General features: G+C 69.0%; 103 protein-coding genes and 3 pseudogenes (1 of these 106 only partly in view). 42 read left to right on the top strand and 64 right to left on the bottom strand.

What is annotated here, in order from left to right:
• Window positions 1-778: the 5' portion of a LysR family transcriptional regulator gene (locus tag ASV56_RS12755; protein ID WP_062562466.1), read on the bottom strand. The gene continues 128 nt to the left of window position 1, outside the view; 778 of the gene's 906 nt are visible here — the first part of the coding sequence; its start codon is at window positions 776-778; its stop codon lies beyond the left edge, outside the window.
• A gap of 89 nt (window positions 779-867) precedes the next feature.
• On the opposite strand from ASV56_RS12755, the gene ASV56_RS12750 reads away from it, so the two are divergent.
• Window positions 868-1,311 carry a PACE efflux transporter gene (locus tag ASV56_RS12750; RefSeq protein ID WP_062562465.1) on the top strand — a complete coding sequence of 148 codons (444 nt, stop codon included), beginning with the start codon at window positions 868-870 and terminating at the stop codon, window positions 1,309-1,311.
• On the opposite strand, the gene ASV56_RS12745 is transcribed toward ASV56_RS12750, so the two are convergent.
• A complete protein-coding gene (locus tag ASV56_RS12745) occupies window positions 1,308-2,192 on the bottom strand; it encodes a LysR substrate-binding domain-containing protein (RefSeq protein ID WP_062562464.1) in 885 nt (294 codons plus the stop codon). The two genes, ASV56_RS12750 and ASV56_RS12745, sit on opposite strands and share 4 nt — an antisense overlap.
• A 103-nt stretch (window positions 2,193-2,295) precedes the next feature.
• On the opposite strand from ASV56_RS12745, the gene ASV56_RS12740 reads away from it, so the two are divergent.
• Window positions 2,296-2,550, top strand: coding sequence for a hypothetical protein (locus ASV56_RS12740; RefSeq protein WP_062562463.1), 255 nt, complete (start codon window positions 2,296-2,298; stop codon window positions 2,548-2,550).
• A gap of 3 nt (window positions 2,551-2,553) precedes the next feature.
• On the opposite strand, the gene ASV56_RS12735 is transcribed toward ASV56_RS12740, so the two are convergent.
• Window positions 2,554-3,561, bottom strand: coding sequence for a glycosyltransferase (locus ASV56_RS12735; protein WP_062562462.1), 1,008 nt, complete (start codon window positions 3,559-3,561; stop codon window positions 2,554-2,556).
• Window positions 3,562-3,780: 219 nt separating this feature from the next.
• On the opposite strand from ASV56_RS12735, the gene ASV56_RS12730 reads away from it, so the two are divergent.
• From ASV56_RS12730 to ASV56_RS12720, 3 genes are all read left to right on the top strand, one after another.
• A complete protein-coding gene (locus ASV56_RS12730) occupies window positions 3,781-4,872 on the top strand; it encodes a DUF475 domain-containing protein (protein WP_062563307.1) in 1,092 nt (363 codons plus the stop codon).
• A 98-nt stretch (window positions 4,873-4,970) separates the two neighbouring features.
• A complete protein-coding gene (locus ASV56_RS12725) occupies window positions 4,971-5,909 on the top strand; it encodes a hypothetical protein (protein WP_062562461.1) in 939 nt (312 codons plus the stop codon).
• Window positions 5,910-6,006: 97 nt separating this feature from the next.
• Window positions 6,007-6,519, top strand: a complete 513-nt coding sequence (locus ASV56_RS12720) for an AmiS/UreI family transporter (protein ID WP_062562460.1) — start codon at window positions 6,007-6,009, stop codon at window positions 6,517-6,519.
• On the opposite strand, the gene ASV56_RS12715 is transcribed toward ASV56_RS12720, so the two are convergent.
• The 3 genes from ASV56_RS12715 to ASV56_RS12705 all read right to left on the bottom strand — a co-directional run bounded on the left by ASV56_RS12715 (window position 6,520) and on the right by ASV56_RS12705 (window position 10,848).
• Window positions 6,520-8,604 (bottom strand): Gfo/Idh/MocA family oxidoreductase, encoded by a 2,085-nt coding sequence (locus tag ASV56_RS12715; protein WP_062562459.1) that lies wholly within the window; start codon window positions 8,602-8,604, stop codon window positions 6,520-6,522.
• 9 nt (window positions 8,605-8,613) lie between these two features.
• On the bottom strand, window positions 8,614-9,576 hold the full coding sequence (locus tag ASV56_RS12710; protein WP_062562458.1) for a glycosyltransferase family 2 protein: 963 nt from the start codon (window positions 9,574-9,576) through the stop codon (window positions 8,614-8,616).
• Window positions 9,577-9,666: 90 nt separating this feature from the next.
• Window positions 9,667-10,848, bottom strand: a complete 1,182-nt coding sequence (locus tag ASV56_RS12705; protein WP_062562457.1) for an HPP family protein — start codon at window positions 10,846-10,848, stop codon at window positions 9,667-9,669.
• A gap of 176 nt (window positions 10,849-11,024) precedes the next feature.
• On the opposite strand from ASV56_RS12705, the gene ASV56_RS12700 reads away from it, so the two are divergent.
• Genes ASV56_RS12700 through ASV56_RS12685 form a run of 4 tightly spaced genes read left to right on the top strand, consistent with a single transcriptional unit; the run spans window position 11,025 to window position 15,899 of the window.
• Window positions 11,025-11,792 (top strand): LamB/YcsF family protein, encoded by a 768-nt coding sequence (locus ASV56_RS12700; protein WP_062562456.1) that lies wholly within the window; start codon window positions 11,025-11,027, stop codon window positions 11,790-11,792.
• Entirely contained in the window at window positions 11,789-12,574 is a 786-nt protein-coding gene (locus ASV56_RS12695) for a putative hydro-lyase (protein WP_062562455.1), read from the top strand. The genes ASV56_RS12700 and ASV56_RS12695 overlap by 4 nt, the downstream gene beginning before the upstream one ends.
• Before the next feature lie 2 nt (window positions 12,575-12,576).
• Window positions 12,577-14,130, top strand: coding sequence for a 5-oxoprolinase subunit B/C family protein (locus tag ASV56_RS12690; protein WP_062562454.1), 1,554 nt, complete (start codon window positions 12,577-12,579; stop codon window positions 14,128-14,130).
• The gene (locus ASV56_RS12685) at window positions 14,127-15,899 is read left to right on the top strand and encodes an acetyl/propionyl/methylcrotonyl-CoA carboxylase subunit alpha (RefSeq protein WP_156429158.1); all 1,773 of its coding nucleotides are present in this window, start codon (window positions 14,127-14,129) and stop codon (window positions 15,897-15,899) included. The genes ASV56_RS12690 and ASV56_RS12685 overlap by 4 nt, the downstream gene beginning before the upstream one ends.
• Here the strand turns inward: ASV56_RS12685 and ASV56_RS12680 are convergent.
• A complete protein-coding gene (locus tag ASV56_RS12680; RefSeq protein WP_253880021.1) occupies window positions 15,896-17,797 on the bottom strand; it encodes a potassium transporter Kup in 1,902 nt (633 codons plus the stop codon). The two genes, ASV56_RS12685 and ASV56_RS12680, sit on opposite strands and share 4 nt — an antisense overlap.
• A gap of 150 nt (window positions 17,798-17,947) precedes the next feature.
• On the opposite strand from ASV56_RS12680, the gene ASV56_RS12675 reads away from it, so the two are divergent.
• The 7 genes from ASV56_RS12675 (at window position 17,948) to ASV56_RS12645 (ending at window position 25,083) form a co-directional block, all read left to right on the top strand.
• Window positions 17,948-19,462, top strand: coding sequence for a DUF4118 domain-containing protein (locus tag ASV56_RS12675; RefSeq protein WP_062562452.1), 1,515 nt, complete (start codon window positions 17,948-17,950; stop codon window positions 19,460-19,462).
• Window positions 19,463-19,470: 8 nt separating this feature from the next.
• A complete protein-coding gene (locus tag ASV56_RS12670) occupies window positions 19,471-20,187 on the top strand; it encodes a response regulator (protein ID WP_062562451.1) in 717 nt (238 codons plus the stop codon).
• The gene (locus ASV56_RS12665) at window positions 20,184-20,753 is read left to right on the top strand and encodes a HutD/Ves family protein (RefSeq protein WP_062562450.1); all 570 of its coding nucleotides are present in this window, start codon (window positions 20,184-20,186) and stop codon (window positions 20,751-20,753) included. Before ASV56_RS12670 ends, ASV56_RS12665 begins: the two co-directional genes overlap by 4 nt.
• Window positions 20,754-20,861: 108 nt before the next feature.
• Window positions 20,862-22,646, top strand: coding sequence for an alkaline phosphatase (locus ASV56_RS12660; protein WP_062562449.1), 1,785 nt, complete (start codon window positions 20,862-20,864; stop codon window positions 22,644-22,646).
• A gap of 57 nt (window positions 22,647-22,703) precedes the next feature.
• Window positions 22,704-23,150, top strand: coding sequence for a hypothetical protein (locus tag ASV56_RS12655; protein WP_062562448.1), 447 nt, complete (start codon window positions 22,704-22,706; stop codon window positions 23,148-23,150).
• On the top strand, window positions 23,147-23,836 hold the full coding sequence (locus ASV56_RS12650) for an ABC transporter ATP-binding protein (protein WP_062562447.1): 690 nt from the start codon (window positions 23,147-23,149) through the stop codon (window positions 23,834-23,836). Before ASV56_RS12655 ends, ASV56_RS12650 begins: the two co-directional genes overlap by 4 nt.
• Window positions 23,836-25,083, top strand: coding sequence for an ABC transporter permease (locus tag ASV56_RS12645; RefSeq protein WP_062562446.1), 1,248 nt, complete (start codon window positions 23,836-23,838; stop codon window positions 25,081-25,083). Before ASV56_RS12650 ends, ASV56_RS12645 begins: the two co-directional genes overlap by 1 nt.
• Here the strand turns inward: ASV56_RS12645 and ASV56_RS12640 are convergent.
• The 3 genes from ASV56_RS12640 to ASV56_RS12630 form a co-directional block, all read right to left on the bottom strand.
• A complete protein-coding gene (locus ASV56_RS12640) occupies window positions 25,080-26,846 on the bottom strand; it encodes a monovalent cation:proton antiporter-2 (CPA2) family protein (protein WP_062562445.1) in 1,767 nt (588 codons plus the stop codon). The genes ASV56_RS12645 and ASV56_RS12640 overlap by 4 nt on opposite strands.
• A gap of 72 nt (window positions 26,847-26,918) precedes the next feature.
• On the bottom strand, window positions 26,919-27,938 hold the full coding sequence (locus tag ASV56_RS12635; protein WP_062562444.1) for an LLM class flavin-dependent oxidoreductase: 1,020 nt from the start codon (window positions 27,936-27,938) through the stop codon (window positions 26,919-26,921).
• Window positions 27,935-28,864: a LysR family transcriptional regulator gene (locus ASV56_RS12630; RefSeq protein ID WP_062563305.1), complete on the bottom strand. Its 930-nt coding sequence runs from the start codon at window positions 28,862-28,864 to the stop codon at window positions 27,935-27,937. The genes ASV56_RS12635 and ASV56_RS12630 overlap by 4 nt, the downstream gene beginning before the upstream one ends.
• Before the next feature lie 136 nt (window positions 28,865-29,000).
• Between ASV56_RS12630 and ASV56_RS12625 the strand changes: the two genes are divergently transcribed.
• Window positions 29,001-29,945 (top strand): ring-cleaving dioxygenase, encoded by a 945-nt coding sequence (locus ASV56_RS12625; protein WP_062562443.1) that lies wholly within the window; start codon window positions 29,001-29,003, stop codon window positions 29,943-29,945.
• Between the two features lie 55 nt (window positions 29,946-30,000).
• On the opposite strand, the gene ASV56_RS22780 is transcribed toward ASV56_RS12625, so the two are convergent.
• From ASV56_RS22780 to trpA, 5 genes are all read right to left on the bottom strand, one after another.
• Window positions 30,001-31,125 carry a Hint domain-containing protein gene (locus ASV56_RS22780; protein WP_253880019.1) on the bottom strand — a complete coding sequence of 375 codons (1,125 nt, stop codon included), beginning with the start codon at window positions 31,123-31,125 and terminating at the stop codon, window positions 30,001-30,003.
• 276 nt (window positions 31,126-31,401) lie between these two features.
• The gene (locus ASV56_RS12615) at window positions 31,402-31,992 is read right to left on the bottom strand and encodes an NADPH-dependent FMN reductase (protein WP_062562442.1); all 591 of its coding nucleotides are present in this window, start codon (window positions 31,990-31,992) and stop codon (window positions 31,402-31,404) included.
• Window positions 31,993-32,147: 155 nt separating this feature from the next.
• Complete coding sequence (locus ASV56_RS12610) at window positions 32,148-33,677, bottom strand: VOC family protein (protein WP_062562441.1); 1,530 nt, start codon at window positions 33,675-33,677, stop codon at window positions 32,148-32,150.
• A gap of 10 nt (window positions 33,678-33,687) precedes the next feature.
• The gene (locus ASV56_RS12605) at window positions 33,688-34,305 is read right to left on the bottom strand and encodes a glutathione S-transferase family protein (RefSeq protein WP_062562440.1); all 618 of its coding nucleotides are present in this window, start codon (window positions 34,303-34,305) and stop codon (window positions 33,688-33,690) included.
• 102 nt (window positions 34,306-34,407) lie between these two features.
• Window positions 34,408-35,205 carry a tryptophan synthase subunit alpha gene (gene trpA, locus ASV56_RS12600; RefSeq protein WP_062562439.1) on the bottom strand — a complete coding sequence of 266 codons (798 nt, stop codon included), beginning with the start codon at window positions 35,203-35,205 and terminating at the stop codon, window positions 34,408-34,410.
• Between the two features lie 124 nt (window positions 35,206-35,329).
• Between trpA and ychF the strand changes: the two genes are divergently transcribed.
• Complete coding sequence (gene ychF / locus ASV56_RS12595) at window positions 35,330-36,427, top strand: redox-regulated ATPase YchF (protein WP_062562438.1); 1,098 nt, start codon at window positions 35,330-35,332, stop codon at window positions 36,425-36,427.
• 44 nt (window positions 36,428-36,471) lie between these two features.
• Here the strand turns inward: ychF and ASV56_RS12590 are convergent, their stop codons facing one another.
• Both ASV56_RS12590 and ASV56_RS12585 read right to left on the bottom strand, forming a co-directional pair.
• Window positions 36,472-36,912 (bottom strand): hypothetical protein, encoded by a 441-nt coding sequence (locus tag ASV56_RS12590; RefSeq protein ID WP_062562437.1) that lies wholly within the window; start codon window positions 36,910-36,912, stop codon window positions 36,472-36,474.
• A 110-nt stretch (window positions 36,913-37,022) separates the two neighbouring features.
• Entirely contained in the window at window positions 37,023-37,709 is a 687-nt protein-coding gene (locus ASV56_RS12585; protein WP_062562436.1) for a GntR family transcriptional regulator, read from the bottom strand.
• Window positions 37,710-37,843: 134 nt separating this feature from the next.
• Here ASV56_RS12585 and ASV56_RS12580 point away from each other — a divergent pair, with 134 nt between their 5' ends.
• The gene (locus ASV56_RS12580) at window positions 37,844-39,193 is read left to right on the top strand and encodes a glutamine synthetase family protein (RefSeq protein ID WP_062562435.1); all 1,350 of its coding nucleotides are present in this window, start codon (window positions 37,844-37,846) and stop codon (window positions 39,191-39,193) included.
• Window positions 39,193-40,509, top strand: coding sequence for an NAD(P)/FAD-dependent oxidoreductase (locus ASV56_RS12575; protein ID WP_062562434.1), 1,317 nt, complete (start codon window positions 39,193-39,195; stop codon window positions 40,507-40,509). The genes ASV56_RS12580 and ASV56_RS12575 overlap by 1 nt, the downstream gene beginning before the upstream one ends.
• Here ASV56_RS12575 and ASV56_RS25050 read toward each other — a convergent pair.
• The 4 genes and pseudogenes from ASV56_RS25050 to ASV56_RS12555 form a co-directional block, all read right to left on the bottom strand.
• Window positions 40,506-40,739, bottom strand: coding sequence for a hypothetical protein (locus tag ASV56_RS25050; protein WP_437435919.1), 234 nt, complete (start codon window positions 40,737-40,739; stop codon window positions 40,506-40,508). The two genes, ASV56_RS12575 and ASV56_RS25050, sit on opposite strands and share 4 nt — an antisense overlap.
• Before the next feature lie 731 nt (window positions 40,740-41,470).
• Window positions 41,471-42,547 (bottom strand): annotated as a pseudogene (locus ASV56_RS12565) (RuBisCO large subunit C-terminal-like domain-containing protein); the annotation flags it as partial.
• 23 nt (window positions 42,548-42,570) lie between these two features.
• A complete protein-coding gene (locus ASV56_RS12560) occupies window positions 42,571-43,443 on the bottom strand; it encodes a phosphoribulokinase (RefSeq protein WP_062562433.1) in 873 nt (290 codons plus the stop codon).
• Between the two features lie 9 nt (window positions 43,444-43,452).
• Window positions 43,453-44,409 carry an FIG domain-containing protein gene (locus tag ASV56_RS12555; RefSeq protein ID WP_062562432.1) on the bottom strand — a complete coding sequence of 319 codons (957 nt, stop codon included), beginning with the start codon at window positions 44,407-44,409 and terminating at the stop codon, window positions 43,453-43,455.
• 91 nt (window positions 44,410-44,500) lie between these two features.
• On the opposite strand from ASV56_RS12555, the gene cbbR reads away from it, so the two are divergent.
• Window positions 44,501-45,430 carry a LysR family regulator CbbR gene (gene cbbR, locus ASV56_RS12550; protein WP_062562431.1) on the top strand — a complete coding sequence of 310 codons (930 nt, stop codon included), beginning with the start codon at window positions 44,501-44,503 and terminating at the stop codon, window positions 45,428-45,430.
• A gap of 150 nt (window positions 45,431-45,580) precedes the next feature.
• On the opposite strand, the gene ASV56_RS12545 is transcribed toward cbbR, so the two are convergent.
• The 8 genes from ASV56_RS12545 to bhcA form a co-directional block, all read right to left on the bottom strand.
• Complete coding sequence (locus tag ASV56_RS12545; protein WP_253880016.1) at window positions 45,581-47,083, bottom strand: nucleobase:cation symporter-2 family protein; 1,503 nt, start codon at window positions 47,081-47,083, stop codon at window positions 45,581-45,583.
• Window positions 47,084-47,319: 236 nt separating this feature from the next.
• Window positions 47,320-47,670, bottom strand: coding sequence for a hydroxyisourate hydrolase (gene uraH / locus ASV56_RS12540; protein ID WP_062562429.1), 351 nt, complete (start codon window positions 47,668-47,670; stop codon window positions 47,320-47,322).
• Between the two features lie 16 nt (window positions 47,671-47,686).
• Window positions 47,687-49,030: an 8-oxoguanine deaminase gene (locus ASV56_RS12535; RefSeq protein WP_062562428.1), complete on the bottom strand. Its 1,344-nt coding sequence runs from the start codon at window positions 49,028-49,030 to the stop codon at window positions 47,687-47,689.
• Entirely contained in the window at window positions 49,030-50,511 is a 1,482-nt protein-coding gene (locus tag ASV56_RS12530; protein WP_062562427.1) for a nucleobase:cation symporter-2 family protein, read from the bottom strand. The genes ASV56_RS12535 and ASV56_RS12530 overlap by 1 nt, the downstream gene beginning before the upstream one ends.
• A 35-nt stretch (window positions 50,512-50,546) precedes the next feature.
• On the bottom strand, window positions 50,547-51,509 hold the full coding sequence (gene bhcD / locus ASV56_RS12525; RefSeq protein ID WP_062562426.1) for an iminosuccinate reductase BhcD: 963 nt from the start codon (window positions 51,507-51,509) through the stop codon (window positions 50,547-50,549).
• Window positions 51,509-52,672 carry a 3-hydroxy-D-aspartate aldolase BhcC gene (bhcC, locus tag ASV56_RS12520; protein WP_062562425.1) on the bottom strand — a complete coding sequence of 388 codons (1,164 nt, stop codon included), beginning with the start codon at window positions 52,670-52,672 and terminating at the stop codon, window positions 51,509-51,511. Before bhcC ends, bhcD begins: the two co-directional genes overlap by 1 nt.
• An 11-nt stretch (window positions 52,673-52,683) precedes the next feature.
• Complete coding sequence (gene bhcB / locus ASV56_RS12515) at window positions 52,684-53,643, bottom strand: beta-hydroxyaspartate dehydratase BhcB (RefSeq protein WP_062562424.1); 960 nt, start codon at window positions 53,641-53,643, stop codon at window positions 52,684-52,686.
• 3 nt (window positions 53,644-53,646) lie between these two features.
• A complete protein-coding gene (gene bhcA, locus ASV56_RS12510; RefSeq protein ID WP_062562423.1) occupies window positions 53,647-54,837 on the bottom strand; it encodes an L-aspartate--glyoxylate aminotransferase BhcA in 1,191 nt (396 codons plus the stop codon).
• Between the two features lie 184 nt (window positions 54,838-55,021).
• Here bhcA and bhcR point away from each other — a divergent pair, with 184 nt between their 5' ends.
• The 3 genes from bhcR (at window position 55,022) to ASV56_RS12495 (ending at window position 58,513) form a co-directional block, all read left to right on the top strand.
• The gene (gene bhcR, locus ASV56_RS12505) at window positions 55,022-55,861 is read left to right on the top strand and encodes an HTH-type transcriptional regulator BhcR (RefSeq protein ID WP_062562422.1); all 840 of its coding nucleotides are present in this window, start codon (window positions 55,022-55,024) and stop codon (window positions 55,859-55,861) included.
• Between the two features lie 182 nt (window positions 55,862-56,043).
• Window positions 56,044-57,723, top strand: a complete 1,680-nt coding sequence (locus ASV56_RS12500) for a DUF6345 domain-containing protein (protein WP_062562421.1) — start codon at window positions 56,044-56,046, stop codon at window positions 57,721-57,723.
• Between the two features lie 88 nt (window positions 57,724-57,811).
• A complete protein-coding gene (locus ASV56_RS12495; protein ID WP_062562420.1) occupies window positions 57,812-58,513 on the top strand; it encodes a pentapeptide repeat-containing protein in 702 nt (233 codons plus the stop codon).
• A 1-nt stretch (window position 58,514) separates the two neighbouring features.
• Here the strand turns inward: ASV56_RS12495 and ASV56_RS12490 are convergent, their stop codons facing one another.
• Window positions 58,515-60,050 (bottom strand): SARP family transcriptional regulator, encoded by a 1,536-nt coding sequence (locus ASV56_RS12490; protein WP_253880015.1) that lies wholly within the window; start codon window positions 60,048-60,050, stop codon window positions 58,515-58,517.
• Between the two features lie 191 nt (window positions 60,051-60,241).
• Here ASV56_RS12490 and purM point away from each other — a divergent pair, with 191 nt between their 5' ends.
• Together purM and purN are read left to right on the top strand one after the other, a co-directional pair.
• Window positions 60,242-61,288 (top strand): phosphoribosylformylglycinamidine cyclo-ligase, encoded by a 1,047-nt coding sequence (purM, locus tag ASV56_RS12485; RefSeq protein ID WP_062562418.1) that lies wholly within the window; start codon window positions 60,242-60,244, stop codon window positions 61,286-61,288.
• The gene (gene purN, locus ASV56_RS12480; protein WP_062562417.1) at window positions 61,285-61,881 is read left to right on the top strand and encodes a phosphoribosylglycinamide formyltransferase; all 597 of its coding nucleotides are present in this window, start codon (window positions 61,285-61,287) and stop codon (window positions 61,879-61,881) included. Before purM ends, purN begins: the two co-directional genes overlap by 4 nt.
• A 73-nt stretch (window positions 61,882-61,954) precedes the next feature.
• On the opposite strand, the gene ASV56_RS12475 is transcribed toward purN, so the two are convergent.
• The 6 genes from ASV56_RS12475 to ASV56_RS12450 form a co-directional block, all read right to left on the bottom strand.
• Window positions 61,955-63,295, bottom strand: a complete 1,341-nt coding sequence (locus ASV56_RS12475; protein WP_062562416.1) for a branched-chain amino acid ABC transporter permease — start codon at window positions 63,293-63,295, stop codon at window positions 61,955-61,957.
• A gap of 12 nt (window positions 63,296-63,307) precedes the next feature.
• Window positions 63,308-64,315, bottom strand: a complete 1,008-nt coding sequence (locus ASV56_RS12470; protein ID WP_062562415.1) for a branched-chain amino acid ABC transporter permease — start codon at window positions 64,313-64,315, stop codon at window positions 63,308-63,310.
• A gap of 3 nt (window positions 64,316-64,318) precedes the next feature.
• A complete protein-coding gene (locus tag ASV56_RS12465; RefSeq protein ID WP_062562414.1) occupies window positions 64,319-65,029 on the bottom strand; it encodes an ABC transporter ATP-binding protein in 711 nt (236 codons plus the stop codon).
• On the bottom strand, window positions 65,029-65,895 hold the full coding sequence (locus ASV56_RS12460; protein ID WP_062563303.1) for an ABC transporter ATP-binding protein: 867 nt from the start codon (window positions 65,893-65,895) through the stop codon (window positions 65,029-65,031). The genes ASV56_RS12465 and ASV56_RS12460 overlap by 1 nt, the downstream gene beginning before the upstream one ends.
• 106 nt (window positions 65,896-66,001) lie before the next feature.
• Entirely contained in the window at window positions 66,002-67,186 is a 1,185-nt protein-coding gene (locus tag ASV56_RS12455) for an ABC transporter substrate-binding protein (protein ID WP_062562413.1), read from the bottom strand.
• A 135-nt stretch (window positions 67,187-67,321) separates the two neighbouring features.
• Window positions 67,322-68,320: a GlxA family transcriptional regulator gene (locus ASV56_RS12450; protein ID WP_062563302.1), complete on the bottom strand. Its 999-nt coding sequence runs from the start codon at window positions 68,318-68,320 to the stop codon at window positions 67,322-67,324.
• A gap of 116 nt (window positions 68,321-68,436) precedes the next feature.
• Between ASV56_RS12450 and ASV56_RS12445 the strand changes: the two genes are divergently transcribed.
• The gene (locus tag ASV56_RS12445; protein ID WP_062562412.1) at window positions 68,437-69,843 is read left to right on the top strand and encodes a class II 3-deoxy-7-phosphoheptulonate synthase; all 1,407 of its coding nucleotides are present in this window, start codon (window positions 68,437-68,439) and stop codon (window positions 69,841-69,843) included.
• Window positions 69,844-69,907: 64 nt separating this feature from the next.
• Here the strand turns inward: ASV56_RS12445 and ASV56_RS12440 are convergent, their stop codons facing one another.
• On the bottom strand, window positions 69,908-70,678 hold the full coding sequence (locus ASV56_RS12440; protein WP_156429157.1) for a PAS domain-containing protein: 771 nt from the start codon (window positions 70,676-70,678) through the stop codon (window positions 69,908-69,910).
• Between the two features lie 215 nt (window positions 70,679-70,893).
• On the opposite strand from ASV56_RS12440, the gene gmk reads away from it, so the two are divergent.
• From gmk to ASV56_RS12420, 4 genes are all read left to right on the top strand, one after another.
• Window positions 70,894-71,526 carry a guanylate kinase gene (gene gmk, locus ASV56_RS12435; protein ID WP_062563301.1) on the top strand — a complete coding sequence of 211 codons (633 nt, stop codon included), beginning with the start codon at window positions 70,894-70,896 and terminating at the stop codon, window positions 71,524-71,526.
• Window positions 71,523-72,050 (top strand): gamma carbonic anhydrase family protein, encoded by a 528-nt coding sequence (locus tag ASV56_RS12430; protein ID WP_062562410.1) that lies wholly within the window; start codon window positions 71,523-71,525, stop codon window positions 72,048-72,050. Before gmk ends, ASV56_RS12430 begins: the two co-directional genes overlap by 4 nt.
• Complete coding sequence (locus tag ASV56_RS12425; RefSeq protein WP_062562409.1) at window positions 72,047-73,102, top strand: ATP-binding protein; 1,056 nt, start codon at window positions 72,047-72,049, stop codon at window positions 73,100-73,102. Before ASV56_RS12430 ends, ASV56_RS12425 begins: the two co-directional genes overlap by 4 nt.
• A 96-nt stretch (window positions 73,103-73,198) precedes the next feature.
• The gene (locus ASV56_RS12420) at window positions 73,199-73,582 is read left to right on the top strand and encodes a putative periplasmic lipoprotein (protein ID WP_062562408.1); all 384 of its coding nucleotides are present in this window, start codon (window positions 73,199-73,201) and stop codon (window positions 73,580-73,582) included.
• A 246-nt stretch (window positions 73,583-73,828) separates the two neighbouring features.
• On the opposite strand, the gene ASV56_RS12415 is transcribed toward ASV56_RS12420, so the two are convergent.
• From ASV56_RS12415 to ASV56_RS12365, 13 genes and pseudogenes are all read right to left on the bottom strand, one after another.
• Window positions 73,829-74,050: a hypothetical protein gene (locus ASV56_RS12415; protein WP_062562407.1), complete on the bottom strand. Its 222-nt coding sequence runs from the start codon at window positions 74,048-74,050 to the stop codon at window positions 73,829-73,831.
• Window positions 74,047-74,334: a hypothetical protein gene (locus tag ASV56_RS23595; protein ID WP_172823770.1), complete on the bottom strand. Its 288-nt coding sequence runs from the start codon at window positions 74,332-74,334 to the stop codon at window positions 74,047-74,049. The genes ASV56_RS12415 and ASV56_RS23595 overlap by 4 nt, the downstream gene beginning before the upstream one ends.
• The gene (locus tag ASV56_RS12410; RefSeq protein WP_062562406.1) at window positions 74,331-74,747 is read right to left on the bottom strand and encodes a hypothetical protein; all 417 of its coding nucleotides are present in this window, start codon (window positions 74,745-74,747) and stop codon (window positions 74,331-74,333) included. The genes ASV56_RS23595 and ASV56_RS12410 overlap by 4 nt, the downstream gene beginning before the upstream one ends.
• Before the next feature lie 365 nt (window positions 74,748-75,112).
• Window positions 75,113-75,873: pseudogene (locus ASV56_RS22775) on the bottom strand (IS5 family transposase).
• Complete coding sequence (locus ASV56_RS23590) at window positions 75,845-76,759, bottom strand: site-specific integrase (protein ID WP_216635389.1); 915 nt, start codon at window positions 76,757-76,759, stop codon at window positions 75,845-75,847. Before ASV56_RS23590 ends, ASV56_RS22775 begins: the two are co-directional and overlap by 29 nt.
• A 37-nt stretch (window positions 76,760-76,796) precedes the next feature.
• Entirely contained in the window at window positions 76,797-77,171 is a 375-nt protein-coding gene (locus ASV56_RS12395; protein ID WP_062562405.1) for a hypothetical protein, read from the bottom strand.
• 95 nt (window positions 77,172-77,266) lie between these two features.
• A pseudogene (locus tag ASV56_RS24900) lies at window positions 77,267-77,446 on the bottom strand (DUF6538 domain-containing protein); the annotation flags it as partial.
• A 163-nt stretch (window positions 77,447-77,609) separates the two neighbouring features.
• Window positions 77,610-79,109 (bottom strand): amidophosphoribosyltransferase, encoded by a 1,500-nt coding sequence (purF, locus tag ASV56_RS12390; protein ID WP_085999874.1) that lies wholly within the window; start codon window positions 79,107-79,109, stop codon window positions 77,610-77,612.
• 133 nt (window positions 79,110-79,242) lie between these two features.
• Complete coding sequence (locus ASV56_RS12385; protein WP_062562404.1) at window positions 79,243-79,860, bottom strand: CvpA family protein; 618 nt, start codon at window positions 79,858-79,860, stop codon at window positions 79,243-79,245.
• A gap of 54 nt (window positions 79,861-79,914) precedes the next feature.
• Window positions 79,915-81,279, bottom strand: coding sequence for a DNA repair protein RadA (radA, locus tag ASV56_RS12380; RefSeq protein WP_062562403.1), 1,365 nt, complete (start codon window positions 81,277-81,279; stop codon window positions 79,915-79,917).
• 129 nt (window positions 81,280-81,408) lie between these two features.
• A complete protein-coding gene (locus ASV56_RS12375; RefSeq protein WP_062562402.1) occupies window positions 81,409-82,599 on the bottom strand; it encodes a UbiH/UbiF family hydroxylase in 1,191 nt (396 codons plus the stop codon).
• A gap of 16 nt (window positions 82,600-82,615) precedes the next feature.
• Window positions 82,616-82,807, bottom strand: a complete 192-nt coding sequence (locus ASV56_RS12370) for a hypothetical protein (RefSeq protein WP_062562401.1) — start codon at window positions 82,805-82,807, stop codon at window positions 82,616-82,618.
• A 37-nt stretch (window positions 82,808-82,844) separates the two neighbouring features.
• Entirely contained in the window at window positions 82,845-83,525 is a 681-nt protein-coding gene (locus tag ASV56_RS12365; protein ID WP_062562400.1) for a pyrimidine 5'-nucleotidase, read from the bottom strand.
• Window positions 83,526-83,589: 64 nt separating this feature from the next.
• On the opposite strand from ASV56_RS12365, the gene ASV56_RS12360 reads away from it, so the two are divergent.
• The 3 genes from ASV56_RS12360 to ASV56_RS12350 are packed head-to-tail and all read left to right on the top strand — an operon-like array spanning window position 83,590 to window position 85,514.
• Window positions 83,590-84,225 carry a GntR family transcriptional regulator gene (locus ASV56_RS12360; protein ID WP_062562399.1) on the top strand — a complete coding sequence of 212 codons (636 nt, stop codon included), beginning with the start codon at window positions 83,590-83,592 and terminating at the stop codon, window positions 84,223-84,225.
• Window positions 84,225-84,848 (top strand): DNA-3-methyladenine glycosylase family protein, encoded by a 624-nt coding sequence (locus tag ASV56_RS12355; protein WP_062562398.1) that lies wholly within the window; start codon window positions 84,225-84,227, stop codon window positions 84,846-84,848. The genes ASV56_RS12360 and ASV56_RS12355 overlap by 1 nt, the downstream gene beginning before the upstream one ends.
• A gap of 9 nt (window positions 84,849-84,857) precedes the next feature.
• Window positions 84,858-85,514, top strand: coding sequence for an alpha/beta hydrolase (locus ASV56_RS12350; protein ID WP_062562397.1), 657 nt, complete (start codon window positions 84,858-84,860; stop codon window positions 85,512-85,514).
• A gap of 193 nt (window positions 85,515-85,707) precedes the next feature.
• Here the strand turns inward: ASV56_RS12350 and ASV56_RS12345 are convergent, their stop codons facing one another.
• Window positions 85,708-86,127, bottom strand: a complete 420-nt coding sequence (locus ASV56_RS12345; RefSeq protein WP_156429153.1) for a VOC family protein — start codon at window positions 86,125-86,127, stop codon at window positions 85,708-85,710.
• Window positions 86,128-86,189: 62 nt separating this feature from the next.
• Here ASV56_RS12345 and ASV56_RS12340 point away from each other — a divergent pair, with 62 nt between their 5' ends.
• From ASV56_RS12340 to ASV56_RS12330, 3 genes are all read left to right on the top strand, one after another.
• Complete coding sequence (locus tag ASV56_RS12340) at window positions 86,190-86,510, top strand: DMT family transporter (protein WP_062562396.1); 321 nt, start codon at window positions 86,190-86,192, stop codon at window positions 86,508-86,510.
• 138 nt (window positions 86,511-86,648) lie between these two features.
• Complete coding sequence (locus ASV56_RS12335) at window positions 86,649-87,245, top strand: HNH endonuclease (protein ID WP_062562395.1); 597 nt, start codon at window positions 86,649-86,651, stop codon at window positions 87,243-87,245.
• Window positions 87,246-87,338: 93 nt separating this feature from the next.
• The gene (locus ASV56_RS12330) at window positions 87,339-88,265 is read left to right on the top strand and encodes an MYG1 family protein (protein ID WP_062562394.1); all 927 of its coding nucleotides are present in this window, start codon (window positions 87,339-87,341) and stop codon (window positions 88,263-88,265) included.
• On the opposite strand, the gene ASV56_RS12325 is transcribed toward ASV56_RS12330, so the two are convergent.
• The 4 genes from ASV56_RS12325 to ASV56_RS12310 are packed head-to-tail and all read right to left on the bottom strand — an operon-like array spanning window position 88,262 to window position 92,014.
• Entirely contained in the window at window positions 88,262-89,035 is a 774-nt protein-coding gene (locus tag ASV56_RS12325; RefSeq protein WP_062562393.1) for a heme ABC transporter ATP-binding protein, read from the bottom strand. The two genes, ASV56_RS12330 and ASV56_RS12325, sit on opposite strands and share 4 nt — an antisense overlap.
• On the bottom strand, window positions 89,032-90,102 hold the full coding sequence (locus ASV56_RS12320; protein WP_062562392.1) for a FecCD family ABC transporter permease: 1,071 nt from the start codon (window positions 90,100-90,102) through the stop codon (window positions 89,032-89,034). The genes ASV56_RS12325 and ASV56_RS12320 overlap by 4 nt, the downstream gene beginning before the upstream one ends.
• The gene (locus ASV56_RS12315) at window positions 90,102-90,977 is read right to left on the bottom strand and encodes a heme/hemin ABC transporter substrate-binding protein (protein WP_062562391.1); all 876 of its coding nucleotides are present in this window, start codon (window positions 90,975-90,977) and stop codon (window positions 90,102-90,104) included. Before ASV56_RS12315 ends, ASV56_RS12320 begins: the two co-directional genes overlap by 1 nt.
• Window positions 90,974-92,014 (bottom strand): hemin-degrading factor, encoded by a 1,041-nt coding sequence (locus ASV56_RS12310; protein ID WP_062562390.1) that lies wholly within the window; start codon window positions 92,012-92,014, stop codon window positions 90,974-90,976. Before ASV56_RS12310 ends, ASV56_RS12315 begins: the two co-directional genes overlap by 4 nt.
• 149 nt (window positions 92,015-92,163) lie before the next feature.
• Here ASV56_RS12310 and ASV56_RS12305 point away from each other — a divergent pair, with 149 nt between their 5' ends.
• Window positions 92,164-94,209: a TonB-dependent receptor domain-containing protein gene (locus tag ASV56_RS12305; protein WP_062563299.1), complete on the top strand. Its 2,046-nt coding sequence runs from the start codon at window positions 92,164-92,166 to the stop codon at window positions 94,207-94,209.
• 172 nt (window positions 94,210-94,381) lie between these two features.
• Here ASV56_RS12305 and ASV56_RS12300 read toward each other — a convergent pair whose 3' ends face one another.
• The 6 genes from ASV56_RS12300 to ASV56_RS12275 all read right to left on the bottom strand — a co-directional run bounded on the left by ASV56_RS12300 (window position 94,382) and on the right by ASV56_RS12275 (window position 102,858).
• On the bottom strand, window positions 94,382-96,082 hold the full coding sequence (locus ASV56_RS12300) for an ABC transporter ATP-binding protein (protein WP_062563298.1): 1,701 nt from the start codon (window positions 96,080-96,082) through the stop codon (window positions 94,382-94,384).
• Window positions 96,083-96,105: 23 nt separating this feature from the next.
• On the bottom strand, window positions 96,106-96,882 hold the full coding sequence (locus ASV56_RS12295; protein ID WP_062562389.1) for an ABC transporter ATP-binding protein: 777 nt from the start codon (window positions 96,880-96,882) through the stop codon (window positions 96,106-96,108).
• On the bottom strand, window positions 96,879-98,855 hold the full coding sequence (gene fhuB / locus ASV56_RS12290) for a Fe(3+)-hydroxamate ABC transporter permease FhuB (RefSeq protein WP_062562388.1): 1,977 nt from the start codon (window positions 98,853-98,855) through the stop codon (window positions 96,879-96,881). Before fhuB ends, ASV56_RS12295 begins: the two co-directional genes overlap by 4 nt.
• Window positions 98,852-99,745: an ABC transporter substrate-binding protein gene (locus ASV56_RS12285; RefSeq protein WP_062562387.1), complete on the bottom strand. Its 894-nt coding sequence runs from the start codon at window positions 99,743-99,745 to the stop codon at window positions 98,852-98,854. The genes fhuB and ASV56_RS12285 overlap by 4 nt, the downstream gene beginning before the upstream one ends.
• The gene (locus tag ASV56_RS12280; protein WP_062562386.1) at window positions 99,739-101,835 is read right to left on the bottom strand and encodes a TonB-dependent siderophore receptor; all 2,097 of its coding nucleotides are present in this window, start codon (window positions 101,833-101,835) and stop codon (window positions 99,739-99,741) included. Before ASV56_RS12280 ends, ASV56_RS12285 begins: the two co-directional genes overlap by 7 nt.
• A 126-nt stretch (window positions 101,836-101,961) precedes the next feature.
• Window positions 101,962-102,858 carry a helix-turn-helix domain-containing protein gene (locus tag ASV56_RS12275; RefSeq protein ID WP_082724822.1) on the bottom strand — a complete coding sequence of 299 codons (897 nt, stop codon included), beginning with the start codon at window positions 102,856-102,858 and terminating at the stop codon, window positions 101,962-101,964.
• A gap of 167 nt (window positions 102,859-103,025) precedes the next feature.
• On the opposite strand from ASV56_RS12275, the gene ASV56_RS12270 reads away from it, so the two are divergent.
• Complete coding sequence (locus tag ASV56_RS12270; RefSeq protein WP_062562385.1) at window positions 103,026-103,916, top strand: DMT family transporter; 891 nt, start codon at window positions 103,026-103,028, stop codon at window positions 103,914-103,916.
• Between the two features lie 108 nt (window positions 103,917-104,024).
• Window positions 104,025-105,914: a BTAD domain-containing putative transcriptional regulator gene (locus ASV56_RS12265; RefSeq protein WP_062562384.1), complete on the top strand. Its 1,890-nt coding sequence runs from the start codon at window positions 104,025-104,027 to the stop codon at window positions 105,912-105,914.
• Here the strand turns inward: ASV56_RS12265 and ASV56_RS12260 are convergent.
• The 3 genes from ASV56_RS12260 to ASV56_RS12250 are packed head-to-tail and all read right to left on the bottom strand — an operon-like array spanning window position 105,911 to window position 109,006.
• A complete protein-coding gene (locus ASV56_RS12260; RefSeq protein ID WP_062562383.1) occupies window positions 105,911-106,633 on the bottom strand; it encodes a hypothetical protein in 723 nt (240 codons plus the stop codon). The two genes, ASV56_RS12265 and ASV56_RS12260, sit on opposite strands and share 4 nt — an antisense overlap.
• 12 nt (window positions 106,634-106,645) lie before the next feature.
• Complete coding sequence (locus tag ASV56_RS12255) at window positions 106,646-108,088, bottom strand: peroxidase family protein (RefSeq protein WP_062562382.1); 1,443 nt, start codon at window positions 108,086-108,088, stop codon at window positions 106,646-106,648.
• 45 nt (window positions 108,089-108,133) lie between these two features.
• Window positions 108,134-109,006: a YcaO-like family protein gene (locus tag ASV56_RS12250; protein WP_062562381.1), complete on the bottom strand. Its 873-nt coding sequence runs from the start codon at window positions 109,004-109,006 to the stop codon at window positions 108,134-108,136.
• Window positions 109,007-109,158: 152 nt separating this feature from the next.
• Between ASV56_RS12250 and ASV56_RS12245 the strand changes: the two genes are divergently transcribed.
• Both ASV56_RS12245 and ASV56_RS12240 read left to right on the top strand, forming a co-directional pair.
• The gene (locus ASV56_RS12245; protein ID WP_062562380.1) at window positions 109,159-109,449 is read left to right on the top strand and encodes a zinc ribbon domain-containing protein YjdM; all 291 of its coding nucleotides are present in this window, start codon (window positions 109,159-109,161) and stop codon (window positions 109,447-109,449) included.
• A gap of 78 nt (window positions 109,450-109,527) precedes the next feature.
• Entirely contained in the window at window positions 109,528-110,559 is a 1,032-nt protein-coding gene (locus tag ASV56_RS12240) for a LacI family DNA-binding transcriptional regulator (RefSeq protein ID WP_062562379.1), read from the top strand.
• Window positions 110,560-110,675: the final 116 nt, after the last annotated feature.

Raw genomic sequence — 110,675 nt, 5'->3', positions numbered from 1 at the left:
CGCCGTCGAAGCGCAGCGGCGGAATCGCCAGATCCTCGCGCACCGTCGATTCGCGGATGATGTGATCGGGCACCAGCGCCCAGCCGATGCCGCGGCGCACCAGCTGCAGGATCACCCAGTGGCTTTCGACCCACCAGACCTCGGCGGCGGTGCGCAGCCGCTGCTTTTCCGGCCCCTCGCTGCGCACGGCGACCATCAACTGGCGGTGGCGCTTCAGGTCTTCCCATTCGACCACGCCCTCGGCCAGCGGATGGTCCTTGCCGCAGACCAGCTGCAAGGGCACCCAGCCCAGGGTGTGAAAGCCGATCTCGGGCGGCAGAACCTCTTGCCGCCACATCACGCCGATGTCGGCCTTGCCGTCCAGCACCAGGCGGCTGACGTCCTCCATCATCGGAAACAGCAGCTCCAGCTCGACATGCGGGAAATGTGCGGCGAATTCGGCCAGAAGTTCGGCCTGCACCGCCTCGGGGTAGAGCTCGTCGATGGCGACGACCAGGCGGCTCTCGACATGGGCCTCGAAGCTGGCGGCGACGCCGATCAGATGCGCGCGCCGGTCCAGCACCACCCGCGCCTCGCGCAGCAGCCGGTCGCCGGCGGGCGTCAGCACCGGATGCCGGCCCTCGCGGCGGAAGAGCATCACGCCAAGATCGGTTTCCAGGTTCGCGACCTGGGTGCTGATGGCCGACTGCGCCTTGCGCAAGGCCCGGCCGGCGGCCGAGAACGAGCCATGCTCGGCGCTTGCGACAAAGGCTTCCAGCTGTTCCAGCGATACGGTCATCGGCCTATCTGATTTTCAGATGGATGCTAACTTTCGCTCTGGCAGAATCAAGATAGAAAGCGGGCAACGACGGATAAAGGAAGCCGGAAATGACCATGCGCACATTCCCCGACCGGGTGCGGCACGCGCTGATGTTCGAAACCATCGGCCTCGCGATCATCACGCCGGCGGCAGCCTGGCTTTACGACAAGCCGATGCTCGACATGGGCGTGGTGGGCGTCGGCGCCGCCACCCTGGCGACGGTCTGGACCTTCGTCTTCAACCTGGGCTTCGACCATGCGCTGCGCTGGCTGAAGGGCGATGCGAGCAAGGCGCTGCGCCACCGGCTGCTGCATACGGTGCTGTTCGAATTCGGCCTTCTGGTGATGCTGCTGCCGCCGATGGCCTGGTATCTGGGCATGACGCTGTGGCAGACCTTCCTGCTGGACCTGTTCATCGTCGCCTTCTACCTGGTCTATAATTTCCTGTTCAACATCGCCTATGACCGGCTGTTCCCGCTGCCGGCGGCGCGACCGCGGACGGCCGTGGCCTAGCCGGGGTCGGCGGCGATCTCGTCCAGCAGGAAGGCGCGGAACTTGCGAATCGCCGGGCGGTTGCGGCGGCCCTTGGGATAGACCAGCCAGAACTTGCGCCCGCTGCGTGACAGCAGCGGAAACGGCTGGATCAGGCTGCCGGTCGCCAGTTCGAAGCGGAAGAAGCGCGGCGTCAGCAGCGCCACGCCATAGCCCTCCAGCGCCGCCCGCGCCTCGTGCAGGTCGGTCGACAGCGTCAGCCCGGGGCGCGGCGCGGTTTCCCAGAAATCCACGCCCGCCGTGCGCATCCACAGCGCCCAGTTCGGATCGACCCGGTCCAGCAGCGGCAGCTTCAGCAGGTCCGCGGGGCTGTTCAGCGCATGCTTGCGCGCCAGGGCCGGCGACAGCATCGGCGTGTATTCGATCGGCATCAGCTCATGCACTTCCAGGCCCGGCCAGTCGCCGTCCCCGGCCCGGATGGCGACGGTGATGTCCTCGCGCCCGAAATCGACCAGGTTGTCGCTGGTCTCCAGCCGCACGGCCAGGTTCGGGTGGTTCATCTGGAACTTGCCCAGCCGCGGCGACAGCCAGGCCCCGGCAAAGGTCGGCACGGTCGAGATCGACAGCGTCGAGACCCCATCCGCCGACGGGTCGGCATAGGTCTCGCGCAGCATGTCGAAGGCGTCGATGGTCGGTCGGGCGAACAGCGCCCCGGTCTCGGTCAGCACGATGCCGCGCGGCTTGCGCAGGAACAGCGGCGTGCCCAGCCGTTCCTCGAGCAGCCGGATCTGATAGCTGACCGCGGCCTGGGTCATGCCCAGATCCTCGGCCGCGCGGGTGAAGCTCAGATGCCGCGCCACGGCCTCGAAGGCGCGCAGGGCGGCGAGCGGGGGCAGTGCCATAAGTCCACCTTATGCGGGCTTGCCGAGGCTTTGTTGGTCATTCGCGGCGCAGGGTAGCATTGTCGTTGCGTGGATCAAGCACGAGCATCGCAAGGAGGCTGAAATGTCCCACGATCTTGCAAATCCCCGCCCGCAAGGCTGGCTGGGCCGGCGCCTGTTCCGGCTGTTCGGCCTGGAGCCTCGGGATAAGCAGGGCCTATCGCTGTGCCGTGATCGCATGGCGGCGCTGGACGATCCCCGGACCCGGCGCGCCATCGCCGACCTGCCGTCGCATCTGCTGCGCGACATCGGCGTGGTCGAATTGCGTCCCGGCGATACCGCCGTCGAGGGCGAGGCGCTGCGCCGCCACCTATGGTAGGGGTCAGTCCCCCGGCTCGGCCAGCGCCACGACCTCGGCATGGCTCAGCCCCAGCCGGCGGCGCAACCCGTCGCGAAAGGCGCGGCGCATGATGCGCCGGTAATGCGCCGCGTCCGGGCCGTAATGCCGGGCGCGGCGGTGCCATTTCAGCGCCAGCAGCGGCAGCAGCGGCCAGAACCACGGCCCCGCCGCCACCCGATAGGCCAGGAGCGTATTGCGGTGGATGTAATAGACCTTCCACAGCGGCCGCAGCACCATATGCCCGCCGGTATGCACCGCGCCGGTGTCATGTTCGAAGCGCAGCTCGGGCAGGAAACCGATGCGCAGGCCCTTGCGCCGCATCTCCAGCGTATAGAGCTGGTCGTCGCCATAGATGAACAGCCGCTCGTCCGGATAGCCGACCTGCGAGAAGCAGCCGCGCGACAGGAACAGGCCGACGAAGGAACTCATGTCGATCTCGACCGGCTCGGCCTCGGCGCCATAGCTGCTGTCGTCGATGTAGAAGCCGCCGCGCCCGCCGGTCAGGGTGCGCAGGAACTCGGGCAGGCGCCAGAACGGGTTGCGATAGGGGCGGTTCATCTCGCAGACCTGACCCCCGGGCGTCAGCACGGCGGCGCCGAGCGCGTCCCAGCCGTCCAGCGGCAGGGCCCGGAACTGCGCGATGGTGCCGGGAAACGGCCGGCCGTCGTCGTCCATCACCACGATCCAGTCCGGGTCGAGCCCGTCCACCAGATGGCGCATGCCGCGCGCGAAACCGCCGGCGCCGCCGAGATTGTCCATGCTGCGCATATGCGTAAGCCGGTCATCCTCGATGGTTTCGAGGTAATCCGAGGTGCCGTCCGTCGAGGCATTGTCGAAGACCAGCACATGGTCCAGATCCTCGGCCAGCAGCCGGCCGACCGTCACCCGCAGCTTGTCCAGCCGGTTGTGCGTCACCACCAGCGCGGCGATGCGCTGGCGACGGCTCTCCGGCTGGTCTGGGATCGGGCGCATCGGCGGGTCAATCGTCATGGGGCGCCGCCTGCCTAGCGGATCGCGGCCCCTGCGACAAGCGCCGGGCCGCCGGGCGTGCGCAAGGATTTTCTTGCAATCGGACGCGATTTCCGCCATTGCTGAGGCGTTCACGCGAAAACGTGAACGCAGTTTGATGTCCGGGCCCCTCTGGCGGACGTGGCGGCACGTTCGTGATGTCGGCATCGATCAGTGACCAGCCGCCTGGAATTTTTCAAAATGACGCAGGGAAGCAATCCTCTTTCGGGGAGCGGCATCGGTGACGGGGCGCGTCGCCCGACCGTGCAATATTTCACGTGGGCCTTCATCGTCACCGTGCTGGGACTGGCGCTTGGCGCCTTCCTGGGCTGGCAGACCACCGGCACGGTCGGCGGCACGCTGTCGGTGTTCTTCATCTGCGCCGTGCTTGCGGTGCTGGAGATCTCGCTGTCCTTCGACAACGCCATCGTCAACGCCAACAAGCTCAAGGACATGACGCCGGTCTGGCAGCGCCGCTTCCTGACCTGGGGCATCGTCATCGCCGTCTTCGGCATGCGTATCGTCTTCCCGCTGCTGATCGTGGTGATCGCGGCCAAGATCGGGCCTTGGCAAGCCATGGTGCTGGCCGCCAGCCAGCCGGACGAATATTCGCGCATCATGCATGACGCGCATCTGCCCATCGCGGCCTTCGGCGGCACCTTCCTGATGATGGTGGGCCTGTCCTTCTTCTTCGACCACGAAAAGGACGTGCATTGGGTCAAGTGGCTCGAGGACCGCATGTCGCGCTATGCCACCATCCGCGGCATCGAGGTCGCCATCGTCCTGGTGACGGTGCTGATCTTCTCGCGCTTCCTGGAAGGGGCGGAATCGCAGGTCTTCTTCAGCTCGGCGATCTGGGGCCTGCTGACCTTCCTGCTGGTCGAGGTGCTGGGCGGGCTTCTGGACAGCAGCCAGCAGACCTTGCAGGCCGGCGCCAAGGGCGGGCTGGGCGCGTTCCTGTATCTCGAGGTGCTCGACGCCTCCTTCAGCTTCGACGGCGTGATCGGCGCCTTTGCGCTGACGCATAACCTCTTCGTCATCGCCATCGGCCTGGGCATCGGCGCCATGTATGTGCGCTCGATGACCATCATGCTGGTCGAGCGCGGCACGCTGGCCGAATACCGCTTCCTGGAGCATGGCGCCTTCTATGCCATCATCGCGCTGTCGGTCATCATGTTCGTGCAGCCGCTGGTGCATATCCCCGAGGTCGTCACCGGCCTGGGCGGCGCGACGCTGATCGGCATCTCGCTCTGGTCTTCGATCCGCTGGAACCGTCACAACCACGAGGCGTAAGCCCTTTGCCATGACGGACGGCCGCTGCCCGCAGGGGCGGCGGCCTTTTTGCTGCGCGGGATTCCTGCTAGGATCGCCGGGAAAAGAAAGGTCGTTCCTTGCGTTATCTCGTTGCCGTCGTTGCCGCCGCCGTGCTGCTTGCGCTGATCTGGCTCGCCGCCGCTTGGTGGCGGGCGAAAACCCCCGATAGCGGCGCCGATGTGCAGGCGCTGTATCAGGCGCCCCGCGCGCTGCCGCAAGGGCCGCTGCGGGTCTATCACTTGGGCCACAGCCTGGTCGGGCGCGACATGCCGGCGATGCTGGCGCAGATGGCCGGGCACGACTATGCACTGCAACTGGGCTGGGGCGCGGCGCTGAGCGAGCATTGGCGCGGCCCCGATGCGGTCAACGGCTATGCCCAGGAAAACGCCACGCCCCGCCACCGCGTGGCGCATGAGGCGCTGAAAAGCGGCCGCTACGATGCGTTCGTCATGACCGAGATGGTGCGGCTGAAAGATGCCATCGCCTATAAGGACAGCCGCAAGGCGGTGGCGGATTGGGCGGCCGAGGCAGCCGCCGGCAACCCGCAGGGCCAGATCTTCCTGTACGAAAGCTGGCACGCGCTGGACGACCCCGAGGATTGGCTGGCCCGCCTGCCGCGGGATCTGGAGACCCTGTGGCAGCCCGACCTGCTGTGGCCCGCCGCCCGCGCCGCCGGCAAGCCGGTCTGGCTGATCCCGGCCGGGCAGGTGCTGCATGCCGTGGTGGCCGAGGCCGAGGCGCAGGGCATCGCCGAGCTGACCGCGCGCGAGCAGCTGTTTGCCCGCAACCCCGACGGCTCGCTGGACACGATCCATCCGAACGACCTCGGCCTTTATATCGTCGCGCTGACGCATTACGCGGTGCTTTACGGCCGCAGCCCGGTCGGCCTGCCCAACCAGCTGGACAAGGCGGACGGCACGCCGGCCGCGGCGCCCTCGCTGGAACTGGCGCGGCGCCTGCAAGAGATCGTCTGGCAGGTAGTGCGTGACCAGCCGCTGACCGGCATTCCGCGCTAGATCAGAAGACTGAATTCCGGATTTCTTGAAAACATTCCCGTTGCACTCGCCGGCGATTTTGCCTCTTTGGCGGGCAGTTGCCAGATCGGAGCGCATCATGCTGACCGGATTCGTGCTGTTCTATGTCGGCGCGGTGCTGTTTCTGAACGGCCTCTGGCTGATGGGCCGCATCGCCGACCGCGAGATCGTGGTCATCAACGTGGTCGCCGCCACGGTCTCGGGCGCATCGGTGCTGCACGACGCCTTCGGCGCCGGCGCGGGTGCCGCCAGCATCCGCAACGGCGCGCTGAGCCTGCTGTTCTGCACCACCTATCTGTGGGTCGCCTATAACCGCTTCTCGGGCGCGGACGGGCGGGGCCTGGGCTGGTTCAGCCTGTTCGTCGCCGTCACCGCCATCCCCGTGACCCTGCGCGCCTTTGCCGAGGCGGCCAGCGGCACCGAGCTTTGGCTGGCGGGCAACTGGCTGGTCTGGGGCGTGCTGTGGTTCCTGTATTTCCTGCTGCTGGCGCTGGGGCGCCCGATCCAGCGGCAGACCGCCTGGGTCACGCTGCTGGCCGGGATCTTTACCGGCTGGCTGCCCGGCTTCCTGCTGCTGGACGGGCTGGTCTGATCACCAGAACAGATGCGCCTCGTCGATGGCGCGGCGCCAGAAGGCATCGCGGTCGGCCTCGGGCGCCCAGCCCAGCAGCCGCTTGGGCTTGCCGTTGTCAAAGGGCGACAGGTGCCCGCGCGATTTCCAGTCGGCAAGCGAGGCAGGCGCCGCACCCTTCTTGCGCAGCGCGTGGCGTTTCAGCCCCTGCTTCATCGCATCCGACAGCCACAGCGCCGTCAGGTTCGAGCCGCTGACCTTCAGCCGCGCGCCGGTGCGGGCATGGATGGCGTCGAAGTAATCGCGGCCCGAGAACATCGGATCCCCGATCAGGTTGAAGCTTTCCCCCAGCGCCGCGTCGCTCTCCATCATGGCGATCAGCCCGTCCGAGACATCGTCGGCCAGCACGAAGGGCAGGATGTTGCGGCCATTGCCCCACAGCCGCACCGCACCGGCGCCGTGCCAGCGGCCGATGCCCCAATGCTGCAAGGGCCCGCCGTCGCCCAGCACGATGCCGGGCCGGGCGATGACCAGCCGCAGCCCCTGCGCCTGCATGGCCAGCAGGCGCTTCTCGCCCTCGGCTTTCGAGCGGGCATAGATGTTGCGGGTCTCCATCGCGCCGAAATCACTGGCCTCGGTGATGGTCCGGCCGGGGTCCGCCATGTCGTAAGAGGCGATGGTGCCGGTATGGATCAGCCGGCCGACGCCGGCGGCGATGGCGGCGCGGCCGATGCGCTCGGTCGTCGCCACGTCGTTTTCCAACGCCGCCTGCCAGCTCTTGTCGGTGGATTTCGCCAGATTGAAGACCACGTCCATGCCGGTCATGGCCTGAACCAGCCCGGCCTCGTCGCGCATCGAGACGCCATGGGTCTCGACCCGGTCGGCAAGGTCGGGGAAGGGGCCGTTCCGCCCGCGCGAGACCACGCGCACGTCATGCCCGCGCTCGACCAGCCGGCGGGTCAGGTTGCGGCCGATGAAGCCGGTGCCGCCGATCACCATGACGCGCGGCTGCGGCGTGCCGATGGGCCGGGCCGGGACCGGCGGCAGGGCGGACAGGCGGTCCAGCGCGGCCCCGATCCCGGCCATGACCGCCTGCGCCGCCTCGGGGGCGAAGCGCGGGTCGGGTTGGCCCTTGCGGATGCCGTCGTAAAAGGCCGCGACCGTCGCCCGGAAGCTGAGCCCATAGGGGCTTTTCTGGTTCAGCGACGCCGCCTGCCGCACCGCGTTCCGCACGCCCTCGCGCAGATGCGCGGCCGAGGCGCCCAGTTCCTTCAGCAGCGGGTTCAGCACCAGGTCGGCGGTATTGTCGCGCCTGACCACCAGCGTATCGGCGGCGAAATCCATCCGCGCCATGCCCGATGAGCCGCGCAGGCTGACCGAACGGTCGTCGAAGGTCTCGACCAGCGACAGGGCGATGGTCACGTCCACCGGACCGGCGCGGCCGATGATGCGCCAGCTTTGCGGCCGCTGCTCGCCGCCGGGCAGGGTGATCCACTGGCCCAGGCTGACATGCTCGATCTCCAGCGGCCCCAGCAGGTCGGTCGCCAGCGAAAAGGGATGCGGGCCAAGCTCCAAGAGCAGGTTCCGCGTCTCGCGCAGCATCCACAGGCTGTAGGGGCCCGACCGCAGCGGCACCAGCGGCAGCGCCCAGTTGATCTGCGCGCTGCTGACCAGGCCCAGATCGCCGGCCTGCTTCGCCGCCTTCAGCCGCTCATAGGACGGCAGGGCCAGGAAGTTGTGACAGGCGCCCAGCTGGCGGCCGGCGGCGCGGGCGGCCTCGGCCATGTCCTCGACCTCGGCGACCGACAGGGCGACCGGCTTTTCGACCAGCACATGCAGCCCGGCCTGCAGGCATTTCACCGCCAGGTCGCGGTGCAGGTTCGGCGGCGTCAGGATATGCACCACGTCGCAAACCCCGGCCGCGATCATCTGGTCGAGATCGGTGAAGGCCGCGATGCCATAGCCTGAGGCCAGCGCCTCCGCCGCCTCGCGGGCCGGGTCGCAGACCGCCACCAGCCGCGCGCCGGGCGTCGCGCGCACCGCATCCGCGTGCCACGAGGCGATATAGCCGGCGCCGATAATGCCGACGCGCAGGTCCGAACTCATGAAAAACTCCTATTTATACTCGATAATCCGCATGGCATCGCCTTTGCGGCGGCGGCGGTGATAAGTCCACATCCCGAAAAGGTTAGGCAGTTTCGCCAGCGTCAGCAAAGCCGCCTGGTGCAGCGCCATCGGCTTGCCGGAAAGCCCGCGCCAGGTCTTCCAGAAGGACAGCGCGTAAAGCGCCAGCACCGCCGCCGAGAGCCAGGGGCTGGTGAAAAGCCCCAGCAGGAACAGCAGCGGCAGCGCCAGGCCATAGATCCAGACCCGCAGCTTTTCGCGCTTGAAATAGGGCGGGTGCATGGCGCCGACCTGGGCAAAGCCGTGGCCGTTGCGGATGGTGCGCTGCCACCACTGGCCGAACCGGGTCATGGCGGCGTCGTGCCAGGTCATCTGCACCGGCAGCCGCTCCAGCGTCCAGCCGGCCTTGCCGATGCGCAGGCAGAATTCGTCGTCCTCGGCTGCGATCACCGTGGGGTCGAAGCCGCCGACCTGCCGGAAGGCCGCGACGCGGACCATCATGTCGCCGCCGCAGGCCACGATGGGCCCGGCGGGGCGGCGCCAATCGACCTCGCACATCTGGTTGTAGACGGTGGCGGTGGGGTGGATCTCGCCGCGCCAGCCGGTGACGATGCCGAGTTGCGGGTCGGCCTGCATGGCGGCGACGCCCGCGTCCAGCCAGCCGGCCTCGACCCGGCAGTCGCCATCGACGAATTGCACCAGGTCCAGCGCGCCCCCGGCCAGCAGCGCCTCGGCCCCGGCATTGCGGGCACGGGCGGCGGTGAAGGGCATCGTGGTGTCCAGTTCCACCACCGCGACGCCGAGCGAGCGGGCGAAAGCCACGGAATCGTCGCGCGAGCCGCTGTCGACATAGACCACGCGGTCGCATAGCGGCACCAGCGAGCGCAGGCAGGCCTTCAGCCTGTCACCTTCGTTGCGGCCGATGGCCACCGCACCCAGCGTCGGACGGTGCATGATTCCCCCGGATTGACGCAACCGCCGGCAGATTAGCCGCGCGGCGGCCGTTTCTGCAATGCGGCGGGGCCTGTCGTTATGGGCAAGTGGTCAATGCGCCGCGCGCTCGCGGCGCAGGCTTTGCCGGGCCAGGGCCGAGATCAGGTCGGTCTGGGTGACGATGCCGACGATGCGCGCGCCGTCCAGCACCGGCACGGCATGGCAGTCGCCCGAGGCGAGCATCGGCAGCAGCGTCGCGATGGGGCTGTCCGGGCCGACATGCGGCGGATCGGTCTGCATGATCTGCCCGGCCCGCGCCGCCGGCCCCGAGCGGCCCAGCAGGTCCGCCATGGCCGAAAGCAGCCGGCGGTTGCGGCGAAAGGCGTCCTCGCGCGCGCGGCGGATCAGGTGGATCTGGAAGATCACGCCGCGGAACTGGTCGCCATTCTCGACCACCGGGATGGAGGTGAAGTTATGTTCGCGGAAGATGTCGGCGACCACCGACAGGCGGGTCTGCGGCCCGACGGTCACCAGATCGCGCGACATGACCTCGGCCACGGTCAGCGGCCCGGCCTGGTGGCTGGCGGCCTGCAGCTCGGCAGCACCGATCAGCCGGGCCAGGTCCTCGACGCCCAGGTTCAGCGACTGGCGATAGCGTTGCAGGATCTCGGTCAGCTCGGCCTCGGACAGGCCCAGCCGCTCCATGGCCGGGTGGTCGGCGGTGCCATGCGGGCCGGGGTCCTCGAAATGCCGGAACGGATAGCGCCGGCCGGTCGCCCGGGCGTAGAGCATGGCGATCACCACCAGCGCCAGGGTGCCGGCCATGACCGGCGCCAGCACGAAGCGGAAGCCCAGCTCGCGCACCGCCTCGGGGTTCATGGCGGCGGTCATGGCCACGGCGCCCGCCGGCGGATGCACCGCGCGCAGCGGCACCATGGCGGCGATGGTCGCGCCGACCGCCAGCGCGATGCGCCAGCCCGGGTCGGGCACCAGCAGGCAGGCCAGGACGCCGATGGCCGCCGCCGCGCCATTGCCGATCACCGCCGACCAGGGCTGCGCCAGCGGGCTGTTCGGCACCGCAAAGACCAGCACCGAGGTCGCCCCGAAGGGCGCGATCATGTAGAGCCCCAGCCGCAGGTCGGCCGAGGGCGACAGTAGGAGCAGCCCCGAGATCCCCAGCCCGACCAGCGCGCCGATTCCCGCCCTAAGCGCCTCGCGCGGCGAGCCGGGGGCGATCGCCGGCCCCAGCGCCAGGGCGATCCGGTGCAGCATGGTCCCGGCCGGTTTCGTCATCGCGCCCCTTTTCCGATCTGCCCTGCAAATGGGCAGCTGATGCGCGTAATTGTCGCATCGACGCCCCGGTGACAAGCCCGCGCGGTCCGGCAAGCGCAGATTTTGCCATGGGAATCATCTGCGAATTGATCGACAACCACAGGGATCGCAAAGCGGCCGCAGTCGGAGGAATCGGGATGAAGATCGACCTGAACAGCGACTTGGGCGAGGGCTATGGCGCCTGGAGCATGGGCGACGATGCCGCGATGCTGGGCATCGTCAGCTCGGCCAATCTCGCCTGCGGCTTTCACGCCGGCGACCCGCTGACCATGCTGGCCACGGTGCGCGAGGCGGCGGCGCGCAGCGTCGCCATCGGCGCGCATGTCTCCTATCCCGACCGGGTGGGCTTCGGCCGCCGGCCGATGGAGGTGAGCCATGCCGAACTGGTCGCGGATGTGATCTATCAGATCGGCGCGCTGCAGGGCATCTGCGCCAGCGCCGGCACCCGCGTCAGCTACGTCAAGCCGCATGGCGCGCTTTACAACACCATTGCCGTGGACCCGAAGCAGGGCGCGGCGGTGATCGAGGGCATCCGCGCCGTCGATCCCGCGCTCGCCCTGATGGGCCTGGCCGGGACGCAGATCCTGGCCCAGGCGGCCGAGGCCGGCCTGCCCACCATCGCCGAGGCCTTCGCCGACCGCGGCTATCGTCCCGACGGCCAGCTGGTCTCGCGCCGCGATCCGGGTGCGGTGCTGCACGATCCCGACGCCGTCGCCGCCCGCATGCTGCGCCTGGCGACCGAGGGCGAGGTCGAGGCGGCGGACGGCTCGGTGCTGCGTCTGCGGGCCGACAGCATCTGCGTGCATGGCGACAGCCCCGGCGCCGTCGCCATGGCCGCCCGCATCCGCGCGGTGCTGCTGGCGGGCGGCGTGACCATTGCTGCTTTCGCGGGGGCGGCCGCATGATCCCGGACATCGCCACGGCCCGCGCCGCCCGGCTGTCCTGCCGCAACGGCGCCCCGCGCCCCACGGCGGGGCTGGCGCCGGGGCTCACGCAATGCAACCTGATCGCGCTGCCCCGGGACTGGGCCTGGGATTTCCTGCTTTTCGCGCAGCGCAACCCCAAGCCCTGCCCGGTGCTGGACGTGACCGACCCCGGCAGTGCCCGCACCGCGCTGGCGCCGGAGGCCGACCTGAGGACCGACATTCCGCTGTATCGCATCTGGCGCGACGGCGTGCTGGCCGAGGAGACCCCTGACGCCACCGCCGCCTGGGCCGAGCATCCCGACCTGGTGAGTTTCCTGATCGGCTGCTCGTTTACCTTCGAGGCGCCCTTGCAGCAGGCCGGGATCGAGATGCGCCACATCGCCCAAGGCTGCAACGTGCCGATGTTCCTGACCGACCGCGATTGCCGGTGGGCGGGGCGGCTGCATGGCAAGCTGGTCGTCTCGATGCGGCCGATCCCGGCGGGACGGGTGGCCGAGGCGGTGATGATCTCGGGCCGCACGCCGGCGGTCCACGGCGCCCCGGTGCATGTCGGCACGCCCGAGGCCCTGGGCATTGCCGACCTCATGCGCCCCGATTTCGGCGATCCGGTGCCGATCCGGCCGGGCGAGGTACCGGTGTTCTGGGCCTGCGGCGTGACCCCGCAGGCGGCGCTGATGGCGTCGAGGCCGCCCTTCGCCATCACCCATGCACCGGGGCATATGTTCATCACCGACGTGCCCGACACGCATTGGCAGGCGTGACCATGCGCTTCCTGCCCATCGGCCCCCGCACCCTGCTGGCGGAACTGGACGACCTCGACCAGACGCTGGCGCTGTTCGACGCGCTTCTGGCCGATCCGGTGCCGGGCGTCTCCGAGATCGTCCCGGCCGCCCGCACGCTGATGATCCGCACCGCGCCCGGCACCGCCGCCGATGGCCGGTTGGCCGGCGCGGTCCTGGCCCGCCGGCCAGCCCCCGGCACGCCGCCCGCTGCCCGCGCCAGCGAGACGGTCGAACTGCCGGTGACCTATGACGGCGCGGACTTGGCCGATGTCGCCGCCCATATGGGCCTGACCGAGGCCGAGGTGATCGCCGCCCATCAAAAGACCACCTGGCAGGTGGCCTTTTGCGGCTTCGCGCCGGGCTTTGCCTATATGACCTGCGACGATCCGCGCTTCGACCTGCCGCGTCGGGCGACGCCGCGCACGCGCATCCCGGCCGGCTCGGTGGCGCTGGCCGGGCGCTTCTGCGGCGTCTATCCGCAGGAGACGCCGGGCGGCTGGCAGCTGATCGGCCGCACCGCGGTGCCGATGTGGGATCTGTCCCGTGACCCGCCTGCGCTGCTGCGCCCCGGTCTGCGCTGCCGTTTCGTGGCGCGCAAGGCCAAGGTCCACGCCTCGGCCGCCATCCCGCAGCCGCAGCCCGAGCAGGGCCTGCGCGTGCTGTCCACCGCCTTTCCCATCGTCTTTCAGGACGAGGGGCGGCCGGGCCAGGGCGGGCAGGGTGTCTCGGCCTCGGGCGCGCTGGACATGGGCGCGGCGCGCCGGGCCAATCGCGCCGTCGGCAACCCCTCAGACGCGCCGGTGCTGGAGATCACGCTGGGCCCGGTCCGGCTGCGGGCCGACCGGCCGATGACGCTGGCCCTGACCGGCGCGGCCCAGGCCAGCGTCGCCGGTCACCTCATCCCACGCGGCGCGGCATTCGCGGTGGATGCGGGCGACGAGATCACCATCGACCCGCCCGGCGCGGGCATGCGCAGCTATCTCGCCCTGCGCGGCGGGTTCCGGGTCGCGCCGGTCCTGGGCTCGGCCGCGACCGATACGCTGGCCCATGTCGGGCCCGAGCCGATCACGGCGGGCGCCGTGCTGGCCGGTGCGAACCGTCCCGCCTTCGCCGTCGCCGCGCCCGAGCCCGAACCGCCGCTGCCGAAACCCGGCGATCTGGTCGCGTTGCCGGTGACCCTCGGCCCGCGCACGGATTGGTTCACGCCCGAGATGGTCCGGCATTTCCTGGCGCAGGAATGGCTGGTGACGCCGCAAAGCTCGCGCGTGGGCATCCGCCTGCAGGGCGATGCGGTGACGCGCGAGGATGCGCGCGAACTGCCCTCGGAAGGCACCGAGACCGGCGCCATCCAGATCCCACATTCCGGCCAGCCGGTGCTGTTCCTGGCCGACCATCCGCTGACCGGCGGCTATCCGGTCATCGCCACGCTGCGCCCCGAGGCGCTGGACCTCGCCGGCCAGATCCCGCCCGGCGCCCGCATCCGCTTCACCGCCGAACACGACTTCGCCCCGATCACGCCACGGAGGCCCGCATGACCCTGTTTGCCACCGGCCCGACCCGGCCGATCACCCGCCTGCTGATCGCCAATCGCGGCGAAATCGCCGTGCGGGTGATCCTCGCCTGCCGCGACGAGGGCATCCGCTCCGTCGCCGTCTATGCCGACAGCGACCGCGAGGCGCTGTTCGTCCGCATGGCCGACGAGGCGCATGCGTTGGTGGGCGAGAAGCCCGCGGACACCTATCTCGACGCCGGCAAGATCATCGCCATCGCCCAGGCGGCCGGCGCCGATGCCATCCATCCGGGCTATGGTTTCCTGTCGGAACGCGCCGAATTCGCGCAGGCCGTGCAGGATGCCGGGCTGATCTGGATCGGCCCCGACCCGAAGGTGATCGAGGCGCTCGGCGACAAGATCGAGGCCCGCCGCATCGCCGAGACCGTCGGCGCGCCGCTGGTCGCCGGCACCGCCGGCCCGGTCGGAACCCCGGCCGAGGCGCTGGCTTTCGCCAGGCAGCACGGCCTGCCCATCGCCATCAAGGCCGCTTTCGGCGGCGGCGGCCGCGGCATGAAGGTCGCCTGGCGCCTGGAGGAGGTCGAGGAGCTGTTCCAATCCGCCATCCGCGAGGCGCTGGCCGCCTTCGGCCGTGGCGAGTGTTTCATCGAGCAATTCCTCGACCGCCCGCGCCATGTCGAGGCGCAGGTGCTGGCCGACAAGCACGGCACCGTCAAGGTGATCGGCACCCGCGACTGTTCCCTGCAGCGCCGCAACCAGAAGCTGGTCGAGGAGGGGCCGGCGCCCTTCCTGACCGACGAGCAGCGCGCCCGCATCCACGACTCGGCCCGCGCCATCTGCGCCCATGCCGGCTATTCGGGGGCCGGGACGGTGGAATACCTGCTCTCGGCCAATGGCACGATTTCCTTCCTCGAGGTGAACACCCGGCTGCAGGTCGAGCATCCGGTGACCGAGGAAACCACCGGCATCGACCTGGTGCGCGCCATGATCCGCGTGGCGCAAGGCGCAAGGCTGGCCGACGAGACGGTGCCCGAGCCGCGCGGCCATGCCATCGAGTTCCGCATCAATGCCGAGGATCCGGCGCGCGGCTTCCTGCCCACGCCCGGGCCGGTCGAGGTCTTCGATGCGCCCTCGGGGCCGGGCATCCGGCTGGACAGCGGCGTGGCCCAGGGCTCGGTGGTGCCCGGCAGCTTCGATTCGCTGATGGCCAAGCTGATCGTCACCGGCGCCACCCGCGCCGAGGCGCTGGCCCGCGCCGCCCGTGCGCTGCGCGAGTTCTGCATCGAGGGCGTTGCCTCGGTACTGCCCTTCCATCGCGCGGTGGTCGCGGCGCCGGATTTCCGCGCCGAGGACGGCGATTTTCGCGTCCATACCCGCTGGATCGAGACCGATTTCGCCGCGGCGCTGGCCGAGGCGGTCGCGCCCCATGCCCGCGTCGCGCCGGCGCCCGCAGCGCCCCTGCTGCGCGTCGCCATCGAGATCGACGGCAAGCGGCATGAGCTGGGCCTGCCCGGCAACCTGCTGGCGCAGATGCCGCAGGGCAGGGCGACCCCGCAAGCCGCGCCCGAGGTGGACGAGGCCCTGCTGACCGCCCCAGTCCCCGGCACCCTGACGCTGTGGCAGGTCGCGGACGGCGCCGCGGTGGAACCCGGCCAGGTCGTCGCCGTCATCGAGGCGATGAAGATGGAGACCCGCGTCGCGGCGCATCGTGCCGGCAGGCTCAAGCGGCTGGCCGACGAGGGCGCCTCCCTGGCCTTCGGCGCGGCCTTGGCCCGGATAGAGGCCGCGCCCTAGATGTTCATCTGCGCCCCGATCTCGACCACCCGGCCCGCCGGGATGCGGAAATAGTCCGAGGCGGCGGCGGCATTGCGCGACAGCGCGATATAGAGCTTGCCCTGCCAGCTTGGCATGCGCGAGCGGGTCGAGATCCGCAGCCGCCGCCGCGACAGGATGAAGCTCGTGGCCATGATGTCGAATTTCCAGCCCTGGCGGCGGCATTGCACCAGCGCCTGCGGCACGTCCGGCTCTTCGGCATAGCCGTAGATCAGCCAGACGCGGCGGAAGCGGTCGTTGATGTCCTCGATCCGCACCCGCTCGGCTGGGTCCACACGCGGCACCTCGGCCGTGGTGATGGTCAGGATCACGTTCTGCTCGTGCAGCGACTTGAAGTGCTTGAGGCTGTGCAGCAGGGCCGAGGGCGCCAGATCCGGCGTCGAGGTCAGGAACACCGCCGTGCCCGGCACCGGGGCGATGCGGTCGGATTTCTCGATCTGCGCCAGCAGCGCGTCCAGCGGCAGTTCGGCCTCGCGGTCCTTGGCCAGCACGATGGCGGTGCCGCGCATCCAGCTGGCCATGGTCAGCAGCATGGCGCCGGCGATGCCCAAGGGGACATAGCCGCCCTCGTGCAGCTTGATCAGGTTCGCGCCCAGGAAGGTCAGGTCCAGCACCAGGAAGGGCAGCATGATCGCCACGGCCAGCCACAGGGGCAGCTTCCAATGCTTCCAGATCACGATCATCGCCAGCAGCGCGGTCACGACCATGGTCCCGGTCACGCTGATGCCATAGGCCGAAGCCAGGCTCGAGGACGAGCCGAAGATCATCACCAGCGCCAGCACCGCCAGCATCAGCCAGCGGTTGACGCCGGGCATGTAGATCTGGCCCTGGTGCTCGTCCGAGGTGTGGCGGATCTTCATGCGCGGCAGCATGCGCAGCTGCACCGCCTGCTGGGTCAGCGAATAGGCGCCGGTGATGACGGCCTGGCTCGCGATGATCGTGGCCATGGTGGCCAGGATGACGACCGGCAGCAGCGCCCAGTCGGGAAACATCAGGAAGAACGGGTTCTCCATCGCCTCGGGCCGGGACAGCAGCAGCGCGCCCTGGCCGAAATAGGTCAGCAGCAGCGCCGGGAAGGCCACGAACAGCCAGGCCATCTGGATCGGCTTGCGGCCGAAATGGCCCATGTCGGCATAAAGCGCCTCGGCCCCGGTCACGGCCAGGAAGACCGCGCCCAGGACGACAAGGCCGAGCCGGCCATTGTCGAGCAGGAAGCGCAGGGCATGGATCGGGTTCAGTGCCGCCAGCACCTCGGGGTCCTGCAGGGTCCAGTGGATGCCGCCCGCCGCCATGACCATGAACCAGATCAGCGTGATCGGGCCGAAGAAGCGGGCCACCGCCTCGGTGCCGCGGTTCTGGACCAGGAACAGGGCGATGATGATGGCGATGGCGATGGGCTCGATATAGGGGTCGACCTGCGGGGTGACGAGCTTCATCCCCTCGATGGCCGACAGGACCGAGATCGCCGGGGTGATCGCCGCGTCGCCATAGAACAGCGCCGCCCCGATCATGCCCAGGACCAGCACGACCCGGTTCGGGCGCCCCATGGCGCGCTGTGCCAAGGCCAGCAGCGACAGCGTGCCGCCCTCGCCCTGGTTGTCGGCGCGCAAGAGGATCAGGACGTATTTCACCGTCACGATCAGCACCAGCGCCCAGACGATCAGCGACAGCACCCCCAGCACGTCCTCGCGCAGCACCTGGCCATGGGTGGCGCCGGCGGCATGCATCGCCTCGCGGAAGGCGTAAAGCGGCGAGGTGCCGATGTCGCCATAGACGACCCCGATCGCGGCCAGGGACAGCGACAGCAGTCCCGCGCGGCGCGGCTGGGCGTCGGACATATGGGTATCCAGACTTGCCATGTATTCATTCCCCTGCGCCGGAATCGCGCCGGCCCGAGCGGGCAGATTGCGCCGGGCGCGCATAAGGGATCGACAGGGATTCCGTTAACGGGTGTAAGGAAATCGTAAAGACCATGGACAAGGCCGGCGCCATCGCGCCAGATCCGGGATATGGACCGTTTCGAACCCTCGCGCCTGCCGCCCGACGACCGCCGCTGGAGCACCATGCCCCGCTTCGGCGGCTTCCTGGGCGCGGCGCTGCTGCTGGCGCTGGTCACGCTGGCCGCCGACCGGCTGCACGAGCTGCTGCCGGAAAACGTCTCGATCCTGCTGTTCCTGACGGCGGTGCTGATCAGCGCGGCGGCCTTCGGCTTCTGGGTGGGGATCGCCAGTGCGGTGGGGGCCATCGCCGCCTTCAACTTCCTGTTCGTCGAGCCGCATTTCACCCTGCATATCGCCCAGCCGCAGGATCTGATCACGCTGGCGGTGTTCCTGCTGGCCGCCAGCCTGACCGGGCTGCTGGCCGGGCGCTTGCGCGAGCAGGTCGATGCCGCCAAGGGCCGCGCCGCCGCGCTGGAGGTGGTGTCGCGGGTCAGCGGCGACCTGGCCGGCGCCGCCAGCGCCGAGGACGTGGCCCGTATCGCGCTGCGCCACCTGCACGAGCTGGCGCAGGGCCCCGCGGTGGCGCTGGTGCCCGAGCGGGACGGGCTGCGCCTGCTCGCGGCGCTGCCGCAGGGCTATGCGCCGGTGGCGAGCGATCTGGACGCCGCCGACATCGCCTTTCGCCGGCGCCGCGCCGAATTCGCCGCCGCGCGGGGCTGGGCTGGCTCGCGGCTGAGCTTCTATCCGCTGCATGCCGATGGCGGCGGCACGGTGCTGGGCCATGCCCGGCTGGACCCCGACCGCCGCGACCGCGAGTGGCGCGAGACCGGGATCGAGGTCGTGCTGCGCCAGTCCGAACAGGCGTTGCAGCGCCTGGCCCTGGCCGAGGCCGCCGAGGCCGAGCGCCGCCGCGCCGTCTCCGAGGAAACCCGCGCCGCGCTGCTCGCCTCGCTGTCGCATGACCTGCGGACGCCGCTGGCGACCATCCTCGGCGCGGTGACGACGCTGCGCGAGCTGGGCGCGACCCTGCCGCCGGCGGCGCAGGCCGACCTGCTGGCCGCCATCGAGGAAGAGACCGGCCGCCTGGCGCGCTATGTCGAAAAGCTGCTGCAACTGACCCGCCTGCAAGCCGGCATCGCGGCGCAGATGGCCTGGGTCGATGCCGGCGACGCCATGCAGGCGGCGGTGGCGCGGGCCCGGCGCAGTTGGCCCAAGGCCCGCATCACCGCCGAAGCCGGCCCCCTGCCGATGATCCGCGCCGAGGCCGGCCTGCTGGAGCAGGCGATCTTCAACCTGGTCGAAAACGCGGTGAAATATTCGCAGGGCCCGATCCGCGTCACCGGCGCGGTCGAGGGGCAGGAGCTGGTGCTGACCGTGCTGGACAGCGGCCGCGGCCTGCCGCCGGCCATCGCGGAATGGCTGGCCTCGGACGAGGCGGTGGGCGCGCCGCCGGGCGCCGGTCTGGGCCTGCCGATCTGCAAGGGCATCACCCGGGCGCTTGGCGGGCGGATGACGGCGCAGCGCGGCAGTTCCGGCGGGGCGGCGCTGGCGATCCGCCTGCCGATCCCGAAGCCCCGCGCCTGAGGCCGGCCATGGGAGACCGCCGTCTGATCCTGATCGTCGACGACGAGCCGCAGATCCAGCGTTTCCTGGGCCATGCGCTGGTCGCGGCCGGTTACGACACCTGCCTGGCCGGTAACGGGGCCGAGGCCCTGGCCCAGGCCGCGGCGCAGGAGCCCGACCTGATGATCCTGGACCTGGGCCTGCCCGACATGAACGGCAAGGAGGTGATCGAGCGGCTGCGCCTGCGCTCGGACATGCCGGTGATCGTGCTTTCGGCCCATGACCAGGAGATGGAAAAGATCATGGCGCTGGACCTGGGCGCCGACGATTTCGTGGCCAAGCCCTTCGGCATCGGCGAATTGCTGGCCCGGCTGCGCGCCAGCCTGCGCCCGCGCCGCGCCGCCCGCAGCGAGCAGGTGCGCCAGGGCGGGCTGGTCATCGACCTGGCCGCGCATCAGGTCAGCCGCGACGGCGAGGTGCTGCGGCTGACGCCCAAGGAATTCGACCTGCTGGCGGCGCTGGTCGGCAATGCCGGCCGGGTGATGACGCATCACAAGCTGTTGCAACTGGTCTGGGGCCCGGCGCATGTCGACGACGTGCCCTATCTGCGGGTCTTCATCGGCCAGCTGCGCCAGAAGCTGGAACGCGACCCCGCCCGGCCGGAACTGATCCTGACCGAGCCCGGCGTCGGCTATCGCTGGGCCGCAACCGAAGGAGGCCCGGCCGAGCCGGGAAAGCAACCATGAGCCATCGCATCCTGCGCAGTCCCGACCATCGCCGCATGCCCTGGAAGAACGGCCGCGGCGAGACCATCGAGGTCGCCGTCCACCCAGAGGGCGCCGGCCTTGCCGATTTCGGCTGGCGCGTCAGCATGGCCGGCGTGACCAAGGACGGCGACTTCTCGGTGTTTTCCGGCATCGACCGGACGCTGGCCGTGCTGACCGGCGCGGGCATCGCGCTGCAGGTGCAAGGGCAGGGGCTGCACCGGCTGACGCCGCGGTCCGAGCCCTTGGCTTTTCCCGCCGACGTGCCAAGCGCGGCGCGGCTGATCGACGGGCCGATCACCGACCTGAACGTGATGACCCGGCGCGGCGCCTTCCGGCATCGGCTGGCGGCGCCGGACGCATCCCCGGCCCCAAGCCCGGCGCCCGACTGGCGGCTGTGGCTTGCGACCGACCATGCCACGCTGGAATTTGCCGGCGAGACGCTGGCGCTGGCGCCGCATGACGCGGTGCTTTGCGACGGGCCCGAGGCGGCGCTGCCGCTGACCCCCGCGCCGGACCTGTGGCTGGTCGAGATCTTTCGCGCCTGAGCAATCGTCACACAGACGTCACCGTCCCGCCGTATCCTCGTCACCTGAACCGCCTAAGGCAGCCCGCGTGGGGCTTTGAAGCCCGACCCAATTCAGAACGAGGCATCCATGCGCAAACTCTCTGCCGCCCTTGCGGCCAGCACCATGCTGACCGGCTTCGCCCTGTCGGCCACGGCTGCGGAAATCTATCCGCTGGACCGGGCGACGATCCTGGCCGGCTCGCCCTTCGACTTCAAGGTCGAGCTGGAGGGCGTCGCGCCCCAGGATGCGGTCTCGGTGCTGGTCAATGGCAAGCCCTATGCTGAAGCCCTTGGCAAGCCGGCCGAATATGTCGCCGAGGAAAAGGACGAGGACGGCGCCATCATGGGCTCGGCCCTGATCCTGCGCGGCGTCACCCTGGCCGAGCCGGGCCGCTATACCGTCGAGGTCAAGGCCGGCGACCAGAGCCGCAGCGCCACCTGGGAGGTCTATGGCACCGCGACCGCGCCCAAGGCCAGGAACGTGATCTTCATCGTCGGCGACGGGCTTTCGGTCGCGCATCGCACCGCGGCGCGGATCATGTCCAAGGGCATGACCGGCGGCAAGGCCAATGGCCGGCTGGCGATGGACGACCTGGACCACATGGCCTTCATCGGCACCTCGTCGACCCATTCCATCGCCACCGATTCGGCCAATACCATGTCGGCCTATATGACCGGTCACAAGGCCCGCGTGAACGCGCTTGGCGTCTATGCCGACCGCACGCCCGACAGCCAGGACGACCCGCGCGTCGAGACCATCGCCGAGGCGCTGCGCCGCACCACGGAGAAGTCCATCGGCATCGTCTCGACCGCCGAGCTGGAGGACGCGACCCCGGCCGCCCTTGTCGCCCATACCCGCAAGCGCGGCGACAAGGAGGATATCGTCGGCATGATCCACGACGTGCAGCCCGAGGTGATCCTGGGCGGCGGCTCGGCCTATTTCCTGAAGTCCGACGTGCCGGGTTCCAAGCGCAAGGACGACAAGGATTACGTCCAGATGTTCCGCGACGCCGGCTATGCCGTGGCCTCGACCGGCGCCGAGCTGAAGGCCGCCGCCGGCAGCAACAGCGGCAAGATCCTGGGCCTGTTCCACACCGGCAACATGGACACCTGGCTGGACCGCAACCAGCTGAAGAAGGGCACGGTCGAGAAGTTCCCCGACCAGCCGGGCCTGGTCGACATGACCCAGGCGGCGCTGGACCAGCTGTCGAAGAATCCCGAGGGCTTCTTCCTGATGGTCGAGGGCGCCAGCATCGACAAGATGTCGCATCCGCTGGACTGGGACCGCGCCGTGGTCGAGACCATCGAGCTGGACCAGGCCGTGGCGCTGGCCCGCGACTTTGCCGCCAGGAACCCCGACACGCTGGTCGTGGTGACGGGCGACCATACCCATGGCGTGTCGCTGATCGGCACCTTAGACCGCTCGACCGCGCCCGACTCCGACATGCGCGAGCGGGTCAAGGTCTATGACGACGCGGGCTTCCCCGACTATGCCGACGCCGACCGGGACGGCTATCCGGACAGCGTCGACGTCAAGCATCCGCTGGCGATCTTCGCCTCGAACTATCCGGATTACTACGAGACCTTCGGGCCCAAGCTCGACAACCCGTTCACCCCGGCGATCCAGGCGCAGGACGGCGTCTATGTCGCGAACGAGGCCTACAAGGACGTGCCCGGCGCCGTGCTGCGCCAGGGCAACCTGCCGCGCGAGAACGACACCGCGGTCCATGCCGTCGACGACATCGTGCTGCAGGCGACCGGCCCGGGCGCCGAGGCCTTCAAGGGCTACATGGAGCAATCCGATGTCTACAAGGTCCTGGCCGACGCCTTTGCCTTGGGCACGGTGCAAAAGCAGCAGGCGGCGCAGAACTGACGCCTTTCGGCCTGTCCCCGCGGGGACAGGCCAGCCACCAACGAGAAGGGGTCGCGCATGACCTATCCGCTTTCCCGCAGGGCCTGCCTCGCCGGCGGCCTGTCGCTGTCGCTCTTGCGGCCCGCCCATGCCGCGCCCGCCACGCTGAGCTTCGATGAGCTTTACGCCTCGTTCAGCGCGCTGGGGCTGGTCTATTCCGACAAGGTCAAGGCGCTGACCGGGCAGCCCATCCGCATGCAGGGCTTCATGGCGCCGCCGCTGAAGGCCGAGGCGCAGTTCTTCGTCTTGACCGAGATCCCGATGGCGCTGTGCCCGTTCTGCTCGACCGACGCGGATTGGCCGGACAATATCCTGGTGGTCTATCTGGACCGCAAGCGCACCTTCACGCCGCCGAACCAGCGGATCGAGGCGCGGGGCGTGCTGGAGCGCGGCTCCTGGACCGATCCCGAGACCGGATTCGTCAGCCAGCTGCGGCTGCGCGGCGCGCGCTACGACAGAGCATGACCGCGCCCGCCTTGCTCATGTCTGGGGTCGAGGTGCGGTTTCCCGGCCTCGGCAGCCCGGCGCTGGCCGTGCCGGATCTGCGCATCGCCGCCGGCGCCATGGTCGCGGTGGCCGGGCCGTCGGGTTCGGGGAAATCGACGCTGGTCAATGTCCTGACCGGGCTGGAACGGCCCGCGCGCGGCACCGTGCGCTGGGGCGGGACCGACATCGCCGCCCTGTCCGAAGGCGCGCGCGACCGCTGGCGCGGCGCGCATGTCGGGCTGGTGATGCAGGATTTCCACCTGTTCCCGGGCCTTTCGGCGCTGGACAACGTGCTTCTGCCGGCGCGCATGGCGCGGGCCGCCGACCGGGCGCTGGTCGCACGCGCCGCCGAATTGCTGGCCGGCATGGGGCTGGACCGGCCGCGCCAGCGCATCGAGACCCTGTCGCGCGGCGAGATGCAGCGCGTGGCCATCGCGCGCGCCCTGCTGCGCCGCCCGGGCATCATCGTCGCGGATGAGCCGACCGCCAGCCTCGACGCCGCCACCGGCGAACTCATCGCCGGGCTGCTGATCGGCTTGGCGCGCGACAGCGGCGCGACGCTGATCGTCGTCACCCACGACCCGGCGCTGATCCAGCGCCTGCCGCGCCGCATCGCGCTGGCGCGGGGCAGCGTCGTGGCCGCCGACCTGGCCGAGGCCGCGTGATGGGCCGCTTCATCTGGGCCGACCTGCGGCGGATCTGGCCGGGCGCGCTGGTCATGGTGGTGCTGGTGGCGCTGGCCGTGGCTCTGGGCACCGGTGTCACCCTGCAGGAACGCGCCCTGCGGCTGGGCAGCGCCCGGGCTGCCTCGGCCTTCGATCTGGTGATCGGCGCGCCGGGCAGCGAGACGCAGCTGGCGCTGTCCACCGTCTTCCTGCAAGCGGCGGCGCTGCCCTTGATGCCGGGCGAGGTGTTGGCCGAACTGGAAGCCGACCCGCGCGTGGCCTGGGCGGCTCCGGTGGGTTTCGGCGACTATTACGGCGACATTCCCCTGGTCGGCACCACCACCCGGCTGGTCGAGGAAATGGTGCCCGCCTTTGCCGGCGGCCGCATGTTCGTGAACCACGGCGAGGCGGTGGTCGGCGCCCGCGTGCCCTTGCAGATCGGCGCCCGCATCACCCCCTCGCATGGTGCGGTCTCGCATGGTGGCGCGGCGCATGAGGATGTCGAATATCACGTCGTCGGCCGCTTGCAGCCCACTGGCACGGCCTGGGACCGCGCCATCCTGGTGCCGATCCGCGCGGTCTGGGCGGTGCATGGCATGGCCGGCGGGCATGGGCACGGCCACGACGCGCAGCCCGGCCACGACGACCACGATCATGCGCATGTCGAGCCCTCGGCACCGCTGGACGAGAGCTGGCATGGGGCCGGGACGCCGGGCCCGCCGGCGGTGCTGGTCAAGCCCGCCAGCATCGCCGACGCCTACAAGCTGCGCCAGGAATACCGCGCCCGCCCGGATACGCTGGCGGTGTTCCCGGCCGAGGTGCTGACCGGGCTTTACGGGCTGATGGGCGACGCGCGGCAGGTGCTGGCGGCGGTGGCCATCGGCGCGCAGGCCCTGGTCGCGGTGGCGCTGGTCATGGTGACGGTGATCCATGTCGGCCAGCGCCGGCGCCAGGTCGCGGCGCTGCGCGCCTTCGGCGCCCCGCGCGGCGCGATCTTCGTGCTGGTCTGGTCGCAGATGCTGGTGCTGCTGGCGGCGGGCATCGTGCTGGGCCATGCCGCCGGCTGGCTGGCGGCGGTGCAGCTGTCGCGGCTGGTCGCGGCGCGGCAGGGGTTCGAACTGCCGGTGGAGTGGGCGGCCGGCGACGCGGGGGCCTTCGCGCTGCTGCTGGGCGTCGGCGCGGTGCTGGCGGCGCTGCCGGCCTTCATCGCCTATCGCCAGCCGGCGGTCGCCAGCCTGCGCGGCTAGCGGTTGCTCAGCAGCAGGTCGCGGCCGGCGAAAAGCCCGCCCGCGACCTCCATGGCAAGGCGTTGGGCGTCGCGCTCGCGGATCTCGGCCATCAGTTCCTCGGCCTCTTCCTGGCTGTCGCCCAGCTGCATCAGCGCCTCGCGGCCGATGGCGAAGCCGCTTTCCAGCGTCTCGCGGAGCTGGAAATCGGCGCCGGCATGCACCAGTTCCATCGCATGCTCGCGGTCGAAGGCGCGGGCGATCACCGGCACCAGCGGGAATTCCTGCTTCACCAGCTCGACGATGCGGGTGGTGGCGTGCCGGTCGCCGGGCAGGGCGAGGATCAGGCTGGCCTCGCCCGCGCCGGCGGCATGCAGCACGTCCAGCCGCGCGCCGTCGCCATACCAGATCTTGAAGCCGAATTCGTCGGCGTCGCGGATGGTCTGCGGGTCGCTTTCGATGATCGAGATCGAATGGCCGCGCGCGATCAGCGGCTGGCTGACGATCTGGCCCATGCGGCCGAAGCCGATCATCAGCACCCGCGCATTCAGCCCCTCCGCCGCCTCGACCCCGTCGAGCGAGGGCACGGGCTTCGGCATCAGCCGGTCGTGCAGGATGATCATCAGGGGCGTCAGCACCATCGAGACGATGACGATGGCGGTCAGCGTGGCGTTTTCCTGGCCGCTGATGATGTCGAACTGCATGGCGGTGGCATAGAGCACAAAGGCGAATTCGCCGCCCTGCGCCATCAGCACGGCGCGCTCCAGCGCCTCGGCATGGCCGGTGCGAAACAGCCGCGCCACGGCATAGATCACCAGCATCTTCAGGACCATATAGGCCGGCACGCAGATCGCGATCAGCGCCCAGTTGCGCGCGATCACGTCAAGGTCCAGCGCCATGCCGACACCCAGGAAGAACAGGCCCAGCAGCAAGCCGCGGAAGGGCTCGATATCGGCCTCGAGCTGGTGGCGGAAGCTGGATTCGGACAGCAGCACCCCGGCCAGGAAGGCCCCCATCGCCATCGACAGCCCGCCCCATTGCATCAGCAGCGCCGCGCCCAGCACGACCAGCAGCGCGGCGGCGGTCATGATCTCGCGCCCGCCGAAGCGCGCGAGCAAGCCGAACATCGGGTTCAGCAGATAGCGCCCGGCCAGCACCAGCGCGGCGATGCAGCCCAGGCCAAGCCCGATCCCGGCCAGCCGCTGCGCCAGCGTCACCGTCTCGGCCCCGGGGGCCAGAAAGGCGACCAGCGCCAGCAGCGGCACGATGGCCAGATCCTCGAACAACAGGATCGAGATGATGCGCCGGCCCTTGGGCAGCGCCATCTGGTTTCGCTCGCCGAGCATCTGCATGACGATGGCGGTCGAGGTCAGCACGAAGCCGGTGCCGGAAACGAAGCTGGCGGCGACCGGGAACCCCAGTGCCAGCCCGACGCAGGTCAGCAGCGCGATGGCCAGCGCCACCTGTGTCAGGCCCAGCCCGAAGATCTCGCCCCGCATCGCCCACAGGCGCGAGGGCTGCATCTCCAGCCCGATGATGAACAGGAACAGCACCACGCCCAGCTCGGCGACGGCGATGATGCTGCCGGGGTCGTGAAAGAAGCCAAGGCCGAAGGGGCCGACCGCCAGCCCGGCCGCCAGATAGCCCAGCACCGAGCCCAGGCCCGCCTTGCGAAAGATCGGCACCGCGATCACGGCGGCCGCCAGCAGCACCACCACCGGGCCGATATCGGCACCATGCGCGCCGTGCTGGGCGGCCTCGGCTGCGACTTCTGTAACGGCCATCGCTGTCTCCTGTTCGCGCAGGGCCAGCTTAGCGTGCGCCGCCGAGCTGTGAAGCCCCGGCGGCGCCTTAGGTCAACGCCAGCCGAGCGCCGGGGCGACGTGCTTGAGGATATTCTCGATCACATGGGCGTTGTATTCGACGCCCAGCGTGTTCGGCACGGTCAGAAGCAGGGTGTCTGCCTCGGCGATGCCTTCGTCCTTGCGCAGCTCCTCGATCAGCCGCTCCGGCTCTCCGGTATAGCCGCGGCCGAAGATCGAGCGGGTCTGCTCGATGAAGCCGATCTGGTCGGCCTCTTTCCCGCCGCGGCCGAAATACATCCAGTCGCGTTCGTCGGTCAGCGCAAAGATCGAGCGGCTGACCGAGACGCGCGGCGTGCCTTCGTGCCCGGCATCCTTCCAGGCCTCGCGATAGATGCGGATCTGCTCGGCCTGCTGGACGTGGAAGGGCTTGCCGTTCTCGTCGTCCTTCAGCGTCGAGCTTTGCAGGTTCATGCCAAGCTGCGCCGCCCATTTCGCCGTGGCGTTCGAGGCCGCGCCCCACCAGATGCGGTTGCGCAGGCCCGGGCTGTGCGGTTCCAGCCGCAGAAGGCCCGGCGGGTTCGGGAACATCGGGCGCGGGTTCGGCTGGGCGAAGCCCTTGCCCGCGAGCAGGTTCAGGAACACCTCGGCATGGCGCCGCGCCATGTCGGCGTCGCTCTCGCCCTCGGCGGGCTGGTAGCCGAAATATTTCCAGCCGTCGATCACCTGCTCGGGCGAGCCGCGCGAGATCCCCAGCTGCAGCCGCCCCTGCGCGATCAGGTCGGCGGCGCCGGCATCCTCGGCCATATACAGCGGGTTTTCATAGCGCATGTCGATGACGGCGGTGCCGATCTCGATCCGTTTCGTGCGCGCGCCGACCGCCGCCAGCAGCGGGAAGGGCGAGGCGAGCTGGCGCGCGAAATGGTGCACGCGGAAATAGGCGCCGTCCGCGCCCAGCTCCTCGGCCGCGACGGCAAGGTCGATGGATTGCAGCAGCGTGTCCTGGGCGCTGCGGGTGGCGGCGGCCGGTTCGTCCGACCAATGGCCAAAGGACAGGAATCCGATCTTCTTCATGGTGTTTCCTTGATTTCCGCCTGCCAGGGCGGGGTTTTCAGCGCGGCGGCCAGATGGTCGACGAAACGGCGCAGCTTGGCCGGCATGGGCGAGACGGGGGGCCAGACGGCGACGATGGGCAGCCGGCGGGTGGGATAATCGGGCAGCACGCGCTCCAGCGTGCCATCGGCCAGCGCCGGGGCGACGATGAAGCCGGGCAGGATGGCCAGGCCCAGGCCCTGGATCGCCATGCAGCGGATCGCCTCGCCATTGTTCAGCGAGATCCGCCCGCCGATCATGGGCGAGACGAAGCGGTCGCGCTCCTGGAACTGCCAGAGCTGGCTGTTCGGGACGTGGCTGTAGCCGATGCCCTGGTGGTCGCGCAGATCGGCCAGCGTTCGCGGCCGGCCCATCCGGTCCAGATAGGCGGGGGCGGCGACGGCGACGCTTTGGTCCTCGCAGAGCTTGCGCTGCATCAGCGCCTTGTCGCGCATCTTGCCGACGCGGATGCCGATGTCGAAACCCTCGCGCGCCAGGTCGCGGGTGCGGTCGTCGTAATCGACGCTGATCTCCAGTTCGGGGTTCGCCTCGGCGAAGCTGGCGATGATCGGGCCCAGGTGCAACACGCCGAAGCTCATCGGCGCGGCGATGGACAGGCTGCCACGCAGCGGCGCCACGCCGTCCATATCCCAGGCGGTGCTTTCCGCCGCCGCGACCAGTTCCGACAGCGCCGGGCGCAGCCGTTCGGCCAGGCGCGACGCGGCTTCGGTCGGAGTGATGCGGCCGGCGTTGCGGCGAAACAGCGCCGCGCCCAGCGTCGCCTCCAGGTCGGTGATCCGCTTGCTGACCACGGATTTCGACAGGTTCAGCCGCGCGGCGGCGGCGGTCACCGTGCCAAGCTCCATCACGGTCAGGAAGGTTTCGAGGTCGTTCAGGTCATAGCGCATGACATGAAGATAGGGCGCGGACCTGCCGGCGGAAAGCCCCAACCGTTCGATCCAGTCGAACGCGAGGTTCGCGACCCGTCTGGTGGCGGAAACGCGCGCCAGGGCCGATATTGGCTGCAACGAAAGGAGGAGCACCATGCAGCTCACCGGAATACACCACCTGACGGCGATCACCGCCGATGCGCCCGGCAACCGGCGCTTCTATACGGACACGCTGGGTCTGCGCCTGGTCAAGAAGACCGTGAACCAGGACGACACCAGCGCCTATCACCTGTTCTATGCCGACGGGCTGGCGCAGCCCGGCACCGACCTGACCTTCTTCGACTGGCCGGCGGCGCGGGAACGGCGCGGCACCCATTCGATCAGCCGCACCGGCCTGCGCATCGCGCGGGACAGTTTCGACTTCTGGGCCAGGCGGCTTGGCGATGCCGGGTTGACCAGGGGCGAGATCGCGACGCTGGACGGCCGCGCCAGCCTCGATTTCGAGGATCCCGAGGGCCAGCGCTTCCGCCTGACCGAGGATGCGCCCGGCAGCGTCGCCGCGCCTTGGGCGAAAAGCCCGGTGCCGGCGCAGCACCAGATCCACGGGCTGGGACCGATCACCATCTCGGTGCCGGACCTGGCGCCGACCGACATGGTGCTGACCCATGTGATGGCCATGCGCAAGACGCGCGACTATGCCAGCCCGGACGGGCAGGGCACGGTGCATGTCTATGAGATGGGCGAGGGCGGCCCCGCGGCCGAGCTTCACGTCGCGGTCCAGCCCGGCCTGCCGGTGGCGCGCCAGGGCGCGGGTGGCGTGCATCACGTCGCCTTCCGGGTGCCGGACAAGCCCACGATCCACGCATGGGCCGAGCGGCTGAACCAGATGCGCGTGCCGAGTTCGGGCGAGGTCGAGCGCTATTATTTCCGCTCGCTCTATTTCCGCGAGCCGGGCGGCAACCTGTTCGAGATCGCCACCGACGAGCCGGGCTTCGCCGTGGACGAGCCGCTGGAGAGCTTGGGCGAAAGCCTGTCGCTGCCGCCCTTCTTGGAAGGGCGCCGGGCGCAGATCGAAGCCGGGCTGCGGCCGCTGGACTGACCATCCCAGAAGGCAACAAGGCCGCCGGAGCGATCCGGCGGCCTTTTCCATGCGCTCAGCTCAGCAGCGCCATGCCGTTGCGGGCGTGCCGGTCGGCCATGCGGCGGCCGGGCGCGCCGGCGACCAGCAACCGGGCCGGGGCGGGCGCGTCCTGCGCCGCGAGCGCGGGAAAGATCTGCAGGATCTCGGCCCGCGCCGCGGGGCCGACGCTTTCCAGCGCCTGCGGGCCGGTGAACAGCGACTCGGTCTGCGCGCCGTTCGACCAGACCACCTGATGGCGGTCGAACAGGAAATGCACATAGGTCACGCTATCCAGATCGCTCGCCAGCGCGATGCCCGGAAGCGACAGCAACTGCTTGGCAGCGACCAGCACCTCGGCCGCGCCGAACATGCGCTGCGCGATCTTCGAGCGCACCAGCACCCGGTGCTGGGGCGAGACCAGCAGGTCGGTCAGCGGCAAGCCGTCGCCAAGCGCGCCGCGGGCAATGCGGACCGGGCGCAGATGCGGGCTTTGCGTCAGGTCGATCACGGCCCGGCCGATCCAGCGGATCGGCTGCGCGCCATGGTCGGCGGTCAGCACCAGCGCGCCCGGCGCCAGCGTCTCGACCGTGACCTCGCCCCCGGGGGTGCAGATCAGCGTGCCGGCGGCGAAGCAGACGAAATCCACCTGCGGCCGGTCGGTCAGCAGGCCGGCGGATTCGCTGCCGCTGGCCACCAGCGAGTTCAGCCGGATCGTGGTGATCGGCGCGCCGGACAGTACCGCATTGGTCGCCGCATTTTGCGAGGGTGCCAGGAACAGCTCGCCCGTCGTGCTCTGGAACAGGTTCACCGCCACGCTGCGGGTCGAGCCGTCGTCGAAGGTGATGGTGGCGTTATAGGTCGCGACGGCGTCGAAATCATAGGTCTCGGGCGTGCCGTCGCCGTCCAGGTCGGTGCGGAACTGGTCGGTGCCCAGGCGATTGTTCTGGTTCAGCACCGGCTGGCCGCGGCCGTCGTTCGGACCGTAGCGGTCCACCGTCTCGACCGACTGGATGTGAGCGTAAAGCGGATCGGTGCTGCTGCCGAAGGTGCGGCCGACATAGGAGGACGACCCGGCGTTCTCGGCATTGTTGTCGCCTTCGTGCGGATCCATCGCGGTGGCCATGCGGCCCAGATACAGCGCGTTCCAGGTGGTCGGCATTTCATCCTCATCCATGGGGTAAATTCGACCGCAACATGGGTGCAGATCTGCCGGACGCGCAAGGAAAACCATGCAAATTGGACAAAATGAATCTGCGGCCGAGCCAAGGTGAAACATAGTCACTTGATAAATCGTGGCAATATTCTGTCTAGGCCATATCGGTATGCACAATTTTAAGATTTATTGATCCATAATTCGCTTTTCGTTCATGCGGCGCCGCGGACATGCAAAGGGGCGGCCCGGAGGCCGCCCCTGCAAAAGTCGTGGTTTGGGGAATCAGGCGGTCTTGGCGCGCTGCGCCATGGTCGCCTCGGCCCACCAGTGCAGCTCGTCCAGCATGGCGTCGAGCGCGGGCTTCAGGTTGCCCTCGACCTCGGACATCGGGCCATTGGCGCCCAGCGGCGAGACCTTGAAGAAATCGCCGCCGCCCAGATGCACGGCATTGCGCAGCGGCACCATCTGCAGCTCGACGGCGATGCCGCGCAGGTGCTCGATGGCGCGGGCGGCGCCGACGCCGCCATAGCCCATGGCCGCGGCCGGCTTGCGGTTCCAATCCTTGTAGGCCTGGTCCAGCGCATTCTTCAACGAGCCGGTGACCGAGTGGTTGTATTCGGCGGTCAGGAAGATATAGCCGTCGAACTCGGCCAGCTTCTGCTGCCATTTCACCGCGCGCGGGTCCGAGGACGGCATCCACAGGTTCGAGGCGGCCTCGTTGAACAGCGGCAGGTCATAGTCGCGCAGGTCCACCAGTTCGAAGCGCATGTCCTCGCGCTTTTGCGCGTGTTCCAGCAGCCAGGCGGCCGGCTTGTCGGCAAAGCGCGTCTCGCGGGTCGAGCCGACGATGATGGCGATATTCGGTTTGGTCATCTGATCTGTCCTTGCTTTCATAGTGCCCGAGCGCGCGGGCGCAAATCCTTGTTCCCGCAATCTGGCGGGGGCGGCGCTTTCCGGCAAGCCGGACATATGGAAAAGCCGCGTTCGGATTTTGGAAACACCCGGAATGGAATCCGCGCCCCGGCCGGTCAGTCCTGCGCCAGCCAGCCCTGGGCCGCCGCCAGGTCCAGCGGCGACAGCTCGTGCCCGGCGGCAAGCGTCTCGGCCTGCAGATCGGCGCCGCTGGCGCGCAGCGCCTGCTCCAGCGCCGGCGCCATGCGGCCGAAGGGGTCGCGTGCGCCGTGAAGCAGCAGCGCCCGGCTGCCGGCCAGCGCATCGGGTACCAGCGCCGGCGGGTCCTCCAGCACCTGGATGCCGCGCAGCAGCACCGCCCGGCGGATCAGCCCGGGATGCAGCTGCAGCAGCGCCCCCAGCAGGTTGGCGCCGTTCGAATAGCCCAGATAGGTCAGCGCCTGCGGGTCCAGGGTGTAGGCCCGCGCCGCCTCGGCGATGAAGCCGGCGAAGGCCTCGGATTCGGCGCGGATGTCGGCCTGGTCGTAGGTCACGGCGTCGAAGCGGCGAAACCAGCGGTTGATGCCTTCCTCGGTCGAGCGGCCGCGCACGCCCAGCAGCGTCGCGCGGGGCGCCAGCCGGGCGGCCAGCGGCATCAGGTCGGCCTCATTGCCGCCGGTGCCGTGCAGCAGCACGATGGTGCTGCCATCGGGGCTTTCCGGCCGGTGGAAGCGGTGGATGAAATGCAGATTGCGCATCGGGCTCCTTTCCTCGCCCGGCAGGGCGATTTGCGGCAGGATCACGCGCAGGTCTTCGGCGCGCGCCGCGTCATGGGGGGGCACGAACAGCGTTCGGCCCAGCTCCTCCGGCGCCTCGTCCACGGTGAGGCCGGGGGCGTCGGTGGCATATTCCAGCAGCGTGCCCGCCGGTTCGCGGACATAGAGCGACAGGAAATACTTGCGGTCGTGCACATGTGTCACGTCGGTGCCCTGCAGCGCCTGCCGCATCGCCCGCACCGCATCGGCGTCGCCTGCGCGGAAGGCGACGTGATCGAGGATGCCGGTGCCGGGGATGCCGGGAAAGAAGCCGGTGGCGTCGCGGATGTCGATCGCGTCCCGGTCCGAGACCAGCCGCCGCACCGCGCCCTCGGCCGGGCCGGGGCGATAGCCGAAGCGGGCGACGAAAGCCGCGGTCTCGGCCGGCTTTTCGGTCAGCAGCGTCACCGACCGCAGCCGGGTCGGGGCGATGGGATCGGGCAGGGGCGCGGCGGCCGGCAGGTCCAGCCCCACCAGCTTGACGATGATCCCGTCCGGGTCCTTCAGCCGCAGCACCGTCTCGCCATGTTCGCGCACCGGGCCCTCGACGGGGATGCGCGCGGTCATGGCGCGGGTCAGCCATTCGCCGATGCTGTAGGGCGGCACGGCCAGGGCAATCTCCGCGACCTGGCCGTGGCCCACCCGGCCCGGCGCGCCGTCTTCCCACACCAGGAAGGTGATGAGCGAGCCGGGCGAGCCCAGGGCATCGCCATAGAACAGGTGCAACTGCTCGGCATCCTCGAAACCGCCCGTGCGCTTGACCAGCCGCAGGCCCAGGAAGCCGGCATAGAAATCGACATTGGCCTGCACCCGGCGGGTGATGCCGGTGACGTGATGGATGCCGGTGGGCATGATGCTCTCCTTATTCGCCCGCCTCGCGGGCCAGGACACGTTGCACGGCGGGGTCCGCCGCGATGCGGTCGTGCAGGGCCTGGACATTGGCCCAAGGTCCGGTGCCTTCGGGCAGCAGCTTCGCGGCCCAGCGGATCATCGGGAAGGCATAGGCGTCGATGATCGAGCGGCTGTCGAGGATCCAGTCGCGCCCGGCCAGGTGGTCATCCAGCAGCTTGAGTTTCCTGCGCACCAGCTTGCGGCCCGCTTCCTGCGCCGCCTCGCGGTCGGCGGGGACGGCGCCGGTGGTATAGCGCTGCGGCATGAAGATCGGGAAGAAGGCCGGGTGCAGGTCGCCGGTCAGGAAGCTGGACCAGCGCTCCAACTCGGCCTGGCCGCGGATGTCCGGCGCGCCGCCCAGCCCGGCCTCGGGGTGCTTGCGCGCCAGGTAATGCAGGATCGCGCCGCATTGCGTCAGGATCCAGCCGTCATCCTCGATCAGCGCCGGGACCGCGCCCGAGGGGTTGGCGGCCAGAAGCTCGGCCGAGCCGAACTCGACGTTCTGTTCCTCATAGGGCGCGCCGATCCATTCCAGCGCGACATGCGGGGCCAGCGAGCAGGCGCCGGTGTGGTAAAGCAGCTTGGGCATGATGTCCTCCGTTCGTTCGGGACCAACATAGCCCGGCCGCGCCGGTTCCCTACCGCAAACGGGCGGAACGCGGCGTTTGGCATGGACGAACGGAGCGGCGGGTCAGCCGCGATGCGCACCCGCGGCGAGGCTGGCCACGAAGTCGAGGATCTCGGGCACCGGACGACCCTCGCCGATCTGCTTGACGATGGCGCTGCCGACGACGCAGCCGTCGGCCACCCTCGCCACCGCCTGCGCCGCCTCGGGGGTCGAGATGCCGAAGCCCACGACGACGGGCAGCCCGGCTGCGGCGCGGATGCGGGCGACCTCGGGCGCGACCTCGGCGGCATTGGCGGCCGGGCCGCCGGTGATGCCGGTGACGCTGACGTAATAGACGAAGCCGCTGGTGTTCTGCACCACGGCGGGCAGGCGGCGGTCGTCGGTGGTGGGGGTCGCCAGGCGGATGAAGCTGATGCCCTTGGCCCGGGCGGGCAGGCACAGCTCGGCATCCTCCTCGGGCGGCAGGTCGACGACGATCAGCCCGTCGACGCCGGCCTCGGCGGCCTCGGTCAGAAAGCGATCGACGCCGCCCGCGCGCGCGTAGATCGGGTTGTAATAGCCCATCAGCACGATCGGCGTGGCGTCATCCCCGGCCCGGAAGGCACGCACCATCTCCAGCACCCGGCTGACGCTGCCGCCGGCGGCCAGGGCGCGCTGGCCGGCGGCCTGGATGGTCGGGCCGTCCGCCATCGGGTCGGTGAAGGGCATGCCCAGCTCGATGATGTCCACCCCGGCGCCGGGCAGGCCGCGCATGATCGCAAGCGACTGGTCGTAATCCGGGTCGCAGCCCATCATATAGGCGACGAAAGCCTTGCCGCCGGTCTCGGCCGCCTTGGCGAACGTATCGTCAATTCTGCTCATGCGCCGGATCTCCCCTGTTCGGCCAAGCCCTAGCCCGCGGCGTGGGCAAGATCAACGCCCCGCCACTGGACTTGCGCGTCACCGCCCCATAATAAGCGCGGAAATCCGGGGAAAGGGATAGATCATGGGCTTTCGCATGGGGATCGTCGGCCTGCCGAACGTGGGCAAATCGACGCTGTTCAACGCGCTGACGAAAACCGCCGCCGCGCAGGCCGCGAACTTTCCCTTCTGCACCATCGAGCCCAATGTGGGCGAGGTCGCCGTGCCCGACCCGCGGCTGGACAAGCTGGCCGCGATCGCGGGCAGCAAGCAGATCATCCCGACCCGCATCACCTTCGTCGATATCGCGGGCCTGGTGAAGGGCGCCAGCAAGGGCGAGGGTCTGGGCAACCAGTTCCTGGCCAATATCCGCGAGGTCGATGCCATCGCCCATGTGCTGCGCTGCTTCGAGGATGGCGACGTGACCCATGTCGAGGGCCGCGTCGATCCCATCGCCGATGCCGAGACCATCGAGACCGAGCTGATGATCGCCGACCTGGAATCGGTCGAGCGCCGGCTGGCCAATATCGCCCGCAAGCTGAAGGGCGGCGACAAGGAGGCCGTGGCGCAGGAAAAGCTGCTCAAGGCCGCGCAGGCGGCGCTGGAATCCGGCAAGCCCGCCCGCACCGTCAAGGTCGATGACGAGGACCAGAAGGCCTGGGGCATGTTGCAGCTGCTGACCGCCAAGCCGGTGCTGTTCGTCTGCAACGTCGAGGAAGACAAGGCTGCCACCGGCAACAGCCAGTCCGAGCGCGTGGCCGAGATGGCGCGGGCCCAGGGTGCCGGCCATGTGGTGATCTCGGCCAGGATCGAGGAAGAGATCAGCCAGCTGCCCGCAGAAGAGGCGACCATGTTCCTCGAGGAGATGGGCCTGCACGAGGCCGGGCTCGACCGGCTGATCCGCGAGGGCTACAGGCTGCTGGGCCTGGAGACCTATTTCACCGTCGGGCCGAAGGAAGCCCGCGCCTGGACCATCCACAAGGGCACGCTGGCCCCGGCGGCGGCAGGCGTGATCCATGGCGATTTCGAGCGCGGCTTCATCCGCGCCGAAACCGTCGCCTATGACGATTACGTCACCTACAAGGGCGAGGCCGGCGCGCGCGAGGCCGGCAAGTTCCGCGTCGAGGGCAAGTCCTACGAGGTGCAGGACGGCGACGTGCTGCACTTTCTTTTCAACGCCTGACGCCCGGCTGTCAGGGGCGGACGCAAGGCCCGCCCCGGCCGGCTTCAGTTCGACAGGGCCTGGAGCAGCTGCATGACCGCCAGCACGCGCTGGGTCTTGCTGTCCACGCGATAGATCTGGTTGTCGTCGCGGTAATAGTTCCAGTTCTGCCCCTGTTGCAGCGCATAGAGCCGCGGATCGGCGATGCGCTGATATTGCCCCGGGTTGAACACGTCGCCGATGCCCGGGCGATAGCGGACCAGGCGCTGCACCCGCTCCTTGCGCAGGCATTCGCCGCGATACCAGACCAGCCCGCCCGGGCAGCCGCGCCGTGCCTCGTGGCGCTTCCAGTCGCGGCGGTCCTTGCGGTGGTCGTCGTGCTTGTGGCTGTGATGGCGGTGCCACGCGCGATCACGGTCGTGGTCGCGGTCGCGATCGGCCAGCGCCGGGGTGGCGAGGCTGCCGGCCAGCGCAAGCAGCAGGGCAAAGCGGAAGGGGCGATTCATTCCAGGCTCCATGGCGGTTTCCCGCATGGCATAACGCGGCTTTCGGGCGGGTTTTAGCTGTCCGGCAGGCTTAGCCCGCCCCATGCGCGACAAGCCGCCGATACGGCGCCTTATTCCCCCGCGCCGCCCTGCAACAGCCGCTGCCCGGCGCGGATCGAGCCGTCCTGCACGTCGCGGCCCAGGGCTGCGCACAGCGCGTCCAGGTCGCGCGCCCGCATCGCGGCCAGCATTTCCTTGTGGCGGTCGTCCGGCGCGCCGGCGTCCAGATGTTCGATGGCGCGGCGCTGGAACGGTCCCAGTTGCAGCCAGACGCTCTCGATCAGCGGGATCACCGCCTGGTCCGGGTTCAGCCCGTAAAGCCGCTTGTGGAACTGCTGGTTCAGCCGGGTCAGCCCGTCCAGGTCGCGCGCGGCCAGCGCCGCGTCCATCTGGTCGTCGATCCCGGCCAGCCCGGCGATGGCCACGTCCGAAAGCCAGGGAAAGGCGCGCGCGGCGGCATGGATCTCCAAGGCGATGCGCAGGCGCACCAGTTCCTCGAACCGGCCCGGCGTCATCTCGGGGATGCGCAGCCGGCGGTTGCCCAGCACCTCGATGGCGCTTTCGGAACTCAGCCGCCGCACCGCCTCGCGGATCGGGGTCGGGCTGAGGCCCAACTGCCCGGCCAGGCCGCGAAAGGTCAGCGCCGTGCCCGGCCGCAGCGCGCCCAGCATCACCGCATTCCTGAGCCGCAGATAGGCGTATTCCTGCGTGGTCATCGCCGCGTCGCGCGGGATCTCGGGAAGCTCGGGTTGGATCATCGGCGGGGCCTTGCGGGGCTGGGACGGTGAAGGATGCCCCGAAGCCCGAGTTGACTCAAGCGCGAATTTCGATCACATATTAAGAAATGATATCACAAAATTCCGAACGTGATCGACAACGGGGAGAGACGGACATGAGCAAACCCGATCCGATGGCCTGGCTGGCGGACCGTCCCGCCATCGAGACGATCTTTGCCTGCATCTGCGACCTGAACGGGGTGATGCGCGGCAAGCGCGTGCCGGTGGACCAGCTCGACAAGATCACCTCGGGCGCGCTGCGCATGCCGCTGTCCTTGCTGGGCATGGACATCTGGGGCGAGGATATCGAGGGCAACGAGCTGGTCTGGGACACCGGCGACGCCGATGGCCTGTGCGATTTCACCGGCCGGCCGCTAAGCCCGGTGGACTGGACCTCGCGCCCGGCGGCCTTCGCGCTCTTGTGGATGCGGCAAGAGGACGGCACGCCCTTCATGGGCGACCCGCGCCGGGCGCTGGCGGCGGTGGTCGACCGCTACAAGGCGCTTGGCCTGACCCCGGTGGTGGCGACCGAGCTGGAATTCTATGTCGTCGATCCCTCGGGCACGGTGCCGCAGCCGCCGCGCTCGCCCGTCACCGGCAAGCGGCTGGATTCGGACGGCGCGCTGTCGCTGGACGAGTTGCAGCATTTCGACGCCTTCCTGAACGAGGTCTATGACGCCTGCGCCAGCCAGGGCATCCCGGCCGATGCGGCGATTTCGGAAAACGGCGCCGGCCAGTTCGAGATCAACCTGCTGCATGTCGCCGACCCGCTGGAGGCCGCCGACGACGCGGCGCTGTTCAAGCGCCTGGTGCGCGGCATCGCCCGCAAGCACGGTTTCGCCGCCACCTTCATGGCCAAGCCCTATGGCGACCGCGCCGGTTCGGGCATGCATGTGCATTTCTCGCTCGAGGACGCCCAGGGCCGCAACGTCTTTGACAATGGCGGCAAGGAGGGCACCGACATGATGCGCCATGCCGTCGCCGGCCTGCTGCGCACCATGCAGGAAAACGCGCTGGTCTTCGCCCCGCACGAGAACAGCTTTCGCCGGCTCTTGCCCGGCGCGCATGCCCCCTCGGCCGTGGCTTGGGGCTATGAGAACCGCACCGCGGCGATCCGCATCCCCGGCGGCAGCCGCAAGGCGCGCCGCATCGAGCATCGCGTGGCGGGCGCCGATGCCAACCCCTATCTGGTGCTGGCCTCGATCCTGGGCGGCGCGCTTCTGGGCATCGAGAACGCCTGGGAGCCGCCGCCGCCCATCGAGGGCGACGCCTATTCGCTGGAGCTGGAAACCCTGCCGCCCGACTGGGCCTCGGCCATTGACGCCTTCGCCAAGGGGCCGCTGATCGAACAGATCTACAGCAAGCGGCTGCGGCGCATGTTCGTGCAATGCAAGTTGCAGGAATTGCGCCGCTTTACCCGCCAGGTCACCGAATTCGAATATCACTCCTACCTGGAGGCCGTCTGATGCCCTCGTCCCATGAATCCCCGTCCTATGCCGGCAACGGCGACCACACCGGCAGCTATTACGCCGCCTCGGCCAATCCGGCGCCGCTGCGCCCGCAACTGCAAGGCCTGCACGAGACCGAGATCTGCGTGCTGGGCGCCGGCTACAGCGGGCTTTCGACCGCGCTGCACCTGGCCGAAAAGGGCCACCAGGTCACGGTGATCGAGGGCGCGCGCATCGGCTGGGGTGCCTCGGGGCGCAATGGCGGCCAGATCGTCAACGGGCTGAACGCCAGCCTGCAGACCATCCAAGCCCGCTATGGCCAGGACACCGCCCGCTTCGTCGCCGGGCTGGTGATGGAGGGCGGCGACATCATCCGCGAGCGCGTCGCGACCTATGGCATCGACTGCGACCTCAAGCCCGGCAATGTCTTTGCCGCCCTGACCGGCGCGCATCTGCGCGAGCTGGAAGAACGCTGGACGCTCTGGCGCGGCTACGGCATCGACAGCCAGCAGATGCTGGATGCCGGCCAGATGCAGGCCCATGTCGCAAGCGACCGCTATGTCGGCGGCATGATCGACCACAAGGGCGGCCACATGCACCCGCTGAACCTGGCCCTGGGCGAGGCGGCGGCGCTGGAAAGCCTGGGCGGCACCGTCTTCGAGATGTCGCCGGTCGTCTCGGTCGATCACCAGGCGCCGCGCCCCTCGCTGAAGACGGCGCAGGGCGAGATCCGCGCCCAGGTGCTGGTGCTTTGCGGCAATGCCTATCTGGGCCATGTCGTGCCGACGCTGGAAAACCGGGTCATGCCGGTCTCGACCCAGATCATGGCGACCGAGCCTCTTGGCGCGGAACGCGCGGCGGCGCTGATGCCTTCGGACGTCTGCATCGAGGATGTGCGCTACATCCTCGACTACTACCGCATGTCGGCGGACAAGCGGCTCTTGTTCGGTGGCGGCACGGTCTATGGCGGCGCCGACCCCAGCGACATCAAGGCCAAGCTCTGGGGCAATATGCTGAAGGTGTTCCCGCAGCTCGGGACGGTGCGGATCGATTATGCCTGGTCGGGGAATTTCGCGCTGTCCTTCAGCCGGGTGCCGCAGATGGGCCGGATCGGGGCGAATACCTATTTCGCGCACGGCTACTCGGGCCATGGCGTCACCGGCAGCCACACCTTCGGCCGCATCCTGGCCGAGGCGATCCACGGCGACAGCAGCCGCTTCGACACCTTCGCCGCCGTGCCCTGGATCCCGTTCCCGGGCGGTCGCACCTTCCGCGTGCCCTATTCGATGATCGGCTCCTGGTGGTACGGGCTGCGCGACCGGCTGGGGATCTAGCCCCGACCGCCATCCAGCCCGCCCGGGAACACCCGGCTGGAGCGCAGATCGGCCTCGGTCATGGTCGACAGCGCCGCGGCATCGACCGGGGCCGTGGCCGAGAACAACCGGTTCGCCTGCCGCAGCGGCGCCCGGTCCAGCGCATCGCGGATCGACCGGGTATTGGCGAAATGCGGCTGCGCCCGGCGCAGGCTCGGCCATGGCCGTGCGGGCGCCGGCGTCGAAGCCATACCCCTGCGCCGGCAGCATCGCCTCCGAGATCCGCGCCAGGTCCGCATCCGCGCAATCGGGGAACTCGATGTAAGCCGGGACTGGCGGAAAGAACCGGTCCATGCGGTCAGCATAGCCGGCCATGATGACCACCAGGCCGTCGCGGTTGTCTCCATCACTTGCAACAGGATCTCGATGGCCTCCTGGCCATAGTCGCGCTCCTTGCCGGGCTTGTAGAGGTCATAGGCCTCGTCGATGAACAACAGGCCCCCATGGCCTTCTCAGCACCTCCCCGGTCTTGGGCCGGCATGGCCGATATACTGCCGACCAGGTCGTCGCGGGTCACGCTCACCAGCTGTCCCTTGCGCACATAGCCCAGCCGGTGCAACAGCCCGGCCATCTTCAGCGCCACCGTGGTCTTGCCGGTGCCGGGATTGCCGGTAAAGCTCATGTGCCGCGTCGGCGCCTCATGCGCCAGGCCCAGGTCGCGCCGCGCCCGCTCCACCAGCAGCAAGGCCGCCGTCTCTCCGATGCGCGCCTTGACCGGCGCCAGCCCGATCAGTTCGCGGCCCAGCCCGTGCAGGATCTCGCGCACGCCCGAGGAACCGTAATCGGCCTTCATATCGACCGTGGCGGCCTTCTCGCCCCTATCGCCATCCATCGGGTTTTTTCTGTTTTCCAAATACCCTCGGGGGGTGAGGGGGGCGGAAAGCCGCCGCCATCGCCGGGCCGCCAGGCCCGGCAGCCACCAGCTGGCACCGGCCTGGGTGCCCATCGGGTGGCCGATGGTGCCGCCGCCGAATTGCAGCACCACGTCGTCGCCGAACAGGTCCAGCAGCTGATGCATCTGCCCGGCATGGGTGCCGCCCGAGGCGACTCACCTTCTTCAGGTTGCCCCCGTCCTGCGCGAAGAAGAGGCCGCGCGGCAGGTCCACCTCGTTCACCATCAGCGGATCGCCTTCCAGCTTGCCGATGGCGGTGCCGCAATGCAGGTGGTCGACCCCGGCCATGCGCAGCCATTTCGCGATGACGTGGAAGCTGACGCCGTGGTTCTTTTGCCGGGTATCGGTGCCGTGCCCCGGCGCGCTGCATGTGCAGGATCAATTCGTTCTGCCGGCACCGTAATGGCCCTTGACCTCGCCGGTCGCGGCCTTGGCCTTGTTGACCGCCTCCATGCAGTAAAGGAAGCGGTCGCGCCAATGCTTGAAGGGCTGCGCGTTGATGCTCTCGTCGTCCTTCATGAAGTCGAGCCCGCCCTTCAGCCGCTCATGGACCACGCGGCCGTCGTTCTTGCCCGACAGCCCAGCTTGGGTTTGGTTGTGGCGCCGAGCAACGGGCGGCCGAACTTGTCCAGCCGCCCGCGCTCGACCACGATGCCGGTGGGGGATCCGGCAAACGTCTTCAGATAGGCAATGGGAAAGCACATGTCCTCGAGCCGCGCCGCCTTCAGCGGCTTGACGCTGAAGACATTGTCGATGATCGAGGCGGTCATATTGGCGCCGGCGCCTTCCTCGAACAGGATCAGATCATGGGCGATGTCGCAGACATACTGCCCCGGCGTGCCCGGCACCGGCTCGACCCTGTAGGCTTTCGCGCGATACTGGTCGCAGGCGGTCAGCCGGTCGGTCCAGGTCGCGGCCGAGCTTTCGCCGGCCGCCGCCGCCGCCGCTTCGATCGGGTCCACGCCCTCCTGCGGGGTGATGCGGAACAGCGCCAGCACATCGGTGTCCCTGGGCTGGTAGTCGCCGTCCCAATAGCCCATCTGCGCATATTCCAGCACGCCCGCGGCATAGCGCTGCTTCTCGTCGGTGATTTCGGACCGGGCCATCTCGTGCATGGCGAAGCCTTCCTTCAGGCGCGTTTCGATTCGCTGACCAGCCGCAGGATCATCGGCGTCAGGATCAGCTGCATGGCGAGGTCGAGCTTCGGCCCCGGGACGACGATGGAATTGGCCCGGCTCATCCACGAGCCCTGCAGCATCGAGGTCAGATAGGGAAAGTCGATGCCGCGCGGGTTCTTGAAGCGGATCACCACCAGGCTTTCGTCGGCGGTCGGGATCCAGCGCGCGATGAACGGGTCCGAAGTGTCGACCACCGGCACGCGCTGGAAGTTGATGTCGGTCTGGGTGAATTGCGGGCAGATGACATGCACATAGGCATGCATCCGGCGCAGGATCACATCGGTCACCGCCTCGGTCGAATAGCCGCGGCTGGCCTTGTCGCGGTGGATCTTCTGGATCCATTCCAGGTTGATGACCGGCACCACGCCGATCTTCAGGTCGGCATGGCCGGCGATGTCCAGGGTCTCGGTGCGGACGGCGCCATGCAGCCCCTCGTAGAACAGCAGGTCCGAAGTCGGGTCGAACTTCGCCCAGGGGGTGAAGGTGCCGGCGGCGACGCCCCGTTCCTTGGCCTCGTCCTCGTCATGGATGTAATGGCGCTTCTCGCCCATGCCGGTGGCGCCATAGTCGCGAAACACCTGCTCCAGCTTTTCCAGGTCGTTGGCGTCCAGGCTGAAATGGCTGAAGGTATGGTCGCCGGCCTCGGTGCGGCGCGCCAGTTCCGCCTTCATCGCGGCGCGGTCGTAGCGGTGGAAGGCGTCGCCCTCGATGCTGACGGCGCGGATGCCCTCGCGGCGAAAGATCTGGTCGAAGGTGTTCTTGATCGTCGTGGTCCCGGACCCCGACGAGCCTGTGACCGAGATGATCGGGTGTTTCCTGCTCATGCTCTCCTCTCAGGCCCGGAACAGGCCGCGATGTCCGAACAGCGCCGAGACCTCGGGCTCCGGCAGGTCGTGATAGGCGGCGATGCGCGCGACCTTCTCGGTCGAGCCGAAGGCGAAGGGGATGCGCTGGTCCAGCCCGGCCGGGCGCAGGCCCAGAACCGGCTCGCACAGGTCGGTGGCGCTGCCGCCGGCCGCTTCGATCAGCAGCGCGATCGGGGCGCAGTCATGGACCAGCCGCAGCCGGCTTGCCGCGTTGCGGACGTCGCCGCCGGGTTGCAGGAACACGCCGCCATGCATCAGGATGCGATGCGCCTCGGCCACCAGCGAGGCCAGCCAGCGCATGGCGAAGTTCTTTTTCCGCGGCCCGTCGCTGCCGGCCAGGCAATCGTCGATATAGGCCCGCACCGGGCGCGGCCAGTGCCGGTAATGCGCCACGTCGATGGCGAATTCGAAGGCGCATTTCGGCATGCGCAGCCGCCGGTTCACCAGCCGGAAGACCCGGGTGTCGGGGTCCAGCAGGTAATGCTGCACCCCGTCGCCGAAGCTGACCATCATCATGCAGCGCGGGCCGTGAATGACATAGCCCGCCGCCAGCTGCTCGGCCGGCGGGCGCAGGAAGCTCTCGGTCGCGGTATCGGCGGCGGCATGCAGCGAAAACAGCGTGCCGGTGGCAAGCTCGATGCCGATATTGGCGCTGGCGTCGAGCGGCGTCAGCGCCAGGGCGAAGCCGCCCTGCGGGTCCAGCCCGGCCGGGCCGTTGCCCATGTCGAGCCAGCGCAGCCCGGCGCCGGGCAGGGCGCGGGTGAAGACGGCGGCGGCCTCGCGCTCCAGCCGCGCGGGCGCGCGTGGGTCGGTCGCGGCGCGGCGGATCAGCCCGGCCAAGGCGACGCTGCCGCTGGCCAGCGCCTGCATCGCCGGGCGCAATTGCGCCGGGATTTCCGCGCTTTCCATGCTCTCGGCCGTCATCCGTCTCCCCCCGAAACGTCCGGAGACTTGTTGACACGGCGGCGCCTTTCAGAACATTTAATAATACAGAAATCGTTTTCGGAAATTCTGAATGGCTCGCATCGACGCCGTGACCCTGCGCCACCTGCGGGCGCTGCGCGCCGTGACCGGCAGCGGTTCGCTGACCGCGGCCGCGGCCGAGCTGGGGCTGACGCCGCCGGCGGTGCATGGTCAGCTGCGCGCGCTGGAGGATCTGATGGGCGCCGCGCTGGTCTGCCGCGGCGAGCACGGCGCCTTCCTGCCCACGGACGAGGGCCGGGCGGTGCTGGCCGCCGAGGCGCAGATCGCCATCGCGCTTGACGGTTGCGCGCGGCGGGTGGCGGCGCTGCAAAGCGGCCATGTCGGCAATGTCTCGCTGGGGGTGATCTCGACCGGCAAGTATTTCGCGCCGCGCCTCGTTGCCGATTTGCGCCGCGCCTTGCCCGAGGTCGAGGTGACGCTGCGCATCGGCAACCGCGACGCGCTGATCCAGTGGCTGCAATCGCGGGCGCTGGACCTGGCGATCATGGGCCGGCCGCCGCGGGCGCCCGCCGTGGTGGCCGAGCTGATCGGCCCGCATCCCCATGTCATCATCGCGCCCGCCGGTCATCCGCTGGCCGATGCCGACCCGGCCACGCCGCAGGATTTGTTGGCCGAGACCTTCCTGGCGCGCGAGGCCGGCTCGGGCACCCGCATCCTGATGACCCGGCTTCTGGACCGGCTCGGCGAGGGCACGCCCTGGCGCATGGTCGAGATGGGCACCAACGAGACCATCAAGCAGGCGGTGATCGCCGGCCTTGGCATTGCGCTGATCTCGCAGCATACCGTGACCGAGGAACTGCGCGCCGGCCGACTGGTCGCGATCCGGGCCGCCGGCCTGCCCATCCTGCGCAGCTGGTTTCTGATGCGGCGCGAGGACATGGCGCTGTCGCCGGCCGGCCAGCGCGTCCACGATCACATCCTGGCGCAGCGGGGTGGTTTCCTGCCCCGGCTGGACGGCTGAGCGCGAAGGCTCCGGCGATCCGGCTCGCGCAGGGGGCAGGGCCTTTAGCAGGGCGAAAAGGATCGGCGGCCCGCTCATGGCAGACGGTCGCCCCGCCGGCATGGCCGGGGCGACCGCCGAAAGCGCGCGCGCCTTTGGCGCGGGGCTGGCCTAGTGCTCGGCCGGACGGATCAGCGGCACCTCGTTGCCGGCCGCGTCGAAAAGCTTGCCGTCCAGGAAATAGTCGCCGTCCTCGAGCTGCGAGATGTCGGTGTAACGGATCACCCGTTCGGCCGCGGCGCCGAAGACCGAGGGCTCTTCCGAATTCCCGGCCGTGAAGTGGTTGAACATCAGGTTCAGCAGGATCGCCATGATGGCCGAGGAGCTGATGCCGGAATGGAAGATGGTCTGCACCCAGGTCGGGAAATGGTGGTAGAACTCGGGCAGCATGATCGGCAGCGTGCCGAAGCCGATCGAGGTGGCGACGATGATCAGGTTCATGTTGCCGTGATAATCGACCTTGGCGAGCGTGCGGATGCCGCTGGCCGCAACCGTCCCGAACAGCACGATCCCCGCCCCGCCCAGCACCGGCATCGGGATGGTGGCGACGACGCGGCCCATGATCGGCAACAGGCCCAGGACCACCAGGATCAGCCCGCCGGTCGCCACGACATAGCGGCTTTTCACGCCGGTGACCGCGACCAGCCCGACGTTCTGGGCAAAGGCGCTTTGCGTGAACGACCCCACGACCGGCGCCAGCATCGAGGACAGCATGTCGGCGCGCAGACCGTCGCCCAGCCGGCGCGAATCGACCTTGGTCTCGACGATCTCGCCCACGGCGAAGATATCGGCCGAGGTCTCGACCAGCGTGACCAGGATCACGATGAACATCGAGATGGTCGCCGCCACGCCGAAGGTCGGCCAGCCGAAGTGGAAGATGTCGGGCAGCGCGAAGACCGCGCCATTGCCGACCTGGGAAAAGTCGGTCATGCCGGTCAGCCATGCGATCAGCGTGCCCGCGACCAGCGCCAGCAGGATCGACAGGCGCGAGATGGTGGCATTGCCGACCTTGCTGAGCAGCAGCACGATGGCCAGCGTCACCCCGGCCAGCAGGATGTTCTCCACGCTGCCGAAATTCTCGGCCTTGCTGTTGCCGCCCATGGCCCAGCGGCCGGCGACCGGCATCAGCGTCAGCCCGATGGTGGTGATGACGATGCCCGCGACCAGCGGCGGAAAGAAGCGCGTGATGCGTGAAAAGACCGGCGTGATCAGCAACCCCAGGAAAGAGGCTGCGATCACGGCGCCGAACACCGCCTGGATGCCGCCATTGCCCGAGATGGTGATCATCGTGGCGACGCCGGCAAAGGACACGCCCTGCACCAGCGGCAGCTGGCAGCCGAAGAAGGGCAGGCCCATGGTCTGCAGGATCGTGGCCACCCCGCCCGCGAACAGCGAGGCGGTGATCAAGAGCCCGATGTCGGCGGGCGTGAGCCCCGCGGCCTGGCCGACGATCAGCGGCACGGCGACGATGCCGCCATACATGGTCAGGATGTGCTGGATGCCGTAGGCGATATTGGCGAAAAGCCCGAGCTTCTCGTCCTCGGGCCGCGTGGCGGTCGCGGCCGGGGCCGAAGGCGGGGCCGAAGCTGGCGCCATGTCTGGGGTTGTCTGCACGGTTTTCTCCTCCGTCTCGTCGGACCCTGCGCTCTCTCCTCGCGGGGGTTGACCGGAATTTAGCGGGATGGCTGCCGGCTGACTTTGCATGATCGGTTTAAGCTAACCCAAGCTGCGGTAGAAAGTCGCAGGTTGGCACGCAGCCGGTCGCAGCCGCCGTCGGGGGCCGGCGGCGCGGGTTTCAAGGGGAATTTGCGGAAAGAAGAACCGGCCCGCGGGGGCCGGCCGGGCGTGGCTTAGCTGCCGCGATAGGTCGAATAGCCGTAGGGCGAGATCAGCAGCGGCACGTGGTAATGGTCCTGTTCCGACATGCCGAAGCGCAGCGGCACCACGTCCAGGAAGCGCGGCTGCGCCGCCTGGTGGCCGATGCCGTCCAGCCAGGCGCCGACATGGAACACCAGCTCGTATTCGCCGGCCTGGAACTCGGCCTCGGGCAGGATGTGCTTGTCGGTGCGGCCGTCGTGGTTGGTGACGGTCTCGGCGATCAGCCGGCGCTCGCCGTCCAGGCGATAAAGCTCGATCCGCATGCCCTGGGCGGGGCTGCCATTGGCGGTGTCCAGCACATGGGTGGTCAGATAGCCGGGCATAGTCTTCCTTTCCTTGTCAATCCGCCAGCCGCGCGATGGCACGGCGGGCCTGTTCGTTCAGGTGATTCGTATCGGCGCCGGTCAGGTGATGATCCTGCACCACGGCGCGGCCTTCGACATAGACCGCGCGCGGCCGGATCGGCGCGCAGAAGATCAGCGCCGCGACCGGATCCCATTGTCCGGCGGCCGGCAGTTCGGACACGTCCCACAGCACCAGGTCGGCGCGCTTGCCGGGCTCCAGCGCGCCGATGTCGCTGCGGCCCAGCACCCGCGCGCCGCCCAGGGTGGCGATCTCCAGCGCCTCGCGAGCGCCAAGCGCCGCCGGCCCGTCCTTCAGCCGCGCGACCAGCATGGCCTGCCGCGCCTCGAGCCCCAGATGCGAGCAATCGTTGCTGGCCGAGCCGTCGACACCCAAGCCCACCGGCACGCCGGCGTCGCGCATCTTGCGCACCGGCGCAATGCCCGAGGCCAGCCGCGCGTTCGAACAGGGGCAATGTGCCACGCTGGTGCCGGTGCGGGCGAACAGGTCGATCTCGCCCTCGGACAGTTTCACGCAATGCGCATGCCAGACGTCGTCGCCGGTCCAGCCCAGGCTTTCGGCGTAGTCGCCGGGCAGCATGCCGAAATTCTCCAGCGAATAGGCGATGTCCTCGTCGTTCTCGGCCAGGTGGGTGTGCAGCCGCACGCCCTTGTCCCGGGCCAGGATCGCCGCATCGCGCATCAATTCCCGGCTGACCGAGAAGGGCGAGCAGGGCGCCAGCCCGACCTGCACCATGGCGCCGGGGTTCGGGTCGTGGAAGGCGGCGACGACGCGCTCGCTGTCCTTGAGGATCGCGGCTTCGGATTCGACCAGCGCGTCGGGGGGCAGGCCGCCCTTGCTTTCGCCGATCGACATGGCGCCGCGGGTGGCGGTGAAGCGGATGCCGATATCCGCCGCCGCCTCGATGCTGTCGTCCAGCCGCGACCCGTTCGGGAACAGATACAGGTGGTCCGAGGAGCAGGTGCAGCCCGACAGCGCCAGTTCGGCCAGGCCGATCCGGGTGGACAGTCGAATGTCGTCGGGCGTCATGCGGCCCCAGATCGGATAGAGCGTGCGCAGCCAGCCGAACAGCGCCGCGTCCTGCGCCGCAGGCACCGCGCGGGTCAGGGTCTGGAACAGGTGGTGATGCGTGTTGATCAGGCCCGGGGTGACGACGCAGCCCCGCGCCTCGACCACTTCGGCGCCCTCGGCCACCAGGCCGGTGCCGACGGCGGAGATCACCCCGCCGTCGATCAGCACGTCGCCGCCCGCGATCTCGCGCCGGGCGCCGTCCATGGTGACGACCACCTCGGCGCCGCGAATGAGCAGGCGTTTTACCATCAATGAGCCTCCGCTGCATGGGCCGCCGCGGCGATTTCCTCGTCCGAGGTATGCGGCGCACCGTTGAAGAACCAGTTCAGTCCGACAGCGGCCAGCGCGGCCAGCAGGATGCCGGAATGGATCAGCGTGTGCAGCGAATGCGGCAACCACTGGTTGAAGTCGGGCGCGATCATCGGCACCATGCCGAGGCCGAGCGAGACGGCGACGATGAACAGGTTGTGCTTGTTGCCCTTGAAATCGACGGTCGACAGGATGCGGATGCCGGTCGCGGCGACCATGCCGAACATCACCAGGCCCGCGCCGCCCAGCACCGTGGTCGGCAGCGATTCCACCAGCGCCCCCATCTTGGGGATCAGCCCCAGCACGATCATGATTGCGCCGCCCGCCACGCAGACGAAGCGCGAGCGCACGCCGGTCACGCCGACCAGGCCCACGTTCTGGCTGAAGGACGTATAGGGGAAGGTGTTGAACAGCCCGCCGATGGCGGTGCCGAGCCCGTCCACGCGCAGGCCCGCGGCCAGCGCCTTGGGCGTCATGCGGCGGCCGCAGATGTCGGAAAGCGCCAGGAACATGCCGGTCGATTCGATCATGGTCACGAACATGACCAGAAGCATGGTCAGGATCATCACCGGATCGAAGATCGGCGCGCCGAAATGCAAAGGCTTTATCGGCGCGAACCAGGCCGCGCCGGAAACGCCGCCGAAATGCATCATGCCCAGGCTTGCGGCCAGGATGCCGCCGATGATGATGCCCAGAAGCACCGCGATATTGGCGACGAAGCCCCGCGCATAGCGCGCGATCAGCAGGATCGAGGCCAGCACGGTGATGCCGATCAGGATGCGCGGCAGCGAGGCATAGTCGGGATTGGCGACGGTCGGCAGCAGCTTGACGCCCTCGGGCACGCCGCCGGCGGCGATGGCGGTGTCAAGCCAGGCCTGGGCGGCGGGATCGACCAGCTTCGGCGCGGTCGGGCCGACCGGCAGGCCGAAGATCCAGTTGATGCCCACCGGCATCAGCGACACGCCGATGACCAGGATCACCGTGCCGGTGACGACGCTGGGAAAGAACCGCAGCATGCGGCTGACCAGCGGCGCGAACAGGATCGAGATCAGCCCCGCCGCCATGATGGCGCCGAACATCATCCGCGCGCCCTCGGGGCCGGGATTGGCCGAGGCGATGGCAACCATGGGCCCCACGGCCGCGAAGGTCACGCCCATCATCACCGGCAGCTTGATGCCGAACCATTGCGTGGCGCCGAAGCTCTGGATGATGGTGACGATGCCGCAGACGAACAGGTCGGCGGAAATCAGGAAGGCCACGTCCTGCGGCGAAAGCTGCAGGGCGCGGCCGACGATCAGCGGCACCGCGATGGCGCCGGCATACATGACCAGCACATGCTGGAGACCCAGGGTCAACAGCCGAGGAGCGGCGATGCGCTCCTCGACCGGATCGAACCCGGGCGGGGTTCGGTTCGCTTGCATTCGTCCCATACCTCCCAGTTTTCAGGACGTTACATTCAGATCTCGACGTCTTGCGCCAGCCCCTTTTCCTTGGCGATTTCAAGGACTTTTTGCGCCACGGCCAGGTCTTGCAGGCCCACGCCGGTGCCGTCGAAGATGGTGACTTCCGCGTCGTCGCGGCCCGGATCGTCGCCCGAGACCACCGCGCCCAGCTCGCCGATCGCCTCCTCCGCGATCAGGCCCGCCGCGATGGCGTGCTGGCATTCGCCGATCGTCACCGACTGCGCGACCTCGTCGGTGAAGACCCGGGCGCGCGCGACCAGCGCCGGATCCAGTTCCTGCTTGCCCTTGGTGTCGGTGCCCATGGCCGCGATATGTGTCGGGCCCTTGACGTGCTGATCCATCAAGAGGGGCGAGAAGGACGAGGTGATCGAGATGATCACATCGGCCTCGGTGCCCAGCTGGTCCAGCTCGACCGTCTCGAAGGGCAGGCCCAGATCGGCCGCGGTCTCGGCCAGCCGACCCAGCATCTCGGGATGCGGGTTCCAGCCGATGACCTTCTCGAACCGGTGCACATTGGCCGCCGCCCGCATCTGGAAGGCGGACTGGTGGCCGGCGCCGATCATGCCCAGCACCTTGGCGCCTTTCGGCGCCAGATACTTGATCGACACCGCCGAGGCCGCCGCCGTGCGCAGCGCCGTCAGCAGGTTGCCGCCGATGGCTGCCGAGACCCGGCCGGTATCGGGGTCGAACAGGAACACCGTGGACTGGTGGTTGATCAGCCCGTGCTTCTGGTTGTTCGGCCAATAGCCGCCGGCCTTCAGGCCCAGCACCAGCGCGGCGCCGTCGAAGCCGCCCTTGAAGCCGTAGAGCGCATCCTCATGCCCGATGGCCTCGCGGACCACCGGGAAGTTATAGGCCTTGCGCCGGGCCATCGAGGCGAAGACCGCCTCGATGGCCTCGAAGGCCGCCTCGGGGGTCATCAGACCCGCAATTTCCTTCTCGGCAACGATGAACATCAATAGGCCTTTCCGCGCGCCGAGACCGGCCAGACCGACTCGACCTTGCCGTTCCGGACGCCGACATACCAGTCGTGGACGTTGCAGGTCGGGTCGCAGTGGCCGGGCACCAGCCGCAGCTTGTCGTTGACCTTCAGCACGCCCTGCGGATCCTCGACCACGCCATGCTCGTCGCTGCATTTGATGTATTTCACATCGTCGCGGCCATAGATGAAGGGCAGGCCGCTATCGACCGACTGCGCCTTCAGGCCGGCATCGACCACCGCCAGATGCGGCTTGGCATGGCTCATCACCGAGGTCAGGATGAACAGCGCGTTGCGCCATTCGCCCTGGTCGATGCGCTTGCCGTCCTTGTCGTGGATGCGGCCATAGTCGGCATCCATGAAGGCATAGGAGCCGCACTGAAGCTCGTTATAGACGCCCGAGTTCGACTCGAAATAATACGAGCCGGTGCCGCCGCCCGAGACGAATTCGGGCTTGAGCCCTTCGGCGGTCAGCGCATCCACGGCGTCCTTGACCTGGGCGATGGCGGCATCGAGTTTCGCCTTGCGATCCTCATAGCTGTCCATGTGCTGCATGGCGCCCTGATAGGCCTGGATGCCCTTGAAGGTCAGGCCGGGGGCCGCTGCCACGGCGCGGGCGATTTCCAGCACCTCCGGGGTGGTCTTGACGCCGCAGCGACCGGCGCCGCAGTCGATCTCGATGAACACGCCCAGGTTGGTGCCGTGCTTTTGCGCCGCCGCCGACAGGTCGGCCACGTTCGCCACGTCATCGACGCAGACCGTCACGGTGGCGCCCAGTTTCGGCATGCGGGCCAGGCGGTCGATCTTGGCTGCGTCGCGGACCTGGTTCGACACCAGGATGTCCTTGATGCCGCCGCGGGCAAAGACCTCGGCCTCGCTGACCTTCTGGCAGCAGACGCCGACGGCGCCGCCCAGCGATTCCTGCAGCTTCTGCACGTCGACGGACTTGTGCATCTTGCCGTGGCTGCGGTGGCGCATGCCATGGGCCTTGGCGTAATCGCCCATCTTCTTGACGTTGTGTTCCAGCGCGTCCAGGTCCAGGATCAGGCAGGGCGTCTGGATGTCAGCCTCGTCCATGCCGGGCAGGGCGGGAATGTCATAGCCGACTTCGAAGCCGGCGAAATCCGCTTTCGCGTTCATGGGAATGCTCCTCAGATCCAGGGCAGCTTGTCGAGATCGACATTGCCGCCGGTGACGATGATGCCGACGCGCTTGCCGGCGAAGGCTTCGGGGTTTTTCAGGATGGTGGCCAGCGGCACGGCGCTGCTGGGTTCCATCACGATGCGCAGGTGTTTCCAGATCAGCTTCATCGCATCGACGATCTCGGCGTCCGAAGCGGTGTAGATCTCGCTGACGTGATTGCTGACGAAATGCCAGGTCAGATCCTTCAGCGGCACCAGGAGGCCGTCGGCGATGGTCTTCGGCGCATCGTCGGCGATGATGTGGCCGGCCTTGAAGCTGCGATAGGCGTCGTCGGCCTGCTCGGGTTCGGCCGCGATGACCTTGACCTCGGGCGCCAGCGTCGAGAGCGTCAGACAGGTGCCCGAGATCATGCCGCCGCCGCCGATCGGCGCGACCATCATGTCGAGCCCGTCGGTCTGCTCCATCACCTCGCGGGCGCAGGTGCCCTGGCCGGCGATCACGCGCGGGTCGTTATAGGGGTGGACGAAATCGCCGCCCGTCTCGGCCTGCACCTTGGCGAAGGTTTCCTCGCGCGAGCTGGTCGAGGGCTCGCATTCGGTGATCTTGCCGCCATAGCGGCGCACGGTGTCCTTCTTGGCCTGCGGCGCGGTGCGGGGCATGACCACGTTGCAGGGGATGCCGCGCAGCATGGCCGCGTAGCTGAGGCACGAGGCATGGTTGCCCGAGCTGTGCGTGGCGACGCCCTTGGCCGCCTGCGCGTCGTCCAGGCCGAAGACCGCGTTCGTGGCGCCGCGGACCTTGAAGGCCCCCGGCTCCTGGAAATTCTCGCATTTGAAGAACAGCTGCGCGCCGGCAAGCTCGTTCAGGTAATCCGAGCTGCGGATCGGCGTGCGCCGGATATGCGGCTTGATGCGCTCATGCGCGTCCAGCATGTCCTGATAGGTCGGGATATACATGGCGTCCTTCATCCCTCAGGCGGCCTTTTTCAGCGCCGCGGCGGTGGACTGGCGATAGTGCTCCTGCGCGGCGGCGACGCCCGAACCCAGCCGGATGGGCAGGCCCAGGTCGGCCATGACCATCTCGGCCGTGGCGATGCCCGACAGCGCCATGGCGTCGGTCAGGCTGCCCAGGTGGCCGATGCGGAACACCTTGCCCGCGACTTCGCCCAGGCCGGTGCCGAAGGCCATGTCATAGGTCTCCAGCGCATGGCTGACGATGCGGTTGGCGTCGAAACCCTCGGGCACGCGGATGGCGCTGACGCTGTCCGAATAGAGCTCGGGGCGGACGGCGCAAAGCTTCAGCCCCCAGGCCTCGACCGCGGCGCGCACGCCGGAGGCGATGCGGTTGTGGCGGGCAAAGACGTTCTCGAGCCCTTCCGAGAGCAGCCGCTCGCAGGCGACGTTCAGCCCGTTGATCAGGCCGACCGGCGGCGTGTAGGGATAGCCGTTGCGGGCATAGCCGGTCGCCATGTCGCGGATGTCGAAGAAGGTGCGCGGCAGGCGGGCGGCCTCGACCGCCGCCATCGCCTTGGGCGAGAAGCCGACGATGGCCAGGCCCGGCGGCAGCATGAAGCCCTTCTGGCTGCCGGTGACGGCGATGTCGACGCCCCATTCGTCCATGCGGAAGTCCATCGAGCCGATGGAGCTGACGCCATCGACGAACAGCAGCGCCGGGTGGCGGGCCGCGTCCAGCGCGCGGCGGACGGCGGCGATGTCGGATTTGACGCCGGTCGCGGTCTCGTTATGCGTGGCCAGCACGACGCGGATCTCGTGGCCCTTGTCGGCGGTCAGGATTTCCTCGAAGCGGTCGGCCGGGATGCCTTCGCCCCAGGGCGTCTCGACATAGGTGACGTCCAGGCTGTGGCGCTGGCACATGTCGATCCAGCGGTGGCTGAACATGCCGTTGCGGGCCGCCAGCACCTTGTCGCCGGGCGACAGCGTGTTGCTGATGGCGGTTTCCCAGCCGCCGGTGCCGGTCGAGGGGAACAGGAAAACCTGCGCGCTCTCGGTTTTCAGCACCTTTTTGACGCCTTCCAGGGCGGGGTGCAGCATGCGGCCGAACACCGGCGAGCGGTGGTCGATGGTGGGCATGTCGACGGCCTTGCGCATCTCCTCGGGGATGTTGGTCGGGCCGGGAATGAAGATCGGGTTCTGGCTGGTCATGGCAATTCCTCCTGCGCTTGTCACCCAGCCTAGGCCTTGCTGTCCATTCGGGCAATTTTTCTGAAAAATATTTCGCAATCGCGGAAAAACCGTGTAAAAGGGCGCAGAAACAGGATGTTGGGCTTTTCCATGCGGGATTTACGATTTTCAATAATCCCGCATATCTATCGCAAGGAATAATTGAATGTCGGGAGAATTGCGCAAAAGGGGCCGCCCGCGCGGGCGCACGGCCGGAGCGGGGGCCGAGGATTCGGGCGGCATCCGCGCGCTGGACCGGGCGCTGGACATTCTGGACCTGATCGCCAGCTCCAGCGGGCTGACGCTCAGCGAGATCGGGCAGCGGCTCGACATGGCGCCCTCGACCGTGCATCGGGTGCTGGTGACGCTGGCCGCGCGCGGCGTGGCCGAGACCGATCCCGCGACCCAGGCTTGGCATGTCGGGCCGACCGCCTTTCGCCACGGTTCGGCCTTCATGCGCCGCTCGGGGCTGGTGGAACGCGCGCGGCCGCTGTTGCGGCGGCTGATGGAGCAGACCGGCGAGACCGCGAACCTCGGCATCCTGAACGGCGATGCGGTGCTGTTCCTGTCCCAGGCCGAAACGCATGAGACGATCCGCGCCTTTTTTCCGCCCGGCACCCGCTCGGCGCTGCATGCCTCGGGGATCGGCAAGGCGCTCTTGGCGCATGTCCGCCCGGCGCAGCTGCGGCTGATGCTGCAGGGGATGGAGCTGCAGCGTTTTACCGACAAGACCCTGACCGAAGCGCAGGCGCTGGAGCAGGATCTGGCCCGGATCCGCGCCCGCGGCTATTCGCTGGACAATGAGGAGCGCACGCCTGGGATGCGCTGCATCGCGGCGCCGATCTTCGATCTGTCGGGCGAGGCGGCGGCGGGGATCTCGGTCTCGGGACCGACGCTGCGCATGTCGGACGCGCGGCTGGAGGCAATGTCCAAGGCGGTGATCGCGGCGGCGCTCGAGCTGTCCTTTGGCATGACGCCGGCGCGGGGAACGGGCTCCGAATCGTGATTCTTCGGTCACCCACCAGCCTAAATGCGCAAAACTGCGCCGAATTACCGGGAAACCGGCGCGCTCGTTAAGTGAATTGGCGGATTCACGCCCAGTTCACGCGGGCCGGCCTAGCCTCTTGCAGCAGCCGTCGCGTCGGGACCGGCCCACGGCCCCGGCGCTGTCCGCAAGGAGCTTTGGTGATGGACGATTACACGCCCCGTTTCGGCATTCTGCACCCGCAGCGCGCCCACCCTGTCCCCGAGGCGGACGACGACCCCGATCCCGCGGAGGTTGTGGCGGGCGGCGTGCTGGATGCCGGCAACGCGGCGAGCCGGCTTTACGGGGCTTGCAGCGTCGAGACCTATCGCGCCGCGGGCGCGCTGCATGCCGCGCATCGCGATGCCGAAGGCTTTCTCGATGCGGTCGACGGCTTTGCCACCCCCGAATTCTGGCGCCGCGACCTCGGCGTGAAATCCTGGATCTACGACCGGCGCGAGGCCGAGCACGCCCCCGGCCGCGACATGGATTCGGTGCGGGTCTTCTATCACGCCGGCCACGGGCGCACCGATGAGCGCGGCATCTTCCACCTGCCGATGGGCGCGCTGTGGAACGGCGCCGATCCTTGCCTGACCTCGGAGCGGATGCGCTTCGGCGGCGGCGGGCTGCGCTATCTGTTCTGGTCGGCCAGCCAGTCGCTGCCCTGCGACGCGGCCCAGGGCCAGGGGCCGGCGCAGGTCTGGGCGCGGGCCAATGCCGGGCTGCGGATGATGTTCGGCTTCGACAGTTCCTGCTGGGATTCGGGCCAATACGGCCGCAACTTCTGGCGGCACTGGCGGCTGGGCAAGAGCTTCTCGCAAGCCTGGCTGGACGGCTGCGGCGATGTCTCGACCGACCAGAGCCCGGCGGTGGCCGCCTGCGGCGACAGCCGCGACGAGGCGCTGGACCGGCTGTTTCACGAACGGCGCTTTCGCGCGGCGGCGGGCGGCGGGACCTGGTGGGCCTGGCGCTGGCACGTCCCGACCACCTTGGGCCCGCGCGAACCCGGGCTGGCCACCCCGCCCGAGGCCTTCTCGGCCGTGCGGCTGGTGCCGCCGGCCGAAGATCACGCCCTGGCCGGCGAGGTTCTGTCGCGCATCGGCGGCGAGCCTGGGCTGCTGCGCCGGCAGGGCCAGGACGGGCTGCGGCTGGAGCAGGGCGGAAGCCTGTTCCACCTGCGCCCCGACGGCCGCATCCTGCTGGCCTTCGCGCCCAGCCGGCCCGGCCAGCAGGCCCGCATGCCGCTGCAGCGCCGGGCGCTGGTCGCCCGCGCCCGCAGCGCGCTGCGCCGCTACGGCTTTCTGCAACCGGGCTGCGAGCTGGTCTTCGACCGGGTGCTGCTCGCCATGTCGGCCAGCGCCAGCCCCTGCCGGCCCGACGAGCCGGCCCGCGAAAGCCTGGACGAGATCGTGGTGCAGTTCCGCCAGAGCTTCGCCGGCATTCCGGTGCTGACGCCGGATTCGGGCAAGCTGCGGCTGACCATGCGCCCGGACGGCACCGTGCTGCGCATCGAATCGAGCCTGCGCCGCATGGCCGAGCTGCTGCCGGCCCGCGCCCATCGCAACGGACTGCCGGACGACCCGGCCCCGCCGGCCGGCGTCGAAACCGGGCTCGAGCCGCCGGCGATCCCGCAGATGCTGGCCCAGCATTCGGCGCGGCTGATGCGCGACCTGGCGGCGCGCGGCGCGGCGCCGCTGGAACTGACCGTGCTGCCGGGCACGCAGGAAATCGGCTACGGAATCCGCAGCAATACGGCGCGTCTCGTCGCCCGCAAGGCGATCGAGATCGAATGCCGGCGCGGCTTTCGCAAGCGTTACTGGATCCAGTCCGACCTGGGTGACTGACGATCCGGTAGCCCGGGGACGGAGGCAGCCGTCTCCGGGCACAATTCAGGGCGGCCGGGCAGGGACCCGGCCCGGTTTGAGGTGGGCGATGGCGGATTACACCCGCGCCGAAATCGTGCGGCGCATCGCGACGATGGGCCGGTTGCAGCTGGCCGGGGCGGATCTCGCCGGGCTCGACATGGCGGGCCTGACTCTGGTCGGCGCCGACCTGTCCTATGCCGACCTGACCGAGGCCGACCTGACCGGCGCGCAGCTGTCGGGCGCCAGCCTGTGGTCGGCGCGGGCGGCGGGCGCGCGGTTCTTCCAGGCCAATCTCTCGGGCGCCAGCATGGGGCTGGCGGATCTCAGCGGCGCCGACCTGCGCGAGGCCGTGCTGGAGCGCGCCGATCTGACTGGCGCCAGGCTCGACCGCGCCGACCTGACCGGGGCACGACTGCGCGGCGCCTGGCTTGACGCCATGCAGCGGGCGCTGGCGATCAGCGCGCCGCCGCTGCGCTATCCGGCGCCGCGCCACCGCGCCACGACCTGCATCCTGCACGAGGCGCAGCTGGGCGCGCCGGTCTGCCTGCGCTGCGGCGACCGGCTTGAAATGCATCTGGACGGCCCGACCCCTGCCGCCCATGTCGAGGGCGCGCCGATCCTCTCGGGGCCCGAGCCGCCCGACACCGCGCCGGGGCCGCTGCGGGTGCTGGCCTTCAGCGCCGTGGCGCCGGGGCGGGCGCGGCTGGTGCTGGACCTGCGCCAGACGGGCAAGGCGCCCATCGCGCTCGAGGTGCTGGTCACGCCCTGAGCTACAGCCCGGACCGGACGATGCCCATCAGCCCGGCGCTGCGCAGGGCCTGGACCGGGTAATCGGGATGCGCCATCAGCTCGAGCGAGAAATCCGGCTCGATCCGGCGCAGGTGGCGCAGCGCATCCGCCGCCCCGGCGCGATCGCCGCGATGGTGGCGCAGCGCCGCCAGCAGCCGCAGCGCCGGACGGTGGTCGGCGGCAAAGGCGAAGGCGGCGGCGGCGGAATTCTCGGCATCGCCGAAGCGGCCCAGCCGGACCAGCACCTGCGCCCGCCGCATCAGCCAGCTGGCCTGGCCCAGTTCGGCCAGCGCGCCGCGGGCGCCGCGCTCGATCGCCTCCAGCGCCTCCTGGTCGCGGCCGACGCCGCTCAGCGCCTCGGCCAGGGCGTGGCAGGCCAGCTCGTTGTCCGGGTCGGTGCGGCAGGCGGCCTGCGCCAGCTCCAGCGCCCCCACCGCGTCCCGCCGCCAGGAGGCCGACAGCGAGGCCACCGCCAGCACCACCGGATTGTTCGGCGCCAGCGCCCGCGCCCGCAACGCGAAATCCTCGGCCTCGTCCGACAGCCGCGCCGGATCCTCGGCCAGCCGCTCGCAGACCAGCGTGTGGCGCAGATAAGAGCGCAGCGCCAGGCTGACGGCATTCTGCCGCCGCTCGGGCAGTTGCGCCAGCACCGCATCGGCCGCCTCCAGCCGCTCGCGCGAATAGCTGAACACGTCCCAGATCGGGAAGCTGTCCCATTTCGCCGAAGCCGTGCGCCGCGCCCGGTCGAGCAGCGCCACCGTGATCTGCGCCACGGCATGGCCCATGGTTGCGGTCTCGTCCGCGGCGCGGATGGTGAAGCGCCGCGTCCAGACCCGCCGGCCGGTGGCCAGGTCGCGCATGACCGTCAGCAGCGCGCAATCGCCGCCGGTGGCATAGCAGAAGGGCAGGATCTGCACGCCGATCAGCGCCGCGCCGGGTTCGGGCAGGTCGGCCAGCGTCGCCGGGATCATCTCGCAGGCGCGCGCCGCGGCCTCGTTCACCACCATCTCGCCGACCAGATGCGCGCGGGCATCGTTGCCCTGGACCGGCGCCAGCGCCACGACATAGGCGCCGGCGCCCGGCTCGCCCGGCTCGGGCCGGCAGGGCAGCTGGCCTTCCTCTTCCGGCATCAGCCGCAGCCGCATGTCGCGCAGCCAGCTTTCGAATTCGGGGTCGGGGATGTCGATGTCGGCGGCGAATTCGATCGGCGCGCCGCCGGCGTCATAGACCGGGCTCAGGTCGATGCGCAGCCGGTCCGGGTCCAGCCCGACCCAGCCGATCCCGGTCTGCAGGATATTGCGCTCCTCGGACATGGCGCCGCGCAATTCGCGCAGCATCTGGCGCAGGCTGGCCGAGCCCTGCTGCTTGCCGCGTTCGCTCCACAACAGGTCTTGCAGCCGGGCCCGGCTCAGCCGCAGGTCCGGCGCCGTGCCCAGAAGCACCAGCGCGCCCCGCGCCTTCTGGCTGCGCGGGGTCAGATCATCCCCACCCGAGCCGCGAAGGCGCACGGATCCCATCAGGCTCAGCTTGGCAGGCATCTCGACTCGCCGCATTGCCCCGTTCCGGTCTTATTAACCATAATTCCTCCAGGCGCCGCGAAACAACAGAAACACGCGCAAGAGGCACCGGGCGGCCCTGGAAACGCAGGCGATCATTGCCACTTGGCCGCGCCTGCGCTATCGGGGCGTCAAAGCGAAGGGGAACCGAAATGACCGAGCGCAACAGCGGCCTGTCCTATGCCGAGGCCGGAGTGGATATCGACGCGGGCAATGCGCTGGTCGAGCGGATCAAGCCCGCCGCCGCCGCCACGCAGCGCTCGGGCGTCATGGAGGGCTTGGGCGGCTTCGGCGCGCTGTTCGATCCCCGCGCGGCCGGCTTCACCGACCCGGTCCTGGTCGCGGCGACCGACGGCGTCGGCACCAAGCTGCGCATCGGCATCGACACGGGCGAACTTGACGGACTCGGCATCGACCTGGTGGCGATGTGCGTGAACGACCTGGTCTGCCAGGGTGCCGAGCCGCTGTTCTTCCTGGATTATTTTGCCACCGGCAAGCTGTCGGTCGATGAGGCGGCGCGCGTCATCACCGGCATCGCCGAGGGCTGCCGGCGGTCCGGCTGCGCGCTGATCGGCGGCGAGACGGCGGAGATGCCGGGCATGTATGCCAAGGGCGATTTCGACCTCGCCGGCTTCGCGGTCGGCGCGATGCAGCGCGGCACCGCGCTGCCCGCCGGCGTCGCCGACGGCGACGTGCTCTTGGGCCTTGCCTCGGACGGGGTGCATTCCAACGGCTTCTCGCTGGTGCGCAAGGTTGCCGAACATGCCGGCCTGACGTGGGAATCGCCCGCGCCCTTCGGCCCCGGCACGCTGGGCCAGGCGCTGCTGGTTCCGACCCGGCTTTACGTCAAGCCGGTGTTGGCCGCGATCCGCGCGGGCGGGGTCCATGCGGCCGCCCATATCACCGGCGGCGGCATCACCGAGAACCTGCCGCGCGTGCTGCCCCAGGGGCTGGGCGCGGAAGTGGACCTCGACAGCTTCAGCCTGCCGCCGGTCTTCGACTGGCTGGCCGAGGCCGGTGCCATCGCAGAGGCCGAGATGCTCAAGACCTTCAACTCCGGCATCGGCATGATCCTGACGGTCGGCCCCGACCGCGCCGAAGCCATCGAGGCGCTGTTGCAGGACCAGGGCGAAACCGTCCATCGCCTCGGCCATGTCACGCCGGGCGAGGGCGTGCGCTACACCGGCCGGCTGCGGTGAAACGAGTCGCCATCCTGATCTCGGGCGGCGGCTCGAACATGGTCAAGCTGGTGGAATCCATGACCGGCGGCCACCCGGCCCGCGCCGTGATCGTCGGATCGAACGACCCGGCCGCCAGCGGCCTTGCCCGGGCCGAGGGGCTCGGCGTGCCGACCTTCGCCGTCGATCACCGCGCCTTCAAGGGCGACCGCGCCGGTTTCGAGGCCGCGCTGCTGGAACCGCTGCTCGCGGCCCAGCCCGACATCCTCTGCCTCGCTGGCTTCATGCGCATCCTGACGCCGGCATTCGTGCAGCGCTTCCAGGGCCGGATGCTGAACATCCACCCCTCGCTCTTGCCGAAATACCCGGGCCTGCACACCCATCAGCGCGCCATCGAGGCCGGCGATGCCGAGGCCGGCGCCAGCGTCCACCTGGTCACGCCGGAACTCGATGCCGGCCCGATCCTCGGCCAGGCCCGCGTCCCGGTCCTGCCCGGCGACACGGCCGAGACGCTCGCCGCCCGCGTGCTGACCCAGGAGCATCGCCTCTACCCCGAGGTGCTGCGCCGTTTCGCGCAAGGCGACACGAACCCGATCCACCTGACCGCCGCATGATGAAAGGGCCCTGACGGGCCCTTCTCTTTTGTGTGGAAATATCCTGGGGGTGTGGGGGCAAAGCCCCCGCCAGCTACTTCTCCGGCACCAGCCCCCGCGGCGCAAAGCGCAAGACCAGAAGCAGCACCAGTCCCAGCGCGATGAAGCGCATATGCGGCGCGCCGCCCAGCATATGGCTGCGGAAAGCGCCTTCGGGCAGGGGCAGGGTGATCAGCCGCATCAGTTCCGGCCCCCAGACCTCGGCCTTGATCCACAGGAACCAGATCAGCACCGCGCCCAGCACCGCGCCCCAGTTGTTGCCCGAGCCGCCGACGATCACCATGACCCAGATCAGGAAGGTATAGCGCAACGGGTTGAAACTGTTGGGCGACAGAAGCCCGTCCAGCGTCACCATCATCGCCCCGGCCAGGCCGATCACCGCCGAGCCGATGACGAAGATCTGCAAATGCCGGCGGGTGACATGCTTGCCCATGGCCTCGGCGGCGGTCTCGTTGTCGCGGATCGCCCGCATCATCCGGCCCCAGGGCGATTTCAGCGCCAGTTCCGCCAGCAGGATCAGCGCCAGCAGCACCGCGCCGAACAGCCCGGCATACATCAGCTTCACCCAGATGCCCGAGGCCGTGCCGGGGTCCATGCCCCATTCGGCGGCCTTGGCGACGAAGCCCGGATCGCTTTGCAGGTCCAGCTCATAGGGCACCGGGCGCGGGATGCCCGACATGTTCTTGACCCCGCGCGCCAGCCATTCCTCGTTGCGCATCACCGCGACGATGATCTCGCCGATGCCCAGCGTGGCGATGGCCAGATAGTCCGAGCGCAGCCCCAGCGCCACTTTGCCGACACCCCAGGCCGCGGCGGCGGCGAACAGCGCGCCGACCGGCCAGCTCAACAGCACCGTCCAGCCCAGGCCGCCGATATTGCCGGCGGCGGCCGAGTTGTTCGCCTCGATCGCCGCGACCGCCGGGTCGAAGAGGTAACGATACAGCACGAAGCCCGCGACCAGCACCGCGATCATCGCCACCACCCGCAGCGGCCCGGCGATGCGCCGCCAGGCCAGCGCGGCCAGCGCCAGCGTGCCCAGCCCCACGGCCAGCGCCAGGATCACCCGCGGCCCGCCCGCGGCCCAGGCTCCGGCCACCGGCGCGGTCGAGACCAGCACCGGCGCCAGCCCGCCAAGCGCCAGGAACCCCACGACGCCGGCATTGAACAGCCCCGCATAGCCCCATTGCATGTTGACGCCCAGAACCATGATGGCCGAGATCAGCCCCATGTTCAGGATCCCCAGCGCCGTGTTCCAGCTGCCTGAAAACAGGGCGCTGCGAAAGCTGCCCTCGAGGACGAACAGCACGGCCAGGACCAGGAACAGCAGCGGCGCCCGCCATGGATTCGAGGCTTCCGCCTGACGTGTATGCGACATGGGTAACCCTCCTCAGACGGATTTGCCGCGGAACAGGCCGGTCGGCCGGAACAACAGCACCACGATCAGGATCACGAAGCTGACCGCGAACTTGTATTCGGTGGACAGCAGTTGCAGCATGCCATCCGATTGGAAGCCCAGGTAGGCGGCGATCTTCTTCCAGGGATAGGTAACCGCCACCTCGGAAAAGGCGACGATGAAGCCGCCGGCGACCGCGCCCAGCGGATTGCCGAGGCCGCCCACGATGGCCGCGGCAAAGATCGGCAGCAGGATCTGGAAATAGTTGAAGGCCTTGAATGACTTGTCGAGCCCGTAGAGCGTGCCCGCCGTCACCGCCAGCGCCGTGGCGATGATCCAGGTCAGCCGCACCACCCGCTCGGGGTCGATGCCCGACAGCAGCGCCAGATCCTCGTTGTCGGAATAGGCCCGCATCGCCTTGCCGGCGCGCGAGCGGTTCAGGAAGCGGAACAGCGCCCAGCAGGCCAGCGCGGTGACGACCAGCGTCAGCGCCTGGCTGACGCGCAGCGCCAGGCCCTCGTTGAGCCCGGTCCAGGCCTTGAACTCCTGCACCGAGATCAGGAAGCGCGCGCCGTCGTCGAAGCGGACCTCGTTCACGCCGATCTTCGGCGTCATCCGGGTCAGCCCGTTCATGATGAACATCACGCCCACCGAGGCCATGACCAGGATGATCGGATCCGACCGCTTCCGGCGATAGAACCGATAGACCACCCGGTCGGTGGCCAGCACGAAGACCGCGCACAGTGCGATGCCGATGGGCAGCGCCAGAAGCGCGGTCGGCAGCGGCCCCAGGCTGATGCCGATGGCCTGCAAGCCCCAGGTCACCAGGATCACCAGCGCGGTGCCGAAAGCCATGGTGTCGCCATGGGCGAAGTTGGAAAAGCGCAGGATGCCATAGATCAGCGTCACCCCCAGCGCGCCAAGCGCCAGTTGCGCGCCGTATGAGGCGGCGGGGATCACCACGAAGTTCAGGATGGCCACCAGGGCGTTCAGGATGTCCATGCGTCAGCCCCCCAGGAAGGTGCGGCGAACCTCGGGATCGGCCAGCAGCGCGGACCCCGAGTCGGTATAGCGGTTCGCGCCCTGCACCAGGACATAGCCGACGTCGGCGATCTCGAGGGCCTGGCGCGCATTCTGTTCCACCATCAGGATGGAAATCCCGGTGCGGGCGACCTCGATGATGCGGTCGAACAGCTCGTCCATGACGATGGGCGAGACGCCGGCGGTGGGCTCGTCCAGCATGAGAAGGCTCGGCCGCGTCATCAGCGCCCGGCCGACGGCGACCTGCTGGCGCTGGCCGCCCGACAGCTCGCCCGCGTTCTGACGCCGCTTGTCGGCCACGGCCGGGAACAGCTCATAGACCTGGGCCATGGTGTCGCGATAGTCGTCCTCGCGGATATAGGCGCCCATCTCCAGGTTCTCCTCGACCGTCATGGTCGGGAAGATATTGTGCGTCTGCGGCACGAAGCCCATGCCCTTGCGCACCCGTTCCTGCGGGGTCAGCGCGGTGATATCCTCGCCACCCAGCGTCACGCGGCCCTCGCGCAGGTTCAGCATGCCGAAGACCGCCTTCATCGCGGTGGACTTGCCAGCGCCGTTCGGGCCAACGATCACCGCGATCTGGCCCTTGTCCACGGTCAGGGTGCAGCCGTTCAGGATGTCGGCCTTGCCATAGCCGCCGCGCATGTCCGTCGCGGAAAGATAGGGGGACGCCATCAGGGTTTCTCCTGGTCGAAGACGCCGGCCTCGTCGCCAAGGCCGGGCTGGGCGCCATGGCTTTCGCCGGTCACGCGCTCGACCGCTTCCTCGGCCGCGACCTTGTTCTTCAGCCCGGTGCCCAGATAGGCCTCGATCACCGCCTCGTTCTGCATGATGCTGGAGGCGCTGCCCTGCGCCAGCACCTTGCCCGCCGCCATGACGATCACCGGGTCGCAGAGCCGGCCGATGAAATCCATGTCATGTTCGATGACGCAGAAGGTATAGCCGCGCTCCTTGTTCAGCCGCACGATGGCGTCGCCGATGGTGCCCAGAAGCGTGCGGTTCACGCCGGCGCCGACCTCGTCCAGGAACACGATCCTGGCGTCCACCATCATGGTGCGGCCCAGTTCCAGCAGCTTCTTCTGCCCGCCGGACAGGTTGCCGGCCTTTTCATCGGCGACATGGGAAATCGTCAGGAATTCAAGCACCTCGTCGGCCTTCTTGCGCAGCGCGCGTTCCTCGTCGCGGATGCGGCTGCGGCGGAACCAGGTGTTGACCAGGGTTTCCCCGCACTGGCCGGCGGGGACCATCATCAGGTTCTCGCGCACCGTCATCGAGGAAAACTCATGCGCCAGCTGGAAGGTGCGCAGCAGGCCCTTGTGGAACAGCTCATGCGGGGCAAGGCCGGTGATATCCTCGCCCGCCATGGTCACGCGGCCGGAGGTGGGTTTAAGAACCCCGGCAATCACGTTGAATAATGTGGATTTTCCTGCGCCGTTCGGGCCAATGAGCCCGGTGATCGAGCCCTGCTCGATGGTCAGGCTGGCGCCATCGACGGCGCGGAAACCTCCGAAATGCCGGTGCAGGTCATGGACCTGGATCATGTCGCTCCCCAGCTTCATGCCTTGCATGAAGAATTCCCATTAAGGGATTGTTGTATATTGAAGAAAGGGCCCGGATTTACCGGACCCCTTCATGATTGCGGGCCGTTCAGCGGAAGCCGACCACGTTGAGCTTGCCGCCCTTGAAGTCCACCTCGCGATAGACGCCGGCGCTCTCGCCCGGCTCGACCAGCTCGACCGAGGTGGCGCCGACATAGTCGATGTCGGTGCCGGCCGCGAGCAGCTCCAGCCCCTTGGCCAGCTCGCCCGGATAGATCTTCTCGCCCGGGGCGTTGGCGATCTCCATCACCTTGTCCTTGTACACCTTGGGATCCGAGGACTTGGCGGCCTGCATGGCCAGCAGCATCAGGGCGCTCGCGTCATAGGATTCGCCGGCATAGGCCGAGGTGCCGTCGAAGCCCGCCGTCTTGGCCAGCTCGGCGAACTTGTCGTGGCCTTCGCCCTCGGCCGAGGGGTTCTGGCCGAAGGAGGTTTCCAGCTGGGTGCCGAACTTCTCGACCAGCACGTTGTTCACCATGCCGTCGGGCAGCACGAAGGTCGAGAAGGCGCCGGTGTCCAGCGCGCCCTGGATCACGCCCGAGCCGCCCTGGTCGGCATAGCCGGCCACGACCAGCGCGTCGCCGCCGGCGGCGGCCAGCGCCGCGACCTCGGCCGAATAGTCGGCCTTGCCGTCGTCATGGGCCGAAACCACGGTGACATTGCCGCCCTTGGCCTTGTAGGCCTCGGCAAAGCTGTCGGCCAGGCCCTTGCCGTAGTCGTTGTTGGTATAGGTCACCGCGACCGACTTGATGCCATGCTCCAGCACGATGTCGGCCATGACTTCGCCCTGGCGCGCATCCGAGGGCGAGGTGCGGAAGAAGAAGCCCTTGTCGTCCAGCGTGGACAGCGCCGGCGAGGTGGCCGAGGGCGAGATCATCACCACGCCCTGCGGCACGCCGACCTGCTCGACCGAGGCGATGGTCTCGCCCGAGCACATGCCGCCCATGATGCCCTTGACGCCCTCGGCGCTGACGAGGCGGGTGACGGCGGCGACCGAGGCGGCGGCGTCGGTGCAGGTGTTGTCGGCCACCACCGGCGTCACGGTCGAGCCGTCCAGCAGCTTGCCGCTGTCGCTGACTTCCTTCATCGCCAGCTCGGCGCCCTTCTGCATCGCGGGCGAGATCGATTCCAGCGGCCCGGTCAGGCCCAGCGAGATGCCCATCTTGATCTCTTCGGCGCCCGCGGCGCCGGCAAGCAAGGCACCCGCGGCGCTGGCCAGAAGAAGCTTTTTCATTCCTAGTCTCCCTGAGTGGATCGTTGTCCTGTCTGACAGGTTATAAGCCCTCCGGCGAAAAGAAAAGCCGCTTGCGCGGGGCGGCAAGGGACAAATCTGCCGTTTGCCTTGGCGAAATGTCGCGGCCCGAAGATCTTAGCCGCCCCTTTTGCGATAGGGCGTCTCGCCATACTGGGCGCGGTAGCATTTCGAGAAATGCGCGGTGCTGGCGAAGCCGCAGGCGAGCGCGATCTCGATCACGCTCATCTCGGTCTGCGCCAGCAGGTTCTGCGCCCGCTCCAGCCGCAGCGCCATGTAATGCCGCTTGGGCGAGTGGCCGAGATAGCGCGCGAACAGCCGCTCGAGCTGGCGCGGCGACAGGCCGGCGTCCTGCGCCAGCCGCGCCGGGCTCAGCGGCTCCTCGATATTGGCCTCCATCCGCGCCACCACCTGCGCCAGGCGCGGGTGGCGCGCGCCCAGCCGCACCGGCACCGACTGGCGCTGGTGGTCCTCCTCGGAGCGGATCGCGGTGTGGATCATCTGGTCGGCCACCCGCCCGGCCAGCGCCGCGCCGTGGTCGCGGGCGATCTGGCGCAGCATCAGGTCGATGGCCGCGGTGCCGCCGGCGGCGGTCAGGCGGTTGCCGTCCTCGACGAAGACGGTGCGGATCAGGGTGGTGTCGGGGAATTTTTCGGCGAAGGCGTCCTGGTTTTCCCAATGGATGGTGCAGCGCCGGCCGGCGAGCAGCCCGGCCTCGGCCAGCACCCAGGCGCCGGTGCAGAGCGCGCCGATGCGGGCGCCGCGCCGGGCCTCGCGCCTGAGCCAGGCCAGCACCGGGCGCGCGGCGGCGCGGGCGACGTCGAGCCCGCCGCAGACCAGCACGGTATCGCCGCGGCTGCCGTCCTCGAGGCCCCCGTCCAGCATGATGCGGGCGCCGTTCGAGCAGTGGGCGAAGCCGCCGCCCTCGCCGACCAGCCGCCAGTCGTAGAGCGGGCGCCCGGCGATGCGGTTCGCCAGCCGCAGCGGCTCGATGGCGGCGGCAAAGGACGCCAGCGTGAACCGGTCCAGAAGCAGGAAGACATAGCGGGCAGGGCGGGGGACGGCGGCCGGACCCGGCCCCGGATCCGGGGGGATTGCTGGATCATGCTCTGGCATGTCGGTCGCGGCGCTGCTTCGGGTGCAGATCATCAGGCGGATGCGGAGCGCGCAAGGCTTTTCCTTCGCCGCGCCAGGCTCTATATGGCGCAAAGGGCTACATGAAGGACAGGATCATGGCACAGACGAATTCCAGTTCCGCGACCCCGGCACAGGCATGGGACAAGCGTGGCTGGCGCGCCTATCCGCGCGTCCAGATGCCCGACTATCCCGACCAGCCGGCGCTGAACGCGGTCGAGGCGCAGTTGGCGAAATACCCGCCGCTGGTCTTTGCCGGCGAGGCGCGCCGGCTGAAGCAGTCGCTGGCGGCGGTGGCGCAGGGCCGCGCCTTCCTGTTGCAGGGCGGCGACTGCGCCGAGAGCTTCAGCGAATTCTCTGCCGACAATATCCGCGACACCTTCAAGGTCATGCTGCAGATGGCCGTGGTGTTGACCTGGGGCGCGCAGCTGCCGGTGGTCAAGGTCGGTCGCATGGCGGGCCAGTTCGCCAAGCCGCGCAGCGCGCCCACCGAGGTTCTGGACGGGCAGGAGCTGCCCAGCTATCGCGGCGACATCATCAACGGCTTCGACTTCACCCCCGCGGCGCGCATTCCCGATCCGCAGCGCATGCTGGCGGCCTATACCCAGGCCGCGGCCTCGCTGAACCTGCTGCGCGCCTTCTCGACCGGCGGCTATGCCGACATGCACCGGGTGCAGAGCTGGATCAGCGACTTCACCGGCGGCGAGGAAGCCGCGCGCTATCGCGACATCGCCGACCGCATCAGCGACGCCATGGCCTTCATGGCCGCCGCCGGCGTGACCTCGGCAACCGCGCATGACCTGGGGCAGGTGGATTTCTACACCAGCCACGAGGCCCTGCTGCTGGAATACGAGGAGGCGCTGGCCCGGATCGATTCGACGACCGGCCTGCCGGTGGCGGGCTCGGGCCATATGCTGTGGATCGGCGACCGCACCCGGCAGCCCGACGGCGCGCATGTCGAGTTCTGCCGCGGCGTGCAGAACCCGATCGGGCTGAAATGCGGCCCCTCGACCACGGCCGAGGACCTGAAGGTGCTGATGGAGCGGCTGAACCCGGAAAACGAACCCGGCCGGCTGACGCTGATCGCCCGCTTCGGCGCCGGCAAGGTCGGCGACCACCTGCCGCGGCTGATCCAGACCGTCCAGGCCGAGGGCGCCAATGTCGTCTGGTCCTGCGACCCGATGCACGGCAATGTCATCAAGTCCTCGACCGGCTACAAGACCCGGGCCTTCGATTCGATCCTGCGCGAGGTGCGCGAATTCTTCGCCATCCACCGCGCCGAGGGCACCATCCCCGGCGGCGTGCATTTCGAGATGACCGGCCAGGACGTGACCGAATGCACCGGCGGCGTGCGGGCGGTGACGGACGAGAACCTGTCCGACCGCTACCACACCGCCTGCGACCCGCGCCTGAATGCCAGCCAGTCGTTGGAACTGGCCTTCCTGGTGGCCGAGGAACTACGCAGCCGGCGCCTGAACGGCGGCCAGCAGGCCAAGGCCAGCTGAGCGCGGCGGCGGGAACCGAAACGGGCGGCGGGATCATCCCGGCCGCCCTTTTTCATGGCTTGCGTCAGTAGCGGGTGCCGCGCGGCGTGGGATCGACGCCGGTGATCAGGCGAAAGCGGGCGCGGCGCTCCTCGGGCGTGATGGGCTCGGGCGCGGGTGCCGGCTCGGCGCGGGAGCTGGGTTTCCAGGGCGCCGGCGGTTCCTCGAACCCGGCGCGCGAGGGCGACGGTTCCAGCACCTTGGCGCCGGGGATGACCGGGAATTCCTCGTCCGAGACCAGGTCGAAGCGGCGCGGGCTTTCGCCGACCTCGCCCTCGCAGATCATGCAGCCGAGCGCGCGCGTGACATCCCCCAGGTCCGAACGCAGCGGCAGCAGCAGCATGCGCCCCGACATCGCCGGCCGGCCATAGGTGGCCGGCGAATCCAGCACCAGCTCGGCGATCTGCGGGCCGCGGAACACGCTTTCCAGCACGTCCGACAGCCGCCCGCGCGAACTGGTGTTCAGGAAGGCGCAGACCGGCATGCCACGCACCTCCATGCCCATCAGGTCGATCAGGTGCCGCCCGGCCAGGCGAAAGCGCGCCGCCCCCGGCGCGATGCGTTCCAGGATGAAGGCATAGTCCAGCGCCCGGCGGATGCCGCGCGGTTCCACGTCGCCGCGCGCGGGGATGGCGCGGCCCTGGCGCAGCCCTTCCCAATAGCCGCGCAATTCGCCAAGGATCCGCTCGGCCTGCACCGGCTCGTAATCGGCAAGGCGCAACAGCTTGCCCTTGCCGCGCGCGCGCCGCGACACCTCGTCCTCGGTCCCCGGAATGTCGTCTCCCTGGTCCTGCATCATCAGCCCCGACCCACCTGTTCACTCGTAAAAACACTCACACAGTCTGAATCTAAACCTTTCGTTCACCATTTCCGAGAGAATTTTTCCGGCGATGGTTAAAATCAGCGACGCTTTTGCCGGGCCGCGGGGCCGGGTCTTGACCCCGCTGCCGGCCGGGGCCATTCAGGCGGCGCGGGCAGGATACGGGAATGGTCGGGGGCTGAAGGATGGATCTGGGGCGCAACGGTTTGCTGGTGATCCTGTCCTCGCCCTCGGGGGCGGGGAAATCGACGCTGGCGCGCCGGCTGATGGACTGGGACCCGGACCTGCGCTTTTCCGTCTCGGCCACCACCCGCCAGCCGCGCCCGGGCGAGGTCGAGGGCAGCCATTACTATTTCCGCAGCCCCGAAGAGTTCCAGGACATGGTCAAGGCCGGCGAGATGCTGGAACATGCCGAGGTCTTCGGCAATTTCTACGGCACGCCGCGCGCCCCGGTCGAGGCGACGATGCTGGCCGGGCGCGACACGCTGTTCGACGTGGACTGGCAGGGCGGCCAGCAGATCCGGGCCTCGAGCTTGGGCAAGCATGTCGTCTCGATCTTCGTGCTGCCGCCGAGCCTGGTCGAACTGGAGCGGCGGCTGGTGTCGCGCGGCCAGGACGCGGCCGAGGTGATCGCGGCCCGGATGCAGAAAAGTCGCGCCGAGATCAGCCATTGGGCGGAATATGACTATGTCATCGTCAACGACGACCTTGACCGCAGCACCGATAGCCTGATCACCATCCTGAAGGCGGAACGGCAGCGCCGGGACCGGCAGGTGGGGCTTGGCCCCTTCGTTCGCGCCCTGATGGAGGAGGAGAGCCGATGATCTGGGAACTGGACGGGATCACCCCGCAACTCGACGCCGAGGCCTGGGTGGCGCCCGGCGCGCAGCTGATGGGCCGCGTGGTGCTGGAGGCGGGGGCCAGCGTCTGGTTCGGCGCCGTGCTGCGCGGCGACAACGAGGAGATCCGCGTCGGGCGCGGCTCGAACGTGCAGGACCTGAGCATGTGCCACACCGACATGGGCTATCCGCTGACCATCGGCGCCAATTGCACCATCGGCCACCGCGCCATCCTGCACGGCTGCACCATCGAGGACGGCGTGCTGATCGGCATGGGTGCCACGATTATGAACGGCGCCCGCATCGGCGCGGGCTCGCTGATCGGCGCCGGCGCGCTGGTCGCTGAGGGCAAGGAGATCCCGCCCGGCTCGCTGGTCATGGGGGCGCCGGGCAAGATCCTGCGCCAGCTCGACGACATCGCCCGGGCGCAGCTCTTGAAATCGGCCGAGGGCTATCGCCGCAACGCCGCCCGCTTCCGCAAGGGACTGACACGGGCCTTCGAGGGATGATCGAGGCGCGCCTGCATGCGCTCTTGCGCGGCGTGCCGGTGGCGATGCTGGTCGTCGACCGCCAGGCCCGGATCATGGGTGCCAACGAGCCGGCCGAGGCCCTGCTGGGCCCGGTTCCCGGCGGGCGGCCCTTCGTCACCGTGCTGCGCCAGCCCGAGGTCAACGCGGCGCTGGACGGGGTGCTGGCCGGGCAGCAGGACCGGGCACAGCTGAGCCTGGCGCTTGGCGCCGCCGAACGGCGGGTGTTCTGCGCGGTGACGGTGACGCGGCTCGACGCGCCGGGGCTGGCCGGCGCCACGGTCGCGATCGAGGACCGCTCGCGCGACGAGGAAACCGAGCAGATGCGCCGCGATTTCGTCGCCAATGTCAGCCACGAATTGCGCACGCCGCTGACCGCGCTGATGGGATTCATCGAGACGCTGCGCGGCCCGGCCCGCAACGACGAGGCCGCGCGCACCCGTTTTCTCGACATCATGGAGCGCGAGGCCGGGCGGATGAACCGGCTGGTCGCCGACCTTCTGTCGCTGAGCCGGGTCGAGCAGGACGAGCGCCGGCGCCCGGCGCAGAGCCTGGACCTCGCTGCCTTGCTGCGCGGGGTGGTGGCGACGCTGAACCCTGCGGCGGGCGCGGCCGGGGTGCGGCTGGAACTGACCGGCGCCGCCGGGAAGGCGATGATTCCGGGCGATGCCGACCAGCTGGTGCAGGTGTTTCACAACCTGGTCGAGAACGCGCTGAAATACGGCGCCGGCGGCGGCGTGGTCACAGTCACCTTGGAGCATCTGGGACACGAGCCAGTGCTGCGCGGCCCGGCCTGGTCGGTCTCGGTCGTCGACCGCGGCGAGGGGATCGACCAGCAGCACCTGCCGCGCCTGACCGAGCGCTTCTATCGCGTCGACACCCATCGCTCGCGCGAGCAGGGCGGCACCGGGCTGGGTCTCGCCATCGTCAAGCATATCATCAACCGCCATCGCGGCCGGCTGCGCATCGAAAGCACCCGCGGCCAGGGCAGCCGCTTCACCGTGATCCTGCCGGAAAAGATCGGCCGGATCTGAGGTTTGCGCGTATCTGCCGGAATCATGGGCAGGTTTACCGGATGTAAGGGATTTCGGTGTTCATTGAAAGTTCTCGACATGATGTGAGGACTGAACATGATCCGATTCCTGGCCGTGGCCCTGGCCATCTTTTCGCTCGCCGGTTGCGCGACCATCACCCGCGGCACCAAGGACGTGCTGGTGGTGAACTCCAACCCGCAAGGCGCGCAGGTGAAGCTGAGCAATGGCGAGACCTGCGCCGGCACGCCCTGCACCTTCAAGCTGCCCCGCAAATCCGAACTGAATGTAGTGGTCAGCAAGGACCGCTGCCAGCCGCAGCAGATCCGCGTGACGAACCGCGTCGCCGGAGGCGGCGGTGCGGCCATGGCGGGGAACGTGGTCTTCGGCGGCATCATCGGCGCCGGCGTCGATGCCGGCAGCGGCGCGATGCTGGAACTGGTGCCCAATCCGGTCGAGGTCTCGCTGGACTGTCGGAAGTGAATCGGCCGGGGCCGGTTGCGCGGCCCCGGCGCCTGATCCCGGCCTATGATCCGTCAGCCGTACGGGGCGGGTCAAAAAAGCCTGGGGCATCGAGCCCGAGGTGCGCCTAATAAAATCAATAAGTTGCGAGTCGTTTTGTAACACAAATTTGCCCTTTGTAACGGGCTAAGTGACGTTGCGTCATGACATGAAAAAGCCCCGGTCGTGCCGGGGCTTTTGGTTGCTGTGAGCGTCGCGGGTCAGGGGCTAATCAAGCCACAAGCCATAGTCGTTTGCGACCTCAACAAGCCTGCGCTTGTAATTTTGCAGGCCCTGCATCTGCCGATCCCGCTTGGCATCGGTCACGCAACGCTCTTCTTCTTCCTCCAACTTGCGCATGTAGGCATCAAGGACCGCCACGCGGTCAACGTCGGACAGCCGGTCAAGGGTGCTACGGCGGGGGATGTAGATTGACCGTGCCACCATCATGCGGCCTCCTGCGCTTTCAGGCGCGCCAAGATCAGCCGTGCAGCAACAGAATAGGTTCGGCCTTTCGTTTGCCAGTCGTCGGCGTTCTTCCAGTTGCCGATAGCGTCGCGAACCTCATGCCACAAAGGTTCAGGGATTCGACCAGTATAGTTCCATACGCCGCCACATGCTTGGATTAGGTCGAGGCGGGCGCGTTCTGCGCCTTCCTCATCATCATTGATTTGGTGCCACCACGTCAGCTTGACATGAAAGTTCTCGCGGGCGCTGATTGCTTTCTGCATCATGCGACCTCCTTCTGGATTTCGTTGAAGCGGCGCATCGCCTCATCTTGCGCCGCCTTCATGGCATCAAGACGCTCGCGCATCGCCTGCCGTTCGTCGTGCAGTTCCTCGCCGGGATACACGTCAACCTCTTGCTGAGCGTGGCGCTCCACATCCAGCAGGATCATATCCAGCATGGATTGCGGCAGGTCATGTCCGCGCAGCAAGGCGCACATATCCAGCATGTCGCCATGTTCCTGCCGGTCGTCGGGCAGGGATTGGATGCGCGCAATCGCGTAAGCCAGCGCCTTGGCGACGATATAGCCATCGCGGTCGGTGATGCTTGCCGCCTCGGGGGTTGGGGTGTTATTGTTTGCCATACTGGCGTTCTCCTTGTGGTTGCTGGTTTCGTTGCTGGTCGGATTCGTCTCGGTCATCAGTGATCCTCTAATCTGATGGGTTTCGTCGGTAGTCTTTCGACAGGGGCGGGCTTCCACGGTCTGCAAACTTAGTTGCGCCGCCCTTGTCGTTCTCATGCAGTCGGCCTGTCTGCCAGCAATGATTCGTCGCTGGGTGACTCGTTATCTCACAATTGCAAGTGATATGAATGCGGGTTTTTTTATTTTTATTAGTGATCAAATTCAGATAGTTATCCTGTGGATAAGGCAAAAACCCTGTGGATAACTCAAAAATCTAAAAGTTGTGCCTTCCTCGTTTCGTAGGTTCCGGCACCGCGCGGGGGAAGTAAGCCCGCCGTGCCGTCTCGGGGTTTTCGGGGAATATGAGGAACCCGCGCACTAGGTCATGTTGACAAATGGCGGAGCCAGAGGCGGATCGACGTGATATCGATGAAGCCAAGGAAGCTTTCGGCGGTCTTGTCGTAGCGGGTGGCGACACGGCGAGCGTTCTTGAGCTTGTTGAAGCACCGCTCGACAAGGTTCCGCAGCCGGTAGAGCCTGCGATCGACAGCGACACGGAGCCTGCGAGACTTGCGCATCGGGACCACCGGCAGGATGCTACGCGCCTCCATGGTTTTGCGAACCTTGTCGGAGTCATAGCCGCGATCGGCCAGCAGGATGCAAGGCTCCGGCAGGTTGTCGTCCATGACCAGATCAAAGCCCAGGTAGTCCGATGTCTGGCCCGGCGTGATGTCCGACCTCATTGGCAGCCCGGCAGCATTGACGCGCAGGTGGACCTTGGTCGTGAAACCACCTCTTGAACGGCCAAAACCCTGTCTTGGAGTCCCCCTTTTGCGCCCGCTGCCTGATGATGGGCGCGGATCACGGTGCTGTCGATCATCTGGAGCGCATCCGGCACGATCCGACTTTCGTTCAGCGCTTCGAGGATCTGCTCCCACAACCCCGCCAGGGTCCAGCGCCGGAACTGGCGGTAGACACTGGACCACTTCCCGAACTCTTCTGGGAGGTCGCGCCAAGGAGAGCCGGTCCGCGCGATCCAGAAAATCCCATCAAGAACAAGGCGGTGATTTGCGGGCTTGCGCCCGTTCGGGGCGCGCACGGCCAGAATGAAGCGCTCATGAAACGCCCATTCCTCGTCCGACATCAGGTCTCGTGCCAAGCTGGTCTCCATTGCAGGTACCAGCTTGAATCACGATCAGGCCACCCTGTGAATCCCTTTTGTCAACACCACCTAGTTGAAGCTCATGAAGCCATGCGGCAAGTCGCTTCAACTGGCCGGCAGCAGCTTCCACAGCTTTCGCGGGCGGGTCGTTGTTCTTCGCGGTCGAGAATAGCGGGCCATCTTTGGCCTGTTCCACGAACTTAATGAAGCCTTCTGCGATCACCTGCCGGTGCAGGGGTATGTCGCGATAGCCGCCAGCTTTCACGGTTCCGGCCTCTGGCGTGATCCGCATAATCCAGCGGTCGCCCTCTTGGAAAACGTCCTGCTTGCGTAGCTGCGTAATCTCACCGATCCGCGCACCAGAAAAGGCACAGAGGATCGGCGCCCATCGCTTAGCATTGATGGTCGGTTGTCGCTCATGGACATGCCCGTAAACCGAGATAGGCGGCTCATAGGATCGGGACGTTTTCAAGATCGCGGTTGCTTCCTTGTCGGAATAACCGGGGTCGCGGCTGCGCCGGCGTTTGGGGCGGGGCTGCTTCACCGTAGCGGCGGGGTTCTCGGACAGGCGGTCATCGTCCACGGCCCATTCCAGCAGGGACCGGACAGCCGATAGATAGATGCTGGAAACCGTCTTGGCGCCCAGGGTTTCCAGCAGCTTGTCGCGCCACGCCAGCAGGTCTTTCTTGGTGATCTTGCTGGCATCGTCGTGTCCAAGATGAACGCGCAGACTTTCAATGACCGGCTTGCCGCGTTTGCCGCCGTCCTTCATCGAACCGACCACCTGCCGGGCCTTGATGTAGTCGGTCCATAGCTTGCCGATGCTAACCGGCTTAGGCGCCTCTGTAGCAGTCGCTGGCGGCTTCACGATGGGGTCAGCAGGCTTCCCGCCATAATTGCCACGGTCACGCTCTAGGGTGCGTTCCAGCGCCTCGATCTCGGCGCATCAGGCGCTTTGCCAGAGTGATGCGCTCGGCTGAACCAGCCGGGGCAGCAACGCCATGCCGATCAAGGTAAGCGTCTATCTCATGTTCAACCTGATGCGTCTCACCTGCGGTCAGTTCCCGGCGCAGCGCGTCCAGCCTGACCATGCGGGCGTTCTGGTCGAAGTCACGGGCGCCGTTTAGGACATGGACCTCTAGGGCGGCATCCAACATCGCCAGTTCGTCGCGGTGGTCGATGCCGTCTTTCTGGATACGCTTAATGGCGCGGTCGGTCGCGGCCTTGATCTGGTCGGGCGTCGGATACCGGGCGCGGGTCTGTTCGTCCTCGGCCAGCATCTCGGAATAGCGTTGCCAGATCGCGCGGGAAAGTCCTCTGTTGTTATGGGGGATGCCTCGCGCGGTGCGATGCCTGCCTTGCGCTCGGCCTGGGTGATCTGCACTTGCAGGGACGCGACAGCCGAAGCCAGCAGCTTCATGGCGGTCCTGCGATCCGGACCAAGCGGCGCGCGTAGCTCGGTCTTGCCGACGATGGTGCGCAGGTCCTTTGGCACCACCAGCCGGGCGAAGAACCTGCCGTTTCGGTTCAAGAGGTATCGTTGTGCACCAGCCATCACGCGGCCCATTTTGTAACAGGATTCGTGACAGAAGAACGGGCTAAGGATTGGATTTCAAGGTGTTTTCAACGATTGCTGGCGTTCGAGGGCATAGGCTTTGGGGGCATCGAGCCCCCGGCTTTTTTCGCGACCCGGCGCCGCCCTGATGGTTGCGCGGGTTCTATTCGGCCGCGTGGCCAGTCACGACGGTCGCGCCTTCCGAATTCGGCTTCATGCGGAAGCCGCGCTCGAGCTGGTCGAAGGGTGCGACCGGATAGTCGCCCGAGAAACAGGCGTCGCAATATTGCGGGCAGGACTTGTCGCGCCCCTTGGCCTCGCCCGCGGCGCGGTAGAGCCCGTCCAGCGAGACGAAAGCCAGGCTGTCGACGCCGATCCAGTCGCGCATCTCGTCCTCGGACATCTGCGCCGCCAGGAGCTTGTCGCGGTCGGGGGTGTCCACGCCATAGAAGCAGGGCCAGGCGGTCGGCGGGCTGGCGATGCGGAAATGCACCTCGGCCGCGCCGGCGTCCAGGATCATGTCCTTGATCTTGCGCGAGGTCGTGCCGCGCACCACGGAATCGTCGACCAGCACCACGCGCTTGCCCTTGACCAGCGCCCGGTTGACGTTGAGCTTCAGCCGCACGCCCATGTTGCGGATCTGCTCGGTCGGCTCGATGAAGGTCCGGCCCATGTACTGGTTGCGGATGATGCCCATGCCGAAGGGGATGCCGCTTTCATGGGCATAGCCGATGGCGGCGGGGGTGCCCGAGTCGGGCACCGGGCAGACCAGGTCGGCCTCGACCGGGGCCTCGCGCGCCAGTTCCACGCCGATCTGGCGCCGGGTCTCATAGACCGAGCGGCCGCCGATGATCGAATCGGGGCGCGAGAAATAGACGTGTTCGAAGATGCAGAACCGGCCCTTGGACGGGCCGAAGGGGCGCGAGCTTTCGACCTCGCCCTTGGAGATTACCACCATTTCGCCCGGCTCGATCTCGCGGATGAACTCGGCGCCGATGATGTCGAGCGCGCAGGTTTCCGAAGACAGCACGAAGCCGTCGTCGCCGACCTTGCCCAGCACCAGCGGCCGCACGCCCAGGGGGTCGCGCACGCCGATCAGCTTGGTGCGGGTCATGGCGATGACGCTGAAGGCACCCTCGACCCGGCGCAGCGCGTCCTTCATCCGCTCGGGGATGTTGCGCTGGATCGAGCGTGCCATCAGGTGGATGATGCATTCCGAATCCGAGCTGGACTGAAAGATCGAGCCGCGCTCGATCAGTTCGCGCCGCAGCGCCATGGCATTGGTGATATTGCCGTTATGCGCCACCGCGCAGCCGCCCATGGCGAATTCGCCGAAAAACGGCTGCACGTCGCGAATCGCCGTCGCCGCCTTGGTGCCGGCGGTGGAATAGCGCACATGGCCGATGGCCAGCGCGCCGGGCAGCGTCTCCATCAGGCTCTGCTTGGTGAAATTGTCGCGCACATAGCCGAAGCGATGGGCGCTGTTGAAGCCCTGCTCGGCATCGTGGCTGATGATGCCGCCGGCCTCCTGGCCCCGGTGCTGCAGCGCGTGCAGGCCGAGGGCGACGAAATTGGCGGCATCCACGACTCCGATCACGCCGAACACGCCGCATTCTTCGTGCAGGCGGTCGGAATCGAAGGGATGGGCAAGGAATGGCTGCATCATCACCGACTCTTGGGGCTATTCCGGGGGCTGGGCATGGGTGGTCGAGGCCAATCTAGGGTGTCGGGCCGCCGAAGTCACGCCCCGCCGGCAGGACGGGGCGCTTTTTATGTCACGAAAGCGGCATATTTCCTCAGTTCGCCGGCGCAGCACCGGCCGGAGCCGGCGTCGGCGTCGCGGCATCGACCGGCTCGGCGGTCGGGCCGCAGCTGCGCACCAGCTGCTCGTAGCGGCTGACGACCCAGCTCGGCGCGTCCTGCGGGATCTGCTGGTCCATCTGGCCGCGCATCCGCTCGAACACCTGGGCCGAGCGCGAATTTTCCACCATGGCGACCGGCTGCGTGGCCATGACGCGGTCATAGACGATGAAGGCGATGGCGACCAAGAGGATGCCGCGCGCCACGCCGAACAGGAAGCCCATACCCTGGTCGACCCCGCCGAGCGCCGAGCGCTGCACCACCGAGGAGAACAGCGGCGTGATGATCGAGAACAGCACCAGCGCCAGGGCGAAGACCGCGGCAAAGCCGGCGATGGTGGCAAGCTCGCAACTGTCGGCCAGGAATTTGTTCAGCCCGGGGATCTGCGCCACCATGGGCCGGACCGTCGGCGCGAAGATGAAGGCCAGCACCGCCGCGCCGATCCAGCCGAGGATCGCCAGCGATTCGCGCACGAAGCCGCGCGCATAGGCCAGGATCGCCGACAGGATGATGACCGCCGCGACAATGCCGTCGATGAGGGTGAAACCGTCCATTTACACGCCCTTTCGCGGGATTGCCCGCGTTTGGGGGCGAAAGATGCGGCACCGTCAGCCGGCGCCGAATGTCTCGCCCACGAAACTTGTCAGATCCGGGGTGCGGTCGATCCGCATCCCGGCAACGCCCTCGACCTTGGTGGCCGACGGCAGGATCGCCCGTGAAAAACCAAGTTTCTGCGCCTCTTTCAACCTGTTTTCCGCCTGGGAGACCGGCCGCAGCGCGCCCGACAGGCTGATCTCGCCGAAAAGCACCGTGTCCGCGGGCAGGGCGACATCCTCGCGCGCGCTCAGCAGCGCGGCTGCGATGGCCAGGTCTGCGGCGGGCTCGTTGACCCGCATCCCCCCGGCAACGTTCAGGAAAACGTCGAGCCCGGCGAAGGGGATGGCGCAGCGCGCCTCGAGCACCGCGAGGATCGTCGAGACCCGGCCGCCATCGAGCCCGACCACGGTTCGGCGGGGACTCGCCAATGTCGAGGGCGCAACCAGGGCCTGGATCTCGGTCAGCACCGGCCGCGTGCCCTCGATGCCGGCGAAGACCGCCGAGCCTGGGCTGGGCTCGCCACGCTCCGACAGAAACAGCGCCGAGGGGTTCGCGACCTCGGACAGCCCGCCGCCGGTCATCTCGAAGACGCCGATCTCGTCGGCCGGGCCGAAGCGGTTCTTGTGCGCGCGCAGGATGCGGAACTGGTGGCCGCGCTCGCCCTCGAAATACAGCACGGTGTCGACCATGTGCTCGACCACGCGCGGGCCGGCGATCTGGCCCTCCTTGGTGACATGGCCGACCAGGATCACGGCGGTGCCGCGCCGCTTGGCGAAGGTGACGAGTTCATGCGCGCTGGCGCGGACCTGGCCGACCGAGCCCGGCGCCGCCTCGATCTGGTCCGACCATAGCGTCTGGATCGAATCGATCACCGCGACATCGGGCCGCTCGGCGTCGAGCGTGGTCAGGATGTCGCGCAAGGCTGTTTCGGCGCCCAGCCGCACCGGCGCATCGCCCAATCCCAGCCGCTGCGCCCGCATGCGGACCTGGGCGCTCGCCTCCTCGCCCGAGATATAGATCGCGCTCTGCCCCGAACGGGCAAAGGCGCTGGCGGCCTGCAGCAGCAGGGTGGACTTGCCGATGCCGGGATCGCCCCCGACCAGCACGGCCGAGCCCGGCACCAGCCCGCCGCCCAGCACGCGGTCAAGCTCGGCCATGCCCGAGACGGCCCGGGCGGGCGGCGCCTCCTGCGTGTCGAGGCCCGAAAGCGGGATGCTCTTGCCCTTCAGCGTGCCGAGGCCGCGCCCCGGCCCCTGGCTGAGCGGAGCCTCCTCGACGATGGTGTTCCAGGCGCCGCAGGCGTCGCATTTGCCGGACCATTTCCGGTGGCTGGCACCGCAGGCGGTGCAGGTGAAGGCGGTGATCGGTTTGGCCATGCGGGATATGTGGCAGATCGCGGCGACGGATGCCATGGGGCGCCGGAAAGGCTTTCTCTGTTTCTAAAATACCCCTGCGACCGTCGGCTCGGTTGAAAAGATGGGTATTTGAAAAACAGAGAAAGCCGATCAGTTCACGCCCAGACCGGCCCGCATCATGATGCGGCGGACCGGGGCGACGGCGTAAAGCCCGCCGAGGGCTGCGGCGCGCAGGTCGCGCAGGGGACGGGCCGAGATCATGCTGGCGCGGTTCAGCGCGTCGATCCCGATCAGCCGGGCCAGCGCCTCGGGGCGGCGGCGGCGCTCATAGGCGTCGAGCGAGCGGGCGCTGCCGGGATCGTCCGAGGACAGCGCGACCAGGGCGGCGATATCGGCGAGGCTCATGTTCAGCCCCTGGGCGCCGATGGGCGGGACGACATGCGCGGCCTCGGCGATCAGCGCCGTGCGCGGGCCGGTGAATCGGTCGGCGATCTGGCTGATGATCGGCCATTCCGTCAGCCGCGTGGCCTGGGTCAGGTGGCCCAGAACCCCGGCCGAACGGCGGTTCAGCTCGGCCTCGAACGCCGCGCGGGGCAGGGCGCGCAGCCGGGCGGTTTCGGTGCCGCGCTCCATCCAGACCACGGCCGAGCTGGGCCTGCCGTCGCGGTCGGGCAGCGGCACCAGCGTGAAGGGGCCGCCCGAGCGGTGGATCTCGGTCGAGACATTCTCATGCGGGCGCTCGTGGGTGACGGCGAAGGCCAGCGCCTTCTGGCCATAGCGCAGCGTGCGCGTGCCGATGCCGAGCGCCTGGCGCACCGCCGAGTTGCGGCCGTCGGCGCCGATGACCAGCCGGGCGCGCAGCTGGCTGCCGTCGCTCAGCGTGGCCAGGGCCTCGGTATCGCGGGCCAGCAGGCCCGCCGTGCCGGTGCCGGACAGGACGCGGACATTCTGCAACCCGGCCAGCCGGGCCGAGATTTCCCGCTTCAAGAGCCAGTTCGGCAGGTTCCAGCCGAAGGGCTGGTCCGAGATCTCGGCCGCGTCGAAGTCGCGCGTCAGCCGGGCCTGCGCGCGCTTGCCGCCGGCGTCGATGATGCGCATGACCTGCAGGGGCGTGGCATGCGGGGCCAGCCGCTCCCACAGCCCCGCCGCGGACAGGACGGCGATCGAGGGATGCAGGAAGGCGGTGGTGCGCAGGTCGGCGCCCTCGGCCGATTCCTCGGTCACCGGCGGGGCGGGATCGACGCAGGTGACCGCATGGCCGGCGCTGCCGAAGGCCGCCGCCGCGATCAGCCCGGCGATGCCGCCGCCGGAGACCAGGATTTCGGTATCCTCGATGCGCATGGCCCTGCTTTCGGTATCAGAATCCGGCCGCGTAGGCCGCGAGCATGCCATAGACCAGCACGGTCGCGGCCAGGCCGATCATCGCCAGTGCCGGCAGGCCCCAAAGCGCGAATCCCACCACGCAAGCGAGCACCAGCACAAGGGCGAAGCTGAACAGAAATCGGGCGGTCCGCCGTTCGGCAAGTTCGTCGGCGTGGCTGTCGGTCATGGCGCGCTTCCTGGATTCATGTCGGAGGTTGCCACGATCATACCGCGACGCGGTCGCGCGACAAGTCCCGCAGGAAGCCGGTCAGATCCAGCGTGCGGTGCCGGACATGCGGCTCGTCCGGGCGATCCGCCGCCAGCGCATCCGGGCCGTGCCGACCAGAACCGACCAGAATCGTTTGCATTCCCAGCCGGTGGGGCACCAGAAGGTTGCGGGCGTCGTCCTCGAACATGGCGGCCTCGGCCGGGTCGAACCCCTCCGCCGCCAGGACTGCGGCATAAGCGCGCGCATCGGGCTTGGGGTGGAAATCCACGGTATCGACGCCGTGGATCGCGTCGAAGACGGTCAGCCCGCGGTGGTCCAGCACGCGGGCGGCATAGGCGGTGTCGCCGTTCGTATGCACGATCTTGCGGCCGGGCAGGGCGCGGATCAGCGCCGCCAGCTCGGGATCGGGGCTGAGCGCGCTGAAGTCGATGTCGTGGACGTCGCGCAGATAGGCCATGGGCTCGACGCCATGCTCGGCCATCAGCCCGGCCAGCGTGGTGCCGTGCTGGCGCCAGTAATGCTCGCGCAACCGGCTGGCCTCGGCCTCGGCCACGCCCAGCATGCGCATGACATAAGCGGTCATGCGCCGCTCGATCTGCGCGAACAGCCGCACTTCGGGCGCGTAAAGCGTATGGTCCAGATCGAAGATCCAGGTGGTGACATGCCGAAAAACCATGGCCCATGCCTAAACCCACGGCATGGCGCTTGCAATCGGCGCGCCAAGGGGGAATCGTGCGCGGATGAAAGACGCCTATTCCCTGATCCTTTCGGCCATCGACAACGGCAGCTATCGCCCGGGCGACCGGCTGGTCGAATCCGAACTGGCCGAGCGTTTCGGCGTCTCCCGCACCCCGGTGCGCGAGGCGCTGCAGCGGCTGGAGACCCAGTCGATGCTGAAGCGCGACGGCCGCAGCCTGATCGTCGCCACCTTGGACCACAACCAGCTGGCCGAGCTTTACACCGTGCGCGCCGAGCTCGAGGCGCTGGCCGCGCGGCTGGCAGCCCGCCACGCCACGCCCGAAGAAATCCGCGTGCTGGCCGGCATGGTCGAGGACGACCGCAAGATCCTCGGCGATCCGCAGCAGCTGGCGCGCACCAACCGCCGCTTTCACCACCAGCTGCACCTGGCCTCGCACAACCGCTATCTGGTGCAGCAACTGGACTTGGTGCATCGCAGCATGGCGCTGATGGCGCGCACCACGCTGGCCGCCAAGGGCCGCGACGCGATCTCGCTGGAGGAGCATCAGGCCATTGTCGATTCCATCGGGCGGCGCGACGAAAGTGCTGCGGAACAGGCGCTTAGGCACCATATCTCCATGGCTTTCGAGACCCGGCTCAAGGAGGAGGCGCATCTGAGCGGCGAGGACCAGATCTGATGCGCGAGATCCGCGGCCCCGCCGACCTGGACGAGGGCGCGGCGCATCTGATGCGGGTCTGCCCGGTCTGGGCGCGGGAATTGCCGGCGCTGCTGCCGCTGCCGCTGCGGCGCTGGCCCGAGGGCTTCGGTGCCCTGCGCGATGCGGTGCTGGGCCAGCAGATCTCGACCGCCGCCGCCGCGGCCATCGCGGCCCGGATGGCGGCCGCGGGTCTCGACAGCGAGGCGGCGATCGCGGGCGCCGATGACGAGGCGCTGCGTGCCGCCGGCCTGTCGCGGCCCAAGATCCGCACTCTGCGCGGCATCGCCACGGCCGGCGTGGATTGGCCCGGCCTGCGCGCCCTGCCGGACGACGAGGCCGTGGCCCGCCTGACCGCCCTGCCGGGCATCGGCCGCTGGACCGCCGAGATCTACCTGAAATTCGCCCTCGGCCGGCCGGACGTCTTCGCCGCCGGCGACCTTGCCCTGGCCGAGGCGGCGCGGCTGCTCTACGCCCTGCCGGAACGCCCCGGCCCGGCGGCGCTGCTCGTCTTGGCCGAGCCTTGGCGGCCGTGGCGCGCGGTTGCGGCCCGCGCGCTCTGGGCCTATTACCGGGTCGCGAAGGGGCGCGAGGGCGTCCGCTAAGGGGGAAACATGCCGCGCGAGTTGAAATCCGAACGCAAGGGGCCGCAAAAGGCCGATTCCGTGGTGGTGTTCCTGCACGGCTATGGCGCCGATGGCGCCGACCTGCTGGGCCTTGCCGATCCCTTGGCGCCGCATCTGCCCGGGACCGCCTTCTATGCCCCGAACGCGCCCGAGCGCTGCGTCAACAATCCCATGGGTTATCAGTGGTTTCCGATCCCCTGGATGGACGGCTCCAGCGAGGATCAGGCCCGCGCCTCGGCCGCGCAATCCTTCGATGACATCAACGCCTTTCTCGACAAGGTGCTGGCAGATGAGGGCGTGAGCCCCGACCGGCTGGCGCTGGTCGGCTTTTCGCAGGGCACGATGATGGCGCTGGCCGTGGCGCCGCAGCGCGAGCCGGAGCTTGCCGGCGTCGTCGGCTTCTCGGGCCGGCTGATGGAGCCCGAGAAGGCGGGCGAGGCCAGGACCAAGCCGCCGATCCTGCTGTTGCACGGCGACCAGGATCCGGTGGTCCCCTTCGAGAGCATGGGGATTGCCGGCGAGGCGCTGCAGGCCGCGGGTTTCACCGTCTATGGCCATGTCATGAAGGGCACGCCGCATGGCATCTCGCCCGACGGGTTGTCGGTGGCGCTGGCCTTCCTGAAAGAGCGGCTTGCCAAGTCGTGAAGGTTTGAGCGATTTCGCACTTGCGAAACCGGGCGCAGACCCTACCTTCGAATCGAGGAAGACGAGGAGAAGCCGATGACCCTGTTCTGGATGACCGCTATTGCCCTGATCCCGGCTGGCCTGGCGGCCTCGCATCTCCTGGCACCGCAACCGCAGCGCGTGGCCGTGCGCGCCCGGCGCTGAGAGCGTCGCCCTAGTCCCAGATCGCCGGATCGGCGATCTCGATGGAATTCCCGGCCGGGTCGCGGAAATACAGCGACCGGCCACCCTGGGGCCAGATGAAATCGGCCTCGATCCCGATCCCCGCCGCTTCCAGATGCGCGCGCCAGGCGTCCAGGTCGCCGGGGCATGCCGCCATGCAGAAATGCCCCGCGCCGTCGCTGCCATGCGGCGGCACCGGCAGGCGGGCGCCGGCTTTCGGCGGCTGCCGGGTGGCCTCGGCCCGGAACACCAGCAGCACCTGCGCGCCGCAGCGAAAGAACACATGCCGGCCCGGCACGCGGGCGATTTCCGGGAGACCGATCACCCCGGTCCAGAAGCGGGCGGCCGCGTCCAGATCCTCGGCGTAAAGCGCGGATTCCAGCGTGCCGAGCAGGGAAGGCGGTTGCATCATGCCCGCCATCTTGCCAGTAATTTCCCATGGCGGCCAGAGCGGCGCGGAAAAGAGGGGACGGCATGGCGTGGATCTATCTGATCGTTGCGGGGCTGCTGGAGGTGGTCTGGGCCTATGCCATGAAGCAGTCCGAGGGCTTCAGCCGGCCGATCTATACCGCCGTGACCCTGGGCACCATGCTGGTAAGCTTCTGGTTCCTGTCGCTGTCGATGAAGGTGCTGCCGCTGGGCACGGCCTATGTGATCTGGACCGGCATCGGCGCGGTCGGCTCGTTCGTGGCCGGCATCGTCCTGCTGGGCGAATCCAGCGACCCGCTGCGGCTGGTCGCGGCGGTGCTGATCCTGTCGGGGCTGGTGCTGTTGAAGATCGCCTCGCCGCACTAGCCCCTGTCATATCCGCGTCACGGCCCGCGTTTAATTGATGCCCGGGCATATATTCGGGGACTTGTCAGCCCATCGCCGCGATATATAGTCGGGGCCAAAGAAGACGACGAGTTCCGGGCAAGGCGAAACGAGGTGCCGATGCTGGATGACCACGGCGATTTTCGAACGCAGTTCGTGCGGGAACCCTCAAGCCTGCGCCAACATCCCGCATTGGTGCTGAACGCCGATTTCCGACCGCTGAGCTATTACCCCCTGTCGCTCTGGCCCTGGCAGGAGGCGATCAAGGCGGTGTTTCTCGACAGGGTGCAGATCATCGCCGAATATGACGAGGTGGTGCGAAGCCAGAGGCAAAGCATACGCATCCCCTCGGTCGTGGTGCTGAAGGATTTCGTCAAACCCCAGAAGCGCGTGGCATTCACGCGCTTCAATCTTTTTCTGCGGGACGAATTCTGCTGCCAGTATTGCGGCGCCAAGGGCGATCTGACCTTCGACCACGTCATCCCGCGCTCGCGCGGGGGGGTGACCAGCTGGGAAAACGTCGTGGCGGCCTGTTCGCCCTGCAACCTGAAAAAGGCCAACAAGTCGCTGCGCCATTCGGGGCTGAAGCTGCGCCAGCCGCCGCGCCGGCCCAGCCCCGAGGAAATGCATGCCGTCGGCCGGCGCTTTCCGCCGAACCACCTGCATGAAAGCTGGATGGACTATCTTTACTGGGACACGGAACTGCTGGCCGAGTGACGCGCGGACGGCCATTCCGCGCCGGGGTTTTTTCGGCTAAGGGGCGGGCGGCGCGCCATCCGGGCCGCGTCTGACCTTCAAGGGCCGCATTCCATGACCATTTCCTTTCTCGTGACCCATTCCGGCGGCTTTCACGCCGATGAGCTGCTGTCGACGGTGATCCTGGCGCGGCTGTTCCCGGACGCCCGGCTGGTGCGCAGCCGCGACGCGGCCTGGATCACGCCCGCCCCCGACCGGCTCATCTATGACGTCGGCCGGGCCTATGACGCGCAGGCCGGGGTTTTCGACCATCACCAGCGCCCGGCGCCGCTGCGCGAGGATGGCCGGCCGCTCAGCTCCTTCGGGCTGGTCTGGCGGCATTTCGGCCGCGGCTACCTGCGTGCCCTGGCGGTGCCCGAGCCGGATGTCGAGGCGATCCATGCCGATCTCGACGCGGGCTTCGTGCTGCCGATCGACCTGATGGACAATGGCGCGCTGGACCCCTCGACCGCCGGGCCGCTGCTGGCCGACCTGACCCTGCCGATGCTCTTGGAAAGCCTGAAGCCGGTCTTTGACGATCCCGACCCACAGGCCGAGACCCAGGCCTTTGCCGACGCGCAAGCCATCGCGCAGGCCTTCATCGAGGCCAGCATCCGCCGCAAGGCCGCCAAGGCCCGGGCCGAGGCCGTCGTGCTGCGCGCCATCGCCGCCGCCGGCACCGCGCGGGTGCTGGAACTGCCGCAGGGCATGCCGTTTCGCGCCGCCATCGAGAAGGCGGGCGCCGATCACCTGCTGTTCGTCATCCACCCGCGCGAGCGCGACTGGGCGCTGACCGGGATCCGCAAGGCCGAGGACGGCTTCGCGCAGCGTGCCGACCTGCCCGAGGCCTGGGCCGGGCTGACCGATGCGGCGCTGGAAGCCGCCTCGGGCGTGCCGGGCGCGCGCTTCTGCCACAACGGCCGCTTCATCGCCGTGGCCGAGACGCGCGAGGCCATTCTCGAGATGGCCCGCATCGCCGTGCGCGAGGCCGAGGCGCCCTAGGCGGCGGCGTGGGGCAGCACCCAGATGCCGCTGTCCGGCACGGCGTTCACCCGCAGCCGGCAGCCATAGGCCCGCGACAGCAGCTCGTCGGTCAGCACCTCGGCCGCGGGACCCTGATGCAGCACGCGCCCGCCGCTCATCAGCAGCAGGTTTTGCGCGAAAAGCGCGGTCAGGTTCAGGTCGTGCAGCACCGCGACCACGCCGCCGCCGCGCCTGGCGTAATCGGCGGCAAGCCGCATCACCACCAGCTGATGCGCGATGTCGAGGCTGCTGACCGGCTCGTCCAGCAGCAGCCAGCGCGGCCCGGCCTCATCGACCGGCTGCCAGACCTGCGCCAGCACCCGGGCCAACTGCACCCGCTGTTGCTCGCCACCCGACAGTTCCTGATAGAGCCGGCCCGAGAAACCGGGCAGGTCCACCGCAGCCAGCGCGGCCGGGACCAGCGCCTCGGCCCGCTCGCCGCGCGCTTCCAACCCGATGCGGACCACCTCGGCCACGGTAAAGGGAAAGGACAGCGCCGCCGCCTGCGGCAGCACCGCCCGGCGCCGAGCCTGTTCCTCGGGCGGCATGGCGGCAAGGTCGCGATCACCCAGGCTGATCCGGCCCTTGCAGGCCAGCTCGCCGGTCAGGCAGCGCATCAGCGTGGTCTTGCCCGAGCCATTCGGGCCGACGATGGCCGTGACCTCGCCGGCGCGGGCGGTCAGGTCGACGCCGTGCAGCACCGGCTTTCGGCCCAGGCTGACGCTGATGTCGCGGGCAATCAGGCTCACAGGTCCAGCACTCCGCGATTGCGCAACAGGATCCACAGGAAGAACGGCCCGCCCATGATGGCGGTGACGATGCCGATGGGCAGCTCGGCCGGCGCGACCACTGTGCGGCTGACCATGTCGGCGCCCAGCAGCATGATCGCCCCCAGGAGCGCCGAGTTGACCAGCAGCCAGCGGTGGTCCGGCCCGCTGATCAGCCGCAACAGATGCGGCACCACGATGCCGACGAAGCCGATCCCGCCCGAGACCGCGACCGCGGCGCCGGTGGCGCCGGCGACGGTCAGGATGGCGAGGTTCTTGACCCGCTGCACGCGGATGCCGACATGGCCGGCGGCGGCCTCGCCCAGGGCCAGCGCGTTCAGGCCGCGCGCCAGCGTGGGCGCAAAGACCAGCGCCAGCATCATGATCGGCGCCCCGGCGATCAGCTTGGGCCAGTTCGCCCCGGCCAGCGAGCCCAGGCCCCAGAAGGTCAGGTCGCGCAGCTCGGCATCGGTGGCGCGGAACACCAGAAGCCCCGAAAACGCCCCCATGATCGCCCCGAGCGCGATCCCGGCCAGCAGCATGGTCGCGACCGAGGTGCGGCCGCGCCGCGTGGCGATGCGGTACAGCAGCAGCGTCGTGACCCAGCCGCCGAAAAAGGCCGCGACCGGCACCAGATACCAGCCGAACAGCGCCGCGATCCCGGCGGGCAGTGCCGCGCCCAGCACGATGGCGCAGATCGCCGCCAGCGAGGCGCCGGCGCTGACGCCGACGATGCCCGGATCGGCCAGCGGGTTGCGGAACAGCCCCTGCATCACCGCGCCCGAGACCGCGAGCGAGGCGCCGACGACCATGCCCATCAGCACCCGCGGCAGGCGGATGTCCATCAGCACCACCCGGTCCTGCACCGCCAGCTCGCGCCCGGCCAGCCAGTCCGACACCGCCCGCGTAAGCGAGGTGCCCGAAGCGCCCCAGCCCAGCGAGACCAGCGCCACCGCCACCAGCAGCACCGCCAGCGCCAGGCACAGCCGGCGGGCGCGCGGGCCGCGGTCGCCCTCGATGCGCGCGCCTTCGGGGTGCAAGGCCACCATCACGACCCGGTATAGATCAGGTCGTGCAGCTCGACCGCGGCCTCGCCGGTGCGCGGGCCAAAGCCGAGCAGTTTCAGCCCGTCCATCATCACCAGCGCGCCGTCGCGGCCGGCCGGGGTCTGGGCCAGCGCCGGCATGGCCAGCGCCGCCTCCCTGGCCGCCGCGTGGCTGTTGCCGCCATTGGCCTCTGCATCGGCCTTGTCGTCGCCGCGCCGCATCATCAGGATCACGTCCGGCGCCGCCTGGATCACCGCCTCGTCGGTCAGAGGCTTGTAGCCCTGGATCTGCGCCATGGCGTTTTCCGCGCCGGCCAGCCGGATGATGCCGTCGGCGGCGGTGCCGGTGCCGCCCGCCATCACGCGGCCGCCTTGCAGGGACAGCACGAACAGCACCTTCTTCGGCGTGCCGACGGTGGCCGATCGTTCTGCCGCCGCCTTCAGGTCGGCCGCCAGCTTCTCATGCAGCGCGCGGCCCTTTTCGGCGACGCCCAGGGCGCCGGCGACCGCGTCGACCTTTTTCAGCACCCCCTCGGCGTCATAGCTCTCGTCCACCGTGACATAGGGCACGCCCGCGGCCTTCAGCACCGAAACCGCCTCGGGCGGGCCGGCGCCATCCTCGGCGATGATCAGGTCGGGCGAGACCGACAGCACCCCCTCCGGCGCCAGCGCCCGCACATAGCCGACATCGGGCAGGGCATTCGCCTCGGGCGGCCAGTTCGAGGTGGTGTCGCGCCCGACCAGCCGGTCCTGTTCACCCAAGGCATAGACGATCTCGGTGACCGAACCGCCCAGCGGCAGCACGCGCCTGGCCTCGGGCCAGGATTGCGCATGGGCGGTCCCGGCTAGCAGCAGCGCGAGCAGCGCCAGCCGCCTCATGCCGCGGCCTCGGCCAGCGCCGGCAGGCCCCCGACCAGCGCCGCCCATTGCGCTGCGTCGCCGCCCTTTTCGGGCCGCAGCCCGAAGCATTGGAAGATCAGCGCCCCCTCGGCGTCGAAGGCCTCGACCGAGAGCGCCGGGCCGCGCTTGGTCGGCTTTTCCACCGCCCAGACCTCGGCCACATGGTCGCCGCGCAGGTGCAGGTTGAAGCGCGGGTCCATCACGTTCAGCCAGGGCCCCATCGGCCGCAGCGTCTCGAACCGACCCGAATGGATCTCGATGCAGCCCTGGTTGCCGACGAACATCATCACGCCGCAGCCCTCGGCCTGCACGCGCTCGATCAGCGCCGGCACCGCCTCGACCGAAAGCGGCCGCACGAAGGGCGCGCCGATGCTACGATAGGCACCCAGCCGGTTCATCTTCAGCCGGCGGATCAGAATGTTGAACTGATGCGTGTCGGTCATCTCGGACCACTCGCGGCGCAGCGCCTCGACCCGCTCGGGCGCGGCCTTGGCCGGCTCGACCGGCGCGCGCGCGGCCAGTTCGATGCTGTCGGACTGCTCCGGCAGCGCCAGCGCCCGCTTCAGCGCGGCCCAGGCGCCCAGGTCCGAGCCCTCGCGCAGGTGGATCTTGTGGATCGCGTCGCCGGCCGCGTCGAAGACCTGGATCGAGCGGCGGATGCCGGCATCGCCCGCCTTCTCGACGGCAAAGCCATGCAGCCAATGGCGCGGGAACATGCGCAGGTCGATCTCGTGGTCCACCGTCATCGCGGCATGTTCGCCGTCGTGGAAGTCGTTGTAGGTGCCGAGCTTCTCGATCACGCAGGACCGGTTGCGGGTCAGGGCCATGACCTCGCCCAGGGCCTGCACCATCGGGATCAGCCGGCCGGGCGTGGCGTCGATGCGGGTGGTGCCGCGCCCGGTCTCGGCCGCGACCAGCGCCGCTTCGGGCACGCCCAGGCGCTCGGCCAGGTCGAAGGGGCGGCCCGCGTCCTCGGCCGCCAGGCGGCGCAGGTCTTCGGGGGAATATGGGCTCATGCTCGGGCCTTTCACTGGATTGCTCCCGGGCCGGCGCCCGGGATGATCGGCAGGGAATCATTGACAGATTTACTAGGATTAATTTACCCAGCGCAAGATGCCAGCCCCGTGGCCAGCCGTAACTTTCCTGACAAGACCACGGGGACATGATGCCACGCCACCTGTTTCTGGGCGCGCTGCTTGCCGGCTCGACCTGCCTGACCACCCTGACGCTCGCCGGCCCGACCTGGGCGCAGGACGCCGCGCCGCAAACCTTCGTGCTGGACCAGCTGGTGCTGCGCGCCGGCAGGCCCAAGGTCGCCTCCGAGGTGCCGCAATCCGTCTCGGTCGTGGACGGCCAGCAGCTCGACGACATCGAGGCGACCCATATCGGCGAGGTGCTCTCGACCGTGCCGGGCGTCGCCGGCGTCGGCTCGGGCAGCTTCTTCGGCCAGGGCTTCAACATCCGCGGCTTCGGCTCCTCCAGCGCCGCCGCCTCCGAGGCCGGCATCGTCCAGCTGATCGACGGCGAAAAGAAATACTACGAATCCTATCGCCAAGGCGCGCTGTTCGTCGAACCGGATTTCCTGCGCCAGGTCGAGGTGCTGCGCGGTCCCGGCTCCTCCACGCTCTACGGCTCGGGCGCGCTCGGCGGCGTGATCGCCATGGAGACGATCGAGGCCAGCGACCTGATCGCCCCCGGCAAGAATTTTGGCGGCAAGGCCAAGCTCGGCTATGCCTCGAACCCGGACACCGTGCTGGGCAGCATAGCGCTCGGCTGGCGCCCGGCCGAGGATTTCGAGGCCCTGGCCGCCTTCGCCTGGCGCAAGCTGGGCGACACCAAGGACGCCGACGGCAACACCACGGTGCGCGCGAATTCCAGGACGCCCAACCTGCTGCTGAAGGCGAAAAAGACCTTCGGCGACCAATATGTCGCCTTCTCTTACCAGCATCTCGAGGCCAAGGGCGAGGATCAGGATTTCGACCAGATCAACGGGTCGCAAAAGGATATGTTCTATCCGGGCTTTTCCTGGGGCGTGGGCGACATCACCACCCGCGACCAGACCGCGCGGCTGATCTGGGGCTGGAACCCGCAGGACAACCGCTATGTCGATCTGACCGCGACGCTGTCCTATACCAGCACCATGAAGGACGTGCAGCAGGGCGACGACCCGGACGAGCCGATCATGGACAGCTTCCTCGGTCGGCGCGATTACCGGCTATGGAAGTTCAGGCTGCAGAACGTCGCCGACCTCTCGGGGGCAGGCTTTGACCATCACCTGACCACCGGGGCCGAGATTTCGCGGCAGGACCGTTCCTCGCGCGTGGCCGCGGCCTCGCACCCCGAGGGGATTACCCGGTTCTGGTCCGCCTTCGCGCTGTCCGAGGTGACTTGGGGCGATCTGACGGTGAACACCGGCCTGCGCTATGACAGGCAGCGCATCGAGCCGAAAAGTTCCGTCACCGCCACGGACGACCGCTACAGTTCCGATTCCTTCGAACCGCAGATCGCGGCGATCTATCGGCTGGACGACAACTGGTCGGTCTTCGGCTCGGTCGCGCTGGTGAACCGCATGCCGACGGCGGACGAGTTGTTCGACACCTATATGGGCGGCGCGCCTTCGCCCGACCTCAAGGACGAGAAGGGCAAGAACATCGAGGCCGGCATCTCCTATAGTGGTTCGGGCATTTTCGCTGCCGGCGACGAGGCGGTGCTGAAGCTCACGCTGTTCCGCAACCATATCGACGACATGATCATGCGCACCAACGCGCCGGCGCCGACGCCGGCCTATGTCAACATCGACCGCGCCTATCTGCGGGGCGGCGAGATCGAGGCCAGTTATTCCATCGCGGCCTGGGAACTGGGCGCCGCGGTTTCGGTGGTGAATGGCGAGGACCAGGACGGCGCCGATCTCGACACGCTGCCGAACAACCGCGTGACGCTTTCGGCGATCTGGCAGGCCAGCGACGCCTGGCGCATCGGCCTGCGCAGCACGCTCGCCGCGGGCCGCGACAAGCCGGACGGGGATCGCCGCGCGGGCTATGGCGTGCACGACATCTTCGCGACCTGGAAACCGCAGGGCGGCCAGCTCGAAGGCATCGAGGTCCACATGGGCGTCGACAACGTCACCGACCGGGACTATACGCCCGCGACCTGGCTCACCGGCCCGGCGCCCGGCCGCAACTTCAAGCTCTCGGTCTCGCGCAGCTTCTAGGGGTCCGCCAGCCCCGAACGACCGACTGCCAGCCCCACCCGGCTGGCCGTTCCCTTTTCTCTGCGCGAAACCCCGCCGCTTCTTTGCTCCCCAAATACCCAATTCAGCCAGGCCGCCACCCGCGATGCGCCTGCCGCTTCACCGTTTCCCACTCGAAACCGCAAGGCTGCCGTCAGCGCGCCAGCCCGGCATAGACCCCGCCCCGGGCAATCAGCCCCTCATGCGGCCCGGTCTCGACGATGCGGCCGCCCGCCATCACGACGATGCGGTCGGCGTGGCGGATGGTGCCCAGCCGGTGCGCGATGACGAGCGTGGTGCGCCCGACGGCCAGCGCATCCAGCGCCGCCTGGATCTCGCGCTCGGTCTGGCTGTCCAGCGCCGAGGTCGCCTCGTCCAGGATCAGGATCGGCGGGTTCTTCAGAAACGCCCGCGCGATCGCCACCCGCTGCTTCTGCCCGCCCGACAGCATCACGCCGCGCTCGCCCACGACGGTGTCCAGTCCCTCGGGCAGGGTCTCGATCATCGGGCCCAGCTGGGCCTGGCGCGCCGCCGCCAGGATCTCGGCATCCGTGGCGCCCAGCCGGCCATAGGCGATGTTCTCGCGCAACGTGCCGCCGAACAGGAACACGTCCTGGCTGACCAGCCCGATCTGGCGGCGCAGGCTGTGCAGCTGCATCCGGTCCAGCGCGATCCCGTCCACGGTGATCCGCCCGGCGGTCGGCTCATAGAAGCGCGGAAGCAGCGCCAGCAGCGTGGTCTTTCCTGCGCCCGAGGGGCCGACGAAGGCCACCGTCTCGCCGGCGCGGATGTCGAGGTCGATCCCCTGCAGGATCGGCCGGGTCGCGTCATAGGCGAAGCTCACGCCCTCGAAACGGATGTCGCCCTTCAGCGCCGGCGCCGGGATGGCGCCCGGCGCATCGGCGATCTCGGGCTCGGTCGCCAGCAACTCCTGATAGCGGCGGAAGCCGGCGATGCCGCGCGGATAGGTCTCGATCACCGCGGCGATCTTTTCCAGCGGGCGATAGAAGACGCCGACCAGCACCAGGAAGCCGACGAAGCCGCCGGTCGTCAGCGAGCCCCGCAGCACGAACCAGGCGCCGACCACCATGACTACGACCTGCACCAGCCGCAGCCCCATGTATTGCAGGGCCGAGACCGTGGCCATGACCTTATAGGCCTCCAGCTTCGTCGCGCGGTAATTCCGGTTGTCGCTGGCGAACAATTCGCTCTCGTGGCGTTCGTTGCCAAAGGCCTGGACGACGCGGACGCCGCCCAGGGCCTCTTCCAGCCGGACGTTGAAATCGCCGACGCGGGAATAGATCGCGCGCCAGGTCTGGGTCATCTTGCCGCCATAGATCACGATCAGCGCCAGCATCGCCGGCACCACCAGCGCCACGATGAAGGCCAGCTGCGGATGGATCCAGAACATCAGCACGAAGGCGCCGACGAAGGTCATGATCGCGATGATCGCATCCTCGGGGCCGTGATGGGCGACCTCGCCGATCTCTTCCAGGTCGCGGGTGACGCGGGCGACCAGCTTGCCGGTGCGGGCGCGGTCGTACCAGCGCCACGACAGCCGCGTCAGATGGTCGAAGGCGCGGGCGCGCATCTCGGTCTCGATATTGATGCCCAGCTTGTGGCCCCAATAGACCACCACCGCCATCAGCCCCGAATTCACCAGATAGAGCAGCAGCAGGCCCACGGCGGCGGCCATGGTCAGCGTCCAGTTGCCCTGCGGCAGCAGGTGGTCGATGAAGCCGGTGATCGCCAGCGGAAAGGCCAGCTCCAGCAGGCCCGAAACGACGGCGCAGCCGAAATCCAGCCAGAAAAGCCCCATCCAGGGCCGGTAATAGGCGAAGAACGCGCGCAGCATGGCCATCCCTTCCACTTCCCTCTTCAGGCGGGAACGGCGACGGCCTCGCCATTCTCGCGCCGCAGCACCTGCATCGGCAGGCCATAGATCTCGGCCAGCACCTCGGGGCGCATCAGCGCGGCGGTCGTGCCCTGCATGACCAGCCGCCCGCCCCTCAGCGCCACCACATGATCGCAGAACCGCGCGGTCATGTTGACCTCGTGCAGCACGATCACCGCGCTGCGGCCCTGTGCGTGGCACATTCTGCGCACGAGGGAAAGCACCTCGACCTGATGCGCGATGTCGAGGGCCGAGATCGGCTCGTCCAGCAGCAGCGTCTGCGCCTGCTGCGCCACCATCATCGCCAGCCACACCCGCTGCCTTTCGCCCCCGGACAGGGTATCGACCAGCCGGTCGGCGAAAGCGGCGACGCCGCATTCGGCCATCGCGGCCTCGACCGCGGCGTGATCCTCGGGGCCGAAACGCCCCAGCGCGCCATGCCAGGGATAGCGCCCCAGCGCCACCAGTTCGCGCACCAGCATGCCTTCGGCCGGAGGCGTGGTCTGGGGCAGAAAGGCCAGCGCCCGGGCATAGTCGCGGGCCTGCCAGTCGGCCAGCGCGCGGCCGTTGAAGGCGACGCGGCCCGCCGTCGCCGCCACCTGCCGCGCCAGCACCTTCAAAAGCGTCGACTTGCCCGAGCCGTTGTGCCCGATCAGCGCCACCATCTGCCCGGCCGGCAGCGCCAGCGTCAGCCCGTCCAGCAGCCGCCGGCCCGGAACGTCCAGCGACAACCCCTCGATCGAAAACAGCGCAGCCGTCATCGTCTTGTCCTCATCATCAGCCAGATCAGCCAGGGCGCTCCCAGAAGCGAGGCGAACAGTCCCAGCGGCAGTTCATAGGGGAAACCCGCCATGCGCGCGCCGAAATCGGCGGCGATCATCAGCAGCGCTCCGATCAGCGCCGCGCCCAGCACATGGTCCCAAGCCCGCGCCAGCCCCAGCCGCCGCGCCAGATGCGGCGCCATCAGCCCGGTGAAGCTGAGCGGGCCGACCAGCACGCTGGCCGCGCCCGTGGCCAGCCCCGCGACCAGGATCAGCGCCAGCCGCGCCCGCACCAAGGGCAGGCCGAGCCCGGCCGCGACCTCGGGGCCGAGCGGCAGGGTGGCAAGCCAGCGCCGGCCAAGCCAGGCCGCCGCCGCGACGGCCCCGGCGATGGCGCTCAGCACCGCCGCCTGCGCCGGGCCGACCGTGCTGGACGAGCCGCTGAGCCAGGCCAGCACCTGCCAGCTTTGCGGGCTGCCGGTCGCCATGATCGCCGAAAGCACCGCCGCCGCCATGGCCGACACCGCGATGCCGGCCAGCAGCACGCGCTCGGCCGGCATGTCGCGGCGGCGGGCATAGGTCGCGACCAGCGCCAGCGCCAGCGCCGCGCCGGCCATGGTGCCCAGCGTCAGCGGCCCCTGTCCCGGTGCCGTCACCGCGAAAAGCGTCGCCGCATAGCCGATGGCCGCGCCGCCCGAGACGCCCAGCACCTCGGGCGAGGCCAGCGGATTGGCGGTCAGCCGCTGCAGGATCGCCCCCGCCATGGCCAGCGCCGCCCCGGCCGCGCCGGCGGCGACCAGCCGCGGCAGGCGCAACGGCAGGAAGGCGCGAAAACTGTCCCAGTCGAGCACCGCCCAGCCGCCCGGCACCCGGCCGATCCAGACCAGCAGCAGCGCCATGGCCGCGACCACCAGCGCCAGCGCGACCAGCACCCTGCCGGGGCGGGCAAGGCGCGGCGCCGGACCCTCGGCCGCCTCGGTCCCGGGCGGGGTCGAGCCGCGCAGCCGCGGCAGAAGCCAGATCAGCAGCGGCCCGCCGATCAGCCCGGTCACGGCGCCGGTCGGGAACATCTCGCCGCCGGCGCCGGCCAGCGCCAGCACCACGCCGTCGCAGACCGACAGGATCAGCGCCCCGATCAGCGGCGCCAGCGCCAGCACCTGCGCCATGTTGCGTGCGCCCAGCGTCCGGGCCAGCGCCGGACCGGCGAGGCCCACGAAGCCGATCAGCCCCAGTTCGGCCGAGACTGCGCCCGCCAGCGCCACCGCCAGCGCCACCGCCGCCCCGCGCACCAGCGCGATGTTCAGCCCCAGGCCGCGCGCGCCCTCGGCGCCCAGCGACAGGACCCGCAGCGGGCGTGCCAGCGCCGCCGCCCCGAGCGCACCCAGGACCAGCACCAGCGCCAGCGCCCGGGTGCCGGCCCAGTCCTGCTGCACCAGCGCGCCGCCGTTCCAGATCACCAGCGACAGCAGGTATTCGCCGCGCGCCAGCGTGATCGCCGTGGCGACGGCCGAGGCGGTCATGCCGACCAGCATCCCGGCGATGACCATGGTCACCGGCGCGAAGGCGCGCCGCGCGCCGATGGCCATGACCAGCGCGGCGGCTGCGCCCGCGCCCGCCATGGCGACCGGCCAGCGACCCTGGTCCAGCATCGCGGGGGCGAAGATCGTCGCCAGGACCAGCGCAAGCTGCGCCCCGGCCGAGATGCCCAGCGTCGTCGGGTCGGCCACCGGATTGCGCAGCACCGCCTGCAGGATCGCGCCCGACAGCCCCAGCGCCGCGCCCGCGACCAGCGCGATCACACCGCGCGGCATCAGGCCGAAGCCCAGCAGGATCTGGTGCAGATCCATCGCCTGCGGGTCGAGCGGCCAGCCCGGCCAGTCGGCCCAAGGCAGCAGTTGCCGCGCGGCGGCCAGCCACAGCGCCAGTGCCAGCGCGGCGGCAAGGGGCAGGATGATCCGGGCGGTGCGGCTCATGTCGCGGCGGGTCCGGTCTCGAACGCCTGCGCCAGCAGTTCGGCGAAATGCAGCGCCGAGGGCGTGCCGCCGAAGGCATTGACCGCGGGGATCCGGTAGAGCCGGCCCTGCGCCACCGGCGGCAGCGCCTGCCACAGGATGCTGCGCTTGAGCCCGGCGCGGGCCTCGACCGGGACCGCGCCGACGATGACCAGCCGCGCCTCGGGCATGGCGGCCAGCCGCTCCAGCGGCAGGGGGGCGCGGAAGCTGAAGGCGGTGCGCTCGGTCCAGGCGTTCCGCAGCCCCAGACGTTCCAGCACATTGCCGAACATGCTGTCATGGCCGAAGGCGCGCAGGTGGCGGGCGTCGCCGATGTTGATCAGCGCCACCGGCCGGTCGCGGAAGCCGGCCAGCCGGGCGGCCAAGCTGTCCAGCCGCGCCTCGGCCTCGGCCTGCGCGGTGCGGCCCGCCGGCGCGTCGCCGATGCGCGCGGCCAGGTCCGCGAGCGCCGCCAGCGCCTTGGGCAACGGCGGCTCGCCCGGGATGTAGAAGGGCAGCGACAGCACCGGCGCGATGCGGCTGAGCTGCGCCTCATGCGCCGGGTAGAAGGTCGAGCTGAGGATCAGGTCCGGCCGCATCAGCTGCAAGAGTTCGTAATTCGGCGCCCCGCGCAGGCCCAGGTCGGTGACCGAGGCGGGGATCCGCGGCTCGGCGGTGTCCTGACGATAGCGCACCAGCTCGCAGGCCGCGACGGGCATGTGTCCCAGCGCGATGGCGGTCTCCATCATCGCCCAGTCGATGGCGGCGAGGCGCAAGAGCTGCCGCGCAAACGCAGGCCCCGCCGCCGCGAGCGCGGCGACGGAGCAAAGAAAGGCGCGCCGGCCGAGGCCCGGGTCGCGCGCCGCTACCACTTGTAGGTGAGCCGCGCCTGGATCGTCCGGCCCTCGCCATAAGAGCAATAGGAGAAGCCGCAGGCACCGACATAGACCTCGTCGGTCAGGTTGGTGATGTTGAGCGAGCCCTCGACGTTGCGATAGGTATAGCTGCCGCCCAGGTCGACCAGGGTCACGCTGTCCAGCTTGGCGCTGTTCGTCGCGTCGATGAAGCGCGAGCCGATGTAGCGCACGCCGCCGCCCAGGCGCAACCCGATGCCGAAGTCGCGGTCGAGCCACAGGCTGGCCAGGTGGCGCGGCGCATCGGCCAATTCCTTGCCGTTCAGCGGGTCGGTGGCGGGGGCCTTCTGCTCGGTCTTGTTGAAGGCATAGGCGCCGCGCAGCTTCCAGCCCTCGGCCAGTTCGGCCGTGGCCTCGAGCTCGATCCCGCGCGAGCGGACCTCGCCGATCTGGCGGATGCCGCTCCCTTCACCTTCGGGCAGCTCGACCGTGCGGTTCACGTTGGTCTGGCGCAGGTCATAGACCGCCAGGCTGATCAGCCCGTCGAAATTCGTGGGCTGATACTTGACGCCGGCTTCCCATTGCTTGCCCTCGGTCGGGCGCAGCACGTTGTCGTCGATATCCAGCCCGGCCTGCGGGTCGAACGAGGTCGAATAGCTGACATAGGGCATCACTCCGTTCGTCATCAGATAGCCGAGGCCCACGCGGCCGGTGACCTTGTTTTCCTTGTATTCCGAGACCGAGCCGTAACGCTCGCCCGTCTGCTTGACCCAGTCGTAGCGCAGGCCCAGCGAGCCGCGCCAGTTGCCGTATTCGATCTCGTCCTGCGCATAGACGCCGGCCTGGCGCAGCAGCGACGGCCCTGCATTCGGCGGGGCATAGGGCGTGCGCGCATCGACATAATAGTCGGGATCCGCCCAGTCGATATCGGCGGCGGTGAAGAACTGGCTGCTTTCATGGGCGTCGTATTTGCGCATGTCGGCGCCGAAGAGCAGCCTGTGCGTCATCTGCCCGGTCGTGACCTCGCCGGCAAGGCGAGTATCGAGGGCGATGGTGTCACTGTCCTCCAGTTGCTCGCTCGACCCCCGGCCGAAGGTCGTCGGGCCGGTCACCCCCGTCGCATAGGTGGTGCGATAGTTCCAGTCGAGGCTTTCGTAGCGGAAGCCCTGGCTCAGCGTCCAGCCGCTGTCGAATTCGTGGCTGAACTCGACGCCGAAGCTATAGGACTTGCGGTCGCTGTCGTCCCAGTCCTTCTGCCCGGTGTAGATCTCGCGCAGGTCTTCGTCATGGCCGGTTCCGGTCAGCGCGAAAGGCACGCCCGTCGGCGGCATCGGCGCGTCGTTGGTATAAGTGGCCAGGAAATCGATGGTCGTCGCATCGGTGGGCGTCCAGCGCAGGGCGCCGGCCAGATAGCCGCCCTTGTTGGTCAGATCTTCGATCTGCGTGCTGTCGTCGCGGCCGATGCCGGTGATGCGCCAGGCCAGCGTGTCGCTTGCCGCGCGGTTCACATCGAAGAACAGCTGCGTGCTGTGGTTGCTGTCATAGCCGATGCCCGCCTCGGCCATGTCATAGGCCTGGGCGCGTTTCTGCACCATGTTGATGACGCCCAGCGGCGAGCCCGCGCCATAGAGTGACGAGGACGGGCCGCGCAGCACCTCGATCTGCTGCATGCCATAGAGTTCCTGCTTGATGGCGCCGAAATAGCGCCCCTGGCGCAGGCCGTTCACATATTGCGCGTGTTCCGCCTTGAAGCCCCGGACATAGGGCGTGTCGAAGCGCGGATCCTTGCCGAAGGGCTCGGCGTGGACCCCGGCGGTATAGCCGAGCGCCTGACCCAGGTTCTGCGCGCCCTGGTCCTCGATCTGCTGGGTGGTGACGACCGAGACGGATTGCTGCATCTCGGCCACCGGCGTGTCGGACTTGGTCGCGGCCTGGCTGTAGGGGCTGACATAGCCTTCGGCCTGGACCGAGGTGTCGGTGGTCGCGGTCAGCGTGATGGTATCGAGCGTCACGGCCGCGGGGGCGGCGGGCTCTTGCGCCAGCGCGGGCAGCGACAGGCACAGGGCGCTGGCTCCGGCAAGCAGCGCCGCGCGGTTCGGACGGGTCATGGACGATCCTCTCGGTTGATGGCGCGTCGGGCGCGGATGATTCCTGACAGATTTGCTATAGTTCCGGCCGCGCCGCAAACCGAAAGCCGGTTGCGGTAACGGGATCCGGCCTTTCCTGTGGCAGATTTACGTCGCGCGCGGCGGTCGGGCGCCGCCCAGCGCGGCGCGATAGCCGCCGGGCGTCAGGCCCATGGCGGCCTTGAAGACACGGGTGAAATGGCTCTGGCTGTCGAAGCCGCAATCCAGCGCGATGCGTGCCAGCGGCGCGCCCGAGCCGAGCAGCCGCCGCGCCCGCTCGATGCGCCGGGCCGCGATCCAGCGATGGGGCGACACCCCGCAGCTGGCGCGGAAGCTGCGCTGGAAATGGAACGGGCTCAGCCCGGCCAGCGCCGCCAGGTCGTGCAGATGCAGCGGTCCGGCCAGGTGCGCCTCGATATGGTCCAGCACCAGCCGGCGCCGGCGCGGCGCAAGGCCGCCGGTCAGCGGCAGGCGCAGCCCGGCGCCATAACGGCGGTCGGTGAAGACCAGGCCCAGGATGTCGTGCATGGCGCCCTCGGCCGCCAGCCGGGCGCCGGCGCGGGTCGCGTCATGCAGCGCGCGAAACGGCGCGGCGAGCGCCGGGGCCTCGACATAGGTCAGGTCGGCCGGTTGCAAGAGCCGGGCGTCGCGGTCGCAGGTGCTGGCGAAGCTGCGCCGCAGCGCCTCGTCGGGCAAGTGCAGGTGCACGAATTCGAAACTGGCGCCGATCTGCCATTCCGAGGCCTGGCCCTGCGGCATCAGGCAGACCGCCCCCGGCCAGCCCGGTCCCGCCGCGTCACCATCCCGGTCCAGCCGGCGCGTGCCGCCGCCGCCCCGAGTATAGAAGCTCAGCGTATGGCCCTGCGGATCGTCATAGCGGATGCGGGCATCGCGGTTCTGCCAGACCGTGGCCGAACAACCGAAGCCCAGTTCGACATGGCCCAGCCTGCGCGCATGCGGTGCGCGCGCGAGATAGGCCGAGATGGGCAGCGACTGGTCGGTCATGGCGCGAAACTAGGCCCGGGCGCGCGGCGCGGAAAGCGGGAAATGCGCAGGCCCGTGAAGCCGGCCGGCGGATCGCCGCAAGATCGTGCAATCCCGCCCGGCGGCGGCGCGCTAGTGTCGCGCCGAACTGCCGCCGAACTGCCACCGAACTGCCGATGAGAACGCCCATGAACCTGCTGCTTTTCGCCACCACCGTCCTGATCTGGGGCTCGACCTGGATCGCCATCGCCTTCCAGGTCGGGCCCGTGCCGGTGCTGGTCTCGGTCTTCTATCGCTTCGCGCTGGCGGGGGCGGTCTATCTGGTGCTGCTGGCGGCGCTTGGCCGGTTGCGGCTGCCCAGCCGGCGCGACCAGCCCTGGGTCCTGGCGCAGGCGCTGTGCCTGTTCTGCCTGAACTTCCTGTGCTTCTATGCCTCGGCCCGATACATCCCGTCGGGGCTCTTGTCGGTGGTGTTCTCGCTGGCCTCGATCTTCAACGCGGTGAATGCGCGGATCTTCTTCGGCGACGCGATCTCGGGGCGGACGGTGCTGGCGGCGATGCTGGGCGCGGGCGGGGTGGCGCTGCTCTTCGGCGGCGACCTCGCGCAGGCCGAGGCGGCGGGCACGCTGCGCGGGCTGGCGCTGGCCGGGCTGGGCACCCTGTTCTTTTCGCTGGGCAACATGGTCTCGCGCAGAAACAGCGCCGCCGGGCTGCCGCCCAGCATCGCCACCGCCTGGGGCATGGCCTATGGCGCGCTGGCGCTGGCCGGGCTGATCGCCCTGACCGGCACGCCCGTGGTGGCACCGCCCGACGCCCGCTATCTGGGCGCGCTGCTTTACCTGGCGCTGCCCGGCTCGGTGCTGGCCTTCACCACCTATCTCTTGATGGTGGCGCGCATCGGTTCGTCCCGCGCCGCCTATGCGACGGTGCTGTTCCCGATCGTGGCACTGGTCCTTTCGACGCTGTTCGAGGGCTATGTTTGGCATTGGACCGGCTTCGTCGGCCTGGGGCTCGCCATGCTGGGCAATGTGGTGATGTTTGCACGGGCGCCGCGCAGGCCGGTCCCGGCGCAGCCCTGATCCACGGCAATCCGCCGCCCGCCCTGCGCGGGCGCGCCGCGCCGCAATGGACCCGCGCCGATGCCTGCGCTATGACGAAAGCGCGTGACTGTCTGGCATGGGTATCGGATGCGGCTCGACGATCTCTTGCGGCTTCTGGACTCCCTGCGCCTGCGCAAGGCCCGGGCGCTGCTGTATTTCCTGCTGGCCGACCGCGCGCCGGTGCATCGCACCGAAAAGGTCACCGACCTGTTCTGGCAGCAATCCGAGGAGCACAAGGCCTCGGCCTCCTATCGCCAGGCGGTCAAGCACATCCGCCGCGCCATGGAGGAGATCCCGGGCCTGTCGCTGGAGACCAGCGCCGGCGAGATCGCCCTGCGCCTGCCGCCGGGCTTCGTGCTGGCCGAGGCGCTGGCCGCGCCGCTGTCCGGGCCGGGCTGGAACGCCGAGGAGGTCGCGCGCGTCCGGCTGCTGATCGACCAGACCGTGCAGCTGGAAGGCACCAGCGCCTCGTTCGACAGCTGGCTTGCCATCACCCGCGCGGGCCTGCTGGCGGCCGTGCGCCAGGTGCTGGACCGCCGGCTGGCGGAACTGGGCACCGGCCAGCCCGAGGCGCAGCGCGCGCTGGCGGAATTCGCCACGGCGCTGGAACCTTCGAACGAGGCGGCGACGCGGCTTCTGATGCGGCTCGACTGGCAGGCCGGCCACGCCACCCGGGCGATCGAGCGCTACAATACGCTTTACGCCCATCTCGACGAGGCCTTCGACCAGGAGCCCGAGGCCGAGACGGTCGAGCTTCTGGCCGCGATCAAGCTGGACCCCGCCGGCGGCACCCGCCATGCCCAGACCGGTGAGCGGGCGCCGCAGGTCGGGCTTTCCGTCACGCTGGCGCCGGTCGAGGGCGAGGCGCAGGCGCAGGAAAGCCTGGTCAACGTGCTGTATTCGGACCTGCGCATGCGCATGGCGCGGTTCCGCGAATGGTCGATCATCGAGGACGGGCCCGAACCGGCGCAGATCCGCGTCACCCTGCAGGCCTTCTCCCTGGCGGGCAGCCTGCGGCTTTTCGTCGAGGTCAAGCGCGGCGCCGGCGGCCAGCTGGTCTGGTCGGAATGGGTCGACCAGCCGCAGACCGACTGGGAAGGCAAGGTGCGCATCCTGCTGTCGAACATCGCCAATGCGCTGTCGGTGGTGGTCTCGGACCGGGCGCTGGCCGATTCAGGCTCGGGCATCTATGACAGCTGGCTCAAGGCGCAGGCGCTCCTGGACCGCTGGTCGCCCGAGACCGAGGCCGAGGCGCTGGCGATCCTGCGCCAGATCACCGAGGAGGCGCCGCGTTTCGGCGCCGCCCATGCCGAACTGGCCGGGGCGCTGAACGTGCGCCACGTCCTGCTGCCCGGCACCTTCCAGACCGAGGAACTGAAGCGCGACGCCATGCATCACGCCATCGTCGCGGTCTCGGCCGATCCCTTGGACACGCGGGCGCATCGCGTGCTGGCCTGGTGCTTCTGCCACCTGGGCTATTTCGACCTGGCCGAGTTCCATTTCGACCAGGCGCTGAACCTGAACCGCAACAGCCCGCTGACGTTGGCCTCCTGCGCGCTTGGCTTCGCCTTTGCGGGCGATCTGGCCAAGGCCGGCACGCTGGCGGCCGAGGCGCGCAGCCATGCCGAGGTCATGGAGCCCTTCCACCAGATCTATCTGGCGGCGGTGGACTATCTGCGCGGCGACCATGCCTCGACGGCGACCCAATGCGAGGGGCGGGGCGAGTTGATGCCGACCGTCGGCGGCTGGCACAGCGCGGCGCTGTGGAAGCTGGGCCGCCCCGAGGCGGCCGCCCGCCGCTATCACGCCTATCTGGCCGAACTGCGCCGGCAATGGCACGGCCCGCCGCAGGCCAGCGATGCCGAGCTGCTGGACTGGTTCCTGTCGGTGTTTCCGCTGCGGCGCGAGGAATGGCGCCAGGATCTGCGCCAGACCCTGGAACAGGTCGCCGCCGCCCGCAGCCGCTTTCCGGCCTAGCGGCACATGTTCGTGGCATAGATCCCGACCGAGCGGTGAAAGGCGCGTAACGGGCTTTGCATGATCTCGTTCTTGACGTCCTTGGCCGGCTGGCCGGCGCCGTCCTTGAACTGGCTGCGGCTGGCGATGGCCTTTTCCATGTGGTCCTCCAGCGCCGCTTGCAGCCCCGAGGTCCAGTCCGGGTGGTTCTCGGCCGCGAATTCGCGCACCATCTCCAGGATCTCGGACTTCATGCTGGCCAGCATCAGCGCCCGGTCCAGCTCATAGGACAGCGGCGGGCGGAAGCCCTCGGCCTCGCCCTGCGCCTTCAGCATCGCGTCGGTGATCGCCAGCGTCTCGTCCGAGGGCACCACCAAGATGCGGGTGTTACGGTCGGGCTTCTTGCTGCCGCGCCTGCGGCTTTCGAACTCGATGCGCACGGTGGTGCCGGCCAGGATCGCCTCGCGTTCGGCATCGCTCAGCGCCGCGCCGCCGCTCTGGGTCGAGAAATCCTGCACCACCAGCGCGCGCCGCACCCGGTCCTCATGCGCTTCCAGCTCGGCCCTGGGCACGCCCGACTTGCCGCGCTGCGACAGCTCGACCATCAGCCGGCCGATGAATTCGACGTTCAAGGGGACGCCGTCGGCGCCCTTCTTGTCGGTGATGCTGCCGTCGTCGTGCAGGAAGGCCTCGGCCTGGTCGACCTCGGCCCCGATGATGATGTATTTGTTCCCTGTCATTCTTGTTCTCCGTCATTCCCGGACGAGGTTGATGAGTTCCAGCATGCTGGCCGGGCGGGGCAGGCCGGTTTCGCGCGGCCCTTCGGCGGCCATGACCACGCGCCGGATCGAGCCCGCGACCGAGGCGGCGAGCAGCGCGCTGCCCAGAGGCCCGAAGCCGCCCTGCTGGCCGTGCACCTGCGCCTCGGCCATCAGGAACTGGTAGAGCGGCCCCCATTCCAGCGCGTCCGCATCCAGCGCGACCGGCGCTTCGGGATGGGCGGCGGCGAAATCGGCGGCCAGGCGCGCCGCTGTCAGCCGCGCCGGCCAGTCGCCGGGCAGCGCGGCCCGTGCCGCCCCGATACGGGCATTGCCCAGGCGCAGCGGCCGGGCCTCGGCGGCGGATTGCGTGTCCAGTGCGATGATCGCCGCCGCCGTCACCGGGGCGCGCAATTCCGGCGCCACGCTGGCCGACATGCCGCTGCGCGGGCCGCCCGGCCTGGCGCCGAAGAACAGCGGCCAGTCGATGCGCCAGTCGGTCTCGGCCTCGCTGACCGCATAGCCGCGCTTCAGCAGCGTGCCGAGGTTGTGCAGCCCCGACCGGCCCAGCGCATAGGCGGCCAGCGGCAGGGCGTGGAAGGCCCGGCAAAGCCCGTGCAGCAGCGTGGTCTCGTCCAGCGCGCAGGCGCGGGGCGGGGCGGGCAGGGCGGCGATCTCGGGGTGCAGGAAGCGGGGCAGCAGGTCCTCGGTCACGATGCGATGCCAGCAGCGCACCGCATGGGTGCGGGCCAGCACATAGGCGCGATAGGGCGTGAGCCCCTCCGCCATCAACGCCCGGGCATTGCGGTTGTGGAACTGCATCCAGGCCACGACCAGCTCGTGCAGCATCAGCGAGTCGCGGTTCCTTTCGTCGTAGAGCGCCCGGATCGGCCGCGGATCGGGGTCCGAGACCGCGTTCAGCCCGCGCGCATAGATCCGCGCCAGCCGCGCCCCCGGCGTCAGGCGAAACAGCCAGGTCTCCGGGTCATAGACATGCGCCAGCATCGCCGGGCCGGGACCATAGACCGTCTCCAGCGTCAGCGGATTGTCGATCAGGTTATAGCGCACCGGCGGGGCGGCATCCTCGTCGTCCGCGCCGCGCGACCAGGGCACGCTGGCCGCCTCGACGCTGCTGCCCATGTCATGGCCCATCAGCTGCGCCAGATAGGTATAGCCCGAGGGGATATGCGCCACCCGCGCCAGGCAGGCGGCGCGCCATTGCGGGTCGCTGCGCAGCAGGATCCACGGCTTGCGCTGGTCGATGTCGCGCCGGTCGTCGCTGGCGCCCAGCGGCGAGGCCTCGGCCGCCATGTCCGGCGCCATGGCCAGCGCGGCCAGCGCCGCGCGGTTCTGCCCCGCGCGCAGGTGGCCGCGCCCGGGCACGCAGCCGAAGGGACAGCCCGAGAGGTCTGGCCGGAGCTCGTCCTCGCCGTCCATGGCCGCGCCTTCCCCCATGTCCCGGGCCCCCCTGCGCTGGAATCATCACAAATATGGCAGGCCGGTGGCCTCGCTGAAAAGAGCCGATGCGGCCTGGCCCGGCGAAAGCCAGACGCTGATCTCGGCGCGCGGCTCTGAAATCTCGCGGCATTCCGGGGCCGGGCGAAAATCGCTGACCAGCGCGCAGGGCGCGGCGGGCAGGCTTTCGGCGGCGGCGGGGAACAGCCGCGGCGCGTGCAGCGCATAGCCGCGGATGCGGGCGCGCACCTCGCTCGGGCCGTGCTCGTCGCCGGTGGCGCGGGCGGCCAGCAGTTCCATCAGGTTCATCTCCATCAGCAGAAGCTCGCGCAGCGCCTTTTCGGCAGCGGCGACCGGCTCCTCGTCGCAGCCGAAGCCCAGCACCGGGTCTTGCCCTTCCAGGCTGACGCTGCGGCAGATCATCACGCAGGGCTGGCCCTCGGTGCGGATCTGCCACCAGTCGCTGCGCCGGCGCAGGGCGGCGCCCTGGCGCATCGCCTCGACCCGCGCGCCGAGCCCCGCTTGGGCGATCCACGACTCCGAGACCGGCGCGGCGGGCGCGCGGCCCAGCCACCAGTCGGCAACGGCGGCGCGTTCGCAGGCCTCGAGCCGGGCGGCAGCACAGGCCTGCGCCGGGTCGGAATGCGCGGCCAGCCCGTCGCTCCAGGGGTCGAAGCGGCCGCCATGGCGCAGGTGGCGGTTCAGGGCCAGGATCTCGGCGGTCTCGCCAAGGCAGCGGTCGAATGCCTCGTCGCGGGTCAACCCGGCGCCGCTGGCAGTGCGGCCGTCATGGGTCAGGGCCTGCAGGATGACCAGCCCGGGGGCAAAGAAGCTTTCGCGCCAGTCGTGGCGCTGCCAGCTGTCGGTCAGATCCTGGCTGCGGCGGCAGAGTTGTTCCATCGTCTTGCGGTTGTCCTTTCGGGCCTTGGATTGCCCCAAGCCGTAACCGGCGCCTGTGATCTTGGCGTGAATTGCGCGCAGGCCGCGCCGCCCTTGCCGCAAGCGGCGGAAAAGGCTAGGAAAGCCCGCGCATATCACGAAAGGGCACTGCCATGGCGGACGAGGACTATGTCTATGACGAGGCCAGCGGCGAGTGGCGCCCGGCCTCGGAACTGGCGGCCGAGACGGCGGTCGTGGTGCGCGACTCGGCCGGCAACGCCCTGGCCGACGGCGATTCGGTGGTGCTGATCAAGGACCTGAAGCTGCGCGGCAGCAGCCAGGTGCTGAAGCAGGGCACGGTGATCCGGTCGATCCGGCTGACCGACAACCCCGAAGAGATCGACTGCCGCCACGATACCATCAAGGGCTTGGTCCTGCGCTGCGAGTTCGTGCGCAAGCGCTGAACCCCGGCCCCGGACTTAAGGGCCATTGCATCCCTGCGCGATTTCCATCAGCATTCCCTTCATTGCGATGAGGGGAACATGGCAGGACGCCCGACGATCGAGGATGTCGCCCGCGCCGCCGGCGTCAGCGTGGCGACGGTGGACCGGGTGCTGAACGGCCGCAGCAAGGTGCGCGAGGAAACCGCGCGCAAGGTCTCGCAGGCGGCCGAGGCGGTGGGCTATCACGCCGCCCCGGTGATCCGGGCGCGGGCCTTGGCGCATGTGCCGGAACTGCATCTGGGCGTGGTGCTGCAAAAGGAACGCCATGCCTTCTATCAGGATTTCGCCGCCCGGCTGGAAGAGGCGGCCCGGCTGGATCCCTTGCGGCGCTGGCGCGTGTCGGTGCGCTTTTCGCCCGGCCAGTCGCCCGCCGATTTCGCCGAAACCATCGCCGGTTTCGCCGGCAAGGTGCAGGCGGTGGCCGCGACCGGCATCGACCATCACGAGGTCACCTCGGCCGTGGCGCTGCTGCGCGGGCGCGGCATCCCGGTGTTCTCGCTGCTGTCGGACTTCGCCCCCGGCGTGCGCGAGGCCTATCTGGGCACCAACAACCTGAAAACCGGGCGCACCGCCGCCTGGCTGATGCATCGCATCATGAACCGCGACGGCAAGATCGCGCTGTTCATCGGCGGCCACCGCTTTCACGGCCACGACCTGCGCGAGGCCGGCTTTCGCAGCTATTTCCGCGAATATGCGCCGCAGATCCCGTTCCTGGACACGATGATCAACCTGGAAACCCGGCAGTTGACCTATGAGACGACGCTGGAGATCGCCGCCCGCCATCCCGATCTGGCCGGGGTCTATTGCGCCGGCGGCGGCATGGAGGGTGCCGTCGCCGCGATCCAGGAGCTGGGCCTGGGCGGCAAGGTGGCGCTGATCGTGCATGAGCTGACGCCCGAATCGCGGCAGGCGATGATGCAGGGCGTGGTCTCGGTGGTGATGGCGACGCCGCTGCAGCCGCTGGCCGCCGACCTCTTGGGCTCGGTCGGGCATGTGCTGGAACATGGCATGGCCGAAAACCCGGGCCAGCGTTTCGTGAATGCGCTGATCATCACGCCTGAAAGCCTGTGACGCGCATGATGGAAAACCATCAACAGGCGATCTTTTTCTATCATCGGTGATGGAAACGGCCTCGCAAATGATTTGACCGCTGCCGCGTTCTGACCGAATGATTTCACACGGTCGCG

Source organism: Paracoccus aminovorans, assembly GCF_001546115.1.
GTDB lineage: Bacteria > Pseudomonadota > Alphaproteobacteria > Rhodobacterales > Rhodobacteraceae > Paracoccus > Paracoccus aminovorans_B.
This window is presented reverse-complemented; position numbering and strand designations above follow the sequence as displayed.

Excerpts from the sequence above, each read along its gene's own strand:
- ASV56_RS12750 (WP_062562465.1), top strand. The coding sequence starts at position 868 with ATGACCATGCGCACATTCCCCGACCGGGTGCGGCACGCGCTGATGTTC.
- ASV56_RS12745 (WP_062562464.1), bottom strand. The coding sequence starts at position 2,192 with ATGGCACTGCCCCCGCTCGCCGCCCTGCGCGCCTTCGAGGCCGTGGCG.
- ASV56_RS12740 (WP_062562463.1), top strand. The coding sequence starts at position 2,296 with ATGTCCCACGATCTTGCAAATCCCCGCCCGCAAGGCTGGCTGGGCCGG.
- ASV56_RS12735 (WP_062562462.1), bottom strand. The coding sequence starts at position 3,561 with ATGACGATTGACCCGCCGATGCGCCCGATCCCAGACCAGCCGGAGAGC.
- ASV56_RS12730 (WP_062563307.1), top strand. The coding sequence starts at position 3,781 with ATGACGCAGGGAAGCAATCCTCTTTCGGGGAGCGGCATCGGTGACGGG.
- ASV56_RS12720 (WP_062562460.1), top strand. The coding sequence starts at position 6,007 with ATGCTGACCGGATTCGTGCTGTTCTATGTCGGCGCGGTGCTGTTTCTG.
- ASV56_RS12715 (WP_062562459.1), bottom strand. The coding sequence starts at position 8,604 with ATGAGTTCGGACCTGCGCGTCGGCATTATCGGCGCCGGCTATATCGCC.
- ASV56_RS12710 (WP_062562458.1), bottom strand. The coding sequence starts at position 9,576 with ATGCACCGTCCGACGCTGGGTGCGGTGGCCATCGGCCGCAACGAAGGT.
- ASV56_RS12705 (WP_062562457.1), bottom strand. The coding sequence starts at position 10,848 with ATGACGAAACCGGCCGGGACCATGCTGCACCGGATCGCCCTGGCGCTG.
- ASV56_RS12700 (WP_062562456.1), top strand. The coding sequence starts at position 11,025 with ATGAAGATCGACCTGAACAGCGACTTGGGCGAGGGCTATGGCGCCTGG.
- ASV56_RS12695 (WP_062562455.1), top strand. The coding sequence starts at position 11,789 with ATGATCCCGGACATCGCCACGGCCCGCGCCGCCCGGCTGTCCTGCCGC.
- ASV56_RS12690 (WP_062562454.1), top strand. The coding sequence starts at position 12,577 with ATGCGCTTCCTGCCCATCGGCCCCCGCACCCTGCTGGCGGAACTGGAC.
- ASV56_RS12685 (WP_156429158.1), top strand. The coding sequence starts at position 14,127 with ATGACCCTGTTTGCCACCGGCCCGACCCGGCCGATCACCCGCCTGCTG.
- ASV56_RS12680 (WP_253880021.1), bottom strand. The coding sequence starts at position 17,797 with ATGGCAAGTCTGGATACCCATATGTCCGACGCCCAGCCGCGCCGCGCG.
- ASV56_RS12675 (WP_062562452.1), top strand. The coding sequence starts at position 17,948 with ATGGACCGTTTCGAACCCTCGCGCCTGCCGCCCGACGACCGCCGCTGG.
- ASV56_RS12670 (WP_062562451.1), top strand. The coding sequence starts at position 19,471 with ATGGGAGACCGCCGTCTGATCCTGATCGTCGACGACGAGCCGCAGATC.
- ASV56_RS12665 (WP_062562450.1), top strand. The coding sequence starts at position 20,184 with ATGAGCCATCGCATCCTGCGCAGTCCCGACCATCGCCGCATGCCCTGG.
- ASV56_RS12660 (WP_062562449.1), top strand. The coding sequence starts at position 20,862 with ATGCGCAAACTCTCTGCCGCCCTTGCGGCCAGCACCATGCTGACCGGC.
- ASV56_RS12655 (WP_062562448.1), top strand. The coding sequence starts at position 22,704 with ATGACCTATCCGCTTTCCCGCAGGGCCTGCCTCGCCGGCGGCCTGTCG.
- ASV56_RS12650 (WP_062562447.1), top strand. The coding sequence starts at position 23,147 with ATGACCGCGCCCGCCTTGCTCATGTCTGGGGTCGAGGTGCGGTTTCCC.
- ASV56_RS12645 (WP_062562446.1), top strand. The coding sequence starts at position 23,836 with ATGGGCCGCTTCATCTGGGCCGACCTGCGGCGGATCTGGCCGGGCGCG.
- ASV56_RS12640 (WP_062562445.1), bottom strand. The coding sequence starts at position 26,846 with ATGGCCGTTACAGAAGTCGCAGCCGAGGCCGCCCAGCACGGCGCGCAT.
- ASV56_RS12635 (WP_062562444.1), bottom strand. The coding sequence starts at position 27,938 with ATGAAGAAGATCGGATTCCTGTCCTTTGGCCATTGGTCGGACGAACCG.
- ASV56_RS12630 (WP_062563305.1), bottom strand. The coding sequence starts at position 28,864 with ATGCGCTATGACCTGAACGACCTCGAAACCTTCCTGACCGTGATGGAG.
- ASV56_RS12625 (WP_062562443.1), top strand. The coding sequence starts at position 29,001 with ATGCAGCTCACCGGAATACACCACCTGACGGCGATCACCGCCGATGCG.
- ASV56_RS22780 (WP_253880019.1), bottom strand. The coding sequence starts at position 31,125 with ATGCCGACCACCTGGAACGCGCTGTATCTGGGCCGCATGGCCACCGCG.
- ASV56_RS12615 (WP_062562442.1), bottom strand. The coding sequence starts at position 31,992 with ATGACCAAACCGAATATCGCCATCATCGTCGGCTCGACCCGCGAGACG.
- ASV56_RS12610 (WP_062562441.1), bottom strand. The coding sequence starts at position 33,677 with ATGCCCACCGGCATCCATCACGTCACCGGCATCACCCGCCGGGTGCAG.
- ASV56_RS12605 (WP_062562440.1), bottom strand. The coding sequence starts at position 34,305 with ATGCCCAAGCTGCTTTACCACACCGGCGCCTGCTCGCTGGCCCCGCAT.
- trpA (WP_062562439.1), bottom strand. The coding sequence starts at position 35,205 with ATGAGCAGAATTGACGATACGTTCGCCAAGGCGGCCGAGACCGGCGGC.
- ychF (WP_062562438.1), top strand. The coding sequence starts at position 35,330 with ATGGGCTTTCGCATGGGGATCGTCGGCCTGCCGAACGTGGGCAAATCG.
- ASV56_RS12590 (WP_062562437.1), bottom strand. The coding sequence starts at position 36,912 with ATGAATCGCCCCTTCCGCTTTGCCCTGCTGCTTGCGCTGGCCGGCAGC.
- ASV56_RS12585 (WP_062562436.1), bottom strand. The coding sequence starts at position 37,709 with ATGATCCAACCCGAGCTTCCCGAGATCCCGCGCGACGCGGCGATGACC.
- ASV56_RS12580 (WP_062562435.1), top strand. The coding sequence starts at position 37,844 with ATGAGCAAACCCGATCCGATGGCCTGGCTGGCGGACCGTCCCGCCATC.
- ASV56_RS12575 (WP_062562434.1), top strand. The coding sequence starts at position 39,193 with ATGCCCTCGTCCCATGAATCCCCGTCCTATGCCGGCAACGGCGACCAC.
- ASV56_RS25050 (WP_437435919.1), bottom strand. The coding sequence starts at position 40,739 with ATGGCTTCGACGCCGGCGCCCGCACGGCCATGGCCGAGCCTGCGCCGG.
- ASV56_RS12560 (WP_062562433.1), bottom strand. The coding sequence starts at position 43,443 with ATGAGCAGGAAACACCCGATCATCTCGGTCACAGGCTCGTCGGGGTCC.
- ASV56_RS12555 (WP_062562432.1), bottom strand. The coding sequence starts at position 44,409 with ATGACGGCCGAGAGCATGGAAAGCGCGGAAATCCCGGCGCAATTGCGC.
- cbbR (WP_062562431.1), top strand. The coding sequence starts at position 44,501 with ATGGCTCGCATCGACGCCGTGACCCTGCGCCACCTGCGGGCGCTGCGC.
- uraH (WP_062562429.1), bottom strand. The coding sequence starts at position 47,670 with ATGCCCGGCTATCTGACCACCCATGTGCTGGACACCGCCAATGGCAGC.
- ASV56_RS12535 (WP_062562428.1), bottom strand. The coding sequence starts at position 49,030 with ATGGTAAAACGCCTGCTCATTCGCGGCGCCGAGGTGGTCGTCACCATG.
- ASV56_RS12530 (WP_062562427.1), bottom strand. The coding sequence starts at position 50,511 with ATGCAAGCGAACCGAACCCCGCCCGGGTTCGATCCGGTCGAGGAGCGC.
- bhcD (WP_062562426.1), bottom strand. The coding sequence starts at position 51,509 with ATGTTCATCGTTGCCGAGAAGGAAATTGCGGGTCTGATGACCCCCGAG.
- bhcC (WP_062562425.1), bottom strand. The coding sequence starts at position 52,672 with ATGAACGCGAAAGCGGATTTCGCCGGCTTCGAAGTCGGCTATGACATT.
- bhcB (WP_062562424.1), bottom strand. The coding sequence starts at position 53,643 with ATGAAGGACGCCATGTATATCCCGACCTATCAGGACATGCTGGACGCG.
- bhcA (WP_062562423.1), bottom strand. The coding sequence starts at position 54,837 with ATGACCAGCCAGAACCCGATCTTCATTCCCGGCCCGACCAACATCCCC.
- bhcR (WP_062562422.1), top strand. The coding sequence starts at position 55,022 with ATGTCGGGAGAATTGCGCAAAAGGGGCCGCCCGCGCGGGCGCACGGCC.
- ASV56_RS12500 (WP_062562421.1), top strand. The coding sequence starts at position 56,044 with ATGGACGATTACACGCCCCGTTTCGGCATTCTGCACCCGCAGCGCGCC.
- ASV56_RS12495 (WP_062562420.1), top strand. The coding sequence starts at position 57,812 with ATGGCGGATTACACCCGCGCCGAAATCGTGCGGCGCATCGCGACGATG.
- ASV56_RS12490 (WP_253880015.1), bottom strand. The coding sequence starts at position 60,050 with ATGGGATCCGTGCGCCTTCGCGGCTCGGGTGGGGATGATCTGACCCCG.
- purM (WP_062562418.1), top strand. The coding sequence starts at position 60,242 with ATGACCGAGCGCAACAGCGGCCTGTCCTATGCCGAGGCCGGAGTGGAT.
- ASV56_RS12475 (WP_062562416.1), bottom strand. The coding sequence starts at position 63,295 with ATGTCGCATACACGTCAGGCGGAAGCCTCGAATCCATGGCGGGCGCCG.
- ASV56_RS12470 (WP_062562415.1), bottom strand. The coding sequence starts at position 64,315 with ATGGACATCCTGAACGCCCTGGTGGCCATCCTGAACTTCGTGGTGATC.
- ASV56_RS12465 (WP_062562414.1), bottom strand. The coding sequence starts at position 65,029 with ATGGCGTCCCCCTATCTTTCCGCGACGGACATGCGCGGCGGCTATGGC.
- ASV56_RS12460 (WP_062563303.1), bottom strand. The coding sequence starts at position 65,895 with ATGATCCAGGTCCATGACCTGCACCGGCATTTCGGAGGTTTCCGCGCC.
- ASV56_RS12455 (WP_062562413.1), bottom strand. The coding sequence starts at position 67,186 with ATGAAAAAGCTTCTTCTGGCCAGCGCCGCGGGTGCCTTGCTTGCCGGC.
- ASV56_RS12450 (WP_062563302.1), bottom strand. The coding sequence starts at position 68,320 with ATGCCAGAGCATGATCCAGCAATCCCCCCGGATCCGGGGCCGGGTCCG.
- ASV56_RS12445 (WP_062562412.1), top strand. The coding sequence starts at position 68,437 with ATGGCACAGACGAATTCCAGTTCCGCGACCCCGGCACAGGCATGGGAC.
- ASV56_RS12440 (WP_156429157.1), bottom strand. The coding sequence starts at position 70,678 with ATGCAGGACCAGGGAGACGACATTCCGGGGACCGAGGACGAGGTGTCG.
- ASV56_RS12430 (WP_062562410.1), top strand. The coding sequence starts at position 71,523 with ATGATCTGGGAACTGGACGGGATCACCCCGCAACTCGACGCCGAGGCC.
- ASV56_RS12425 (WP_062562409.1), top strand. The coding sequence starts at position 72,047 with ATGATCGAGGCGCGCCTGCATGCGCTCTTGCGCGGCGTGCCGGTGGCG.
- ASV56_RS12420 (WP_062562408.1), top strand. The coding sequence starts at position 73,199 with ATGATCCGATTCCTGGCCGTGGCCCTGGCCATCTTTTCGCTCGCCGGT.
- ASV56_RS12415 (WP_062562407.1), bottom strand. The coding sequence starts at position 74,050 with ATGATGGTGGCACGGTCAATCTACATCCCCCGCCGTAGCACCCTTGAC.
- ASV56_RS23595 (WP_172823770.1), bottom strand. The coding sequence starts at position 74,334 with ATGATGCAGAAAGCAATCAGCGCCCGCGAGAACTTTCATGTCAAGCTG.
- ASV56_RS12410 (WP_062562406.1), bottom strand. The coding sequence starts at position 74,747 with ATGACCGAGACGAATCCGACCAGCAACGAAACCAGCAACCACAAGGAG.
- ASV56_RS12395 (WP_062562405.1), bottom strand. The coding sequence starts at position 77,171 with ATGCTGGCCGAGGACGAACAGACCCGCGCCCGGTATCCGACGCCCGAC.
- purF (WP_085999874.1), bottom strand. The coding sequence starts at position 79,109 with ATGCAGCCATTCCTTGCCCATCCCTTCGATTCCGACCGCCTGCACGAA.
- ASV56_RS12385 (WP_062562404.1), bottom strand. The coding sequence starts at position 79,860 with ATGGACGGTTTCACCCTCATCGACGGCATTGTCGCGGCGGTCATCATC.
- radA (WP_062562403.1), bottom strand. The coding sequence starts at position 81,279 with ATGGCCAAACCGATCACCGCCTTCACCTGCACCGCCTGCGGTGCCAGC.
- ASV56_RS12375 (WP_062562402.1), bottom strand. The coding sequence starts at position 82,599 with ATGCGCATCGAGGATACCGAAATCCTGGTCTCCGGCGGCGGCATCGCC.
- ASV56_RS12370 (WP_062562401.1), bottom strand. The coding sequence starts at position 82,807 with ATGACCGACAGCCACGCCGACGAACTTGCCGAACGGCGGACCGCCCGA.
- ASV56_RS12365 (WP_062562400.1), bottom strand. The coding sequence starts at position 83,525 with ATGGTTTTTCGGCATGTCACCACCTGGATCTTCGATCTGGACCATACG.
- ASV56_RS12360 (WP_062562399.1), top strand. The coding sequence starts at position 83,590 with ATGAAAGACGCCTATTCCCTGATCCTTTCGGCCATCGACAACGGCAGC.
- ASV56_RS12355 (WP_062562398.1), top strand. The coding sequence starts at position 84,225 with ATGCGCGAGATCCGCGGCCCCGCCGACCTGGACGAGGGCGCGGCGCAT.
- ASV56_RS12350 (WP_062562397.1), top strand. The coding sequence starts at position 84,858 with ATGCCGCGCGAGTTGAAATCCGAACGCAAGGGGCCGCAAAAGGCCGAT.
- ASV56_RS12345 (WP_156429153.1), bottom strand. The coding sequence starts at position 86,127 with ATGATGCAACCGCCTTCCCTGCTCGGCACGCTGGAATCCGCGCTTTAC.
- ASV56_RS12340 (WP_062562396.1), top strand. The coding sequence starts at position 86,190 with ATGGCGTGGATCTATCTGATCGTTGCGGGGCTGCTGGAGGTGGTCTGG.
- ASV56_RS12335 (WP_062562395.1), top strand. The coding sequence starts at position 86,649 with ATGCTGGATGACCACGGCGATTTTCGAACGCAGTTCGTGCGGGAACCC.
- ASV56_RS12330 (WP_062562394.1), top strand. The coding sequence starts at position 87,339 with ATGACCATTTCCTTTCTCGTGACCCATTCCGGCGGCTTTCACGCCGAT.
- ASV56_RS12320 (WP_062562392.1), bottom strand. The coding sequence starts at position 90,102 with ATGGTGGCCTTGCACCCCGAAGGCGCGCGCATCGAGGGCGACCGCGGC.
- ASV56_RS12315 (WP_062562391.1), bottom strand. The coding sequence starts at position 90,977 with ATGAGGCGGCTGGCGCTGCTCGCGCTGCTGCTAGCCGGGACCGCCCAT.
- ASV56_RS12310 (WP_062562390.1), bottom strand. The coding sequence starts at position 92,014 with ATGAGCCCATATTCCCCCGAAGACCTGCGCCGCCTGGCGGCCGAGGAC.
- ASV56_RS12305 (WP_062563299.1), top strand. The coding sequence starts at position 92,164 with ATGCCACGCCACCTGTTTCTGGGCGCGCTGCTTGCCGGCTCGACCTGC.
- ASV56_RS12300 (WP_062563298.1), bottom strand. The coding sequence starts at position 96,082 with ATGCTGCGCGCGTTCTTCGCCTATTACCGGCCCTGGATGGGGCTTTTC.
- ASV56_RS12295 (WP_062562389.1), bottom strand. The coding sequence starts at position 96,882 with ATGACGGCTGCGCTGTTTTCGATCGAGGGGTTGTCGCTGGACGTTCCG.
- fhuB (WP_062562388.1), bottom strand. The coding sequence starts at position 98,855 with ATGAGCCGCACCGCCCGGATCATCCTGCCCCTTGCCGCCGCGCTGGCA.
- ASV56_RS12280 (WP_062562386.1), bottom strand. The coding sequence starts at position 101,835 with ATGACCCGTCCGAACCGCGCGGCGCTGCTTGCCGGAGCCAGCGCCCTG.
- ASV56_RS12275 (WP_082724822.1), bottom strand. The coding sequence starts at position 102,858 with ATGACCGACCAGTCGCTGCCCATCTCGGCCTATCTCGCGCGCGCACCG.
- ASV56_RS12270 (WP_062562385.1), top strand. The coding sequence starts at position 103,026 with ATGAACCTGCTGCTTTTCGCCACCACCGTCCTGATCTGGGGCTCGACC.
- ASV56_RS12265 (WP_062562384.1), top strand. The coding sequence starts at position 104,025 with ATGCGGCTCGACGATCTCTTGCGGCTTCTGGACTCCCTGCGCCTGCGC.
- ASV56_RS12260 (WP_062562383.1), bottom strand. The coding sequence starts at position 106,633 with ATGACAGGGAACAAATACATCATCATCGGGGCCGAGGTCGACCAGGCC.
- ASV56_RS12255 (WP_062562382.1), bottom strand. The coding sequence starts at position 108,088 with ATGGACGGCGAGGACGAGCTCCGGCCAGACCTCTCGGGCTGTCCCTTC.
- ASV56_RS12250 (WP_062562381.1), bottom strand. The coding sequence starts at position 109,006 with ATGGAACAACTCTGCCGCCGCAGCCAGGATCTGACCGACAGCTGGCAG.
- ASV56_RS12245 (WP_062562380.1), top strand. The coding sequence starts at position 109,159 with ATGGCGGACGAGGACTATGTCTATGACGAGGCCAGCGGCGAGTGGCGC.
- ASV56_RS12240 (WP_062562379.1), top strand. The coding sequence starts at position 109,528 with ATGGCAGGACGCCCGACGATCGAGGATGTCGCCCGCGCCGCCGGCGTC.